The organism is Paenibacillus aceris (assembly GCF_017874035.1).
In the GTDB taxonomy this organism is placed as follows: domain Bacteria; phylum Bacillota; class Bacilli; order Paenibacillales; family NBRC-103111; genus Paenibacillus_E; species Paenibacillus_E aceris.
The window spans coordinates 115,343-230,685 of record NZ_JAGGKV010000009.1; the positions used below are offsets into that span (position 1 = coordinate 115,343).

Sequence of the window (115,343 nt, forward strand, 5' to 3'; positions counted from 1 at the left end):
GGAGCGCCGATGTGCGCCGGACTCGTTTCCGGGACAACGCTTCCCTCAAACGTGTATGAATACGAATACGGTAAAAGCGGTGAAATCCTTCGTTGTCCGTGGCATGGTTGGGAGTTCGATATTCGATCCGGCAAGTCGTTGTTTAGCGAGAAGATTTGGTTAAAGACGTATAAGGTTCATGTACAGGACGGCAGAATCGGTGTTGATATGGAGAGAAAGTAAATAGGTGAGGATGAGGGATCGAAGTAGGCTGAAACGGCCCTTTCGAACCTCTTTTTTTTGTGCGTCTGAAATGTGACTGATACGGTACGGATCGACTATTTTCGCTGTTAAACGTCAGTTTTTAACTGACAAAAGACGACATAACCAGTCATCCTTCGCTATGTACATATTGGAAACTAAAGGATAAACTTAACGTGTATATACTGAAATTAAATTTCATTAATGAGTAAAATTTCGAAAGATTATTTTTATGTAAAGAAGGTTAACTGAGCTTTTATGGATTGTTCTTGCAGTTCGATACATAAAGTATCGGGAGTTGGAAACTCTTCAGGGACGGTGATGCAAATGCGGTTGTAGGTTGGACGAAATTGATTTAATACGATGAAAGTCGTGCCAGGGAAATACATAGAAGGGATGTGTCTCTTGATGAAAAGCTCCACATATTCACTGAGAAAGAAGTGGCATGCATCCGTTGCGCTTATGCTGCTGGTCTGCACGATTGTATCCGGATTTGGAAGCGGTTTACCTTCTGTTCAGGCACAAGATGCCACGATGAAGAGCACGGCTGCGCCTTCTCCGCTGCATGAGAAGGTGATGGCCAAAAATGCCGCTGCCAAAACGATTGAGCTTGCCTCCAAAGGAGTTGTCGCATTAAGCGATAACTTGATCGTTGAACAGCAATTCGGCGAAAGAATCGTCACCAAAACATTGAACGATGTGATGGTAGGCGCAGAGAACGTAGACGTTTATTTAGACGGGGACGGGAAAGCGGCGAGAATGGTGATTCTCGGAGAAACGCCAATGAATCGCATGCGCGTCGGCATTCGAAAAGATATTTCCAATATTGCCGATATGACGCAGATCGATCATCCTCAAATCGATATCAAATCGGCGCAGGGCTTTGTGATCAAGGATAAAGCGGATAACAAGCTCTATCCGATTACGGCAGGAACGCTCGTTTCATTTACCGTCTCGAACGGTGAGACCGCCGTTATGCAGAATGGTGCAGCGCTGTTCTCAACGGCAAACCGGCTGTTTATCGAGCCTGTGAGCGTTGATTCTCTGCTGCAGGTCATGTCCATTAGTCGTGGCCAGGGCAAGCCGCAGTATCGAGGGACTTTTGAACTTTTCTTAAATCCTGATAAAAGCAAGCTTAGGCTGATCAATGAAGTCGACATTGAACAGTATTTGTACCAAGTTGTTCCGAGTGAAATGCCGTCTTCTTTTGGATTGGAAGCATTGAAGGCGCAATCGATCGCTGCGCGCACGTATGCGCTGACCGATTATATGACGAGCCGGTTTGCTGATCTCGGCTTCCACATCGATGACAGCACACTCAGCCAAGTGTACAACAACCAAGCGGAAAACGCGCTGACGACGCAAGCTGTACAGGCTACCGCCGGGAAAATCATGAAAAGCGGCGACGCACTGGTGGATGCGAGATTTTACTCGGCATCCGGAGGCTACGGAGCGTCGAAGCATGAGGTGTGGCAGGATGTCGATACCAACCAGTTTCCGGGCACGCCGCTTCCGTATTTGACGGGTCGCAGCTATACGTATGACCCTGCTAATAACGGCAGTATGTTGAGTATTGATACTTCCAATGAGCAAGCACTGAATGACTTTTACAAAAACTTGAGCTATACCGGTTACGATTCGGACTCTCCTTATTTCCGATGGAAAGTGAGCCTGACGAAAACCGAACTTCAAAATACAGTGAACAAGAATATTTTAGATCGTTATGCGGCAGAGCCAATGTTTGTTTTGACCAAAGAAGCAGACGGCAGCTTTGTCAGCAAACCTATCCCGCAAGAAGGTGTAGGAACGATCAGCACGATGTATGTTACAAAGCGCGGAGCCGGAGGCAACGCCATGGAATTAGTAATTGAAGGCAGTACAGGCACTTATAAAATTTTACGTGAATTCAACATTCGATTTACAATCCGGCCAAGCAAAATATATACCGGCGGTGGGGATGTATTAGCTTACCGTGCCAAAGGCGGGGCAGGCGTTTATGATAATTCACCGCTGCTCAATCCAAGCATATTGTACTCCGCATTTTTCAGTTTTGATTTGGCACGGGATACCGGCGGAGTGCTTACGAGCGTAACCTTCTTTGGCGGCGGCAACGGGCATGGGGTAGGGATGAGCCAAAACGGCGCGCAAATGCTCGGGCAGAAGGGCTGGACGTATGACAAAATTTTAGACGCTTATTACAAAGGCATGCGCCTGGTAGATATGAATGCGCCGGTTCTCAGACGGCTTGAGGTAGCGCCTAAATTGGCGAATGTGAATCCAGGTGCAGTCCAATCCTTCACGGTTAAAGGATTTGATGGCAGCGGCAATGAAATGCCGGTCCCGTCAGAGCAGCTGGTTTGGAGCCAAACAGGCTCGATCGGTACGGTTTCATCTGCTGGGGAATTAACGGCTGTAAATGGATCGGCGGTCGGAAAAGTTGTCGCAGCGGTTGGGGATGCCAGCGGGGATGCAGGGGTCATCGTTGGGAAGCCAACAGCTGTGGTGGAGGATTTTGAAAATATAACGGATATCGTGGCCACGAGTGTGCGTACGGTTCCGAATTCGGTTCAATTGATGAAGGTGAACAGGCCTGATCCGGTCCATGCAGGTACGTACGCCGGCAAATTCACCTATGATTTTACGGGAACAACAGGCACATCCGCTGCCTATCTGAACTTTAAAGATGAACTAGGCGGCACAGGTCGCGTGCTGGAAGGCTATCCGAAGAAGCTGGGCGCATGGGTTTACGGCGACGGTCAAAAGCATTGGCTGCGCGCGATGCTGCAGGATTCTGCCGGTACGAAACCAACCGTGGATTTCACTTCATCCGGGGGACTCAATTGGTCGGGATGGAAATACGTAACGATTGATCTACCGAGCAATCTGAAGCCTCCGATCCGCTTGAATCAGATTTATCTCGTAGAAACAAGCGATACGAACAAAAACGGCGGAACACTGTACGTTGATCAGGTAACCGCTTTGTATGCCAACACAGACGTATTCGAGTTGGAACTGTCCGGTTTATCGCCGATGGTGATCGGCGAAAGCAAGCAATCCGTCGTCTATGCGACGTATGGCGGCAGTATAGCGGCTGTGCAGGTTCAAAGCGGCACGGTCTTTTACAGCAGTGATCCTGCAATTGCGACCGTTGATGCAAAAGGGATCGTGAACGCGAAGCAAGCTGGAACGACTACGATCACCGCGATCTTTGGAAGCGCACCGCCAGCTGTCTATGAGCTGAAGGTAACCGCTGAAGCGCCTGTGGTTGAGCGTCTCGAGCTCGCTGGATTGACGACGATGGAGAAGGGACAGACGAAGCAAACGAAGGTATTCGCCACTTATGCAGGCGATTCTCAACCGGTTGAGCTTGCAAGTAGCGATGTCGTATTCAGCAGCAGCGTTCCGGACGTGGCTTCTGTTGACGTGACAGGGAAGGTGACTGCGTTGAAAGCCGGTCAAACGACTATCACGGCTGCTTTCGGCGGGCAATCCGTTCGTTATGATCTGGTTGTGACGAATCCGGTGGCTGTTCTGCAAAGCATTGATATTCAAGCGCTGAGCGCAATGACGATAGGTGATTCGCAGCGACCACGCGTAACGGCACTCTACAGCTTAACACCCGATCCTGTTGAACTTACGAGCGGGGTTATCTTTAAGAGCAGTAACCCGGCGGTAGCGACTGTGGACGATTCCGGGAATGTGACGGCATTAAAGGTGGGATACAGCATGATTACCGCTTCCTTCGGCGGAAAATCCGATTACTTCTCGCTTGTTGTCAATAAAGCGACAACAGCCCCAAAACGGGAGCTGAGAGCGGCATGGATTGCATCCGTTGAGAATATCGACTGGCCGCAAAAAGGGGTTGTAACGCCAGAAGCCCAGAAGCAATCTTTCACAGCACTACTGGATGATTTGGCCAAGATGGGCATGAATGCCGTCGTCGTTCAAGTGAAACCGACTGCGGATGCTTTCTACCCATCCGAATACGGTCCTTGGTCCGAGTATTTGACGGGTGAGCAAGGAAAAGATCCGGGGTATGACCCACTAGCCTTCATGGTCGAGGAAGCTCATAAGCGCAACATGGAGTTCCATGCTTGGTTTAACCCGTATCGCGTTAGTATGAAGGATAAGATTGAGAATTTGGTTGCGAACCATCCAGCTAGACAGCATCCGGATTGGGTTGTTAGTTATGGCGGGAAGCTGTACTACAATCCGGGTGTGCCGGCAGTGAAAGATTTTGTCATTGGAAGCATTATGGAAGTGGTCCGTAACTATGATATCGACTCCGTTCACATGGATGATTATTTCTATCCGTATGTGGTTGATGGTAAAGACTTCCCAGACGATGCTACATATCAAGCCTATGGAGCAGCCTTCCCGAATAAAGGGGATTGGCGCAGAGATAACGTAAACAAACTGGTGCACGAGTTGTCTACCGCCATTAAGCATGAGAAAAGCTATGTCAAATTCGGCATCTCGCCATTCGGCGTCTGGCGGAACTTGGCAGACGATCCGACAGGCTCTGATACAACAGCCGGACAGCGAAATTATGACGATCTGTATGCCGACACTCGCACATGGATTCACGAAGGTTGGATTGATTACATTACACCGCAAATTTATTGGAATTTCGGATTCACAGCGGCAGCTTATGAGAAACTAATCGACTGGTGGACGAAAGAAACCCAGGGTACGAATGTTCATCTCTATATCGGTCATGCCGTCTACAAGATTAATGCAAACAATGAGGCATGGGAAAATCCCGATGAGCTGCCGAACCAGCTTAAATACAATTTGAACTTTGAAGGTGTCAAAGGCAGCATGCACTTCAGTGCGAAGGATCTTCAGACGAATCCTTTAGGCATTAAAGACAGATTGACGAATGACAGTTACAAACTGCCAGCTCTGATTCCGTCTATGCCTTGGATAGACGCCACTGCGCCGGAGCAGCCAAAGCTCGATACCGTTAGCAAAGGTTCAGCGGGAATCGATCTTTCATGGAAAGATGCAGAAGGAAGCGATGCCGCTTATTATGTGATCTACAGATTTGACGGAAGTCAGGGCGGCAGCATTGACAATCCTGCTCAAATTGCAGGCATTGTCCGCAAGCAGTCGAGTAATGTTCAGCATTACACGGACAACAAAGCTGTGGAAGGCAATTTGTACACTTATGCTGTTACAGCAGTGGACCGGGTGCATAACGAAAGCGTTGCGAGCAATTATGTAACGCTGGGCGAGAGCCAGAATCGAATCGAGCTGGAGCCAATCGGTGAGCTTGCGGTTGGAGCCACAAAGCAAGCCCGAGTGATCTCGTACGGCGCGGGAAGCGATGCTGGCGTTGATGTAACGAGCAGCTCTCAATTCACCAGTTCTCATGCGGATATCGCTACGATTGAGCCAAGCGGCTTGATTACGGCGCTGAAGGAAGGAACGAGCGTGATTACCGCAACCTATGGCACGCTATCAACCACATCTACCGTTCAAGTTACTAGGCAACAAGGCCAGACCTCTGCCATTCTGGTTGGTCAAAGCAGTGTGTTAACGGGTCAACCGTTTACTGTTCAATTTGGCCTGCGCAATGTGACATCCAGTGTTTATGCACAGGACATCACGATTGAGTATGACGCAGCCATTGCGGATTATGTTTCAGCGGCTTCGATCAAGGATGGCGTGAGTATCGTTTCCGAGAAGGCGGGTCAAGGGAAAGTAAGGCTTATTCTTGCAAGCGAAGGAGCAAGTCACGCAGTTAGCGGCGATGCTGATCTGGTGCAAATTTCGTTCCAAGCCAAAAAAGTAAGCCAGACTACAGCCGGAACAATCGCTGTATCCAGTGCGCTGCTAGGCGACGCTCAAGGACACGAGATTGAGGCGAGCCCAGCTTCTATCCGGGTTGAAGTCGTGACACAGCCTCCTGGTCAACCAGGTGATGCGAACGGCGATAACAAATACACGATAGGTGATTTGGCTTTTGCTGCAGCTCATTATGGAGAAAACAGCACGAATCCGAACTGGAATCGCATCAAAGTCGCTGACTATGATGGCGACGGAGTCATCGATATTAAAGATCTTGCATCTATCGCGAGGAAAATTATGGAATAAGACACTGATAGCAATCGAATAAACGACATTCTGCCCCTCTCCTTAGACATACTGCTATGTGCAAGATACATGGCCTAGGGAGTGGGGCATTTCTTAATCCAAAAATGCCTAAAAGGAGGCTTCGTGAATGAAAAAGCTTCGCAACCGACTTTCCAACTGGTTATGCGGCGTTTCTGTTTTATCCATGGTTTTGCCTTATGGAGCTGCTCACGCTGCAATACCGGACTTGGAGAGTCAAATTGTTGATTCGCGCCAAATGGAAATCGCCTCTGGCGCTATGTATAACTGGTATGATATGAAGCTGGATCGTGGATTTGAGAAAGTGCATACTATTGAGTTCCATCCACAAGAAGGAAAGCTGGATTTACAGCCTGGGAAAACCGATGGCAAAGTTTACGGCATGCAAGGCGTGTCAAAAATGGCCAGCGATGCCGACCAACCCGGTAACCGAGTAATCGCAGGAATTAATGGAGATTTCTACGATTTGGCAAACGGCATTCCGCTCGGCATGTTCGTGGGAGACGGGAAGATCTTAACGAGTCCACCCAGCGACTGGTATGCTTTTGGTCTAAAAGCTGACGGAACAAGCTTGTTCGGACCGAGTCCCAAATTGACAAGGACAGTCACGATTGGTAGCAAAACGACGCCAATCACGCATATAAACCGTTTGCGAGGCGCGGATACTCTTGTTTTGTATTCGTCTGATTTTTACACTTCGACGATGACGAATGATCTTGGCGATGAGGTTGTTCTGGACATTCTTGATGGCGATGTAAAAAGTGGACAGACGATGAAGCTCAAAGTAGCCGAACTCCACAAGGACAAGGGTAACAGTGCGCTAACGGAAGGCAAAGTGGTGTTATCCGCAGCAGGCACGTCCAGAACAGTACTCAGCGGACTTAGCCTCGGCGATGAAGTGACAGCTAGCTTTGAGCTAGAAGCGGCATGGCGCGATGTGAAAATGGTAATCGGCGGCTCTGAGCTGCTGGTGAAGGATGGTGTCGTGCAGCCGAATGGCGATACGGCTGTTCATCCACGGTCGGCCATCGGCACCAAAGCGGACGGAACGATTGTGATGTTCGAGGTGGATGGCCGCAGCCCCGGCTTTAGTGAAGGGGTTCAGCTGCAAGAGTTAGGCCAATTGATGAAAAAACTCGGCGTTGTTCAAGCTTTGAATTTAGACGGCGGCGGCTCTTCGACGGTTGTGGTCAAACTCCCGGGACAGTCTGATAGACAAGTCATGAACAGACCTTCTGACGGCGGAGAAAGGAAGACGGCTAACGGCTTGCTGCTCGTTAACAAGGCTCCAGAGGGAGCAGCTTCCAAGCTGGTGATTCAACCCAATTTTGAGCGTGTTCTTGCTGGTTCAACCTATACGTTCCAATCTGCGGCTGTTGATGAGTCAGGACACCCGGCTTCTTATACGGGAGAGCGTTCGTGGGTGCTGAATTCTGCCGCAGGGACAGTAGACAGTTCAGGTAAATTTCTTGCAGGCTCATCTGCAGCAACGACCGAATTGACCGTTAACGGAGCGGGGCTAGCTTCTGGAAAAGCGACTGTAGAAGTGGTAGACGAGTTAACTGCGTTGAAATTCCCTGATAGCGTTAAAACGTTTGCGTCAGGCAAATCGGCGGCTTTAACGGTGACCGCACTTCGAAACGGCCAAGTTGTGCAAGCAGACAACAGTAAACTAACCTGGCGTGTAGAGGGGCCGATTGGCACGATTGATGCAAATGGGACGTTTACGGCAACGGCAGAAACCGAAAAAAGCGGTAAAATTTATGTGAGTTATCATGGAGTTGAAACATCAATGGATGTAAACGTAGGTTTGCCGCCCGTCATACTTGAAGACTTTGAGAATGGACTGGGCAATTATCTGGCAAGCTCCTCTGCACAAGCGGTAAAAAGCATTGCAAGCATAGAGACGAATGAGGATTTCGTGAGGTTTGGCGGCAAAGCCCTCAAGCTTGAGTATGATTTTACAGGCAAGCCTGGTACTTCCGGTGCCTATTTAACGGCTAAGGATATCGCTTCCCGTATTCAAATTCCGGGATACCCGGAGAAAATCAGCATGTGGGTGTACGGGGACGGGCGCACGCACTGGCTAAGAGCGCAGCTCAGGGATGTGAACGGGACGATTCCGATTGATTTTACAGACCAGAATATCGGAGTGAACTGGACCGGTTGGAAATACGTAGAAGCTGTCGTTCCGAAAGGAAGGGCACTGCCGCTTACAATCGATATGCCTGTCCGATACATGGAAACGCAAGCGGCCAAGAAAGATGCGGGCATCATCTATATCGATCAAATCCGCGCGCTGTACGGACCGGCCAAGGATGATATGGATCCGCCGATACTGGGCAATATAACGCCTGCAGACGGCGCAACCGTGCATACAAACACACCAACCATTCGTGCATATGGCGAAGATTACGGCTACAATCACGAGACGAATCCAGGCACAACGCTGATTGATCAGGATAAAATTCGGTTTTATTTGGATGATCATCTCGTTTCGCATGCCTTGTACCCACCGGAAGGACGCATTTGGCATACGCCTGAGGTTCCGTTAGCTGACGGTGTACACAAGGTTAAGCTTCAGATCAAAGATTTGTCCGGCAACCAAACGACGAAGGAATGGACATTCACCGTTGACACGGGCTCTCCCAAGATCGGATATCAAGCTCCCACGGAGACTTACGCCGGGAATACGTACACGCTTGATATTAAAGGGGTAAAAGCATCAAAAATCCGCGACGGCCAAATCGAATTCGCCTTTGATCAAACAAAAGTCGAAGGGCTGCAAGCAATCAAAGGTGGAAAGCTTACCGACAGTATGTGGCAAACAGCGATTGATCCAGCGCAAGGTACGGTTCGATTAAACTGGGTAGGAATCGATTCAGCTGCGCTTACGGACGATGATCTTCTAGGTCAAATCTCTTACCGCGTTAAATCGGATGCCACTGGGTCGCACGACATTGCATTCCGTTCCGGTTCCATTCGGTTCACGGATTCGGGAGAGACACATTTCGCCTTCTTTGGTCTGCCGATCACCTCCACGATCAAGCATCATCTATCATTAAGCTGGGATGAATTTGGCGTGGTGCAAGGCTATACAACCAAGTTTACGGTGAAAGATCAGCAAGGGCAGGCTGTGGGAGATGCAAAGCTGATTGCTGATGGAACTGAAATTGGTGTGACTGATGCACAAGGTATTTTAGAGACCAACACGTTGACATCTGTCGTAAAAGAGTACAAACTGCAAGCCGTAAAAGACCAAAAGTTCAGTCCACTGATGAACTTCAAGGTGTCCCCACTGGCTGGTACGCAAGTACCTTACAACATAAGCATGACAATGGGGGATGATCCGACGACTTCGAGGTATTTTGCTTGGCATACACATCCAGGAATTGAATCTACTGTCGTTGAAATCGCCAAGGCTGCGAAATTTACTGATTTTTCGCAAGCGAATGTCATGAAACTTACTGGCAGCAGCTATGTTTACAATACGTATGATTTAGGGACGGTTCGTGTCCATAAAGCGAGTGCTACCGGATTAGAACCAGATACACGCTACGTCTACCGTGTCGGGGACGGAAACGGGAATGTGAGCAGTCAAGGATCGTTTCAAACAACGTCCGCGAATGGCGATCATACGAAATTTCTTTACTTTGCCGATTCGCAAGCGGCTGATTTGAATGGCTATAAACTGTGGGGGAATACCGTTAACAAAGCCGTAGAAGAGCATCCGGACGCAGAATTCATGGTGCATGCCGGCGATATGATTGATAGCGGTTTTAAGGAAAGCGAATGGAATATGTGGTTTAGCGCAGCGCAGGACAAATTAATGAATAAGACGCTTGTTGCTCTTATCGGGAATCATGAAGTGATGGGCATGCGGGAAAATAATGATTTCCTTGCTCATTTCAACCAGCCGGGCAACGGCGTTAGCACACTTAAGGGGACAAACTTCTCTTTTGACTACAAAGATATGCATTTTGTGGTTCTCAACAGTGAATATGCCTATGAGGAGCAGAAGGAATGGCTGCGTCAAGATCTTGCAAACACGACGAAGAAGTGGAAGGTGGTTGCTTTCCACAGAGGTCCCTACGGTAGTATCTATGACACGGCTATCGTTCGGGAACAGTGGGTGCCGGTATTTGACGAATTCAAGGTTGATCTTGGCATTAACGGACACGATCATATTTATTTGCGAACTTTCCCCATGAAAGATGGCAAACCGGTCGCCGAGGGGCAAGGGACTACCTATATGGTGGCAGGCTCCACAGGACCTAAGTTCTATTCGCTTACAGCTAGAGATTGGCAGAAAGTGACCGATGCGGAGAATACACAAATGTATGCGGTTGTCGATATTCAAGGCGATGAAATGAAGGTTGTCACCAAAACCGTTGGCGGACGCATTGTGGATGAGTTTACACTGCAGAAATCGGCCGCACCGGAGACATTTGCGTTAAGCACAGATAGTCCTTCTTATAACCTGGAAGTCGGAGAGACTCATCAAACGGTCGTTACAGCAACCTACAGCCCTTCAGGAACAGCTCAAAATGTAACGGCATCCTCCTCCTTCCATGTAGAAGATGAACGCATTGCAGCCGTTGATAGCAACGGGATGGTGACGGGACTTTCCGAGGGCAGTACTTTGCTTACGGCACAATATGGCGGGCGGCAGGTACAGGCTCAGATCCACGTTCAAAAAGGGGCCGTTCAGCAAACGGTAACAACGCTTTCCGGTCCTTCGGGCGTCCTGCCGAACGAGTCTTTCACACTGCGCTTTGGGTTGAAGAATATACAGCAGCCAATACTGGCTCAGGATCTGCAATTCCATTACGATTCGAATCTTTATGAGTTCGTGGATGCAAAAACGACCGCAGATGGCGTGAAGATCATTAGCACATCGACTCAAGCTACCGGAGATATTCGTCTACTAGTCATAAGTGAAGGGCTTGCGCACGCTATTTCTACCGATTCAGCCTTCATTGAGCTGAACTTCCGCGCGAAGCCTATCGCGCAAACCGCCAGCGGCTCGCTCGCCGTTACCAGCGCGATCATGGGGGATGCCGATGGAAATGAACACATAGCGGCGCCGTCAAGTGTGCGCGTCGAGGTAACCGTTCCGAGGGGCTTGCCAGGCGACTCCAATCACGACAATAAATACTCGATCAGCGACCTAGCGATCGCAGCAGTTCATTACGGCAAAGATCGCACACATCCGGATTGGAGTTCCATCCAAACTGCGGATTACGACGGAAACGGAGTAATCGATATTCTCGATCTTGTGGCTATTGCCAGAAAAATTATGGAATAAGAAGTAAAACATCCGATGAGGCTGTTCCCAGGGTCGCTCTTGATCCCGGGGGCAGTCTCTTTTTTACACGGTGCAGTCCGAACATGGCTTCGTTTAGCAGAGCTACGAATTCAACGGCCTCGGGCGCAGTTAAGGGAACGACGACAGGGCGCTATTTTATTGAATGCAGCCCTTTTAGCCGGTGAGAGGGAACTGTGCTCCTCTATTTCGCCATTTGAGTGAAGAGAGAGCTCATTTCGTTGGAATAAGGCCCTGTAGTTCTCTTATAATTGGGGCCTCGCCGTTTTTTGCATACATAGCGAACTGCAGTTCCCTTATGTGCAGTTTGTCTCCAGCAGATGCGCCCATCGACGAGGATCCCCTCCTTTCTCCTGCCAGGCCAAGGGGCTGCTTAGAATTCTTTTTGGCCATTTAATCACCTTTGGCTCGGAGAAAAAAAGGATTAAACAGCAGCATGACGAAAATTTGTACAGAAGCATGTAAAAGTAAACGAAATGGGGTCGTCATTCTAATGAGCGATAATAAGTCCATTAACGCTATGCAATTAGATTCGAACATGCAGATTGAGACTAATGAGAAAAGTCTTTATTGGCACTCACCGCTGAAGCCACCGTTTCAAATAGCCGGTTTTGGATGGCTGCAGGGAGAGGGGCGATATCGCCGGCTTCCAGAGAAACCAGCTTGGGAGCTGCCGCAGGCCGTCAATCTGTTAGCGAATTGCACATCCGGCGGCCAAATTCGCTTTACGACAGATGCAATCTCTTTCTCCGTCAAGGTAAAGCTAAAAGGCGCTGCGGACATGTACCACATGCCGGCTACCGGTCAGTGCGGATTTGACTGCTACCTTGGAGGACCGGGCGAACAAATGTATTACGGCACGACCAAATACGATCACCAGCTAGCAGAATACGAAAGCGTTTTATTTGCGAATTTGAACCGAGAAACACGGGATATTACTCTGAATTTCCCACTGTACCAGGGGGTAGATGAGCTCTGGATCGGCTTGGACCCGGCAGCGCAACTTTTTCCTCCGCCGGTGTACGAGAGCAAGAAGAAGGTCATCGTATACGGAACCTCCATTACGCAGGGAGCTTGCGCTTCCCGTCCGGGGATGTCCTATACGAACATTTTATCGCGCCGCTTCAATATAGAGTTCCTTAACCTGGGTTTTTCCGGGAGCGGGAAAGGCGAGCCTGAACTTGCCCATCTTCTGGCTGAAATCGAAGATCCGGCATGTCTCATATTGGATTACGAGGCAAATGTGTCGACTGAGCTGCTTCAGCAAACGCTGCCCAACTTTATTGCAATATATAGAGAAAGGCATAGGACGACGCCTATTTTGGTGATTTCCCGTATCACGCATGCCAAAGAACGATTTGAAGCTCAGATGGCGAAGGATCGCGCGGACCGCAAACAAATTGCGAAACGAACCGTGGAGGAGCGTCGTGAGAGAAATGACGCCAACATTTATTTCTGCGACGGTTCTCATCTTTTGGGGGAGGAAGCGCAAGAGTGCACAGTGGATGGCTCTCATCCGACTGATCTTGGTTTTCTGCGGATGGCAGACGGGCTGACACCTATTCTTCAGCAGATTTTGGGACAAACTAAAGAAAATTCGTTCGATCCGCAAAGCACCAAAGATGACCTTGGGAATATCTGATCCGACATTTTCAGTTGCAGAGACAATCATTCATTTGACATAGTAGATTAAAGTCCAGCAGTCCGGTCTCCCGTATGCAAATGGATAATGGCGAGGAGGCTCAATTTCGCTTCCAGAGCAGCACTGGGCTTGGGACCCGTGTGGCGCATTGCTTACCTCTAGATCTGTGTGTAACGTCCCTAGAGGATCAAGTGAGCTGAAAGGAATCTTACATTTTATGTTAGGGAGGATGAGCCATGCTTTATCTTATCGTTCTAATCCCCGTGCTCTTACTTATGTTGTTCGGAGTGTTTATACTGACTCGCAAAGTTAGAGATAAAGTCGAGACTTCGAAAGTAATTAACATGTCGTTGTATCAGTCTAAGAAGGCTTCAAAGGCTCCAACTGCTAATAAAAAAGCTTGTTCTTTCTGCCGGAAGAAGGAAAAAAAGCTGGCCTTTTACTCAGACGAGCAGGGGAGAGTAGTTGGTGTTTGCTCTGTATGCAGACCCCAAGCTGAGCGGAGAGCGTTGATGAGGTTGTGAAGATTCGCTTGAAATCGTGCATGATGAAACATAGCAGGCAAAAAGCAGCTGTCACGGAGTATTCTGTGAGGGCTGCTTTTTTGTGTATCCAAGATAGCTGACTCTGTCAAATTGTAAAAGCGGGACATATCCTACTAAAGATAATTACAAAGAATCGCAAATGAGGGGCACTACCGGGATTGCGACAGTGAAATGATGATTTCGTTCTGCAATTTGTATTTATTGATTATAGGAGCTGAGCATAGATGGACAATCAGAAATTAACAATTAGTATTCTTGGCAGCGCTGGTGGGGTGGCTAAAGCAATTCTTTGCATTTTAGACAAATCGTTTCAGGATGTCAATGATCCTATTCATGCGTTTATCCATCAATGCAACATTCATTTGATTGACCACAACCAAAAGGACATAGCCTACTATGAATCTTTTCTTCCCCATTTAAGTCCTGCACTAACGTTACATCAGTTTGACTTGAGAAATTTGAAAAGATTTCGTCAGCACTTAACTCGCACGAAAACAACGATTGTTATTGACATCTCTTGGGCAGACACCGTAGATATGCTTCAATGCTGTAATGAATTGGGCATTCCTTATATTAATTCCGCATTAGAGAATACAATGGTGGACGATAACGAGGAAGAGCTTAAAGGGTTTACATTATTGGAGCGATATCGCATTTTCCAAGAAAATAGAGGACGCATCTCAAATATGAAAGCCATTATTGGATCCGGCATGAATCCTGGTGTCGTACAATGGATGGCTTTGGACTTAATGAAACAATCTCCCGGCGAAACACCGCTCGGATGTTACATCGTTGAACATGATACTTCATTTTATTCAGATCAATCGCTGGCTGAAACGAAAACGATTTATTCCACATGGTCCCCTGAATGCTTTTTGGATGAAGCCTTAGTTAATTATCCAATGTTTATGAAGCATAAAATGCCCATTTTTCTTTATGAAGATGTTTATGGGTTGGATTTTAAGGTTTCGCTTGGAAACAAACTATTTAGCGGATGCTTGATGGCGCATGAAGAGGTTCTCGCTTTGGGGGAAGCCTATAACATGGAAACAGGTTTTATTTATCGAGTAAATGATTATACAACGGAACTGATACGTGCGAATCTCGCCAATGCTGACGATCTCTGGGACTGGAATCATAAAGTGTTAGACCCTGCGGATGCCCCACTGGATGGAGAAGATCTAGTAGGCGTGCTTCTTGTTTATAAAGACAAGGAACGGTTTATGTACAATGCCATGAGTAATCAACACATTTTTTCCGAGTACAAGATAAGTGCCACTTATTTCCAGGTAGCATGCGGCATCTATGGGGCCATTTCTACGCTGCTCCTTGATGAGATTCCGAATGGCATTTATTTTGTTGATGAACTGCTCTCGCAAACGGATAGCGGCTATGGCAGGTATCTTTCTTATTATATGAAAGACTTTGTTATAGGAGAAAATAATAGGTCGGAAGGACTTTTACTGGATAGGGTTTCACGATGGGATGGGGGGACTTACACTTGACGAATAACAAGAATACATTGACAGGCTATTACAAAGAATCCGATGAGGACCTGTGGCTATGGGACGATATACCGGAGCTTGATATGGAGGTCGGATATAAAGTCGAAGCGCTGCTCCACTATGAACGATCTCCCTTTCAAGAAATAAGTATCGTGGATACGCAAGGATTCGGTCGCATGCTTGTTCTCGATGGAACGCCTCAAGTCACGACCAAAGATGGCTTTATTTATAATGAAATGATTACGCACATTGCCATGACCACTCACCGCGAACCTAAAAGAGTAGGAATGATCGGCGGAGGGGATTGCGGCCCGTCTCGTGAAGCATTGAAGTATGAAAGTGTAGAGCAAATAGACGTAGTTGAAATTGATCAACAAGTTATTGAAGTATGCCGAAGATGGATGACAAAAGATAGCGGCGATGAGCGGGAAGCGTGTATCCGAATGATATATCGAGACGGGTATAAGTGGATTCAAGAACAAAAAAATAATTTGGATGTGCTGCTTATAGACAGGTCAGATCCCTATGGACCAGCAACCAGCCTGTATAAACAACAATTTTATCAATACGTTTACGATAGCTTGACAGAGGACGGCATCGTCGTTTTCCAGTCAGGATCTCCTTTTTATAATACGAGTATTTTGAAAAATACGGTTCGCAGCTTGAGCAAGCTGTTTCCCATCGTACACCCTTATGTATGTTCTATTCCAACGTTTCCCGGGGGAATATGGAGTTTTGTTGTTGCTTCAAAAAAGTGGGACCCGCTTCAGGCGGATTTAACTCGATTGCCGTGTAAAGATACGAAATATATAGATCCTGAAACGTTTCTGGCATCCTTTGTGTTACCAAAATACATCAAAAACATTTTGAAATAACAGTATATATGCATTGTGAAGGTAACATTTCATAACTCTTTTCATCGTGAAACCCGCTCTTGGAGCGGGTTTTTTTTGTGCGCTTACATCGTCGAAAATTGCCATATCAGTTAATCTGATAGAACTTATAAATTCATTATAATTGACCTACATGTAAACCTATGATAGCTTCAAGAGAGTGAAATAATATGTGACAAATTAATTGGGGATTTTCTTATTACTGCAACATATGAGAGGTGGATTTTGTTGGAACTTCAAGTAACAAACAGTCCTTTTAATCAGGAGCAGGTAGAACTGCTAAATCGTCTACTGCCTACGCTGACAGAATCACAACGAGTCTGGTTGAGCGGTTATTTTACTGCAATTAATGGAGCGGCAGGATCGGTAAGTGCCGGCTCAGCGCCTATAGCGGTTGCGGCGCCAAACGTTGAGGCAATTTCCAAAGAAGTTACGGTGCTCTTCGGATCACAATCCGGTAAAGCACAAGGATTAGCTAAGAAGTTTTCCAAAAAACTCGAAGAACAAGGTTTTCAGGTAACGCTTTCTTCCATGTCCGATTTCAAGCCGAACGGTTTGAAAAAGGTGCAAAACTTATTGGTTCTTGTCAGCACCCATGGTGAAGGGGTTCCGCCGGACAATGCCATTTCATTCCATGGATTCCTTCATAGCAAAAGAGCGCCTCAACTGGATGGCTTGCGGTACTCGGTGCTCTCGCTTGGTGATACTTCGTATGAGTTCTTTTGTCAAACGGGGAAAGACTTCGACAAGCGTTTGGGTGAGTTAGGCGGCAAGCCGCTTACGCCTCGCGTTGATTGCGATGTAGATTTCGATGAACCGGCAGCAGAATGGATGAACAGTGTGCTAAGCTCACTCAGTGCATCTTCAGCATCTTCATCAGCAGCTGTGGGTGGAGCTGTTGCTAGCTCCGCTAGTGGCGCTGAATCCGAATTTTCAAGAACGAACCCTTTTGAGGCCGAAGTTCTTGAGAACTTGAATCTGAACGGCCGCGGCTCAGACCGCGAAACTCGACATGTGGAGATTTCCCTGGAGGGATCAAACCTTCAGTATGAGCCAGGCGACTGCCTAGGCATCTATCCGGAAAATCACCCTCGTCTTGTCGACGAATTAATCGAAGCAATGGGCTGGGATGCCGATGAGTCCGTTACCATCAACAAAAACGGTGACAAACGTTCTGTTCGGTACGCATTAACCCGTAACTTTGAGATTACTGTATTAACGAAGCCATTGCTTGAGCAAATTGCTAAATTGACTATAAATACAGACCTGAATGGACTTGTAGCAGCAGGACATGAGCAAGAGCTTAAATCCTATATCAGCGGCAGAGATCTGCTGGATTTGGTTCAAGATTACTCGCTTAAGGGTATTCCGGCTGCTGAATTTATTGCTGTCCTACGTAAAATGCCAGCTCGCTTATACTCCATTTCCAGCAGCTCGAAAGCTTTCCCGGATGAGGTGCATGTGACCGTCCGTGCAGTTCGCTACGAAGCGCGTGGACGTGAACGTTATGGTGTCTGCTCCGTACAATTGGCAGAAAGAGTGAAAGCTGGCGAAACATTGCCGGTGTACATTCAAAACAACCCTAATTTCAAATTACCTGAAAGCCCCGATACGTCGATCATTATGATTGGACCAGGAACAGGAGTAGCGCCTTTCCGTGCATTCTTAGGCGAGCGTGAAGAGACGGGTGCGGAAGGCAAATCATGGTTGTTCTACGGAGATCAGCATTTCTCAACAGACTTCCTGTATCAAATTGAGTGGCAGCGCTGGTTGAAAGATGGCGTTCTAACGCGTATGGACGTTGCGTTCTCTCGCGATACCGATCAAAAAGTGTATGTACAGCACCGTATGCTTGAGAAAAGCAAGGAACTGTATCAATGGCTGCAAGAAGGAGCCAGCGTGTATGTCTGCGGGGACGAGAAACGCATGGCCCATGATGTTCATGAAACATTAGCAAAGATTATTGAACAAGAGGGCGGTTTCAGCTCGGAAGAAGCTGCTGAATACTTGTCCCGGATGCAACAGCAGAAACGCTATCAGCGGGACGTCTACTAAGACGAGTCCGTTGATTGCTAGAGGAGAGAGCGATATGTCAGAAAACAATTTACTGTCGAAAAACAGCGCACCGCATAGCGAAGTTGAACATATTAAACAGAGAACGAACTATTTGCGGGGAAGTCTCGAGGAGACACTGCTAGACACCATTACGGGATCAATCCCCGAGGATGATAACCGCTTGATGAAGTTTCACGGCAGCTATATGCAGGACGACAGGGATCTGCGCAACGAACGTCAAAAGCAGAAGCTGGAGCCTGCGTATCAGTTCATGCTGCGCGTACGTGCGGCTGGCGGAATTGTGACAGCTGACCAATGGCTAATGATGGACCGCGTCGCACAGAAATATGCGAATGGCACAATTCGCTTAACGACGCGTCAATCGTTCCAGCTTCACGGTGTTCTGAAGTGGAACATGAAAAAGACGATTCAGGAAGTTAATGCATCGCTGCTTAGCACGCTGGCAGCTTGCGGTGACGTTAACCGTAACGTTATGTGTAATCCTAATCCATACCTTTCAGATGTGCATGGTGAAGTTTATGAGTGGGCTTGCCGCATCAGTAATCATCTGGATCCGCAGACACGCGCATACCATGAAATTTGGTTGGACGGAGAGAAGATCTTAGACAGCCAGGACGTTGAGCAAGAACCGATTTATGGAAAAGTGTACTTGCCGCGTAAGTTTAAAATTGGTATCGCTGTTCCGCCTTCCAATGATGTAGACGTATTCTCGCAAGATCTCGGTTTTATCGCGATTGTGGAAGATGGCAAATTGAAGGGCTTTAACGTTTCAGTTGGCGGCGGCATGGGCATGACGCATGGCGATACGCTGACTTACCCTCAGGTTGCCCAAGTGATCGGATTCGTGACACCGGATCAAGTCGTTGATTTGGCAGAAAAAACAGTTACGATTCAACGCGATTATGGGGATCGTTCGGTGCGTAAACATGCTCGTTTCAAATATACGATTGATGACCGCGGCATTGAATGGTTCGTTGAAGAATTAACCGCTCGCCTAGGTTGGAAGCTTGAAGCCGCTCGACCTTATCAATTTGATGACAACGGGGATCGTTATGGCTGGGTAAAAGGAAGCAATGGCAAATGGCATTTCACCTTGTTCGTCCAAAATGGACGCATCAAAGACGAGGAAGGAAACCAATTGCTGACCGGTCTTCGCGAAATCGCGAAAGTTCATGGCGGCGACTTCCGACTCACGGCGAACCAGAACTTGATTATCGGAAACGTGAGCGCTCAGAAGAAGAAAAAGATCGAAGATTTAATCAAGGAATATGGTCTTACAGATGGACTTCATTACTCTGCATTACGCAGAAGTTCCATGGCCTGTGTGTCCCTTCCAACATGCGGCATGGCCATGGCGGAAGCCGAGCGTTACCTGCCTGAATTGATGGGAAAAATCGAGCCGATGCTGGAAGATGCCGGTTTGAGTGAGAAAGAAATCACCATTCGTATGACAGGATGCCCGAACGGATGCGCACGCCCGATGCTGGCAGAGCTTGCGTTCATCGGTAAAGCACCTGGCAAATACAACATGTATTTAGGTGGCGGCCATGCCGGCAACCGACTCAACAAGCTGTATAAAGAAAACATTGGCGAAGCTGAGATTTTGCAGTCGCTTCAGCCGATTATTACGCAATATGCCAAAGAACGTTGGGATGGCGAGCACTTCGGTGACTTTGTCATTCGTGCGGGCTATGTGAAGGAAGTTCGTTCCGGTCAAGACTTTCACGCATAAACCTTAATAACATGGCTGTCCCGAAGGTCTGAAAAGATCTGACGGATAGTCTTTTTTTATTTGAGGTAACCTATGGAAAGGTTTGGTGTACAAGGAGCAGACAGGATGGACGAAGCTGTTTTATTACAAATAACAAAAGCTCAAAGCAGGAAAAGCTTATACCATTTTACACGAGCAAAGAATTTAAAGGCTATTGCGCATTTTGATACGCTATTTTCCAGTTATAGTATCCAACCCTTCTATGGAGGCGCGCGGCGGTTAGAGCCAGAGGATATCAATTATCATGATCAAAGGATCACGATCAATTCACACTTGAGAATCGCTGATAGTATGATCGATGCTTCTACAACGCAAGAACAATTTCGGGCGTATCTGGACCGGCATGTGTTCTTATGGCCTACATTGAAGGATTGTCAAAAAATGATGGCCACCTACGCTCGAAGAGAGCCGAATGAGGCCTTTGCAGTTCTTGAATTCGATGCTTATACCTTGCTGAACAAGCACCGTTCAGTCGCAATGCTATCTAAATACGATTCAGGCAGCTCGCCGCGATTTCCCAAGCATTGTTCTTACAAGAAGAGTTTGGCGATGTTTTTGCCTCTTGAAGAGTTTAGTCTCGTAAAGAATGATCTAGTGCCAAGTACGCCATCGCAGATACGAGAGGTCCTCATTAAAAACAAGATGAGTGGTGTGACTGAGTTGTTAACAGCTGTTTATGTGAGCGGCAGTGTGGAACCTCCTGTTGGCTGGAGGCTTTTGATAAAGCCATGGTTGGACTTGGTTGAAATCTAGATCGTACATCTGACGACGAATTTCGAGTGAACAAGCATCTACCCGACACTATCCCTCATACACTGTTACATCAAACAAATTGATGTCTGTAAACAGCGGTGACGAGGAGGGGTACGGATGAGATATATGGTGCAATATATACCTCTAAGCAAGATTAAGCCGGAAAGTACCATAACCAAAACCTCGGGTCGAAAAAAAGATTTAAAAAAAGTCGCGCAAGATCTCATGCATCTGATGGTTGTTCAGAAAAGCAAAAAAGCGAAAGGTTATGTCATTTTAGATGGACATCATCATTTTAACTTCCTTAAAAAGCATACGAATAAACAAACAGCGGTGTGTTTAGTCGATGAGAGTAAGATGTCGGCAGGTTTGGGGAAGCTAGTTAATCAATTTCGAAAACGACCGCTTCCTTATGACGTTCCTGACATACGCTCGGATCGAGTGACCGTTAGCAGTTGGTCGATCATTCGTACTTTTTTGAAACGTGAGCCCCGGTTTCGCAGTCTTTCGCGCAGACAGCAGCTGAAGGTGCTCCGGCTCGGTATGCAATATAAGAAAACTACGGTACGCAGCATGCAAGCTAAAGTAGATGAGTTATTAAAAAAGGTGATCATGGATTAATTAGTTATGGAAGTTTGGGGAGCTGCCTTGGCGGCTCTTTTGTCATATCTGCCTGTCATAAACCTATCTATTCAATTCATATCATAGAAGATAGAAACATAGATTCATAGATTTGGAGGAAGGTCAATGCTGGATTACTCGAAATGGCAGGGTGCGAATGATGCGAACTGGTACATAGATGACCCCATTGTGACCCGTTATGCGAAGCGGTACGTATCGGAAGCGGTTATGCGTTATGTCGAGGATGCTTTTGTAGAAACAGGCCGTCTTGCTGCAGGTCCAATAGATAAGCGAGCCGTGCATACGGATCGGGATGGTGCGCCAAAATTAATTCGATATAACCGTCAAGGTGAAGAGATTAACGAAATTTGGTACAACGAAGGGTATTTGCAAACGGTAAAAGACGGCTTCGGTTCCGGTGTCGTTGCTTTACGATACGATCAGAAGGCACCAGAGAAGATTCCGTTCTTCGTGAATAGTATTTTGTTGTATCTGTTGTGTGAGGCGGAGACTGGTTTCGCATGTCCTGTAACTTTGACACAGTCAGCAGCTTTCGTTATTGAGAAATTTGGTTCCGAAGAGCAAAAACAAAAGTATTTGTCACGATTAGCCTCACCAAAGGTAGAGGATATTGCGCAAGGCGCTACATTTTTGACGGAAATCCAAGGCGGTTCAGACGTAGGAGCAACGGAGACGAGAGCGGTCAAGCAAGGAGATCATTATGTGCTATCAGGTCAAAAATGGTTTGCCAGCAACTGTGATGCTGAAATCGCGATCACGTTGGCACGTATCAATGAAATACCTGGCACACGCGGCCTTGGCTTGTTCTTAATGCCAAAGTTTTTGCCGGACGGTAGTCGCAACCCCATCACGATTCGGAGGCTGAAGGATAAATTAGGGGTTCGTGCAGTTGCTAGCGGTGAACTCGTTTTGAATCAAGCAATTGGCTATCTGATCGGTTCGGAGGCGGAGGGCTTTAAATACATGGCGGAAGCATTGAATGTGTCGCGCATAGACACAGCCCTTGGCGGACTGGCTGTCGCTCGCCGTGCTTACCTTGAAGCTATTCTTTACGCTCACAAGCGCTCTGCTTTCGGGAAGCGGATCATAGACTATCCCATGATTCAAGAAACATTTGCTGCGCTTATGGCGGAAATTGAAGCAGGCTGGGCTGTTACTGCACAAATGATACGAAGATTTGACCTAGTCCACACATACGGCACCGGGACAGAGGAAGACATTTCTGTTATGAGAATCCTGCTTTCCCTAGCCAAGTATCGATTAAGTGAGCTTGGAGTGTCTGCGGCTAGGCAAGCTATGGATATGCTTGGGGGAAATGGTTATATCGAAGAGTATCCGCTTGCCCGACTGCTGCGAGATGCGCTCGTTAATCCGATTTGGGAAGGTACAGCTAATATCCAGTCGCTTGAAGTGTTGAAAAATCTTAAAAAGGGCGGCTCACAGGCCTTCATCGCGGCGCTGCAAGAGACTCTTGCAGCCATTGATCTTAAGGAACTTGATGAGCTCCGAACGGAAGTGCATCGACATGTGCTGCGGCTTCAAGAACTCTTTGATAAGTTCGCACAGTTGGACAGCCATTGCCAAACAGCAGGGATCAAAAAGCTGGTACATGTGATGTATGATGTGTTTGCTGCTGTTCATCTACTGGAAGAAAGCCAGTATGATGTTATGCAAGAAGGGAATGGACGCCGTATCCGTATTATTCAGATTTGGATGAGGCTGACATTGAATGTGAATAGTGACACAGAAATACTGAAGCCGGAATTGTATTCGCAGAATGAATTTCAAGCAATTACAGCTTTTGGACATATAAAATGAGGTATAATCAGGAGTGTAGATGAATGAAGGAGTGAATGTGCCCATGATTGAGAACGTACGCACGAGTAATGTACAGCGTTTTGCCGGCTTCGGCGCGTTGTACGATCAGAATCGTCCCACGGCTCCGCAAGAAGTCGTTAAGTTGTTAACAACATACTTGCAGCGAAAACCGCAAACGGTCGTTGACGTAGGATGCGGCACAGGTCTTTCGACTTTTTTATGGCTGAATGAAGCAGAACAAATCATTGGCGTTGAGCCAAGTGACGATATGCGCGCGGTAGCCGTTAGCAAGTGGGAGGCGAGTAATAAACCGGACAATATGCAATTTGTAAAAGGGCTCTCCCACGAGTTAGACCTGCCATCTGCATCCGCCGATGTCATCACTTGCTCGCAATCGTTTCATTGGATGGATCCGCAAAGTACTCTGCGCGAGTTTGCGCGCGTACTCCGTCCCGGCGGTGTATTCGCCGCATATGACTGCGATTGGCCGCCAGTGTTCGATTGGAAAATTGAGGAGGAGTACAAGAGACTCCTTACTTTAGGGGACGCACGTGCGTTGGAGCTGGCTCCGACGGAGCAGCAGGCCCACAAATGGAACAAAGAGGAGCATCTGCAGCAAATTCGCAGCTCAGGCTTATTCCGATATGCGAGAGAGATCGTTTTTCATAACTGGGAAACTTGCAGCGCTGAGCGCTATGCGAACCTTGCTTTTAGTCAGGGGGGCTTGCAAACCGCGTTAAAATTGGGCGCAGATGAACTGCGCGAAGAGTTGACGGCCTTTCGTGAACAAGTAAATGAGGCTTTCGGTGGTGAAGAACGGGAGATTTTGTTCGGATACCGGCTGCGCATGGGCGTGGTCTAGGTCACAACGGCTATGATGAAATTCATCATAGCCGTTTTACTTTCATAAAAGATTCCCAGTAGAATCAAAATTAATATTATTGTTTTCTGCTATAGAAGATATGTACATGCATGCGCAGACGTCACGCTACATAGAATGGCAATATTACCTTGCTGGCCAAGGAAGGATGACGGTGTTTGTCGGCAATGGGAATTCCCGCACTTTCGACTATCGAGCAGGCGATGCCGGCTATGTACCTTTTGCAATGTTAGGAAGTCCGAGTATCGCCCCAAAAAAAGGGAGCTAAGCAGAATCAAGCTGCTTAACTCCTGTTTGTCATGCTCCCAGATTTGAGATCCGATTGATTAAGCCTGTAATGTCGTTAATGGTCGTGAGGATTTGGGAGTTTTGCATCTTATCGAGCACCAGATGTCCATTTTCAATCACTTGATTAATCTCGTCTAACAAGATTTTATTTTTGTCTACAACCTGCTGATGCAGATCCTTTGCGAATGCGGGGACACTTTTTAAATTAAATTGTTCGATTTGTGTCTTTAATGCCAGTAATTGATTTTCAAGCTCCTGTTTCGTCTCAGGATTCGTAGCGGCGTCTTTGATCAACTGGGGGGCTTGCTCAGCAAATGTACTTAGCTTATTTATATGCGCCGTAGCTTGATTCACATAGTCCACTGATTGGCTTGCTCCATCAAGGAACGAACATGCTCCCAGCATCATGGTTGATAGGACAACCAATAACAGCATTGATTTTCTCATTCAAATTCACTTCCTTTCCCATGTAATTTGAGAAAACATGTATTGTTTGGTATTGTTTTAATACGCTTTGCTAGAAAATAGAGTTTCAAGGAAAAGGAAGGGAGCATTTAGATATGTCGGCATTTATTGATAAAATTGCGTTGATCCGTATCGTTGACGGTCAAATATTGGGTACACGCTCGAAAGGGAAAGAGCTTTATTATTTACCGGGAGGCAAAAGAGACCCTGGAGAAACAGATACCGAGACATTGATCCGGGAAATCGAGGAGGAGCTTTCTGTACGCATTAAACCGGAAACCGTCGCGCATTTTGGGGATTTCGAAGCACAAGCGGACGGTAAGGCAGAAGGTATTGTTGTAAAAATGGCTTGTTATACGGCAGATTTCGACGGCGAACTGAGTGCCGCTTCCGAAATCGATGAATTGGAGTGGCTGTCCTACAAGGACAGGGAGCGCGTATCTCGTGTGGTCCAAATCATATTTGATCACTTGCATGAGAAGAAGCTGCTGCCGTAAGGAATTGAATGTTGTGCAACTATTCCTCCCTTTTGACGTCAAATTATGACAGAGGGGAGAGAATTGCATTGTCAATATTCAAAAAAGTTGTGGTTCAAGCCACTGCACTTTTCGTATTGGTCTCGACTGGAAGCGTTTATGCCTATGACGTTTCTTTTAAGCCTTTTACGGATGTATCCAATCAAGATTGGTTTCAAAATGAGGTCTATTCGCTTTCCGCGATCGGTATTATTGACGGATACCCGGATCTTACTTATAAGCCGGATGGTATACTGACACGGGAAGCGTTCATCAAATTGTTGATGACGGCGAAACAACAAGAAGTTGCTTCATCCACCATTGTAGCGGGAGCTCCTGCGGATATCGAACAGGGACGGTGGTCATATCCTTACGTAGCCGCCGCTTTTGAGCGGAAATGGATCGATTTTATGCTGGATTCCGAGCACAAGCTCCATCCGGAAACTGCGATAACGAGAGAAGAGGTGGCAAGCGTTGTCGGCAAAGCCTTACTCGATTCTCAAACAGCCGAGGCTCGCGACCGTTGGATGGCTCAAGGCTGGAAAGCGGAGAAAGAGAAGAGAAGCTTTGTGGACAGGGAAGCCATGAAGGAGAACTTTGGGCCATATGCCTACTATGCTGTTAATCAAGGGATCATGGAAGGTGATCAAACGGGTTTTCACCCTCAGCAATCACTAACCCGTAAAGAGGCAGCTGCCATCATTTACCGTCTAATTAATAAAGAAGTCGCTGCGCGGGAGCTGGAGAAAGTAGGCTTTTACGCCATTCGTTCCTATACAGCGATACAACGGTTGCCGCTATTGAATCAAGTAACTCTTGGATGGTCGCATCTGGAATACTCGGCGACAGGGACTGCTAAACTGGAGACAGCTTCGACGGAATATCGCATTCCAACCGGATGGGAAGAGGTTGTTCAATCAGCAAATACAGCCAAGATCAACAAAGATTTGATGGTTTATTACGGGGAGAAGAATCTGAAGGATTTCTTGAAGGACGAACCCGCTCAGAAAGCATTTATCCAATCTTTAAAAGCTGTCGTTACCGATTCCAAATATGGTTTCACAGGGGTGACGATGGATTTCGAGGGACTCATGGACGAAGCTAGCGCACCTGACTATATCCTATTTCTTAAAGCCTTGAAAGCCGCACTTCCTACGTACCCGCTATCTGTTGCTGTCCAGCCGGAATATTATTATAAAGGGTATGATCTGAAAGAAATCAGCGCTTTAGCGGACACGGTTATTCTAATGGCGTATGATTTTACTCATCTTGACAGTAAACTTCCGTCTGCGCCGCTGCCACTCGTAAACGATGCCGTGAAACGAACCCTTGCCTCCGTTCCAAAAGAAAAGCTCGTGCTTGGAGTATCCAAACAGGCTAATCAATGGATAACTGCAAACGGCCAATCCGAATTAATGAATCCGGAGATTGAGGCCGTCGAGAAGAGGCTAATGGCGCCGGGAGTCAATCAGTCTGTTAGCCTGCCGTTTTTTCTGCGAGAGATTACTTTTCAAGATGACCGTGGCAGCCACGAAGTGTACTATGAAGACACGACAAGTATAGAGAAGAAATTATGGCTTGCGAAGTTTTATGGACTGAAAGGCATTTCCTTGTGGTACATGGGCAACTATACCGATTCTGATTGGGCATTATTTCAAGAAAAATAATTGTGCAAAGACTGTCGTATCCATTGGGTCGACAGTCTTTATTTAATGAATGAGCCAGAGAACCTAAAAAAAACCCGAGTACCCCTAAAGGAACCCTATATGAGGTTGGCGCGGATTCGTATACGATAAAAGCAGAAAAAGTTGGAAGCGGTTACAACATTGTGCATGCCGACATTTATGATACTGATGACCGACGATTTCCGGGTTAAACAGAAAGCGCTTTACGCTTTCGTTAAATCATAACATGTAAAGGAATGAGGGGTACGATGAGAAGGTCGAAATGGATGGCATGTACGATGGCTTCCCTACTAACCGTTGGATTGATTGGCTGCTCGAGTACGGACAACACGACGCCGGCAGTGTCAACGACAGCGCCTAAAGCGGAGAACGCAACAACACCGAATGTACCGAAAGGACCAACGAAGTTTAGCATTTCCCTGCGAACGCTCAATTTTGATTATGTCGAAAAGGCAGCCAATCTGAATGAGGACAAATGGGTAAAAGAGTTAGAGAAGAAAACCAATACAGACCTTGATATTCGCCTTGTTCCTCATGCAGATTTCGAGAAAAAGATGGTACAAATGTTTGCGACCGGCGACATCCCGGATGTCGTGCAAGCTGGAGCAAGCACAAGCGGCAAAGAGCTGGCAGGCTCTGTGCAAGCGGGCGTTTTCCTGGAGCTGAATGATCTGATCAAGCAGTATGCGCCAAACCTGTTGAAAACGATTCCGCAAGCGGCATGGGATGAAGTTACGCTGAACGGGAAAATTTACGCAATTCCGGAGTATATTTCTCAGCCTTCCCGCCGGGCAACTTGGGTGCGTGAAGATTTGATGCAAAAGGCCGGCATTACGAAGGATCCAAAAACTGTGGATGAATACATGGATATGCTGCGCGCCTTTAAGAAAATAGGTGTTGAGCATCCGTTTATGGGCCGACAGGATTTTAAATATGCGGATATTTTCTTTGGCGCTTATGATGTATATCCGTACCTCAGCCAATTTGAAGTCGTTGACGGAAAGGTACAGCCGAAGTTTTTTGATTCGGAAAATATGCAAAAGGCGCTGCAAACGTACAAAACGATGTTTGATGAAGGCTTGATCAACAAAGAATTCGCGACGATCAACCCGACGAACTTTAAAAATATTATTTTGTCAGGTAAAGCCGGCATGTGGGAAATGAATGCGCAGGAACTGCTGCAGTGGCAAACGCAATTAAAGCAGGCCGTCCCCGACGCGAAGATCAAAATCATTCCATCTCCGGTAGGCACAGACGGCAAAGGTGGCGGGTACTTGTACTCTTCGGGAGCCCGTTCGTACTTGATTAATGCGAAGACAGCCAAAGATAAAATTCCTGGCATTCTAAAGTTTTTCGAGTGGCAAGCGTCAGAGGAAGCGGACAAATGGTTTGATTTGACACTGCCGACAGAGCCGAAAACGGATGCTGAGGTTTCCGAACAGCGTTATTTGAGCGGATTCCTTCACTTGGTCAAAGACGACGCGTTCCGCAAACAAATTTTGAACACAACGCAGGATGGCAAGGATTTGCTCAAAACGTTTGAAACGATTTTACCGAATGAAGGACGCGGTGGCTTAGAGTTCGATCCGATTTTGGAAGCGATGCAGAAAAACCCGGACATAGCGCCATTATCCGATACGGCTCCGGCGGTTCTGCTCTCGCACATGGTTAAAATGGTGTATGGCAAAGAGCCGATCTCGGATTGGCCGAAGGTGATTGAAGAGTGGAAGTCCAAGGGAGGAAACGACGCATTGAAGGCTGCGAATGATCTGTATCAGAAGAAAAGCGGCTTTAAGCTCAGAGGACCAGAAGCTCAGAAGTGGAAATAAGTTTGAAAGAGGCTGTACCAGAGGTCTGAAAAGACTTCTCTGGCACAGCCTCTTTTTGTCTATGCGGTCCAGTGAGGCGGTCGGCTGAGCGTCAACGGCAGCTGGGTGCTAGCATCTCCCTTGGCTGCATTGATCTGAAACTGCGTGAGGAAGAGGCTTCCCGTGAGATCAGCCCCACTGAGATTGGCATCCCGGAAGTCGGCGCCAATGAGATCGGCTGATCCCAGATTGGCCTCGCTAAGGTCCGCAGCGATCAGGTAAGCCCCCCGCAAATAAGCGCCTCGGAGATCGGCGCCTTTAAGACGGGCCCCGACCAGATCGGCTCCCCGGTCGTAGCTCTTTTGGCGTCCCCTCGAGCCTTTCTGCTGTCGATGAACGCCAGCCCGCACGAGCTCGCTCGTCTGCAAGAGCAGGACATTTACTTCGGCGCGGTGCGCTGCGATGTCTAGTTCCAGGAGCGCTTCGGGACTTAAAGCGGTTAAACGATCCGTTTCATCGCGTGCTGAGCGGAGTGCTGCATGCAGCGAACGTGTCTGTTCCAGCTCCAGAGCCTCTGTCAAATACCAGAGCAGTTCATGAAGCTGACGCATGATCGGGAACACCTCAAACATTTGCTTCGCGGTGTGCGGAGCTTGCACCCAATCTTGTCCCCTATAAGTGACTTGCGCAACCTGCTGTCCGGCTCCGAAACAATCGTATACGGTGCATCCGCGAAAGCCGGTCTCCCGCAGATTTTGATGCACGCCGCAGCGAAAGTCTCCTAGCAAGTTGTGACAGGGATGGCTGGCAGCCTTGTCGATTGCAAAGTCGATCGAAGCGGCGAACGGCAGTGCGACACAGCATAGGCCGAAGCAGCTTTCACAATCAGCCCGCAGACGGTGATTGATCCTGTCGGGGACAGGTTCGGTGTAATCCTGTTGCTCAGACAATGGATGTCCTCCTTAAGCAAGGTGTGAAGTAACTATGTTATTCATGTTATCTAAAATATATAATTCAGGTTCCTTTTCGTCAACCGTACAAAATCGTTATAACTAAACTTGCTTCAAGGATCGTAGAGTCGCTGCTTTGAGCGATTTTTTTTGTTTATTTGGACGAAAAATCAATGAATTTACAGATTTTGAGCATCGATTGATTTTATTATCAATGCTATTGGAGGTTTTGTTTATAGGCAAGCTAACCTTCTGTAAGCCATAATGAAGCGTGATGGTTGGCTATTATTTCCATTTTGTGCGATGTCGAGCAGAGCAGGAGGTGTGTAATCGCCGCATTTTTGAAAACGTTAACAAAATCTTGTCTATTCGAAACGGAGGATAACAAGCATGAAGAAAAAGGCTCTAAGCTTGATAATGGCATTAAGTTTGACCGCTGGTTCTTTGCTGATTGTTCCTGGCGGGAGCAGGGCGGCAAGTTCGTCTGGAACGCAGATTTCACCCCTTCAGGATGTCACGGTGTACTCGAATGGCTATTACCTGAATCCCAAAATCGCAGCTGCTGCTGATACGGGTAACTATCATAAGCACGCTGATGACGGAGGAGAGGAGGATATGATGCGTGTTGGCATGCAGCAAGACGGTTCATCGGCGTATACGTACGTAAAGTATGATATTGCCAGTCTGCCTGCTGCCAGTTCGGACATGGAAGTTGCACTTGCATTCAAAGCCTTTTCAGCAGTGCCGATGCAAGTTAGTGTATATGGCCTTCATCCTTTGCAAACCGCTGCCGATTGGTCGGAATCAATCATGACTTGGAAGAGCAAGTTCCTAAGTTTAACGGATTCTATTGATACCATTGCCATTACAAGTACTCCAATGGTGTATCAGTTTAATCTTACTGATTATATAAAGGAGATTAAAAGCGCTGGCAAGTCGGTGGTTGGGCTTATGATTAAGGCGGAGACCCCAGGTGCTATAGAACTTAGAGGACATGAGACGGCGGACAGCGCATCGGCGGACCTTATTCCGACTCTGGTTGTGAATGAGCAAAGCACGAATCTTCACGCACCGCATTCGTATACAGCTCCGATTATGTTCGAATATGGCAGAAATATGCCGCCACTGCACGATACGCTTGTGTACAACCCGGCAACTACGAACAACAAAGATGCAGACAAAAACTACCACAGCACCAACAATACGGCCTCCATTGCCGATGGTATGACCGTGGAATTCAATAAGTCCTATGGGTATTATAAATTTGATATTTCTAATCTCCCAGATGCTGATCATATTGGAAAAACGCTTTTTTCCGTGTGGGGACGAGACACCTCGAAGGCTACTACTGCTACAGCGACTAATTATATCCAAATTTACGGAGCAGAAAACGCGGGAAGCTGGACAGAAACGAGTTTGACTTGGCATAACAAGCCTGAGATAGGGGCTGCTCCAATCGCCGAAGTACTGTACAAAACTGCAAATGATTATCAAGATGCTGACATTACCGATTACGTGAAACAGCAGAAGCTTAAAGGTGAAAAGACGATTACGCTGGTGATGACTGCCAAAAGCAACAGCGGCCTTTTTTATCATCGTGGCAAGGATACAACGGCTTCGGGACAAATGCCGCCGAGACTCATTGTTTCGGATCCGGCGGATGCGCCTGAGGATATGAAACTGGGAGCAGATGGAAGAAGTCGTCTCTATCCGGCAGATTGGTATCCGGGATTTAAAGACAGCAAGGGCCGTTTCTTGCACGATTTTTCATTTGCCGGCTATCGCTTGGGAGAATCGTCCATACCAGTTACGAATGCGGCAACGGGCATTGATGTGACCAAAGCGCCGTATGGCGCAGATGCAACGGGGCAAAGTGACTCAACTCAAGCGATTCAAAGTGCTATCATTGACGCTGCGTCAAAAGGTGGTGGTGTGGTCTACCTCCCTGAAGGTACCTATCAAGTCAATCCGCCAACGGGGAAAGATTTCTCACTAAACATTCCGGACAGCCATATCGTGCTAAAAGGCGCGGGAATGAATAAGACGTTCATTTATAACGCGACCGAAAATATGAAGTCTAAAGATATTATCCGAGTCGGAGACGGCGACTGGAAGAAGACGAATGTCTCGACGAAGCTGAGTAAATCGGTTGCTGAGCCCAGCGTATTAATTCCGGTCGAAGACACAGGCGGTTTCGCTGTTCATGACTATGTATTGATTACTTTTGATACAACAATGGATTTTCTTAATGAACTTGGTATGCAAAACAAATGGTCTTCTCGCCTTGGCAAAGTAGAGCAGTTGTTTTACAGGCAGATTGTCGGAATAGATCACGTGAATCGGACGATCACAGTAGATATTCCAACTCGCTATGCGCTTAAACAAAGGGATAACATTACAATTACGAAAACGGAGGATCCGATTACCGAGGTGGGTATCGAAGATTTCTCCATAGCCAATGTCCAAAATCATAACGGCGGTCTGGGGGAGGACGATTACAAGGTTGTCGGTACAGCCGGCTATGAAGCTGATAACGCTAAGGTGATCAATATGATCGCGGTTGCAAACAGTTGGGTGCGAAATGTAAGCACTTATAAACCTGTTAGCAATTTGACCTATCATATTTTGTCCAAAGGAATTATTTTGGATCGCACGAAGAATGTAACGGTCGAAAACGTCACCATGCAGTATCCGCAATACAGGGGAGCAAACGGAAACGGGTACTTGTATCAATTTATCGGCAACGACAATTTAATTACGGACAGTAAAGCGATTGCAGCGCGTCATAGCTTCACCTATGCGAATTTCTCCGCTAACGGAAATGTCCTGCATAACATCTATTCGGAGAATTCCTCACTGATGACCGATTTTCATATGTACCTCAGCATGGCGAATCTCATTGATAATATGACGTTGAACGGGGATGGTATTTCTGCGATTACGAGGGATTACGGATCTTCCGCAACGAATAGGCATGGTGTCGTAACAACGGAAAGTGTGTTCTGGAACACGACCGGACAGGCCGCACATAGCAGCAAAAACGGGATTATTATAGAGTCGGAGCAATTTGGCAACGGTTATATTATTGGAACCAAAGGGGCAGTAACCGGAGTAAATGTGAATATCGTGGGCTCCATTTCGGATACGAACACGAAGCCGTTCGACATGGCGGAAGGCGTAGGCGAGGGAACGAAACTTGTCCCACAAAGCCTTTATGCCGATCAATTCACGCGAAGAACAGCTGGCAAGGAACTGGCTTTGCAATCGCTGTTAGTAGGCGGCGAGGCGATAGGCGGGATGCAATTCTTAAAAACAAAGTATACCTACGTACTTCCTTTCGGAACAACGCAGATTCCAACGATTCAAGCCAAAGCGTTGACGGAAGGCGCTGCCATAACCGTGATGCAGCCAAGCGGAACGAACGGAACAGGTATCATCCAAGTGTCTAAAAATGGCGCTATGCAAGAATACCAAGTTCAATTCCAAGTGGCGGCTACGCCGATTTTGCCTAAAAGCATCACACTTGCACCTGACAAATCGGTACCGGGATGGAGAGCTGCTGGCAATGTGATTAGCAGCGGAAACAGCGGGAAATTGAAAGCATTCCTTACGTTGGATACCGGCGAAGTTCTCAATACGGAGAAAGCCAATATTCCTGTAACTTACAGCTTGAGTAACGAGGATATCGGTATGCTGGAGAACGGTTGGTTCAAGGCGAAGAAGGCTGGTGTGGCCAGAATAACAGCTGAAATCGTGTGGAATGGAGTGAAAGTCAGCGCAACGGAGAACTTTGAAGTAAGAGAGGCGATGACAGAGCCGGAAGGAAGCTTCGCCAAAGTCGTCAAAGTGACAGCAAGCGCTGACGATGGCAATCTGCCGAGCAATACGATCGATCGCGATCCCGATTCGAGATGGTCTGCCGAAGGCAGTGATCAGTTCCTGCTGCTAGAGTTAGATAAGGAACAGTGGCTGGATAACATCTCTATCCTGTTTTATAGCGGTAATTTGCGCGCTAACTATTTTGATTTGGAAGTTTCATCTGATGGCGTGACGTATCAAAGGGTACTGACACAAGCGGCCAGTCATAAGCAAAATCCGAACCAAACGGAAACGTTCGCGTTCTCGCCAGTGAAAGCCAAGTATGTGAAATATAGAGGTCACGGCAATGAATTAAATGCGTGGAACAGTATCATTGAATGTTGGGTGCATCTAGCTCATATCGAGGCTCCCTTTACTACGTTGAGTGTTGCTGAATCTGTCTATGGGGGACAACCTTTCCAAACGATGTTTGGACTAGGTAACGTAACGAACAGTGTTTATGCTGCTGTCTATGCGGTTGATACGGTGATCACGTATGATCCGAATGTCCTGGCGTTCGTTTCCGTTAAATCGTTGAAACCCGGATTCCTTATTCATCCCGTTAGTGTCGATCATCCGGGACAAGTGCAAGTAACAGCCGCTGCTCGGGATGAGAGCGATGCTTTGACCTCCCGCGGAGATTTGTTCCAATTAAACTGGATAGCCAAAAAGATAACTCAACCAGCATCAACACGGATTACCATTGCTTCGGCTAACTTAACTAACGGGAATGATCAACGTACAGAGGCATTAACGACAGCTGTGGATGTTCGAGTGAATGTGATAGGCTCCTCAGGAAAAGACGATCATTCTGGTGGACCGTCGGGGCCGTCGCTACCATCTACCCCCGTTGATCCGCAAAAACCTGATTCACCGGAGGAGACAGATCAACCTGTCAAGGTGAAAATCTTGGTGAACGAGCCTGTGAAAGAAACAGCACCAGACGGGATGTCGGTTTCAAAAACGACTGTATCCAACGATGCGATTCAAAATGCATTGGATGCTTTGAAGCCGAATGAAAGCTCCGGCATTGTACAATTCGTTATTGATGTGAAAGGGCAAGAAGATAAGGGAGTTGTACTTATACCTGCTGTTAGTTTCATTTCAATACATGCAAAAGTGCCTAATGCCGTATTGCTTGTAAACTACAATGCCGTGACTTATGAACTTCCGGTTAGCGGATTGAATATACAGGCGCTCTCACAAAAGTTAGGAGCTGATCCTACTGAAATAACAATTGCTATTCATATTGAAAAGCTTACAAACGTTGTCCAAACAAAATTGCAAGCTGCAGCAAATAAAATTGGAGCGACGCTGCTTTATCCAGGCATGCAGTTTGAAGTAACGGCAGAAAGCAGCGGGAAAAAGCTTTACGTTGAAGACTATGGAAGCAAGTATGCTCCGCGCACGATTTCATTGTCCGGCGGCGTTGATTCGCTTCATGCTAGCGCAGTCTGGTTCGATCCAGCGACGGGCGAAATGAACTACGTACCGGCTTCCTTTGAACATGTAGATGGCCGAACACAGGTTACCATCTATCGTACAGGCAACAGTATTTACACTGTGGTGCAAGCGAACAAATCCTTCTCCGATCTGGAAGGACACTGGAGTGAAAAGCAGGTTGAACAGCTTGCGTCCAAGTTTCTTATCAAAGGCGCCGCTGAAGATCGCTTTATGCCGGATGCCGCCATTACACGAGCGGAGTTTGCAGCTTTGTTGACTAGAGCAATCGGGTTAACGCCTAAAGCAACGGAAAACTTCGCAGATATTCCAAGCGTGGCTTGGTACGCCGGCGCTGTGGGTGCTGCTTCATCAGCAGGAATTATTAATGGCTATGAGCCTAATACATTTAAGCCTGATGCCAACATCACGCGCGAGCAGATGGCTGTCATGATTACGAGAGCGATGAAGCTTACAGGCATTGAATTGAAAGCGGATTTGACACAGCTAAATCGATTTGCCGACAGCCGTTTCATTAGCGAATATGCCAAAGCTAGTATCTCTCAAGCACTCCAGGCGAAAATCATCACCGGTGTAACGGAGGACGCCTTTGCTCCACTGAATCATGCAACACGTGCCGAAGCAGCCTTAATGCTGCTGCGAATGCTTGACTATTTGAAGTTTAATTAGGTTGAAGGAAGAGGTTGTCCCGGAAGGCTTGAATAAGCCGTTGGAATGACCTCTTTTGCGCATGTTCAGTAATTACTACATGGAATTTGGGTATAATATAATATTTACTGTCTAGGATATTAACAATTTTGGTGTTGAAGTGGGTGATGGCGATGCAAAAGCTTATGCGAAAAGACCGAGTCAACGATCTCTTTGAACTGGCACTGTTTGTACTTGCGGCCGTATGTTTTGTATATTTTCTGATCAAGGGCATAGCGCCGAAAATGTGGCAGGCTGTCTTGATTGCAGGCGTACTGATTCTGATCCGAATTTTGATAAAGTTGACGAAGACGACGATGTTTGCCGCGCTGCGTTTCTGCGTGCTGCTGTTTATTTTTGTAACGATGTTCTTGGCGAATGAATTTGGATTTTACAGTGTCATTCCTTACTTGGATAAAGTTGAGCATCTCTTTTCGGGTGTGATTTTATGTTTCGTCGGTTTACTAATTTATGAAAAAGCAAGCGGTAAAGAGAAAAGCTCGGTCAAATCAAGTGCGAAAGTAGCTATATGGCTCAGTCTTTTCTTTTCCGTGGCCATGGCGGGTGTCTGGGAAATCTATGAGTTCACGACGGATCACTTGTTCGGACTGAATTCGCAAAACGGCAGTTTGATGGATACGATGACCGATATCATCTGCGGCACGATAGGAGCCGTGTTGACCAGCCTCTATTTGGTTATTCAGGCAAAACGGAGGAAAATGCCGGTAATTGACGAATAAGTTTGTATATGAAATAAAGCATGAGATGAATGGAGGCACGGATGAGAAAAGTCATTCTGTTTAACAGAACTTCGATAGACGGATTTTTCACGGGGCCCAAAGGGGAGATCGATTGGTTTATCCATGACCCGGAAGTTGACAAAGCCGCACATGAAATGATGGACCCGGATACAATCTTTTTTGGAAGAGTTACCTACCAGATGTTTGAAAGCTACTGGCCCCAGGTCGCCAAGAATCCCAACGCACCAATGGGGGCGAAGGCTCTTGCCAATGAATTAAATGAGATGACCAAGATCGTATTTTCAACATCGCTAACAAATGTAACATGGGAGAATTCCAAACTGGTAAACGGGGATCTGGCTAAATCAGTACTGGAAATTAAACAAAGTGATGGCGCGGATATTGTTATTTTCGGCAGCGGATCAATCGTACAGCAATTGACCAATGAAGGTCTCATTGATGAGTATTTAATTACGGTAACGCCGGTTGTTCTGGGTGCAGGGAAGCCGTTATTTCATGACGTGAAAGCCGTGCATCGCTTAAAGCTGAAAGAGACTCGCAGCTTTGCTTCAGGAAACGTATTGCTGCATTATGAGAAATTGAGCAGATGACACAATAAGAGGAGCTTGCCTAAGGGCAGCTCCTCTTAATATTCATTGGCAAAGCAAGAATATGCTGAAGCCCGTTTCGGCCCATCCGATTGTTGTGAAATGTGAAACATACGATAACCATTGTACTAGATATTGTCGCTGGAAAAAGAGGAAAAATTAGCGCAGCGTGATCACCTTTTATGATGTGGAAAAATAATTTGCCCCTCCGATCAGGTTTCAGTACTTTTCACAGGAAGAGTCTGATATGCATATTACCAGTAGGTAAAAGGAGGGTGATCAATGTTAGAAAAGTACGAGTTTATCCTTGCTTTGAAGTTGTTGGATTTTGAAATTAGACAAATGACCAAATACACGAATGTATTTCCCAGTTGTTTTGCTTTATTGAAGAATAAATTGGATGTTCTCTGTGAATTTATAAATAACGATGAAAATGTGCAGAAGTGGCATTCATGGAGCCAGATTGACGAAGTACAGGAGCATTCGCGAAACCTGAGGGAGACAGCCGTTCAAGCTCTTTGCCAATTGGAGAAATATCAATCGCGTCTTATACATAAGCATGAACATCTGATTAGTCACTATATCGATCAATTATCGAATTCGGTTCGGGCCGAGCTGGAAAGCTTACAAGTTCACCAACATTCAAAAGTACTGTTCATCGGTTCAGGCGCGTTCCCGTTATCTGCTTTAACGATTGCGCAGGAAACGGGGGCAGAAGTATTGGGGGTGGATATCGACAAGGAGGCCGTCCAACTTGCAGAGCAGGCAGCGGCGATGTCCGATTTCGGCTCCAAAGTAACGTTCTCTCACCAAAAGTTGAAGGAGCTGGCATTTACCAAGGAAGCTACGCATATTATTATTGCTTCTCTTGTTGAAAATAAACTTGAGATCCTCGAGGAGCTGAAGCTTACAGCGAACAGCCAGGCGAAGATTATGATGAGATACGGCAATGGGTTGAAATCATTGTTTAATTACTCATGGCCGCTGGGGACGGAGTTGCCCGAATGGACGCAGAACCAAGTAAGCACGTCGTCGCAGCTGTATGACACCATTATTTTGGAGAGAGCGATGCAAATGAAAGGAGTTTGAACCGGTTAAATCCATGACAATAAGTTGATGAAGAACCTTCCGGTCACAAGGGAAGGTTCTTTCATTTTAATCATCATGAAAGATTCGCTGGAAAATATTGAAACTTTTTGCGGGCGAAAACCGTCTATCTTTTATAAATAAAGCGTACTCTTCATTTTATTTAAAAAGGTGGAGTGACATGAAAAAGAGGAGAATTTTCAGCAGTTTCATTATGCTTACCACACTAATCAGTCTGTTGCCCGATAATCCGGCAAATGCCCTTATTGCTTACCCGGGAAGTGTTGTGCTTCACCAGGAAACACCGGTGTATGACTCACCGTGTGAATGCGGCAAGCCAGTGTTAAAGCTGTCGCCACAGGAGGTTTATATTCTGGAATCACACATTCCTGAAGACGGAATACAGACGAATTGGTACCGAATCGCCACTTGGCGTGGTGAGAAATGGATTAAACTGAAGGAATCCGATTGGAAAGGGCAGGAGCAGCTTGAAAATGCCTATGTGGTCATACTAAAACCTACAAACCTGTATAACAATCCGGAGTTAGAAGGGCGTACCTCTGTTGTTATTAGTCCTCAAACCCTGCATGTCAATGCGAGATCTGGTGATTATTTCAGGATAGATACATGGTTAGGCCAACAATGGATCCGGCGCAATGCTGAAATGCTGCTGGAAGTTGAGAAGAAGGAGGAGATGCTGGAACTGCCTTCTATTACGGCTGTCTTCGAGCAGCCTGATGCAAGTTCGCCTCAGGTCACGGAACTTTCATCCCAAATCGTCCATTCTTTCGAGCGTGCAGGCAATTGGTATCATATCGATACCTGGCTTGGCCCGAAATGGGTGAATCCTAAGATCGCTCAACCAGAGAAACCGGTAGCAAGCGTGGAAACCGTTAAGATCAGCAAGTCTGCACAGCTGTATCGATATCCTTCTTTCGAGGCCAAATCATTGGGGACGTTGGCGCCTCAAAACGTAAAAATCTATGAACGTTCCGGCGGGTGGGTGCATATTCACAGCGATTGGGTGGGTGACGCATGGCTGTATCCGATGCCGCTCGCTAAAGACTATCTCCCCCCAAAGAATACAGCTCCGATAGATTTCAATGGGGCATGGAACTTTAGACAAACAGAAATCGGCGGACTAGGTTCAAGAGAATATCCGTTTTCCGTAGAGCTAAGAGAAACTGGTTTTACTTGGAATAATTCCATCGAACGGATGCAGCTCAATGCGGGAAGCGATTTGCAGTTTGGAGCCAATTTGTTTAACGTGTCTTCCGAATCGTTAGCCATTTCTAATCCGATTCGGCTGCAGATTGTCATTTACCGTGAGCAAGGAGATGAAAAGCAGCTGGTGTGGAAATCACAGCTACCTGCTTTTACGGAACCGTCAATCCCATCTAAAGGGATGTATGAATGGAATGGGCCGCTTTGGGAACTAACTGATTTGGATGGCAAGCTGGTGCCGGCGGGTGACTACACGGTTCAGCTTACCTCACTCCAACCGGTGACATACGTGTCATCCGAGACCACAGAAGAGACAGCTGCTAATTTCAAAGGTTTATATACGCAATTTCGTTTTCGAATATTGTCTCAGCCATAAGTTTGTGGGATCATTTTGCCGGAATACCGGCCAGAATGGTCCTTTTTTATTATTGGAAAATATTGAATAGAAAAAAGCGATGCAGAGCATAACAAAGAGTAAAAGAATGTGTAAGTAAGGAGAGTTTGGCATGAATAAGGTGTTTCCCGGGGAGCCGAGTATCGAGAAGGAAGCCTATCAGACCTGGATTTCAGCCGAACTTGCCCAGAACTTGCAGATGTTGAATACATACCTAACAGACTGCGAAGATGTGATTTTTGCCCATTTTCACATGCGTAACGGGTTGAATGCCTCATTTCTGTATCTACGTGGTTCTGTGGATGCTGAACTTCTCGACAGCAATGTGCTCCTACCGCTCAAAAACGAGGTTGCTGAACATGGCAGTAACATTGAATCGTTCAAGGATCATATTAACGTGTCGGATCTGAAGACTCTGCAATCACTTGGTGAAATCCTCCATGATGTACTTGAAGGCAGGCCGGTTGTGCTGATTGACACTGTGCCGGGCGCACTTTCCATCGGACTTACGAAATTTGAAGCACGTTCCGTCGAAGAGCCTCTTGCCGAATCAGTCGTCCGTGGTTCACGTGAAGGCTTTATTGAATCCTTAACCGTGAATACGTCATTAATTCGGAAAAGGTTAAAGACGCCAGCACTGAAGTTCGTCTCATTCACAGTAGGCGCATATTCGAAGACGGATATCACAATGGGGTATATCCAGGGTATTGCGAAGCCTGAAATCATTCGCGCGGTTTCAGACCAAATTAAGCAGATGAACATTGACGGCGTCCTTGAGAGCGGATACATCGAAGAATTTATCGAGAACAGCAACTATTCACCCTTTCCCCAACTGCAAACGACCGAACGTCCCGATGTGGCGGCAGCGAGCTTGTTGGAAGGTCGAATCATTATCATAACGGACAATACCCCCATGGTGCTCATTGCGCCTGCTACTTTCTGGACGATGATGCAATCCCCCGAAGATTATTATCAGCGTTTTATGATCGGGACTTTGATTCGCTGGTTGCGATACACCTTTTTCCTAATAGCGCTGCTTGCTCCTGCTGTTTATGTGGCTGTATTAACATTTCATCAGGAAATGGTGCCAACAACCTTGCTTTTGCGCGTAGCCAAATCGAGAGAAGAAATCCCGTTCCCCGCTTTGGTGGAAGCTCTCATTATGGAAGTTACGTTTGAAGCACTGCGCGAAGCAGGAATTCGATTGCCTAGACAAGTCGGCTCTGCTGTCAGTATCGTCGGCGCACTCGTGATTGGTCAGGCCGCCATACAGGCTGGTCTTGTTTCAGCCCCAATGGTCATGGTAGTCGCCATAACGGGGATCTCCTCCTTTATGATGCCACAGTACTCCGCTAGCATTGCGCTCCGGATTCTTCGATTTCCGATCATGATTTTATCGGGAATATTGGGGTTATTTGGTCTCATTCTGGGCCTGCTTTTAGTCATAAGTCATCTATGTATTCTTCGTTCGTTTGGCGTGCCATATATGGCTCCTTTAGCGCCAATCTCCCTAAGCGGCATAAAGGATGTACTGTTTCGAGCGCCAGTCAACAAATTAAAAACACGACCGTCTATCTACAGTCAAGGGAATATGAAGCGACAGGGCGATAAGCCGGATGGGAAGTAATCTCAAAGGATTGATGGAGGGGAAGGGAATTGAGGCATCGTATTGGCTTCCCGGCACTTGCGTTAATGCTGCTGCTTACTACTGGCTGCTGGGATCGCGTAGAAGTGAATGACATGGCCTTGATTATCTCAGCAGGCGTGGACATAGGCAAAGAAGATAAAATTGAAATGACCATTCAAGTTTTTATCCCGAATCCAGCCTCGGCAGGTACGGAGGGAAGCGGAGGGGGGGAAGGAAATGTGTATACACTTACATCGAGAGGCGCCTCTATGGCGGATGCTTTAAGCGAATTGCAAAAGAAGCTGCCTCGTTATTTTTCCTGGGGGCATGCGAAGGCTTACTTTTTTGGTGAAGAGTTGGCCAGACGCGGCATGTTTGACGAATTTGATTTCCTATTCAGGGATATCCAGACGCGGGAGCAGGCAAATTTCTTTGTATGCAGAGGAACCGCCAGACAGTTGTTAGAGTCGCAAGTGGATCCCAATACCTACGAAACATTAATCAAGCTTTCACAAAAACCTCTTAATCGTTCTTCTACGATGCATGAGATAGAGGAAGTATTAAGCAGTGAATCTCAATCCTTTATTTTGCCTGTTATTGCGCCCAGCTTAGTAATGATGAATAAAACTAAAAAGCAGCTCTTAAGTGTGGATGGAATGTCTGTTATCCAAAAACAGAAACTGATAGGCTTTCTCACTCCTGAATCTGTCATGGGAATCCGGCTGTTAAGACCGAGGGATCTTGGCCGAAACATAACGATTACACAAGAGCTCGATGGCGGAAAAATAGTGATTAAAATCATGCATACCAAAATTCGCTTGAATCCTTCCATAGTAAACGGAGAATGGAAAATGAAAGTAAGACTGACGATGGATGCCGATATCGTACAAAATTCAAGTACAATTGTTCTCGCCAAAGGCTCCGATACCATGAGGCGAATCGAGGAGCCTTTCAATGAAAAAATAAAGGGAATAATGGTAAACACGCTACAGCAATTGCAAACCGAGCAGAAAGCGGATGTTGTCGGGTTTGCAAGAGCTTTTCATAAAAAATATCCGCACCAATGGAAAGCTGCCAAAGGTGAGTGGGAAACACGGTTTCAAACGATGGATATTCAAGTGGAAGTCGACAGTTCCATTCAAAGACCCGGAATTGCCAATATCTCGGTGCGTAAAGGAAGAAATGAGGTGGGAAATGAGTGACATGGTCTTATCAAACCGTCAAATTTTTTGGATGATGGTAAGCACGCAAGTCATTATGACCATTCTGTTGACCACAGCTCCCGCCATTCAAATGGCAAAACAAGATGCTTGGATTTCTTTGGTCGCGTCTACGGCGATATCATCAGGCATTGCCTATGTTTGCGGGAAGCTTGCCCTGATATTTCCTGACAAAACACTTGTGGATTTTAACCGGATATTGCTGGGTAAATGGTTAGGCGGGGTTATTTCTGCTTTGTATTTGCTGGTCTGGATCGTCATTCTTACTGTGATATTAAAACAATTCAGTTTATTTATCACAGGCACAATCATGCCCAGAACACCAGTATTTTTAATTCAAATTCTGATGTTTCTCGTTGTGCTCTATCCGACGATACATGGCGTTGGGGTAATTGCCCGTATTTGTGAATTAACGGGTCCTATAATTTTGATTGGCGTTATTGGTCCTATGTTTTTAGCTATAAATCAACTTGAACGAGATCGGCTGCTGCCAATATATTCGGATAACGGCTTCCTCCCATTAATGAAAGGTGCGCTGCCAACAGCTGCTTTCTTAGGCGATTGCATCATGCTTTTCATACTGATTGCCTTTGTCGCTAAGCGAAAGGAGACTATTCGTCATGCGGTAGGAGGGGTCATGGTCTCAGGAATCATAACCTTGATTTCTGTTATTTTCAGCATCTTAATGTTTGGACCCAACGTTGCAGCCAATTACACCTATCCTATGCTCATGATCGTCCGCTCGATTTCCATCGGCGGCATTATTGAAAATCTGGATGCCATCGTTGTTACTATCTGGATCATGAGCGTTTTTACCAAGTTAGCGCTTTATTTATTTGTTTCAGGCTATGGCACAACACAGCTCTTGGGTTTAAAAGACTGGAAAAAAACGACATGGGTCATAGCGGCTATCGTCATGGCAGCATCATTACTCCCCTTTAATTACGAGGAGATATCCGTCATTTTTCCTTTGAAAGCAGCTGTTCCTTATGTGTTCCCGATCTTCATGGCGGGTTGTCCGGTTTTACTGCTTCTTTTGGCTCTGCTTAAGCGGAAGAAACTCTCGAGTTAATATAGATTACATATATTTCATTCCCCACGGGCAAACCAAATCAAGGATGAATGAATCCGCAAATATCGGAAACGGGGCAGGGATGAAAACGTATGAGCGTACAAATCGCACAAAAAACAGGAATGATTCTTCCGGATTTAAAAGACAAGGTAGCCTTGATCACTGGAGCAGGCTCGGGCATTGGCAGAGCGACCGCGATCATGTTCGCGCAGCAAGGAATGAAGGTGTGCCTTGTTGATTTGAAGGATGAGCGAAGAGAGCAAACGAAGCAGGAAATAGCCGCAGCAGGCGGGCAGTGTATCACGGTGGACGTGGATATTTCTGATCCGGCACGCGTCGAAGAGGCCTACGCACAGACGGTAAAAACGTGGGGCCGACTAGATGTTGTTTTTGCCAATGCTGGCATTAATGGCGTTCTGGCACCCATCGAGGACATGAAGCCTGAGGATTGGGATCGAACACTTTCCGTCAATTTGAAAGGAACGTTTTTTTGCGTTAAGTACGCGATTCCACATATGAAAAAACAGGGCGGCAGCATTATTGTCACGAGCTCTATCAATGGCAGCCGGGCTTTCTCCGGATTTGGCATGACGGCGTACAGCACCTCGAAAGCTGGGCAGGTTGCATTTGCGAAAATGGCTTCGCTGGAATTGGCGCGGTATAAAATCCGGGTCAACGCCATTTGTCCTGGCTCGATTGAGACGAATATCGGTGAAAATACAAAGCCGACACCTGAGCTCGAAAAAATTAAAATTCCAGTGAAATATCCCGAGGGCAGCCAGCCCTTGGAACATGCGGCGGGACAGCCAGAGCAGGTCGCCAGTCTTGTGGCATTCTTGGCATCAGATGCTTCAAACCATATAACCGGCACGGAATTATTCATTGATGGTGCCGAATCTCTCCTATAGAATACTTAAGGACTGCCGAGATCATCGGCAGTCTTTCTATTTGTCAAAATATCCGCGAATAACGACGAAAACTATATTGACACACGATATATCGTCAGATAATATAGTGATATACGTTATATTGTTACTCTATATAGCTACGGACGATATATGTTTCAAATAAAGTGAGGTGAAACCATTGACGGAGCTTTCCAAAGATTTACTGCCTTTGACCGAGGCGTTTTTCTACATTCTAGTGACTCTGTATCCCCGTGCTGCGCATGGGTATGCCATGATGCAGGATGTAGAAAAAATAAGCGCAGGACGGGTTCGTATTGGGGCAGGCACGCTATACACCGCTTTAAATACACTTCAGAAAAAAGGGTTGATCGAAAATGTCCCTGAGATTGAGATTGGGGCGGATTCACGGCGCAAGCTGTATGCCATAACGGAGTTGGGCAAGATCGTTTTAAAAGCCGAAATGGAACGTATGGAAGAATTACTATTGAATGCGAGATCAGCTATCACAAATGTTGAGTAGGGAAAGGAAGAGCGGACTATGACAAGATCCTCAAGCAACCGTTTCGAATATCGGACTAGAATTTCATTTGTTTGGAATTACGAGAAGGATGAGTCTTGGCTTACTGGCTTGTCTGCGCAAGGACTGCACCTCAATAAACCGGGACTCATACGAAGCCGTTTTGAAAAGGATACCTCGGTACGTTATGTCTATCGTATGGATTATCAGAAAATCAGCGGCAAAGAAAGCCTGAACGAATATATGACGCTCTTTGAGGATTCAGGCTGGGAACATGTTGGATCGCTTGTGGGCTGGCATTATTTTAGAAAACGATATGACGAAGGTGAATCGTATGATATTTATACCGACCGTGGATCTGTGAAGCAGTTGCTTCGCAGAGTACAGTTAACTTTGGGAATCATTGGGTTAGCTAACGTACTGCCGCTTATTCTAAATATCAACAATTTGCGTTCCGAAGCTCGCTCATCACTGATAGAAAGCACATTCACATTCGTGGTTGTTCTTGAAATTGTCATCATTCTGTTGTTATCTTACGGCTGCTTGCGATTCGAGCAAAAGATCAAGAAGCTTGATGAATAAGAATCGATGAAGCAATTATTTGTCATCTTGCTCCAACTCGCGTAATCGTTCGAGTATTCTTCGCTTTCGGTACAGCATTTTTGCAGCTTCGCCAACGTCTTTCAGCGTTCCACGGTTAATCCATGCGCCAAAAAGGATGCCGGCAATTGGAATCAGCTGAAAAAGCTTCTTCCAGCCCCAATTATCGCGGTAAGTAGCGAACACTTCACGCCATCCTTGAAGCTGCGAGATCATCTGCGCGTCAGCTTTCTCATTGACGGCATAATCGGCAAGCTCTTCGAGAATCGCCTTTTTACCGACAATGTCCGCTGACGAGAATTGCATGCATTTGATCGTAAAGATTCTTTCCTGCTTGATTTTCGGATCGTAACCATAACAGATCGCGAGCTCTTGAATCGTTTTGAGAGACAACCCAAGCACGGCCGGTATATCGATGGCGAGGGTCAGAATTCCGCCTATTCCTGTTGTGGCTCCTTGGAGTCCGGCCAAAGTTGTGCGGCTTTGAACAATTTCATCGGCAGCTTGATCCATGATGTTCAGCGGTAGCAGCCCAACGTCCTCAATCACCGCGATGTGCTTTTGCGCCGGATGATTTCCCTCTATGCGACTGTACACTTCCTCTATATGACGCAGCGTGCCTGATTCCGAAATAAGATAGCGGCCACCCGCCTGCAAATAATTCCCTAGCTCATTCAATGCTTCGCTAATTTTGGTATTCAAAAATTTAGGTGTTAAACGATCAAGCAATTGGAAGGGCAGCCGCCCGATTTTCTCCCAAAACCACAAATCTTTCTGCTCTGATTCCCAGGCGCGTATCGTGTGTAGCTCTTGCAGCAAAACTTCTCTTGTTTCCATCATCACTCACTACTCCTTTGCAAGTTGTATACGTTACAGTGGCGGATTAGGATTCAATGAACGCATTCACTAGTCAAAGGAGATGTGAGCGGAACTATCGCATATTTCGCTAGAAGGCTCTAATTTATTTTTTTGATAACGTGTAGCTACTTGCTCCAAATATTTATGAATCAACGCATCGACGGATTCGGGGTTGAGACCCTTTTTGCGGAAGGAGCTAGGCGGAGTACCCATTTCTTTGGTGAACACTTGTGTAAAATAGTGAATGCTTTCAAATCCGGTATCTTCTGCGATCTGTTTGAGCGGGATGTCCGTGTAACCGAGCAAATAAGCGGCTCTCTTGACCCTTTCCGTCTTGACGACCGAAGGGAAGGATTGCCCTAATTCTTCCGCCATAAGGCGAGAGAGCTGCCTTTCGGACAAATGCAGGCTTTGAGCTACATCGGAAAGCGCAATTTTATTCGTAAGATGAGTCTGGATGTACTCTTTTGCCCGTTTAAGTGTTCCTTGCAGCTCTGAAATTGCCGTGGAGGAAACCGTATCGCCCGAGATGCAATGATGCAGAAATAAGTTGATACAGCTCATAACAAGCGAGTATGCAAGCTGTTCAATAGATTCTTTGTAGCGTATTTCAGGTTCGGCGGCTTGAATAAGCAGAGCATGCCAAATAAGTGCGGGCGCCGTTTGCTCCGCATTCGGGATGAATAAGTGCGGATAAGCGCATAGTTGATGGAAATCACGCATAAATGCTTCACCGCATTCGGAAGCTACGGGCTCAAGTGCAAAGAAAAGCAGCAGCATGCCCTCATCGCTTTGTATATAGTGCCGGCTCTCGGGCTTGGAGCAATAGAGGGTTCCGGCACGCAGCGGGTAGGTGACGCCATTTGAAAAGTAAACGCCTTCACCCTGGACGACATAACAAATTTCAAAAAAAGTATGTGCGTGGGGACTATTTCCTTTATGCTGCGGCTTCGCTCCCCAATAGTGAATAAAGATGGATGCGGAGGCCCCTTGCAGCTGAACCAAATGCTGGTTGAGATATAGGTTGCTGCGGGAATAGACGGTATGGCTCAGCATGAAAGTGATCTCCCCTCTATTTGGCTAATTGGCTGCCCTCTATTATATCACGGAATTTTTTAAAAAAGCGGCGTGTTTTTATAAAGACCGGCAAAGGGCGTGTTTTCTATAATGAGATGTAAGATAACGAAAAGGGGCTGTTCGATATGGGAAGCGATAAGCATGTGTCACTTGCAGGCATAATGGGATTTCCGGTAACGCCGTTTGATGATAACGATTATGTGAATGAGAAAGCATTCGAGGCTAATGTCCAATTTTTATTGAATAATGGCTTAGATTCTGTGTTTGTTTGCGCGGGTTCCGGGGAGTTTCAATCTTTGGATATTCAAGAGTACGAGAGACTCGTTACCGTTGGAGTATCGGTTGTTGCAGGAAAAGTGCCTGTGTTTGCAGGTGCCGGCGGCAACTTGAAGGAAGCTGTCGAACGCGCGCAGTTGGCGGAAAGAGTAGGTGCGAACGGCTTATTGCTGCTGCCGCCTTATCTGATCATTCCTGAGCAGGAAGGGCTGTATCAATATTATCGGACGATCGCGCAGAGTACGGAATTACCTGTCATCATTTATCAGCGGGATAATGCTGTATTCACATTAGGAACGCTGGAGAAATTAGCGAACCTGCCGAACGTCATTGGGTTCAAAGACGGTCTGGGCAACTTCGAGCTTAATATCGAATTCGTTCAATCCATAGGCTCTAAGCTGCAATGGATGAACGGGATGCCGCTTGCTGAGCTGACAATGCCCGCTTACAATGCGCTTGGATTTCATTCTTACTCATCCGCTATTTCCAATTACATTCCTCAGGTATCGAGAAAATATTACGAGAGCTTAATCGGCGGCGACCAAGCTTCTCTGCAAGCCATCTATCGCGAAGTGATTTTACCGATTCACCGCATCCGGCAGCTTCGTAAAGGCTATGCGGTTTCACTTATTAAAGCGGGCATGGATATCGTCGGGTTGCCAGTCGGTCTGCAGGTTCGGTCACCATTAGTGAAAGTAGAAAGAGAGCACTATGTACAGTTGGAATCGATTATTAAGAAGAGCATAGATCTTATCGCGGCTACTAATAACGTTTAGGAGGAAATGAACCATAATGAAAGTATCCATTCAAGTTCCTACATGTGATCTGTCGGATAGCGATTTAAAACAAATGTGCCAGCTCGGTGTCGACTGCATTGATTTTACGCGAGGCTCGTCGTTTCCGGGAGTGAAAGAACTAGGTTATCCGGATCTGGATCAGCTTCTTAAACTCAAACGCCGAATCCGCTCACACGGGATGGACATCAATCGAGTGACGCTTCCTGATATATCAAGCAGCTTCATGCAGGATGAACCCGGTTCCGAGATTCAGCTGGACCATGTCAGCAACGCGATTAAAGCATTTGGCGAGGCTGGGATTTCGCTGGTTCGCCAGCGCTTTGCAGGCGATGTTTTTCCGTATATGTCAGAGGAGTATACAGCCGTACACCGAGGCGGGGCACTGGTTCGCGGGGAGTCCATCCGGCGCAATCCGGAACTTCAGCCTCCGACTGTGGAACAGTTGAATGCTTGGTGGAAGCGCTTCGACATAGTCTTCGGGAGACTGGTTCCTTTGGCAGAACAATACAATGTGAATTTGGCCGTGCATCCTTCGGATACGCCTCATCATAATACACCATTCGGCGGGCTTGGTTTTCATCGAGTCATCGACGCCTTCCCTAGCCGGAATGTAGGTCTGGTTTATTGTGTGGGTACACGAGGTGAGGCAGGCGGTACCCCGTTAGTTCTTGATGAAATTTATCAATACGGACGCAAAGACCGGATTTTTCTGGTTCACTTCCGTAACATTCGAGGCAGTTTGGCTACGGCAGGGGCATTTGAAGAGGCGCTGCTTGACGATGGTCATATGAATATGGCCAAAATCCTATTAGCTCTGCATAAAGTCGGCTATAACGGTTGTATTAACCCGGATCATATTACCTCGTTGGAAATGGATCGAGCTCCTCATAATCCTTCGAAATCCGGCATGGGTTGGGTTGGTTGGGCTTATTCCATCGGTTATGTGAAAGCGCTTCTAGCAGCGCTAACCGAATTTCGAGGCGGGAGGGATTAAACGTGGCTGTACCTTTAACGTATCTGAATTATTTAGGCGGCGAGTGGAAGTCTGCATCCAATAAGTCGGTTGAGGCTAGTATGAACCCTGCCAACCGCCACGAAACGGTAGGATATATTCAAAAATCATCGGAAGATGACTTGTTTGAAGCTGTAACTGCGGCCAAAGAGGCAAAGCAGGGATGGCGCAAATTATCGGGACCGGCACGCGGAGAATTCCTGTTCAAGGTCGCCAATCAACTGGAGCGCCGTTTGGATGAGATTGCCGAAATGATGACCCGTGAAATGGGGAAAACGCTTCCTGAGGCGAAAGGTGAAACGGCGCGGGGCGTAGCCATTTTGCGCTATTACGCAGGAGAAGGCATGCGGAAGGCCGGGGATGTAATACCGTCAACGGACAGCTCTGCTTTGATGTTTACAACACGGGTGCCGCTTGGCGTCGTCGGCGTCATTACGCCATGGAATTTCCCCGTCGCCATTCCGATATGGAAAATTGCGCCTGCCTTGATTTATGGCAACACGGTCGTGTTTAAACCAGCCCAAGAGACAGCGGTAACCGCGGCACTGGTTGTCGAATGTTTTCATGAAGCGGGCATCCCGGCTGGCGTCATCAATATGGTGACTGGCGAAGGCGGCGTCATCGGACAAGCCATGGCCGACCATCCGGACATCAATGGACTTACCTTTACAGGTTCCAACGGGGTGGGTAAAAAAGTCGGGCAAAGCGCTTTGGCAAGAGGAGCGAAGTATCAGCTGGAAATGGGAGGAAAGAATCCCGTTATCGTGGCGCATGATGCGGATTTGGATCAAGCGGTGGAAGCAACTGTCAGCGGCGGATTAAGGTCGACAGGGCAGAAATGCACAGCTACGAGCAGAGTCATCGTCCATAGTGGAATCTATGAAGCTTTTAAAGAAAAGCTGCTTGCAAAAATTGCAACGATTCGGATAGGGCCGGGCTTGGATGCAGAAACGTGGATGGGACCATGCGCAAGTGAAAATCAGTACCGTACAGTGCTATCCTACCTGGCAAAAGCCGTAGAAGAAGGAGGTACCTTGCTGTGCGGAGGGGGGACAGGCATGGGGAGAGAGCTAGAAGCGGGCTTCTTTATTGAGCCTACTGTATTCGAACATATCTCCAGCTCGATGACCATCGCCCAAGAAGAAATCTTCGGACCTGTGCTTGCGCTTATTCAGGTGGATTCGATGGAGGAGGCTATCCAAATTGCCAATGATGTCAAATTCGGGCTCAGCGCGTCGATTTTCACGCGCGATATATCGACGATGCTGACGTTCATGAATGACATCGATGCCGGTCTTGTTCGGATCAATGCTGAGAGTGCTGGGGTGGAGCTGCAGGCTCCGTTTGGCGGCATGAAGTTCTCCAGCTCGGGCTCTCGGGAACAAGGGCAGGCTGCAATTGAATTTTATACGGAAATAAAGACCGTATTCGTTAAAGCTTAATACGCATGTTAAGAAGGAGCGCACTTCATCAAATGGTGGAGTGCGCTCTTTGTTATGCCATTATTTTCTGGACGTCACATACTGCTCAATGCCGTCTAAAATTCTTTCGAGACCGAAATCAAATTCTTCCCCAAATTCCTGTGAGTTCTCTTCTTTACGGTGATCCTCCGCTGAGTAGGCACCTGCTTGAACGACTGGCTGGAGATAGGGAAACCGCTCGGCGGTGACCAGGTGATTTAGCGCAGCGCTATAGTCAACGCCTGGAACCGGTCCTGTGTTGACGCCTGTTCGGACTGCACTTTCCATATCCCGCCGAACCAACCCGTAAACACGTGCATAGCTGGTCAGCAAGACAACAACTGATACCTTTTCCTGATGGTTTAAAGGCAGCTCGTGCATAATCTGCAGGGCCCAGTCTACAATCCGCAAGTTATTTGGTGTCATTGGAATACCGGAGGCAGGGATATCACACAACCATGGGTGTTCTAGGAAACAACGGATGATTGTTTGAACAAAGAGCGACATATGTTCACGCCAATGTAAGGAAGCAGGATCCTCGGGAACAGAGATATTGCATACGGCGTCCTGCATGAGGAGAACTAGATCATCCTTGCTAGGCACATATCGGTAAAGTGACATAGTCGTAAAACCTAGGGACGCGGCAACGCGGTTCATGGAAACAGCGGAGAGACCATCCCTATCAGCAATTGCAATAGCAGAGTCTACGATTTGCTTCAGACTCATTTCACGCTTGGGACCTCTCTGCGGCTCTTTGACTAACCCCCAGCTAAGAGCTACACCGCGCGGTAAATCCCCTTCAAATTCATTATTCATATCTAAGAGCCCTCTTTCATACGCTATCCAAAAATGTGGTTGCCTTTTAATTGTATATAACATATACTGTTTATGCAATACACAGTTAATTTAAGTTTTTAAAATAAATAACAGGAGTGATAATCCATATGACGAAAGCTCAAACAATTCTTATTTCTGGTGCAAGTATTGCCGGGCCCGCGCTCGCTTATTGGCTGATCAAGTACGGATTTGAGGTTACAATCGTAGAGCGTGCTCCTGAATTACGGCGAGGAGGCTATGGCGTTGATATCCGTGGCGCCGCAATCTCCGTGCTTGAACGGATGGGCATTCTTGAACAAGTTCGGGCAGCCGATACACACATGACCGGCGTTTATTTCATGAATAAAGATGGCCAAATAGCAGGTCAGATGAGTGAAGCAAGCATGGGAAACCAGCAAGGTCTGGACATAGAAATCATGCGCGATGATCTTACGGATATTCTATATCGTTTGACGAAAGACACTGTCCGCTATATTTGGGGAGATTCGATTACCGCCATTGTTGAGACGGAATCAGGCGCTGAGGTTCATTTTGCCCATAGGAAGCCGCAAACGTTTGATTTCGTGGTGGGCGCTGATGGACTTCATTCCAACGTGCGCAGCTTGACATTTGGCGAGGAGGCACAGTTTAAACGATCTCTTGGTTGCTATATTTCAATTTTTACGACGCCTAATTATCTTAAGCTTGATCACAGCCAACAGTTTTTTACGGTACCAGGGAAGACAGTTGGTATGTATAGTGCGCGTGACAACACGGAAGCTAAAGGGATGTTTATTTTTCAATCACCTGCTTTAAAGTACGATCGACACGACGTTGAAGCTCAAAAAGAGCTTGTAGTCAAAGTTTTTGGTAACGAAACAGGCTGGGAAACGCAGAAATTGATTCATGAGATGACAGATGCGAAAGATTTTTACTTTGATGAGATTTGCCAGATTCATATGCCGACTTGGTCAAAGGGCAGGGTTACGCTTGTCGGCGATGCAGCCTATGGGCCTTCACCGCTTTCAGGGCAAGGATCTAGTCTTGCGATCGTGGGAGCTTATGTGTTGGCTGGTGAATTAAAGGAAGCTAATGGTGACTTTACGAAAGCTTTTACTGCCTATGAGCAAAAGATGCGAGCTTTTGTGCAAAAAAATCAAAAAGTAGGCCTCGTCGCAGCTGGAGGTATGATCGAACGCTCAAACTTCAAAATACGGGTAAGAAATTGCATGCTGCGTGTGCCATTTTTGATGACGTTCATGTATAAAGCAGTGATGAAGATGATTTCTAAGGCTGCGAATGCCATTGAATTGGAAGATTATAGAAACCGCCAGTCTTTTTGAAAAGAAAAAATAGCAATTCTTGAAAACTACTATGCTTATATGTGACAATGAGGATGAACTGAATTTGAACAATGGTAGGAAAACCTTGGAGGAGGATTTATAACGTTATGAGAACCATGAAACTTGGTACCAGCCAATTAGAAGTTCCGGTTTTAGCAGTAGGCTGCATGAGAATTAATTCGTTGGAAAAGACTGAGGCTGAACGCTTCGTCCAATCCGCTTTGGATGCAGGGGCTAATTTTTTTGACCATGCGGATATTTACGGGGGAGGTACCTGTGAAGAAATCTTCTCCGAAGCTATCCATATGAATGATGATATTCGCGAGAAAATCATTCTGCAATCCAAGTGCGGCATTCGCAAGGGGATGTTCGATTTCTCGAAAGAACATATTTTGGAATCCGTCGACGGCATTTTGAAGCGGTTGAAAACCGATTATTTAGACATTCTGCTTTTGCACCGTCCGGATGCCTTAGTAGAGCCTGAAGAGGTAGCTGAAGCTTTTGATCTTCTCGAAAGCACTGGGAAAGTTAGGCATTTTGGTGTTTCGAATCAGACTCCTTTACAAATACAATTGCTGAAAAAGTCAGTGAAGCAACCGCTTGTTGCCAATCAACTACAATTAAGCATCACTAACTCCACGATGATTTCGAATGGCATGAATGTGAATATGTTGAATGATTCCGCCGTGAACCGGGACGGAAATGTGCTTGATTATTGCAGACTGAATGATATTACGATTCAGCCGTGGTCGCCATTCCAATACGGGTTCTTCGAAGGTGTCTTCCTTGGAAACGAAAAGTTCCCTGAGTTGAATCAGAAAATCGATGAAATCGCTGCAAAATATGAAGTGACCAATACGACGATCGCTATTGCTTGGATCTTACGCCATCCGGCACGGATGCAACCGGTAACTGGAACGATGAATATTGATCGTTTAATCGATTGCTGTAAAGCAGCTGATGTGCATTTGACACGCCAAGAGTGGTATGAGATCTATCGTGCTGCTGGGAATATTCTTCCATAAGTAAAGTTGAAAGCCATCGCATCCTTGATGCGATGGTTTTTTCATTTAATCGGTGCTGAGATTTGAATAAAAACCGACCGATATAGGAACGTTAGTCCATATGCAGACAGAAGGGGAGGTTTGAACGATGCCTGATAATCCGAAAAATGTTAAAAATGTCATTGAAAATAAAACGAATATTTTTAATAACATGGGGCAATCAGCAACAAATTATGTGCAGAATGCTATTGAAAATGTGTTTGATTCCACCCAAGACGCAACACAAAACTTAGTGAATAACGTAATGAAGCGGCGTAAAAATGAAAATAAAGAAGGTAACAAATAAAGCTTGTTCATTATATCTATTGGTCATACCGCCTAAATGGCGGTTTTTTTTATGTATAAAAATGTTTGACATCTCTCTAATACTTTTCAGAACTATCAAATTCATGTAAAGTATGGAAAAGACATCTAAGTAATAAGCGATTTTGAATGCTGCTCTGATCTTGAAAACGAGAGGAGATTGATGATGTACTCTTTATTAATCGTGGATGATGAAAGGTGGGTCCGTCAAGGATTAGTTTCAACGATTGATTGGCAAGCGGAAGGTATTGAAGTGCTAGGAGACGTGGAAGACGGAGAAGAAGCTTTGAAATTCATCCAAAGTCATATTCCGGATATCATCATCACAGATATCAAAATGCCGCGAATGGATGGGCTTACGTTTATTGAAACGCTCAAAAATGCCAACTTGTCTTCGAAAATTATCATTATAAGCGGATATAGCGAATTTAGCTATGCTCAGAAAGCGATGCGCTTCGGGGCAGTTGATTACGTGCTGAAGCCAATCGAAGAAACGCTTATGCTGGACGTAGTACGGAAATGTATAGAGCAAATTAAGCGTGAAAGAGAAGATCATCATGAGTTTGTACAAATGTCAGAAAGCATTCGGGAAAGCTTGCCGCTGGCCCGGCAGCGCTACTTAGAAACTCTTTTAACGAATGAAAGCGCTTCTAACCAATATTCGCGAACCGTGTGGGATCGGCTGAATATCCCATTGGATCCCCACCATCTCAAGGTAATTATCGTTAAGGTTTATGATTGGGGCCTGCATGAGCAAAACCCGAAAGAGCATTATTTGCTCCGCCATGCCATTGGCAATTTCGCAAAAGAAACAGTAAAAATGATTGGCAAGATGATAACTTGTCCTTTGCACGATCATGAAGATGCAGATCTTGCCCTATTGATTTCGCCGTTAAACGAGGCTGATCATTGGAGTGAACAGGGGACATGGGAAACGCTTATTACTGCTTGCTGGCGCCACTTAGGCATAGGGATCAACATCGGAATGAGCCATAAAAGCGAAATCACTAAGCTCCATGCTTCTTTCCAAGATGCCATACAGGCTTCCGCGTACGCCTTCTATGACGGTTATGGCAAAGTGTATGCTGCCGAAGGGAAGGAGAAGCCTCCATCATGGCCACTTCAAACCTATAGCCAGCCGAATGGTTGGATGACACGGTTCATCCATGCGGTAAAGCTTGGCGATGATGGTGCACTTCAGGCATTGATCGATGAGCTGTTTACACATCTACAGCTGCATAGGGAGAAGTGTTCTCCACTTTTATTGAGAAAGGGCTTAACCTCGCTCTTCAGCGAGATTGAAAAAAAGCTATGGACAAGCTATTCCTCTGAGCCGAACGCCAACCTCAAAAGCTTTATCCTTCCATACTTCGCTCTGCCCGAGCTGAAAGATGTGCTGCGTGCTATCGTCCTCAAGTTCCAAATTGGCGACAGCACCTCGGGGAATCGAAAAAGATTTATCGAGCTAGCGGTCAAATACATGGAAGAACATTACACAGAGCAGCTTACTATGAACCGGGTAGCTGAGCATTTATTTTTAAATCCATCCTATTTCAGCAAACTATTTCATGAAAAAATGGGCGAGACATTTAGTAAATACATAATCCGTCTAAGGGTGAACAAAGCTAAAGAACTTCTTAAAGATTCAACGCTAAAGATTTATGAGGTTGCCGAGCAGGTTGGATATCAAGATTTCCGGCACTTTGTCAAGCTGTTTAAGGAGCAAGAGGGGATGACTCCGGCTCAATATCGGGATAGAGGCGTTTAGCGGCTAATCGGAGGAGGAGTTTGCTTGAAGCTTCTTACGCATTTAAAATGGCGTTCGGTAGGCTATAAATTATTCATTTTATTTTTTTCCAGTATGTCGATCTCCATCATGCTCATGGGGTACTTATCCTATCATAAAGCGAATGATATCATTAGTTCCAAAGTCTCGCAGGTAGCTTGGCAAACCGTGCAGCAAGCTAACAGGCGGCTAGAGTTAATTATGAACGAATATGACAACCGGTCTTTGCTTATTTTTGGCAATAAGGAAATCCAGAAAGGCATTCTCGGCGAATATAGGGATAGCTATGATCAAAGCTACAACAATCAGCAGATCGGCAAATTTTTGTCCAATTTAGTTAACGTTAAAAATGATACGCTGAACATTTATATTTTGGGCGAACGCAGCGCTTCTTATCGGTTTACGAACAATGGTTTCACGGAGCTCCCGATGATAAGTAAAGTGGAAGCTGAGCAAGATTGGTACAAACAAATTAAAGCAGCCAATGGCCAGGTCGTATGGTATGGCATCCGCTCGCCACTTGTTCAATCGCTTGATCAAGACAATAAGCCTGTGTTTGTACTGGGCAGGTCATTAAAAAATTTCGATAATCTTGACCAAACGCTAGGCGTGCTCATCATGGAGTTTAATCCGGAGTTGATCCAGCAATTTTTGTCGGAGGTTGATTTTCAAGCGCAAGGTACCACTTATATCGTCAATCAAAACGACACGGTTGTTGCCGATTCGAACAACTCGCTTACTATGCGTCCTGCCGGGCTGAATTTACCTCCTGCAAGCAGTGGATATTTAACGGAAAAGGTCGATGGCAAGGAAGTTATGCTTGTCTATGACCAACTGAAAATAACAGATTGGAAGCTTGTCGGTATGGCTCCGATTCAAAATTTGGTTAGTGATTCAAGGAAAATCGCATACTACACGGTCTATCTTGTCATTGGATTTAGCGTTGTGGCTATTGCGCTTGCTTTCCTTGTTGCCAAACAAATGCATAAGCCGGTCAGGATGCTGCTCTGGTCGATGCGCAGGGCGAGAGAAGGCGATTTCGAGGTGCAAATTACGAATGAGCGCAGTGATGAATTCGGTATGCTGTATCACAGCTTCAATACGATGGTGACGCGAATTAAAGACTTAATTGATGAAGTATACATTCAAAAGCTCCTAAAAAAAGAAACGCAGTTGAAAATGATGGCGTCGCAGATTAACGCGCACTTTTTGTACAACACATTGGATTCCATTCATTGGATTTCTCGCATTTACAAAGTCGATGAGATCAGTACGATGATCTTCGGTTTATCCAAATATTTAAGGATCAGCTTAAGCGAGGGGAACGATTTTGTTACTGTCAAGGAAAGTGCGGAGTTGTTGGAAAGCTATATATCGATACAAAAAGTAAGGTATCAAGATAAATTTACGGTGAATATGAACATAGACCCCGCCTTGCTGAATTTCAAGGTTCTGAAGTTTGTATTTCAGCCCCTCGTAGAAAATGCCATTTATCACGGCCTTGAGAATAAGCGTGGAAAGGGCAAGTTGGACATTAGCTGGAAAATGGAAGGGCAAATTCTCATCTTTGAGGTTGAGGATGACGGAATCGGAATTTCAGCGAACAAAATGGCCGAGCTTACAACTATGATGGATAGTGATGAATGGGAGGGAGAACATAATTTTGCCTTAAGAAATATTCATTCGCAAATTCAATTAACCTACGGCAAAGAATATGGACTTTCCATTGAAAGCACTTTGGGTGTTGGCACAAAAGTCACTTTGGTCCTACCGTTAAGATCATGACGAAATGCAGGAACGAACAAAAATAATACACTAAAAACAAAAATCGCCTCGTTTAAAGAAAGGTATGAAAGCGCCTACAATATAAATAAGCTCATAAGCGAGTGAGAAACTAAAAGGAGGCTCAATATGATGAATAAAAAAATACGAATCGATTGGCAAAGAACAAAATTGATTGCACTCCCACTTTCAGCAGCACTGGCGATGACGTTAACAGCGGCCGGATGCAGTTCGACGAACACCGCATCGAGCAGTCCCGACAGCAAAGGTACAGAAGCGAAAAGTACAGAAACCAGCAGCCCCAAGGCTGCTACGAACTCAGGTGAACCGGTTACTATTGATTTTTGGTTTCCGTGGGGCGGAGACTATCAGAAAGATTTCAAAGCTAGTGTTGTGGACGTATTTGAGAAGCAGCATCCTAACATAAAAGTGAAAATGACATTCGTGGAGACGACGGGCCAAACACAAGCCTCCGATAAATTACTTACAGCCATTGCAGGCGGCAACCCGCCTGATGTCGCTTTGTTCGATCGATTCTTAATCGGATCTTGGGCGGCGAAAGGCTCTCTGACAGATTTATCGAGCTATGTGAAAAGCAGTGGAATCTCTCCCGATGACTACTATAAAGGTCTTTGGTCTGAAACTGTTTACAAAGACAAAATATATGCATTGCCTTGGGGGACGGATAATCGCGGAATGTTCTACAACAAAACTTTGATGAAAGATGCTGGCCTTGATCCGAATAAGCCACCGCAAACGATTGAAGAGCTGGATCAAATGGCGGAGAAAATATTCAAAAAAGGCAGCAACGGTAAATATTCGCAAATTGGCTTTATTCCATGGATGAATCAAGGTTTCTTCTATACACAAGCCTGGAACTGGGGCGGGAAATGGGAGGACAGCAGCCATAATTTGACTCCAAATGATCCGCAAAACGTGAAGGCGCTTGCATGGATGGCCGATTACGCTAAAAAGTACGATATCGCTAACTTGACAAGCTTCTCCGACGCTATGGGTCAAACGGGTATGAATCCGTTCTGGACAGGCAAGGTTGGGTTCGAATTTGACGGGAACTGGATATTGAACGATTTGGCGAAATATAAGCTTAATTTCGATTGGGGCGTAGCTCCGATGCCAGCAGCTGAAGGCAATAAATCGGTGACATGGGCTGGAGGTTGGTCTTATGTTATTCCGAAGGGTTCCAAGCATGAGAAAGAGGCGTGGGAATTCGTGAAATTCGTTGCACATAAGGAAGGCTCGCTGCTCTGGGCGAAACGTCCGAAAGCGGGTAACGATATCAGTGCGATGCCAAGCGTGAATGAAGAGCTGAAACTGGCAGACAACCCGAATTTGAAAGTATTTCTGGACTTAATGCCTACGGCTTACACCAGACCCGTCTCACCGGCAGGCGCATTCTTATGGAATGAAGCGATGAGGGTCCAAGATTTGGCGATTCATGGCAAAGGAGACGCTAAAACGCTGCTCGATGAAGTGAAGAAGAATGTCGATGCGGAATTAGCTAAAGCAGGAAATTAATTTTTCGTACAAATAGGGGGGTAGGGCATTCTGTTTTGTCCTGCCTCTTTTACTTGAAAAGGAGGGGAAAGGATTGAAAATGGCCGAAACTGAAACTCCCATAAACCAAACGTCAGCTACCGCACATCTTGTAAAGGCTAAGAAATCGCGCTTCGAGAAAAAGATTTCCTTATTCGGCTTTATCTTCGCATTGCCATGGATTATCGGCTTGCTTCTCTTTCACGCTTATCCGCTAATTATGTCAGCTTACTATAGCCTAACCACCTACAGCATTCTTGAACCTGGACAATTCGTAGGATTTGATAATTATGCAAATCTTTTTAAGGACAGGGTATTCTGGATCAGTATCTATAATACCTTGTACTATACGGTTATTTTTGTTCCGCTAAGCATTGCATTTGGCGTCTGTCTGGCGCTGCTGCTAAATTTAAAGATACGCGGTCAAGGCATTTACCGAACGCTATTCTTTATTCCTAGCTTAGTACCTCCAGTTGCCACCACGATTATCTGGCTTTGGCTGCTCAACCCGCAATTCGGCCTCGTGAATTATTGGTTGGATAAAATCGGTATCTCGGGACCGCCATGGATTGGCAGCGAAGCGTGGTCTAAGCCTTCCTTAATTCTGATGAGTCTATGGGGGACAGGGCAAGCGGTTGTCATTTATTTGGCTGGTCTGCAGGATATTCCGCAAGATTACTACGATGCCGCCAGTGTGGATGGAGCCAGTGCTTGGCAGAGAACGAAAACGATTACTTTGCCGTTGTTAACGCCTGTTATCTTTTTCAACTTAATTATGGGCACCATCGGCGCACTGCAAAATTTCGTCCTGCCCTTTACGCTCACGAACGGTCAGGGGACACCAGCTAATTCTATGATGTTCTATGTGATGTACTTGTACACGAACGGCTTCGGTTACTTAAAGATGGGTTATGCTTCCGCCATGGCCTGGATTCTGTTCTTGATTGTGGTCGGTTTAACAGCGCTGATTTTTGTGTCTCAGAAGCGTTGGGTCCACTATCAAGGAAAAGAATAGGGAGGGAGCGATTGATATGGGGAGCACGGAACTCGGAACTGTACAAAAAATATTTTCACATCTTCTGTTAGTTGTCATTGGCGCCTTTTTCCTTTCGCCGTTTCTATGGATGGTTTCTACTTCGCTCAAAGCTAACAATGAATTGTTTCAGTGGCCGCCTGTCTGGATTCCGAGCGTGTTGGAGTGGAACAATTATCCGGCAGCGCTAGATTATATTCCATTCTTCAAATATTTGAAGAATACGCTGACGATTGCAGGTTTATCGACGTTTGCAGTGTTATTTTCATGTCCGCTTGTCGCATATAGCTTGGCAAGAATTTCTTGGAGGGGGGCAAAACCGCTTTTTGCCGTTACGCTCATCGTAATGATGCTGCCTTATCAAGTTACGATGATTCCAATTTTTATCGCATTTAAAAATTTCGGTTGGGTAGGGACGAATATCCCGCTTTGGCTTCCTGCTTTTTTCGGCGCACCGTTCTATATTTTCTTGCTTCGCCAGTTTTTTATGGGTTTGCCGAAGGAATTGGAAGATGCTGCTCGTATTGACGGCGCTTCGGAGCTTCGCATTTATGGGCAAATTATACTGCCCCTCTGCCGTCCGGCCCTGCTGACGATTGCGCTGTTCCAGTTCATGGGCAGCTGGACGGATTATCAAGGACCACTTATTTATTTGTCGGATGAGAGCCAGTATACCTTGATGCTTGGCATGCAGGCGTTTAAATCTCAACATGGCGCTGAGTGGCAAATGATGATGGCTACGTTGGTTATGATTACTTTGCCGATTATTGTGCTGTATTTCCTTGTGCAAAGAGCTTTTATTCGTGGAATTACTTTCTCAGGTATTAAATAGGAGGCTACAGTCCAATGAGTAAAATTCGTGTTGGTATGATTGGAACGGGGGGTATTTCTCAACTCCACGGCCGTCAGCTGCTGGAACTAGAGGAAGTGGACATTGTCGCACTTTGTGACACTAGTGCAGAAAACCGGGAAAAGTTCGCTGCCAAGTTTGACCTTGATGATGTCAAGCACTTTACTAACTATCGAGAGATGTTGGATGAGTCCGAATTAGATGCTGTCGTCATATGCTCCCCGCATACGATGCACTTCCAGCAAGTGACCGATGTGTTGAATAAAGGACTGCATGTGCTGATTGAGAAGCCGATGACTTGTTCCTCGGAAGAAGCGGAGATGCTGATTGCTACAGCGGAAAGAGCAGGGAAGGTGATGCAAGTTTCCTACCAACGCCATTTCCAACCTGAGTTCCTATTCATTCGCGAAGCAATCGCAAGCGGTCAGATTGGTAAGTTGACATCCATTACAGCATCGTTGTACCAAGAATGGAAACAATTCACGACCGGCTTATGGAGACAAGTTCCGGTGCTATCTGGCGGCGGTATGCTGATGGATTCCGGCAGCCATATTATCGATGTGCTTCTCTGGACGACGGGACTCACGCCGGCCCAAGTGAAGCCGAACCTGCATTTGCAAGGAGCGCCGGTGGAAATCGACTCCTTCACTTCGATTCGGTTCGAGGAGGGCGCGGTGGCTGGATTGAACATTATCGGTTTTGCGCCATGCTGGCATGAAACCTATGTATTTTGCGGCGAAGATGGAGGTATTTTTTACGATAACGGTAAAATAACTATTCAACGCTTTGGACAAAAGCCCGTCGTGCCCGAGCTTCCTAAGCAAAAAACGAATCAAGATAAAAGCTTTATTGATGCGGTACTCGGACGCCATGAGGTGAAGGTGCCAGGCACTTTTGCCCTGAAAGTTGTTAAGTTAACGGAGATGATCTATCAAGCTGCCGGATATAAACCGTATTAATCCTAGGATGTGAGGAGAAAACATAATGAAGCTGAAAGTAGGAATGCGCATTCCGCCAAAAATCGGCGCCGAAGGGCTGGAGCAAACTGCCGCATGGGCTGCCGAGGCAGGATTGGATGTCCTTGACGTCCCACATTTAAATCAGGAAGTTAAGCAAATATGCGATTCAGCGGGAATTGGAATTGGCTCCGTAGATGCCGTTCAGATGGGTGCCACACTGTTAAATAAAGAGGATAGCCGCAGGGAGCGTGCTGCGGAAGCGGTTAAGAAGCAGATTACGGAAATGTCTGCGCTCGGAGCGAAGACGATGTTCATGTGCCTCGTACCGGAAGATCACACACAGTCAAGAAAGGAAAGCTTCGCGATATGGAAGGACACCTTCCCGGAGATAGTCAGCCACGCCGAACGTCAAGGCGTTTACATAGCGATCGAGGGCTGGCCGGGTCCAGCCCCGCATTATCCGACAATCGGATGTACGCCGGAAATGTGGCGGGCCATGTTTGAAGCGATTCCATCCAAGCATTTTGGTCTAAATTATGATCCATCGCATCTAGTGCGGCTTGGCATTGATTACTTGCGTGCATTGAGCGAATTTGGCGAAAGAGTAAATCACTGTCACGGCAAAGATACGGAGATTTTGCCTGATGAGCTCTATGAATGCGGCGTCCTTCCGGCAACCTTCGGGGACAAATACAGCTTTTCCGAAGGCTCGTGGCGATATACGATTCCCGGTCATGGAGCAGTTGAATGGAGTAAGGTCGCAGTCAGATTGGATCGTCTGGGGTATCACGGTGCAATCTCTATCGAGCTGGAGGACCATCGCTTTTGGGGCACGCTGGACAAAGAGCGGGAAGGCATCGTGAAGGCGGCAGCATATTTGAGGAACTATTTTTAAGTGAAATAAAGTTAGAAAAGCCTATCCAGAACAGCTTACAACTGTTCGGATCGGGCTTTTTTCGTTCCGTAGCATGTACCCGTAAATAGGAAGATATGATACGATATTTGATAAGGTCATACACGCCTCATCAGGTCTAGTTAGGGGGTATCCTCAATTTATTTTTATTTCGACTCATAATGCGTTACATTTAATGGAAAGATGTATAATAACTTCATCTATGAATTAGACAGGACGTGAAGAAATGAACGACAAAGTTGTGCTGCCGGTCTGGACGATCGGTTTATTTATCGTTGTGATGAATACAACGATGTTTAATGTTTCAATCCCGAGTATTATTCAAGATCTACATATTACCGCTGATCTCGGCTCTTGGGTAATCTCCAGTTATTCCATCGGTTATGCGTTATCTACTGTGATCTACAGCAGACTCACCGATACGGTGCCGATAAGAAAATTGTTGCTGGTCGGGCTGCTCGTCCTTGGCTTATCATCCATCCTAGGTATCTTTGCACGCGATTTCCATATCCTTCTGTTGGCGCGCATTTTACAATCCGCTGGCGCTGGCGTGATGGCAGGACTCGGATTGGTGTTAGCCAGCCGCTATGTGCCGCTCGAGAGACGCGGCTCCGCAATCGCCATGATTTCTGCGGGGAGTGCGATGGCTTTTGGACTCGGCCCGATTGTAGGCGGACTTATTTCGGAATATTTGGGCTGGAACGGGCTTTTCGCAGTAACGGTTCTAGTTCTTGTGATCCTTCCCATACTTCTTCGCTTGCTCCCCAAAGAGACGGCGTTGCCGTTTCAATTCGATATGCTAGGGGCGCTGCTTACGGTTGTAAATGCGGCTACATTACTTTTGGCCGTGACGCAAATGTCGTTTATCTGGCTTGCAGTCAGCTGTCTTTCATTCTTGCTGCATGCCTGGCATATGAGGAGGGGGAAGCAATCGTTTATCAATCCTGATTTGCTGAAAAACAATGCTTTTCGGAAACTCGTTGTAATTGGATTTTGCATTTTGGTTTTGAACCTCGGAAATTTGTTTTTAATGCCGCTTGTTCTGGCTAACTTGCACCATTACTCAGCTATGCAAATAGGTTTGACGATAGCGCCAGGTGCGGTGCTGTCCGCTTTCTTGACTCGCTTCGTGGGGAGATGGATTGATCAGTACGGCAACTTGCGCTTTCTGCTGATTGGACATACGATTTTATCATTCGTCATGCTAGGCTTCTGCACAGTGCTGGGATCATCACCGATGATCATTCTCCTCGGATACATTTGTTTTTCGCCTGCATTTTCGGCAACGATTGCTTCCTTGAACAATGAGACATCGCGTATTTTGCCTAAAGAGTTGATCGGATCTGGCATGGGACTCATGCAGCTCATCCAGTTTTGCGGAGGTTCAATCTCTGTAGCGGTATGCGGAATTTTGATTGAAATACAAAAGAAATCAAGTCTTCTTCAATCCTATCGGCATGTCTATAGTTTATTGCTGGTAGTCGGATTGGTTTCCGTAGGGATGCTGCTTTGGTACAAGATGTCGGTTGCAGAAAAAGCAGCGATTTAAGAAGTAAAAGCCGGAGCTCACTTCGGCGAATTGCGAAGGAGCAGATTCAAGCTTACCCATCTGTTCACTTTATGGAGGAGACAGCTCTTACCATTGATGGTGAGGAAGGTAACTTTCAGATTACAACGGCACAAGGGTCAACTTTCCGGGCTAAAAAGCTGCTCTTTGCAGTAGGGATGAAGGACTTGCCTCTGGAAATTAACGGCTTAAATGAGGTTTACGGCAAAAGTGCTTTTGTTTGCCCGTATTGCGACGGCTGGGAATTGAGAGACCAGCAGCTTGTCTTGATTGCGAAAGGGGCAAGAGCGCTTCACTCAGCCAGAATGCTGGCGGGATGGACTCATCATTCCGTTATCTGTACAGACGGACCGGATGAGTTGACAGACGAGCAACGCAAAGAGTTGAAGCAGCGTAACGTCCCTGTGTATGATTCTCCGATCCAACAGATACAGTCAAAGGACGGTATGGTGCAGCAAGTCGTGCTGGAGGATGGCACCTTATTAACATGCACGGGTATTTTCTTTGCGCCGAAGTTGGCTCCCGGATCAGATTTGCCGCGAAAATTAGGCTGCCAAGTTACCGAAGCTGGGGCGGTTATTGTGGATACTTTTGGAAAAACGAATGTACTTGGCATTTACAGTGCAGGAGATGCGGCGTCGGAACTCTACCAGGCAATTACCGCCGCTTCATTAGGTGCTCTAGCAGGTGTAGGCATCAATAATGAGCTGCTTGCTGAGGCTTGGAACAACCCCTCTAGTTTCCCGAGCAAGCCTGAATAACCTAATCGTCTGGTTGCTTCAGAAAAATTAAAAAAGCTGCCCATTTGAAATTCAAAATGGGTAGCCTTTTTTAATCTAGAAATGTCCGATTGAACTTGCACAACAGTTCGCCGAATTTTTGTTGATCTTCCATCTTCCATTCTTGAAGCAGCTCCGCTACGCGTTCAAACCGGGCCTGTTTGTTGGAAACGAGTTCCTTGGCGCCGATTTCTGTGATTTGAAGGGAATACGCACGGCCATCTTGAGGATCAGGTATCCGGTAGACGTACCCTTTTTGCTCTAAAGCAGCTGTTTGACGACTGACGGTCGAGATATCCAGATGAAATTCCTCCGCCAAGGCTTTCACACCGGCAGAGCCATGAGAGGAAATTTGATGGAGCAGAAGATAGGCGGAACGGTCCAGGCTGCCAACTTTTTTATTCGTAGCGGCAGCCATTAATCGACGCATAAGAATGGCTAATTCGAGTTCAATTGTTTCAGCAGGATGAATAGTCATAAAGTACCTCGTTATTGATTTCTATATAAGAATTATTGTAATCGTATCATATTCAGATTGTTTTGAATATCTTCCATTATTCGGATGAATACAATTGAACTTCCCGGTTAATAGTTGTATAATACAAATATATAGTTGCATTATACATCTAGTTCCTACAGAAGGCAATTTATATGGGAGGGGAACCGTCATAAAAGCGAAGGATATCATGGTTCGTCAAGTGTTCAAAGTGAAGGAAGATGACCCTGTACGCAGTGTAATTGAGAAATTTATTAAATATCGAATCAGCGGTCTTCCTGTCGTTAACGATCGCAATGAAGTAGTCGCTTACATTAGCGATGGGGATATTATGCGTTATATCGGTAAGCACGAGGACCATGTCTTCGGCTCTTTTATTTTCACAGCTGTGATTAAAGGTGACTTCGAAGAGTTTCACGAAAGAGTTCAAAGTCTGCTCCCCATTAATGTTATGAAAATTGCTCAAAAGAAAGTAATTGCCGTAGACGCGGAAGAGGATATTGAGCAAATTGCCGCCATATTAGGTAAAAAACGAATAAAGAAGCTGCCTGTCTTACAGCGCGGCGTATTAGTCGGGATCATTAGCAGGGGGGACGTCATTCGTCATTCTTTTCAATCTATTTTATAAGGAGATGCTAGCTAAAGGAATCGTGCATTGGAGGAATAGAAGTGGAGAGTAGAGATACCGTGCAAAAACCGTTCTGGACAATTATTTTTGCCGTGTTTTTCGGGAATTTCATGGCGACATTAAGCACGACCAGCATCAATGTGGCTTTGCCGGTTTTTATGGATGACTTTCATTCAACATTGGACATTGTTCAATGGATGATGTCCGGATTTATGCTGGCGACTGGCGTTATTGCTCCTATCATTGGTTTTATGGGAGACAAATTAAGCTATAAACGTTTGTATATCTATGCGTTAGCCGGATTTACTCTAACTTCTTTACTGTGCAGCTTCGCATGGAGCATGAAGTCTCTTATCGCATTTCGTATTCTGCAGGGACTGTTCAGTGGCATTATTATGCCCACCACGATGACGATTATTTATCAGGTTATACCGAAGGAAAAGCAGGCGAGCGCCATCAGTTTTTGGTCGGTTTCTGCTATGCTGGCACCGGCTTTCGGACCGACGATCGGAGGCTGGTTGACGGAGACGTACGGCTGGCAGACTTTGTTTCTAATGAATATTCCGATTGGAATCATTGCCATCATCGTCACTCAGCGTTTTATCCCGTATTATCGGTTGGGAAAAGGATTATCTTTGGATTTTATAGGTTTCTTTGCGGTCATCCTCGGCACGAGCTCTCTGCTGACCTCTTTTAGCCAGAGTCATAGTTGGGGTTGGACGTCATGGAAAACGATAACCCTTATGCTTGTCGGCATACTTATCCTTTTCTATTTCATCCTAAGAAGCTTAAAAGCGAAAGAACCACTTCTTAATCTGCGTTTATTTAAAACTTCAAGGTTTACGTATAGCCTAATTCTGAACTGTACAATAACCATTTCTCTTTATGCGGGCACTTTTTTAATTCCTATTTATTTGCAAAAAATCCAGCAGGAGTCTTCGCTGCACACCGGACTTGTCATGCTGCCGGGAACGCTGGCAATGGCGCTTGTTTCCATGCTTGTAGGTAAATTATATAACAAGGTAGGGCCATTCCGTTTAATCCTATCTGGAGCTGTGCTGATGGCGGTATCGACGTGGGCGCTTTCCAGGTTGAATTTGACAACGGGAACTACCATTATCGTTATCTGGATTGCCATTCGTTACATCGGAATCGCGATGAGCAACATGCCGGTAACTAATGCGGGTATGACTGCCATACCGGCGCAGTTATCAGGTCAAGCATCAGCTTTAATGAACTGGATACGCCAAGGAACAGCTGCGCTTTCCGTTAGCATTTTCAGTACTGTGCTTGCTTCCAGAACGTTAAGTCATCTGGGTGAATTTGCGGCGAATGATAAACAAGCGGAATCTAGCGCGCTCTCATTAAGCATACATGACGTGTTTATCATAGGGACGGTACTTGTTGTCATTGCGATTCCTCTCACATTCTTGATCAGGAAGAAAAATGCTGCAGATGAGGTCACGGTTAGCAGCAAGCAAAGTGTAAGTGTAAGCAAAGAACGGGGAAGATGAAGCAGGTAAAAAAGAGAACTCTTAAACAAAAAAAGGGATGTCCTGGCAGCCGCGAGAGGCTGAGGACATCCTTTTTGAGCTTAATAAGCTAGAGCGAACAGACCGTGAATGTGAGAAAGGTAGCGAACATTGCTTGCTTCTTTCATCAGTGAAGCCGGTAAGCCTTTCAGCTGTGTGCTATTTCCACCGATCGTGCCGATACCGTCTTTACGGCCTAAACTGCCAAGCGTACCGGAGAACACAGGTGTGAATTTATCCATTGCGCCACCCTTGATTTGAACGGAAAGGTTGTAACCAACCGTTTCACCCATCTGCCAAGCAAGCTGTGCAGTAGGAGGATATGGTCTTTCGCTGCCTTCAGGGAATACAACCGCGCAATCGCCTGCTAGGAAAATATTCTCGTGGGAAGTGGATTGAAGCGTTGAAGTTACCGTAGCACGGCCGCGGTCTTCTGCGATTCCACAGCTGCCGACAACAGGATTGCCTTTCACGCCGCCAGTCCAAATAATCGTGTTCGATTCGAGGGTTTGTCCGTTTTTCAACGATACTGTGTTTTTGGTAGCTTCCGTAATCGCTACGCCTGTCAGGAAAGTGACTCCGCGTTTTTCAAGGCTAGTAACCGCGCGCTCGATCAGTACTTTAGGGAATACTGGCAGAACGGCAGGGCCAGCTTCTACGCAATAGATGGATACATCGCTGAAATCGATGCCTTTGCTGCGGCAAACTTCTGGCAGTTTATCAGCGAATTCGCCGACAAGCTCGACGCCTGTCAGACCGCCGCCGCCAACTACGATCGTTGCATCAGCTTTATTCCCGGAAGCTTTGTAAGCGTCCAGACGAGCTTCAACGTGCTCGCGGATACGGTTCGCATCAGCTGCTGATTTGAGAACCATGCTGTTCTCTTCCAGACCTGGAATGCCAAAATAGTTCGTTTCGCTGCCTAGAGCAACGACAAGCGCATCGTAAGTATGTACAGCGCCGCTGCTTGTGACGACTTGTTTATCATTTGGTTTAATCTCTTTGATCGTGTCAACAACAATATTCACGTGTTTGTCGCCAAGCAATTTTTGCAGTGGAAGCGCAACTGCTTGCTCTTTAATTGTGCCGCCAGCAAGACGGTGCAATTCCGTAATAATTTGATGTGTTGGAAAACGATTGATAATTGTTATGTTAGCTTCTGAAGCCGTCAAATGTTTACGCGCTGTCAATGCGGTTAAAAGGCCGCCATAACCGCCGCCAAGAATAAGTATTTGTTTTGCCATCGTTATCATCCCTAGTCCGTATTAATTTTTGCGTTCAGATAGTACGTTCAAGAATGCTTGTGCAAAGCGAAGTGTTTTCTGCACTTCAGGATCTTTCAGCATTTTTAGTATACCGAAGAGACCGATCGTTGATCCTGCTTCAGCCTGTGAGCGTTCACCAGCTTCAATAGCCGCGGATGCAATATCTTTCGCCTTATCATGTACGGGCTTCACAAATTCGCCAATACCTTGGGCAAAATCGTTAATCAATACTTTGTCTGTTGCTACGCTTTGTGCAAAATCATACGCTTTGGTTAACACAGTAACCATTTCCGCCAATTTAGGCAGGTTGTCGACCAGAACAGTCAGAGATTGTTGCACCTCAGGCTTCAGCAATTGGTCAAGTACGTCTAACGATTTTGGTTCCGCAGCAGCCGTTGCTGCTACTTCTTGAACAGCAGATGTCTGTGACATATGAAAATCCTCCTTTGCGTTGAAAAAAAATCGGGTACTGTCACAATGTGTACGGGTGAAACAAAAGTTTCCCAAATGGTTGTAACATTTTTCACATATGAAAATGTCAATCAACATCGACACAATTGGATATAAACCGTATTTAGATATTTTACACCGTTTGCCAGTAAAATTATAATTGAAAATATTTCAAATTCGTGAACATTGATCGAAAATGGAGCGGATATAGCGAAAGTAATGAAGCGCTTTCCGAAAATCATTCAACCTGGCGATTGACATGGCACCAAATAGTGCCGTATTATTTTGCCAGGCATCATTTGGTGGCTCATTTTATCGACAAAGATTAGGAGAGGGCGGTTGTGGGTTGTGAGCGAAAATAACCCGATTCGAGATGTTTACGACGCTGTGGCTGATCCAACCCGCAGAAAACTGCTGCAACTCTTGGCAAATATAGAAGAAATGCCGCTGCATGAGTTAATGGTTCATTTCCAGATGGGGCGAACCGCTGTTTCCAAGCATTTGACGATTCTGAAAGAGGCCAATCTCGTCACAGATCGCAAAGCAGGCAGAGAAACGCGTTATCGGCTGAATGCTGCTCCACTCCAAGAAATTCAGGATTGGGTATCCTTTTACGAGAAGTTCTGGAAAGAAAGAATGCTGCTTTTAGACCAATTATTAAAGGAAGACTTATAAATGCAATCGGTCACTCAACAATTTGAATAATCATGAACGTATCAGAAAACGTCAATCGGTCTACATGATCGGATGCCGTTTTTTTGCATGTATCGGGAAGGATTCTTTAGAAAAATATTGAAATACTAAAAGCAATTTTAGTTCTAATTGTATCGCATAGCTAAGCAACTTAGGTTGTCTACATTCAAATATTGAACTAAAACGGAGAGGAGTGTTAACGTTTTGAGCGTATTTATTATCATTCTCATGCTGCTGGTTCTGATCGGCGTATCCAATGTCGTGAACCGTTTTGTTCCGTTCATTCCCGTCCCCCTTATCCAAATCGCACTTGGGGCTGTTCTGGTGATTTTACCGTTAGGTATACACTTGCACCTGGAACCGGAATTGTTTTTCCTTTTGTTCATTGCTCCGCTGTTGTACAACGATGGCAAGCATACGCCGCGGGATGAACTATGGAAATTACGCGCACCGATACTGCTGCTGGCGGTAGGGCTCGTTTTCATAACGGTATGTGTCGTTGGATATGTCGTCCACTGGTTGATTCCTTCGATCCCACTCGCGGCGGCATTCGGTCTGGCAGCGATCCTTTCACCTACAGATGCCGTGGCCGTCAGCTCCCTGGCTGGTCGTATTCATTTGCCCAAAAGCTTGAAACGACTGCTGGAAGGGGAAGCCTTAATGAACGATGCATCGGGTCTCGTTGCGTTCAAGTTCGCCATTGCCGCGGCAGTCACAGGTGTTTTTTCATTACCGAAAGCAAGTCTCAGTTTCCTCGTCATCTCCATTGGCGGACTACTGGTCGGAGCTCTTGTCGCTTTTCTCATAATAGGCCTACGCCAGCTGCTGCGTAGGGCAGGTCTTGAGGATGAAACGATGCACATGCTTTTGCAAATTTTAACGCCTTTTCTGCTCTTTCTGATTGCCGAGGAGCTTGGTGTATCAGGGATTTTGGCGGCGGTTGCTGGTGGACTGGTGCATGCTATCGAGAATGAGCGTATGGCGTTTACGATGCCTAGCCTCCAAAACGTATCCAATGCAACGTGGTCTGTCATTTTGTTTGTTCTAAATGGTTTGGTCTTTGTCCTTCTGGGCTTGCAAATCCCGGGAGTGTCCCGAACGATTCTAAGTGATCCGAATTTCGATAATTTCAAAGTTATCGGGTATGCCATTCTCATATTCGTTCTTCTGCTAGTTCTGCGATTTGTATGGACGCTACTATTCGCAAGAGGCGGGCGCTGGTTCGGGAATCAGAATCAAGAGGTACCCAGCATGCGTATGATGACGTTAACGGCAATTTCGGGTGTTCGTGGAACGGTAACGCTGGCGGGTGCGTTCTCCATTCCGCTTATCTTACAAAATGGCGATCCATTCCCGCAACGTGATCTTATAATCTTCCTTGCTGCCTCCGTCATATTGTTTTCGCTCCTGACGGCGAGCATCGTCCTTCCGCTGCTTGCCAAGCAGAAGAGTACAGAGGGAGACGCTGAAAGAGAACGTATGGAGCGTGAGTGGCAATTGGAGGTTATGACTGCTGCAGTACGGGCTCTACAGAAAATGAGCAGCGAGAAAAACGAGGTCGCCGTAGATACCGTGATTGGCGATTATAAATTAATGATGCAGCAGCTCGGACAAAAAGACGGCAAAGTAAGACGACTGCCGCGCTTTCAACAAGAAGAAGCAGGGATGCGCCTGCTGGCACTGGATATAGAGCGCAAATATGTGAACGATCGTTTGGAAAGCGGGCAAGTGAGCCGGGAACAAGCGAATTATTATTTAAATATGTTGGAACAAATAGAGCTCATTCTTGCGAATAAGTTGGACTTGGGGAAAGTTCTCGTCAAAAATTTATGGCGGCGACTAAAAATCGCTATCAATGCCATCTTCCAGCCGCGTTTGGCTGCCAGCTTCGCTGAGCCCGATATAGCAGAGATCCGAACGCTCAAAATGCAATGCAGCCAAGCCGTCGTCGATGAATTCTCCAAGCGCTGCGCTCTTCAGAGCGATGAAGCAACAGAAGGCGTGCTCGACTATTACCAGCAAATGCTGGACAGGCTGCGTAGATTCACGTTCGGTTCGCGGCGCAAGGATGCCTCGTTCAATGATTGCCGGCGCGAGCTGCACTGGATCGCCATACAGGCGGAGCGCGATGCCGTGCAACATTTTTTCGAGAGCGGAGACATCACACGCGACATGGCATCCTTGCTGCGGCGAATCATTCGGAACAGAGAAGCTTCGCTTTATGAGCTTGAGGAGATTGGATAAATGGCGAGATTTTATTTTTACATTTTGAATGAAAATAGGTTATTATGTGTTATGAGATAAAAAAAGAAAGTGGGAACAAACGTGGGCCGTAAGTGGAATAACATTAAAGAGAAGAAAGCCTCTAAAGACGCAAATACAAGTAGAATTTACGCGAAATTCGGACTTGAAATTTATGTGGCGGCACGAAAGGGCGAACCCGATCCTGAAGCGAATCGTGCATTAAAAGTAGTACTCGAACGCGCGAAAACTTACAATGTACCGAAAGCGATTATTGATCGCGCCATCGATAAAGCAAAAGGCAGCTCCGATGAAATTTATGAGGAGCTTCGTTATGAGGGCTTCGGACCTAACGGTTCAATGGTCATTGTGGATGCTTTGACGAATAACGTGAATCGTACCGCTCCGGCTGTTCGTGCAGCATTCAGCAAAAATGGCGGCAATATGGGCGTAAGCGGCTCTGTGGCTTACATGTTCGATGCTACTGCAGTAATCGGGATCGAAGATAAGAGCATGGATGACGTCATGGAAATTTTACTGGAAGCTGATGTTGATATCCGTGACATTGTTGAAGAAGATGAGATGGTTATGGTCTATGCAGATCCGGAACAGTTCCATGCGGTTCAAGAAGCATTCAAAAAAGCTGGAGTTACGGAGTTTTCCATCGCAGAATTAACGATGCTGGCTCAAAACAACGTATCGCTATCAGATGAAGCACAAGTCCAATTCGATAAGTTGATTGATGCTTTGGAAGATTTAGAGGATGTACAGCAGGTTTATCATAACGTGGAATAATTCATAGAGGACTAGTTGTCAAGATCCGCGCTCAGCGCGGATCTTTTTTTATCATAATAAAAGGAATTTGGGAAAATATAGTTGTAGAACGTTGGAAAGGATAGCATCCTGATGAACAACCAGACGAACTCGGCTATTCCCCACTCCCGGCAGCAGTCCTGTATGAGTACAGATCTTCAAATCAACTTAACCAGATTGAAGGAAGATCTGGGTCAAACGGATGATCTGAATGTTCGGATGATTGAATTAGATGATCCTGTTCTAATGAGTGCGGGTCTCGTTTATTTCTCCGGGATGTCAGATGTACAGCAAATCAATGATATCATCCTGCGAACGTTGGATTACAAATCCGAATTGCTTGGCAAGCCGGACGTACTGAGTTATTTGGAAGAAATAGCGTTAACAACGTGCAATGTTCATATCACTGATTTATGGGACGATATGATGAATGCTTTGTTAATGGGCAGCGCCATCATATTCGTAGATGATTGCAGTCAAGCCATAGTCTGTTCGATTAAAGCGATGGAAGGCCGCCCCGTATCAGAGCCGACGACACAAGCTGTCATCCGCGGTCCTAAGGACTCTTTTATCGAAGCTTTGGAAACCAATATTTCTCTTGTCCGGCGACGCATATTGCATGCTGGATTACGTGTCCATAATATGCGTGTTGGTAAAGTGACAGGAACCAGAGTAGCCCTCATGTACATGGTAGACGTGGCTAAGCCTGAAAACGTAGCCCATTTAAAAGAGAGGCTTACGTCGATTGAAATCGATACGGTGTTGGATTCTGGCTATATCGAAGAATATTTTCAAAAAAACAAATATTCACTGTTCCCGACCGTCTTTAATACGGAGAGGCCGGATGTTGTAACCGCATGCGTGCTGGAAGGGAAAATAGCTGTTTTTGTTGACGGCAGTCCGTTTGCTTTGCTGCTGCCAACGACATTTTCCCAATTTATGAACTCGCCTGAGGACTACTATCAAAGATTTCAATTTGGATCATTCACTCGGGTACTGCGTTACATCGCTTTTTTTATTTCTATTTTCAGCTCCTCATTATATATTGCGTTTACCACCTTCCATAAAGAAATGATCCCGACTACACTTTTGATCAGTTTGGCAGCTCAGCGGGAAGGAATCCCGTTTCCTGCTTTTTTTGAAGCGCTGGTGATGGAAATTATCTTTGAGTTCCTGAGGGAAGCGGGGGTCCGCATGCCACGGGTTATGGGACAAGCGGTGTCAATTGTTGGCGCTCTAGTTTTGGGTGAGGCGGCTGTGTCAGCCGGGCTTGTTTCATCCGCCATGGTTATTATCGTTTCCATTACGGCCATATGCAATTTTACAACACCATCCAATACACTTTCGGTTTCAACACGGCTTATTCGTTTTATATTTATGCTTGTGGCAGCTACGTTTGGTTTATATGGCATCGCGTTAAGTTTTATCGCATTGTTTGCTCATTTGGTTAGCCTAGAATCTTTAGGTACTGCTTATATGTTCCCTTTTGCTCCTGCCAGTTTACAAAAGCTTAAGGATGCCGTAATCCGCTTTCCGCTGAACATGATTCAAAGAAAACAACATGACAAGACCGGACAGGGTGAACGGAAATGATTCGGAAATTTGCTCTCAGCTTGCTATTGTTGTTTGTATTATTTCTGGCCGGTTGTTGGAATCGTGAAGAGCTCAATGAGGTAGCCATCGTGACTGGCATCGGGGTTGACAAAGGGACGCCAGAAGAAGGTTTTGTTTTAACCTATCAAGTGGTAGCTCCAAGAACAGCAGCTTTGACAAAACAGAGCTCGGAGAGCGGTGGAAACGGCCCTATTATCCTCTACAAAGGAAGCGGGAAAACGTTGTTCGAGGCAACGCGCCGTACAGCTCCAAAACTGCCGAGAAGGCTTTTTTTCTCTCATTCCCGATTATTCGTCATTTCGGAAAAAGTGGCGAACGATGGGATTGGTGATCTATTGGATTTTATAGAGCGAAACGATGAATTCCGACCTACAATGCAACTGTTTATCGCGAGAAATTCGGACGCGTATAACCTTCTGAAGGCCTCTACACCACTGGATAAAATATCTTCTAATTCCATTGTGGAAGAAACGAGGTTAAGCCAAAAAATATGGGGTAACAATTTACAAGTGACATTAGGAGAATATCTGACTAATCCTCAAATCCCAACTGTTATTCCTGGCCTGCAATTGTCTGGTTCGGATGTAAAGGTATCCGGCTTGGCCGTGATGAATGATCAAAAGCTGGCCGACTGGATAGAGGAACCCGAAGCAAGAGGATTACTCTGGATTAAGAATAAGATAAGAAGCACTGTCGTATCTTTGGGCTGCAAACCAAAACAGAACGGAGTCGGTTTGGTGATTACCCGATCGGACACGAAGGTGAGGGCTCTGATGACAACCAACCAACCATCTATCCAAATTCAAGTAACCGCAGAGGCTTCCATTGGAGAAGATGATTGCGCAATCGACCTTACCGATCCGGATGAAATTACGAAACTAGAGAAAAAGATGTCCAATCAAATTAAAAGCGAGATTGATGCCGTCATACTCCAGGAGCAGCATAAAAAGCTTGATGTGTTCGGCTTTGGAGGCACCGTAATGAGAAGTGACAAACGATATTGGCATGAAATAAAGGACGAATGGAAGGACCTGTTTTCACAAGTAGCGGTGAAAGTAGAAGTGGCTTCTGTGATCCGGCGTTCAGGGATGAGGAGTAAATCGTTCAGCACATAACATCGGAAAGGAAGAGTGGTCAGAATGGAGAACTTGAAGCTGAAACCAACGCAATTGTTCTTGATTATGCTGCTCTTCGAGATCGGAACGCCTGTTGTGTTTAATCCCGGTTTGTCCGCAAGAAAAGACGCGTGGATGGTTCCATTATTGTCCATGCTCATTGCTTCCGTGCTGTACTACATCTATATCCGAATGTTCAAACAAAGAACGGATGTTACGTTGATCGGCTACATAAGACTTGTGATTGGTAAGCAGGCGGGCTCGTTACTTGGCTTTATGTACGTTATTTACTTCCTTTATTTGGCGTCCAGAAATATTAGGGATTATTCCGAGCTGCTGGCTGATACGATTCTGGACAATACGCCGCTGTTTATCATCAGTTCGTCAATGTTGGTTACGATCAGCTATGTATTATGGCTCGGATTAACTACTCTTGCGAGAATGGCCCAGATTTTTATCTTCTTAAATTTGTTCATGCTTATCCTGATGGCGCTTTTTATCATTCTATCGGGAGTTATACAAACGGAAAATTTATTTCCCGTTCTGGAGGAAGGCTGGAAGCCCGTTATTTCGGCCATTCCCTCCGCTTACAACTTTCCTTTCGCGGAGATGATCGTGTTTACGATGTTTTTCCCGTATTTGGCAAAGCCTCAGAGCGCTCTAAAGATCGGTCTGACCGCGATGTGGGTAACGGGAATCATTCTTAGTATCATTTTAGTTTTCGATATTTGGGTTCTTGGTCCGAACATGGCCGCAAGATCTAACTTTCCATTATTGACTGTCGTAAGAATGATCAATATCGCGGACTTTATCCAGCGGCTGGATCCATTGCTAATCCTGACACTAATCGTGGGCGTATTTTTCAAAGTGTCCATCTATTTTTACGCAGGAATGATTGGCGCCGCCGAATTATTTCATATCGGCAATCATCGGCGATTAATCGCACCGGTGGCCGTTGTCATTTTGTATTCCTCACTGATCGTTTCGGAAAATATGGCAGATCATTTAAAAGAAGGGCTTAAAATATTGCCCGTTCAAGTGCATCCTTATCTGAGAATTGCAATTCCGCTCATGCTGTTAATCATAGGTTCTTTTCGCAAGTTATCGCTTCAACGTGAAGGCGAACGTAATGGCAAGCAGTAAATAAATAGAGGCTAATAAAAGTTCTACAGGACCGAAGAGAACGTAGGTTTGTTTCAAGTTCTTAAGAAATGACTGGACACTAATCCCCGCAAGTTGATCAATGCCAATTGCTGCCAAGGTGATTGCAACTAGCAGCAGTACAAAAATAACTATGATTTTCATTAAGGCTTGTCCCTTCTGCCTGTTATCGAGAACGAATTTACGATAGCGCATTCATTTACATACATTGTTAGCCAAACATAGTTGGCGTATGCACGTCTCGCAGGCGAGTCATATGCTTAACCATTAGGAATACGCTAATATATGACCTTCGAATCTGCTTTCATAACCGGTCAGGGCATCACGGGGAGGGGAAAAGATGCAGGAGCATTTACAGAGATGGACCTTGCAGGCTGACGGTATCGTATGGGACATAACGCAAGATCGCGCGATCCCTCACGAAGACCATCTTGAAATGAGCGGCAAGAAGGTATCCGTCATTGTCCGTTACGGCGTGAACCAAGATGGGAAACTTGTGCTGTCCCGCAAAGTGATCTGGCCTACGCTTAGGACGATACCGAATGATACACACGGCAGTTTGATCCGCGATTTTGAGTTGGAGACTATGCCGGTCATTTGGATAAACGGTAAGCCGAGCAAAAACGAGAAGCCGCTGCGCGTGGAATATAACGGACGGATCCGCATACAGAGTATCGAAGAAAACGGGATGCTGATTGAGAGATCCATCTTTCCCTCAACGGACTCGAAAAGTGTTTTAGAAAAAATCATGATTAGCAATACTTCGGATCAATTCATTTCTGTAAAAATCAGTTCTTCAACCTCTGGCGCAAGTGTAAAAGGTGTATCCGGCATTTACCTCATCGCGGTTACGCATGATGCTGCTGGCGAATATTCGCTTGGTCCTCAGGAGTCTTGTCAATTTGGCATCCGAATTAGTGCTAAGCATTTGAAGGAGAAGGACGAGGAACTCGATGTTTGCAAGGAAGAAAGGAAGAGAACTTGGTTAATTGAGGATATTAAGCAAAAATTACGCTTGGAAACGCCAAATCCCGTCCTTAACCGGATGTTTGAATTTGCTAAACTAAGAACGGCAGAAAGTATATTTGAAACGAAGAATGGCCCTATGCACGGTCCTGGCGGTGGACGCTACTATGCGGCTATTTGGACCAATGACCAAGTGGAGTATGCCGGACCTTTATTTCCTTACTTGGGATATAAACTTGGGAATGAGGCGACACTCAATGCTCTTCGGTTGTTTACGTCCTTTATGGGACCCGATTATCAACCGATTCCAAGCTCTATCATTGCCGAAGGTATAGATATATGGGAAGGGGCAGGGGATCGAGGAGATGCAGCTATGTATGCATATGGCGCGGTCCTTTTTGCACTCTCATCTGGCGATTCGAAAGTTGCAAGCGAACTATGGCCGGCGATTGTGTGGAGTTTGAATTATTGTGATCGGCAAAAAAACAGAGACGGCGTCATCGCTTCGGATTCCGATGAGCTGGAGGGCAGGTTTCCGAGTGGTTCTGCAAATTTGTCAACTTCCTGTTTGGCTTATGCCGCCTACGAATACGGCGCTCATTTGGCAAGAGAGTTGGGTCATGATCAATATGCGAAACAATATGTTTGCTTAGCTAAGGAGCTTTATGATGCGATCGAGAAATACTTCGGTGCAAATGTAGAAGGATTTGATACTTACCGATATTACGACGGGAATGAAATCTTAAGATCGTGGATTTGTTCGCCATTAGTCATGGGGATCGAGAAGCGAAAATCAGGAACGATCAAAGCCCTGCTTTCTTCAAGGCTCTGGTCGGAAAATGGTTTAGTTACTCAAGCGGGAGATACTACATTCTGGGATCGTTCCACTTTATATGCTTTACGAGGGATGCTTATCGTAGGAGAAACGGAAGCGGCAACCGCGTATCTGCTTTCCTATTCAAGCCGGAGACTGCTAGGGAACCATGTCCCTTATGCGGTAGAAGCATTTCCGGAAGGGAATCAGCGCCATCTTTCGGCTGAAAGCGCTTTGTATTGCCGAATAGTAACGGAGGGTATGTTTGGACTCCAGCCAACGGGATTGACGAGCTTTATTTGTACGCCAAGAATGCCGGATGGTTGGGACCACATGGCGCTCCGCTCTATTCAAGCACTCGGTCGAGAATTTGATTTAATCGTGAATAGGCAAGGGGCAGGCATTGAACTTATTGTTACTGATGCCGATGGATCTATGACCTATGAAGGGGCGATCGGGACAGCATTTGAGGTGCGGAAATAACCACCTATAGGAATCAAAAAGAAACGGCTTCTGAATAATAATCAGATGCCGTTTCTATGCGTATGGATAAATACTTTGCGACGCCGGAAGAAAAATCTCGTTACAGACCTAATGAATAAGAGCCACATGGGCTTCTTCCTTTGAGAAGGATGACGAACGGATCGTGGCGCAAGCGTGACGATGGGGAGAACGCAATCAATCTCATTTTGTTTCGATAAAGGTTCGACAAGCTCAGCTGCTTCTGTCGTACTGGCAACTTCAGCTTTATTTTGAAGCAGCATATCCAGTTTAAGCTCGTATTCAGTTATGCGATTGGATAGAATGAGATTTTCTTCCTTAAGTTTCTTAATAAGTTCGAATAGTAATTTCATGGTTAACTTCGGTTTCTCAGCTAAGTTAGTTTCTTGGTTATCGCAAATGGGGGACAGCAGCAGCAGCAGTTCTTCATCACTGATTACTTTGTGTGCCACGATAAGTCCTCCTTTAATCATAGATATGAATTCAGACTAGTAAAATCCTTATTCATAGATTATCAGATTTGACTTAAAATGTTACTCGAAAACCGTTGTCGTTTTGTAGGCATTAATGATGAAGAATGTTTTTGGCCTGTTTTCTCAACTCTGAAGGGGGGAGACCAAAGTATTTGGAAAACTGCTGCGAGAAATAATGAATCGAGGAAAAACCAAGATCTTCTGCAATCGACGTGATGGAACGTTCGCTTTCATGAATGGTCGCGTAAGCTCGCTGCATTTTAATACGAAAAAAGCATTCTTTAGGCGTTAGTCCGGTCATTTTCTTAAACATGCTATAGAATTGTGATTTTTTTAATTGGCATAACTCTAACCATTGCTCATATGGTGGATTCATCCCGGGGTACTGTTCCATCAGGTCAATGATTTTTTGAATGCGGTAATCAGGGATATTATCGGACAGGCTGAGATTAATGAGTTGAAGAATCCAGCTGTAGAGCAGACTATTCACAATTTCGGCTTTAAACTGAATATCCAATCGATTCATCCGAACTATTTGGATAAAGGTTTGAATGAGCTCTGGATACCGGGAAAGCTGTGTGATCCCTGTCAGTTGGTCCAATTCCATGCTTGGCTTGATCTCCGTCAAAAGCCCAGGCTCGAAATCATGAAGAGGGTCAAAATAAAGATGCTGAATGGTGGCTTTCTTCGTAAAAAAATCACAGTACATATCATAAGAGGAGATCGGCTGCGTTTCGGATATATGAAAGGAATGCTGAAGGCCAGGTGGAATAAAAACAAGCGTTCCTTTTTTTAGAGGATAGCTTCGGCCGTTGATTTGCACAAAGCCAGTCCCTTTATCAATGAAATGGAAAGCAAAGCAATAGCCAAACCTGTTCTTCTCTTTTATTCTTCCGGAATAAGCGTGGTAATGAGCTGCCCGAATGGATGGTTGAATTGCAACGATAGAAGTTAATTCGTTCATTGGTTACACCTCTGGCCCGCTATATCGCAAGGATGTTTTCATTTCATGCATTTTTTTAGGATAAACTGGCTTTTATCAGCTGTCAATTGGGCTCCTGAAGGAACAAAGCTGGAATTGTTTATAACCGAGCGGAAATTTCCCTAAATACAAGATCAATCTATCACGGGATAATAAACAAGAGTCACTGCTGCAATGGAAGACATGGAAACGTTCACAATTATCTTAGATAAAGGATGAGATCGATGACAACTCAAATTCGAGGCCTGTATGACAGGCTGCTGCCAGCCCCGAGATCCGGGGGATTTCGGATGGAAGGCTATTGGGTATGGTGCGGTTCCGTCGTGAAGGGGGAGGACGACCGTTTTCACATGTTTGCATCGCGTTGGCCCAAACATGTTCCGATGCACCCGGGGTGGCTTGTTCACTCCGAAGTCGTTAGGGCAGTCTCGGATACGCCGGAGGGACCCTATACGTTCGAGGAGATTGTACTCCCGGCGCGCGGGGCTGAGTATTGGGATGGCCGCAGCACGCATAACCCGCATATCACCAAACACGGGGACACCTATGTGCTTTATTATATGGGCTCTACTCACCCTTTGGCAGACGTAATGCCGGGAGAAGATTTCGGTCTTTCGGATCCGCGCTGCATCGTTGCCCGCGCTAATAAGCGAGTAGGCTTGGCTGTTTCAAAAAGCGTGTTCGGCCCTTGGGAACGAAGGGATGCTCCAATTCTACCTACTAGACCGGGGCGTTTTGATAGCTTCCTGACCTCCAACCCTGCGCCGTGTATCCACAAGGACGGCTCGGTGCTGCTCATTTACAAAGCGCGCCAATATGAAGGGAATGTTCATGGGCAAATGATGATCGGGGCCGCGCGTGCTGACCGTTTTGACGGCTCTTATCGCGTAGTCAGCGAAAATCCTGTTTTTCCGCCTGCTCAGTTTCATTTGGAAGATCCGTTTATTTGGCATACGGGCGAACGCTATGAGCTCATCGCCAAAGATATGGACGGCCGTATCTGCGGGGAGCTGCATGCAGGTATCCATGCCTATTCCAAGGATGGACTAACCTGGCTCCTCTCGGATAGTCCTAAGGCCTATTCCCGAAAAATCAAATGGGATGATGGCACTGAGACCAGGATGGGCAGCTTCGAGCGGCCATTTATTCTGTTCCAGGACGGGAAACCGACACATTTGTTTGCCGCAACAGCGGATGGAGAAGGAGGCTTCGCCAAAGCTTCCAATACGTGGAACATGGTAGTTCCGATTGCCTCGGAATAAGCGATCAATCATAGAAGAACCGGCCTCTGGATATCCGAGGTCGGTTTTTTTATGGTTGATTTTCATGAGTCGGTAAGACATATCTAATGATTTAAGACAATATAGTTGAATATAACAAATTAGGGGGAGGCCACACGATATGGGGGCAACTGCAGTTAAGGGATGGACAACTTTGCTAGCCGGAGTCATGTTATTGGGTTCTTTAGCAGGGTGCAGTGGCAGCGGAAACTCTGGCAGTACGGCGACGCCAAGCGGGTCCACGCCAGCGGCAAGCGATAACGGGAAGACTCCTGAGCCTGCTGCCAAACAAGTAACGCTTCAAATGATCGAAAGTTTAACGAGTCCGGAACGCACTAAACTGCTTCAAGACGCGATCGCGCGGTTTCAAAAGGATAATCCGAACATTAAAGTTGAACTCATCTCGCCGCCATTCGACCAAGCAGACAATAAGATAAGAACGATGCTGGCCGCCAAGCAAGACCTTGACATTCTTGAGGTCAGGGATCTAAACATCGCTGAATACGTCAACAATGGTTATCTTGAGCCTTTGGATACTTACGCTTCGAATTGGGCGGATAGTAAAACTCTCTCCGGCACGTCCAAAGTTGTAGGTTCTACGAACGGCAAACTTTACTTTATTGCCAATGCTCTTTATCAAAGACAAATGTTCTATCGGAAAGATTGGTTCGATGCCAAGGGCTTAACTGTGCCGAAGACGTGGGAGGAACTGGTGGATGCTGCCAAAAAACTGACCGATCCGAAGCAAAATCGATACGGGTTCTCATTCCGGGGAGGTCCGGGAGCGAATGGTAACTTCGACCATATGATTTACGATTATAATGACAAAGCCATGAATATTGACGACGCGCCATTTACGAAGGACGGCAAGACGGTGTATAGCACACCAGAAGCTAAACAGGCGTTGGAGCTGTATAAAAAGCTTTATAAAGAGGCGTCGCCACCGGACTCCATCAACTGGGGATTCCAAGATCAAGTTCAAGCCTTTACGTCAGGCGTAACCGGCATTTTGCTCCAGGATCCGGACGTTATTAAGGTTCTTCAGGATAAAATGGATCCCAAAACCCTAGAGACAGCTGCCATGCCTCTGGGACCAAACGGTAAATCGCTGGTCAGCACAGGAGCGGCAGGATGGGGCATAACCGCGAATTCCAAAAATAAAAACGAAGCATGGAAATTGATTTCTTATCTCTCAAGTCCGAAAGAGAATACGGAATTCTCCAAACAAATCGGCACGATACCGATTCATACGTCAGCAACGGCAGATGCGTTCTTCCAAACGGGTCCCTACAAAACACTGCTGGATATGACTGCAAAAGCAGATACGTTCGTCAACTTTACGCCACCGTTCAAATATCCGGGCAATGGCAGCTGGGGAGAGCTGAGCATGAAAGGGCAGCAATCCTATTTGTTGGATAAAAAATCTGCCGATGACACGTTAAAGGAATGGGATAAATTTTGGCTGGATCAGAAAGCAGGATTGAAAAAATAAGCGGAAAAGTCGGAAGCGGCGGGCGTTCATCGCCTGCCGCTGCTTGCTTACCGGGAGGTGTTCGACTTGAGTGCTCGGCAAAAATTCATTCTCTCCAGCTTGCTGCCCGCACTGCTGCTTGTACTGATTTTTACCTATTATCCCTTCCTCAAAGGGGTAGTCATGGCTTTTCAAGAGTATAAGCTGTTCAATTTAAAGCAAGTGCACTTCGTCGGTATGCAAAATTTTATTGATGCATTTCGAGACCATCAGTTTCTGGCTGCACTGAAAAACAGCGTGTACTGGGTGTTCTTTTCGTTAATTTTGCAATTTTTATTAGGATTCATTCTGGCTTTGTTTCTAAACAAGAAATTTTGGGGAAGAGGCGTGTACCAAGGATTTATTTTCTATCCGTGGGCTTTATCCGGATTCCTGATCGGGCTCATTTGGAAGTGGTTGTTTAACTCTCAAATTGGTGTTATCAACGATCTCTTGCTGCGTCTCGGACTGATTGAAGATCGGATTGGATTCTTGTCGGATCCCAAATGGGCGATGTCATCGGTTATTATTGCCAATGTATGGTATGGAATAGCTTTCTTTACGATTATGCTGCTGGCGGCATTGCAATCTATTCCTTCCGAACTGTACGAAGCAGCAAGTATCGACGGAGCTAACGGTTATCGAAAGCTGCTCGATGTAACAATTCCGTACATCATGCCGACGATTATCGCTACCACACTGCTGCGGGTCATCTGGATTTTCAACGATCCAACACTTATTTACGGCATGACGAATGGCGGGCCGGGAGGGGCGACACATATTTTGTCTTCCTTAATGCTTAATAAAATTATTTATGACGGTGATTATGGAGCTGCGTCGGCCGTTGGTGTCATCATGATCGTCATGTTGTTCTTGTACACGCTGTTCTACCTGATGGTAACGAAATCGGAGAAAGTAGGTGACTTTTGATGAAGCGAAGATTCTGGTACCGGCTCATGAAGGTTGCCTTTCTCTTTTTTTACTTCGTCCTTATGGTGTTTCCTTTATACTGGATTGTCATTACCTCGTTAAAGCCTCAAAAGGAAATCTTTAGTTACCCCGTGCATTACTGGCCTGAACAATTCACACTGCAGAATTACATTAACATTTTCAAAGTTTCAAAGTTTAATGTGTATATAGCCAACAGCCTACTCGTCTCGATTACTTCTGCACTGATCGTCATCGTCATAGCAGTATGCAGCGCGTATGTGCTGGCACGATTTCGGTTTCGCGGACATAGACAAATTATGCTCGGGTTCTTCGTCACGCAAATGCTTCCAGGTTTCATTTCACTGGCTCCACTTTATATGATGATGTCAAACATGCATCTGCTCAACCATCGAATCTCATTAATCTTGATGTATACGGTCATTTTGATTCCATTTTCTACGATCATGCTGCGCGGGTTTTTCCAACGAATTCCATCCAATTTGGAGGAAGCGGCAATGATCGATGGCTGTTCCCAGTTGTCCGCGTTAATTCGAGTCATTATCCCGATTATGATGCCAGGAATTTCCTCAATGTTTATTTTCGCGTTCGTCCAGAACTGGAATGAACTTTTCCTGGCCGTCATGTTTATTGATAACGAATCGCTTAAAACGCTGCCGGTTGCAATGAATTCGTTTATCCTCAAGTTTAATGTGGATTGGGGCTCCATGTCCGCCGGAACAGTGCTTTCCGTACTCCCGACAATACTATTGTTCGCCCTCGCGCAGAGGTTCATTGTGGAGGGACTAACTCAAGGGGCGGTGAAAGGATAATGCCCAAAGAAAATCAAAAGATGCATTCGATCGTGGCCCATGACGAGCATGATGACCGCCATCACGGTTCGATCAATGTTCCCATCTATCAGACTAGTTTATTTTCGTTCGATACGTACGAGCAATTCAATCTCGCAAGACTCGACGAGCAAGAAAACTTTGTATATTCCAGAGGAAATAACCCTACCGTGAGGTACTTGGAGGATAAGCTTGCACAGCTGGAGCAAGGGGAACGGGCAAAGTGTTTTGCATCCGGTATGGCGGCGATTTCAGCAGCAATTATGTCGGTTGTTCGTCAGGGTGATCATGTAATTTGCGCGCATCAAGCTTATGGGCCTACAAGGGAATTCCTAGGAAACTATTTGCGGAAATTCGGTGTTGAAACGACCTTCGTCGATGGCAGCTCGATGGATGACTGGAAAAATGCGGTGAGATCGAACACAAAATTATTGTACTTGGAAAGCCCGACGAGTATGATGTTTCAACTACAGGACATCCGCAAGTGTACGGAACTGGCGTCATCCATTGGAGCAGAAACGATCCTCGACAACTCGTGGGCAACGCCATGCTTTCAAAATCCGCTCGCAATGGGGGTAGGCCTCGTCGTACATTCGATTACGAAGTACATTTCCGGGCATAGCGATTGTGTAGGTGGCGTCGTCATCGGTTCCAAACGATTGATGGACCCGCTAATGACGACTGAATATATGTTATTCGGCGGCATTATGACGCCGCAAACCGCGGGCTTGGTTACGCGTGGGCTGCGTACACTTCCTTTGCGGATGCAATGGCATGAAACAAGTGGTCTTAAGGTTGCCGAATTTTTAAGCATTCAGTCTTATGTGGGTAAGATTAACCATCCCGGGCTTCCGGATCACCCTCAGCATGAGCTTGCACGCACTCAGATGACTGGTTACGGCAGTTTATTTTCCTTTGAATCCCATGAATCGCTCGTTACTTTAAGAAAATGGGCGGACCGATTGCAATATTTCCGAATTGGAGCCAGCTGGGGCGGATTCGAAAGTTTAGTCAATGTGAACGCCTTGAATGCCAACGATCCGCAAACTTGTACACTTGTTCGACTCTATATCGGCGCTGAGGATCCGGACGATTTAATTCATGATCTGGATCAAGCATGGCGATGCGTCGCACTGAGCCTTTCCGAGGAGGAGCAGTATGAGCAGAATTCGGGTATCAACCCAAGCGGATGAACGACAACCGCTGTATTTGCAAATTCAAGAGCATTTTAAACATCTGATCCTTACAGGAACGATGGAGGAAAATAGCAAATTCCCAACGGAGAAGCAGTTGATTGAGCAGTTCAGCGTTAGTCGAATGACGGTGTCCAATGCGCTTACGCAGCTCGCGAAAGATGGATGGATCTACCGAATACCGGGGAGAGGCAGTTTCGTTAGCTCGGGCTTTCGTGCGAAGTCAGATGAGAATTCGCCGAACAGCCAGCTTGATGTTAGGCAAGTGCAAGAGCCTGGCAAGCGCGCTTCTTCACGCAAAATGATTGGATTAGTTCTCCCCTTCCTGGAAGATTTCTTTGCGATACGATTATTAAGAGGTATCCATGCGGCTCTGGAAAATTCCGATTATTATCTAACCATCGTGCTCACTCACAATCGGCAGGAGCGGGAGAAGGAAGCGATAAAGGAGTTGATTCAAAACGGTGCGGCCGGGCTTATTATTTTTCCAATCGACGCGGAAACTTATAATGAAGAAATTTTGGTATTAAAAATGAATAAATTTCCGTTCGTGCTCATCGATCGTTATTTGCCAGGCTTTGAAACTCATTGTGTCTGCTCGGACAATGTGATGAGCGCGCAGATGGCCGTTAACCATTTGTGGGAGCTTGGACATCGAGATATCGCGATTTGCTCCGATATATCCATTGGAACAATGACAGTGGATGAACGGATTCGCGGCTACATGGAAGCGCTAAAACAAAAAGGCTCCATGATCAACCCTGCACTTATCGTGACTGATTTTCATTTGAGGGACACGATATCCATGGAGAGACATCCGCTATACCAATCCATCATGAACCGGACAGCTACCGCCTACATCGCATTGAATATGAAGTTGGGCTTGTTTGTAGCCGGCATTGTTAAGAATCTAGGAATGAAGGTACCACACGACCTTTCTATTATAATGTACGACAATCCATTGTCAGAGGTGGAAAGAAACCCTGCATTCACACATATTGACCAGCATGAAGAAGAGATCGGATCAAAATCGGTTGAACTGCTGCTTAGCCTGCTTAGCGATAAAGAAAGGATGACCGAACCTACTAAGTTGATCGTTAAATCGGCCATAGTTCTTGGGGAATCCACAGGTTTTTTATCCGCAAAGGTGTAATCACAGGTATAGACAAGGAGGATTTATCGAATGAACCCGATATCCAATCCAGGAGCATTTACGGAACTTGATCGCTTCATGTTTGAATCGTGGGGTTATCTGATTATTCCAAATGTGCTCTCCGAAGAAGAAGTAAGCGAATGTCTGGAGGCGTCCATCCGGCTGCATGAATCAGCAGGTACAAGCGGATGGGCCCAGGTGGGAAAAGGCTATGAGACGGAAGTATCCTTAGAGCGTCTTATCGATCATCCGGCTATTTTGCCAAAAGTCAGGGCGCTTTACGGAGACCGGTTTATTCTGCAGTCCGCTTGGTGTACCAAACAGCCGGCATTTGGGGGGATGGGCGGTTGGCATCAGGACGGATCAGGTGCCTATGACTTTCAAAAGCTTGGCTATCCGATACCGCTAGTGCAACTGAGGGCATCCTTCTTATTGACGGATCAATCGGTTCCGCGGACCGGAAATATGGAGCTAATTCCTGGCAGCCATAGAAGTCAGGTTCGGCTTCCAGATTCGATTAGGGCGGCCAGGGAGTCCGTTCCAATCGGTCACGTCATTTGTGCGCCAGCGGGTTCCGTATTGCTTTTTCACAATGCTGTTTGGCACAGGACGTTTGCGCATGATGGTGATTACGACCGCTTTACGATGCACTATATTTATAGTCCGCCTTGGGTTCGGTGTTCAGATCGCTTTGAGAACAATCAAGAGTTCCTGCAGCGCACAACACCTACTCGCCGCTACCTCATGGGGGAATTTTCAAGACCTGATGCACCTTTTGGAGCAAGCTACCCAACTGAATTTGAGAATGAATGATTCGTAACTAGCACATAATCAGAAGAGTCCAGGAGAGCAATTAATCCTTGGGCTTTTTTCATTTTAGCATTATATCGTTTTCGTTTATTTTCAGTTTAAGAATGATTCGTATACTTTCGTTAGTTGATAAATCACTTTTAACTTCGAGGTGTAGATAATGAAAACTACTATAAAAGCACAAAAACAACAGCGCATTGCCATCATAGGGGCTGGCCCTGGAGGGCTGACACTGGCACGGATTCTACAGCAGCATGGTATAAAAACCGTCATCTATGAGCGTGAGACTTCACCTGCAAGCCGCCAGCAAGGCGGTTCCTTAGATATCCATGAAGATTCCGGACAAAAAGCTCTGCGTGAGGCCGGTTTAATCGAACAATTTGAAGCACTCGCGCGGTATGAAGGGCAAGACTTCCGTCTTCTTGATAAAACAGGCAAGATCTATATGGACGAGGTGGCTGAGCCGCATGAGGGGGACCGTCCTGAAATCGATCGTGGAACATTGCGCGAGTTGCTGCTTCATTCCGTCGATCCTGATTGCATTCGCTGGGGGCACGAGTTGACCGAAGCGATCCCCTTGAACAATGGCATGCATGAACTTCGTTTTGCAAATGGACATGTCGATCGAGTGCATCTAGTTGTGGCTGCTGACGGGGCTTTCTCCCGCGTTCGACCGCTTATGACGGACTCTGTACCGGCCTATGCCGGACTCAGCATGGTTGAGCTCTATCTGGAAAATGCCGCTATCTCTCATCCGGAGATCGCCGCTTTTAACAGGCGCGGTAAATTGTTCGCACTGGATGACCACAAGGGCATTCTGGGGCAGTTGAATGGGGACGGCCGCATTTGTGTCTATTTGGCGTTCCGAGCTGAGCGCGATTGGCTGGATACTTGCGGCATACCGTTCGATCAGCCCGAAGAGGCGAAAAGCCTGCTGCTGCAGCATTTTCACGATTGGGACGACTCGTTAAAAAATTATATCCGATCCGCTGATGGCCCTATGCTGCCAAGACGTATTTATATGCTGCCTGTCGGCGTCAAGTGGCCGCACAAGCCAGGAGTTACGCTAATCGGCGATGCTGCACATTTGATGTCTCCTTTTGCTGGAGAAGGTGTGAATTTGGCTATGCAGGATGCCATGGAACTCGCATTATCCATTGTTGGACACGGGGATATTAATGAGGCGGTCCGCGCATATGAAAAGAAGATGTTCGTTTACTCGTCCAAATCTGCAGAGGTATCGGATTCGAATCTAGAACTTTGTTTCTCCGATGATGCCGCGGGCAAATTGGCGGAATTAATGAACCAATATCATGAAGGCGCATGAGCAACAGTGAGAATGGGCGAAACAGGTAATTTAGGGTAGAATAAGTAGGAACCGAACCTATTTTACCCTCGGTTATTTTCAAATAGGAGCGAAATCTCGATGAAGCGTACAACGATATTGATAGCGGATGACGAAGCGGAGATTGCAGATCTAATTGCTTTGCATCTTGAAAAAGAGGGATATCATCTCATCAAAGTAGCGGATGGGAGAGAAGCCATGCGCGCCATTCAATCTCATCCGATTGACTTGGCGATTTTAGACATCATGATGCCCAAGCTGGATGGCCATGAAGTAACGCGTCAAATACGCGAACAACATCATATGCCGATCATTTTTTTGAGTGCCAAATCATCTGATTTGGATAAGATCACGGGATTGGTGATGGGGGCGGATGATTATATGACCAAACCGTTCAATCCCATGGAATTAGTCGCTCGGGTGAATGCTCAGCTGCGTAGATCCATGCAATTGAACCAACCCGCGGCAGCCAATAAAGCTGTAATTGAAGCGGGTGGGTTAACCATTGACCCTGACCAACGGACTGTTATCCAATATGGTGAAATCGTCGAACTGACTCCGAAGGAATTTGATATTCTTTATTTGTTGGCTGCTCATTCAAAGAAAGTCTTCAGCGCAGAACATATTTTCCAGCAGGTGTGGGGAGAAGCCTATTATGAAAGTGGCAACACGGTTATGGTTCATATCCGTACCTTGCGGAAGAAGCTAAAGGATGATCAGAACAAAAACAAATTGATCAAAACCGTTTGGGGTGTGGGATATACATTCAATGGCTAAAATGTTGCGAAGCTTTCGTTTTAAAATGATCGTACTATTAGGTCTTAGCATGCTGTTGTCGGGCATCATTACGTTCCTACTGTATAAAGTGCTCCAGCTTTATTATACGGGTGTTCGGGCTGAGGATCCGTTAGCGAAATTTCGTCATCTCATCTCCAACTTTGGAGATTTTAATTTCTTTCTTATTGTCTTTATCCCGCTTGCGATTATATTTTTCTTTTTCCTCACAAAGCCTTATGCAACCTATTTTGATGAGATTTCGACGGGGATTCACCGTCTTGCCAACGGCGACTTTCAAAGTCGCGTTCAAATCTCCTCCAATGACGAGTTCAAGGAGATAGCGGAAGATATTAATATGGCTAGTGAAAAGCTGCAAAAAGCGGTGGAGAGAGGGGATTTCGCAGAAAGCAGCAAGGATCAGCTGGTTTTGAATTTAGCCCATGATTTACGAACGCCGCTGACTTCGGTTTTAGGTTATTTGGATTTTATTCTTCAGGACAATCAATTGACTGAGGAACAAATTAAACATTATACGACCATTGCTTTTACCAAGTCTAAGCGGTTAGAAAAGCTCATTGATGAACTATTTGAACTCACAAGAATGAACTACGGCATGCTTACCATTGAAAAAAAGCAAATCGATTTGAGCGATCTTCTCAACCAACTCAATGAAGAGTTATACCCTGTCTTTGAGAAGAGTCATTTGCAGGCGAGATTACAAATCACTCCGCATTTGAAAATTTGGGGTGACGGCGAATTGTTGGCACGTGTATTTGAAAATCTGTTGACTAACGCCAATCGATATGGAAAAGATGGTCAGTTTGTTGATATTCACTGTTATTCGGATGTAGACCATGTGGTCGTCCACATTATCAATTATGGCAACTGCATTCCGGATGATGAACTGCCATATCTTTTTGATATGTTTTATACCGGGGATCAGGCTAGGACGCATCAAGGGGGGAGCACCGGGTTAGGACTGTTTATCGCGAAAAATATTGTGGAGCAGCATCAAGGAACGATTTCTGTTCAAAGCAATTTGATTCGTACACTCTTTGAAGTGCGTTTACCGCAATAACTTATAAAATTTAAGAAAAATTTTAGATTTGTCCCACTTCTTTTTTAAACTGTTTTTCCTATCCTAAATGCATGCAAGGTTAAGGAGGAAACAGAATGAAGAAGTGGGTTTTTTGGCTTGTCATCATACTGCTGCTAGGCTATGAAGCCATTCACCAGAAACCGGAAGTCGCAAACGGCGACCAAGAGAAGGGGAACTTTGAGGCGCAAGCGGTGACTTCCCAAAGGAGCGAAATGACGATACAAGTCGCAAAAGATCAGATTTACCAAGGAAATTTAGTGTTGATTAATCAAGATTATCCTGTCCATCAAGTGGGAATGCAAACTGATATCGTCAATCTGTTTCAGCATAAGGAGTTGGTCAAGGGGTTTGGTTTATTGGATTCTACCATTCGATTGTCGCAGCATGTCGTGCAATCATTCTCAACGATGATCGGAGCCGCTGATAAAGAGGGTGTACGTCATTTTGTGATTAACAGCGGCTATCGAGACAACAAGGAACAAAGCCAGCTATACAAAGATATGGGGGCTGATTATGCTTTGCCTGCGGGTAATAGCGAGCATAATTTAGGCCTGGCTCTTGATATTGGCTCTTCGCAATCGGAGATGAGTCAAGCTCCTGAAGGGATTTGGCTAACGAAAAATGCTTGGACATACGGGTTTATTTTACGTTATCCCAAAGACAAAACGGCCGTCACAGGCATTCAATATGAACCTTGGCATTTTCGATACGTCGGTTTGCCACACAGTTTGATCATGCAGCAAAAGAATTTAACCTTGGAGCAATATTTGGAGTTTCTGAAAAAACAAAAAACCTTTTCGACAACGGTTCGCGGTGTGAAATATGAAATTTCCTATTATCCCATCTCCAAAAACACGACCATTCAAGTGCCGAAAGATCGTCACTATGAGATATCAGGCAACAATATGGATGGCGTCATTGTGACGGTGTTTTGATGAAATGGGCCTATAAAACGAGAGAAAGTGGGGATGGAGAATGAATCAAACGAAATTAATGAATATCGTTCTGCTGCCGGCACTATTTGCCGTATATATGTATGCCGTATTCAAAATTATATTATTTAAGTTCGCATTGATTGACTTCAACTTCCTCTGGCATCAGCTTCAGCGAAATTTAGAGAATCCGGTATATATTCGGAATCGGTTGCATACAGCCAATTTTACTCCACTCGAATCCATATCAAGTAATATTCAGAACCTGTCCTATCATGATCTAATTAATTTGTTTGGAAATATCGCAATATTCATGCCGTTTGGCATCTTCCTTCTCCTATTGTCAAAAAACAGGCATATGTCATTAATCGGAGTGCTGAGCCGATCTTTGGGCTTAAGCTTGAGCCTGGAGTGCTTACAGGTTGTTTTTTCAATTGGAAGCTTTGATGTTGACGATCTCATTTTAAATGTATCCGGGGGCTTGCTTGGTTTTGGAGCTTGCAAACTGGCATTAGTTGTTAGCCGCTTGGTCCGGGTCAGTTCCCTTCGTTTCTTTGCCAAAGAGCAGCAGAACTAGCGCTCCGAACAAGATAGCGGCGAAGAAGATAATAAAAATAGAGGTAATGCTGTGACCATTAGCTACCAGTAGACCAACAAGGTATGGGCCTATGATGCCGCCGACACGTCCAAAGGAAGCGGCAAGCCCCACACCTGTCGAGCGAACGGCGGTAGGATATAGCTCTGGCGTGTAAGCATACATGGCTCCCCAAGCGCCAAGATTGAAAAACGACAGGCTAATGCCTGCGGCAATCAGCAACCCTTCCGTGGACGCAGTGCTGAACCATAAGGCGCTCACAGCCGTCAGCAGCAAATAGGTTACAAGAACAAATTTGCGACCGAATTTCTCAATAAAGTAGGCTGCCGTGAAATAGCCGGGTAGCTGCGCCAATGTCATGATCAAGACATATTGAAAGCTTTTTACGAGACTAAAGCCTTTCAAAACCATGACGGTTGGAAGCCACAGAAACATGCCGTAATAGGAAAATACAACGATGAACCATAAAATCCAAAGTGTAATGGTTCGTTTACGGTATTGAGCTGACCAGACAGAGATCACACGCTCTTTGAACGTCAACTTGCGACTGCGTTGTTCGTTAAACCTCGGTGAATCTTGAATGGCCCTTCTGAGATATAAAGCATACAATGCGGGCAATGCGCCTATGATAAAGGCGGCTCGCCAGCCGTGTGCAGGTATAACGAAATAGGCTATGAGTGCCGCGATAATCCATCCGCATGCCCAAAAGCTTTCCAGCAGCACGACTGCGCGGCCCCTGTCTTTTGCAGAAAAGGATTCCGAAACAAGCGTGGAGGCGACGGGGAGTTCACCGCCAAGTCCAAATCCGGTAATGAAACGGAGGATACATAGCATCATAAAGCTTGTTGCAAGCGCAGAGAGTCCACTCGCTGCAGAAAATATTAAAAGCGTTGCCAAAAGTACAGCTCGACGCCCATAGCGGTCAGCACTAGCGCCTGCAATTGCAGCACCTGCAGCCATACCGATTGAATTGATTGCAGCCAAGAAACCGATCTGCTGTGCACCCAATTTCCACTCAACAGCCAGCGCGGCAACGATAAAGGAAATAATTCCCACATCCATCGCATCGAAAAGCCAGCTAATTCCCGCGCTAAACAGCAATTTGCGCTTAGCGGGTTCACGCAGCAATGTTGTTATGCTCATGTTGAACGATTCTCCCATCTACAACCATTTCCCCTATTTTCCACTCCTATGCCTTTTTCATACATGGAAATCTGAATGGTTCATTTATTCCTAAGTTTCTAGGTATATATTCCCAGTACAAAACTACTCTATGAGTCTATCAATTCAATTGTTTCTGGTATATAATGGGATGCGTTCCGTATTTTTGTTGTGTATATTTTACAGGAGGGTTGATATGAAGTTTTCTTTTCAAAAAGGGGTAGTATCCATTTTTGCGGCGGTATGGATCGCGTCGGTTGCGGTACCTATTGGCGTTCAGGCGAGCAGCGATACAGCCGCCTATCCAGATGTACCTGCAGATTATTATGCGAGTCAAGAAATTTCCCTGCTCAAGCAGAAAGGCATCGTTGATGCCGAAGAGGACGGTGGCTTTCATCCGAATGATGCCGTTACGCGCGGTGATGCCGCAGAATGGCTTAGCAAGGCGCTAAAGCTGAGTAAACCGAAATCACTGAATGCATTCAAAGACGTAGCGGAAACTAGCCCTTATGCAGAGGCGGTCAATGCCTTGAAAGAACAGAACATTGTTCAAGGCAATGATGGGTTGTATCAGCCCGATGCTCTTCTTACTCGTGAACAGATGGCGAGCTTGCTCGTCCGTGCTTTTCAGCTCAAAGATAACGGCATCCAGGCTTGGCTTAAAGATGAAGCAACCATATCCAAAGCCCATCATGACGATGTTATCAAACTGAAGCAAAATTTTATTACCGATCAGCTGGCGTTTATGCCGCAGGATCAGGTGACCCGCGCTCAGCTTGTGCTATTTATATATCGTACAATTTCCCAAAAAGAAGAAACATCGCAAGGCTCCTATTCACTGGACGACTTCTTGCAGCTCCCGAATAAAATTGGGATGCGGCTATCGCCTGACGGCAAAACGCTGGCCTATTTACAGCCATGGGAAAACCGAATGAACCTTTATATTCAAAAGGTAGGCGAAACGCAAAGCACACGGATCACGAGCTCCAAAAACGAAAACATCGGTCAAATCTATTGGATTACAGATAAGGTAATCGTCTATGTTCAAGATACTGATGGGACGGAAAATACGCATCTCCGCGCTGTGAAAGTTGACGGTTCCGGAGACATCGATCTGACCCCATATGCGAATGTAAAGTCGGATCTTCTGGATGTATTGCCTGCAAAGAATGAAAGCGATATTGAATTATTGCTTACTATGAATAAGCGGGATCCCAAAGTGATGGATGTTTACCGTGTTAAGCTGAGCACAGGTGAAACGAACATGCAGGTGCAGAATCCTGGAAATGTGAATTATTGGATAACGGACAATTGGGGGGAAGTTCGGGCGGCGATCGCCAGAGACGGTGAAACGACAAATCTTCTCTACCGGGAAGACGAGAGTAAAGCTTTTACTAAAATTGACACGTTTAACTCGAAAGATAACTTTATTCCAGTTATGTTCACCTTTAATAATGAGCAAATTTACGCGGCTTCAAATGTGGGAAGAGATAAAATGGCCTTAGTTGAATATGACCCGATTACGAAGAAAGAGACGAAAGTTCTTTATATGAATAACGATGTCGATATCGATAATTTCATCGTCTCCTATAAGAAGCAATCGATTCTGGCCGTATCGTATGAGACGGATGACAAGCAAATGCACTATTTGGACAATGAGTTTGAAGCGTTGTCGCATAAAATCGAAGAAAAGCTGCAAAACCGTCATTGGGGCTTGATCGGATCGCCGGACAGGGATGTGCTGCTCTTGCATACGGAGAGCGATAAAACCTACGGCAGCTATTATTTATATGACCGCAAGTCAGATAAGCTCGACAAGGTTACGGATATCCAGCCCAAATTTGATGAGAAAAAGATGGCTGACATGCAGCCGGTTTCTTTTAAAAGCAGGGACGGGTTGACGATCCATGGATACTTAACGTTTCCAAAAGGCGTTGACGCGAATAAACTGCCGGTAGTCGTCAATCCGCATGGCGGACCGTGGTATCGCGATACTTGGGGTTATAATATGGAAGCACAACTGCTTGCCAACCAAGGGTATGCGGTGCTGCAGCTGAATTTCCGGGGCTCCACCGGCTACGGAAAAGCATTCCTGCACGCTGGGGACAAGCAATGGGGCAAAGCCATGCAAAATGATATTACCGACGGTGTGAACTGGCTGATCAAACGGGGGACAGCAGACCCTGAGCGAGTTGCGATCTATGGTGCATCTTATGGTGGGTATGCGACCTTGGCAGGATTAACGTTTACTCCTGATTTGTTCGCAGCAGGCGTGGATTATGTAGGGCCGTCCAATCTCCTAAGCTTTATGAGTACTATGCCTCCATATTGGGAAATTGATCGTCCGCAGATGTATCAACAGGTAGGCGATCCGGTTAAGGATAAAAACCTGCTTGAATCAGCGTCGCCGCTCCTGCATGTCGATCAAATCAAAGCGCCGCTGATGATTGCTCAAGGCGTGAATGATCCTCGCGTGAATAAAGCGGAATCGGATCAAATGGTCGCAGCGCTGCGTAAACTGGATGTAGACGTTCCTTATATGGTAAAGAAAAATGAGGGACATGGTTTTGGTAAACTGGAAAACGCTCGCGATTTTTATCAAGCACTTATCCATTTTCTTAATCAGAACGTGAAAAACAAGAAAAAATCAGCCTAATGATTGATGTGTCAAGAAATCCTGTTGTGACAAGGTTTCTTGGCACTTTTTTTAACATTATGGAGCTTATAAATGTTCGGAGTGGGAGCAGGACTACCACTCTGTTTTTGTTTTTGGTAAGGTAGAGGTATGGAACAAGTGGGGTGGGAGGACAGGCCATGAACAAAGAAGAACAGGTTATAATGGCTTTCAGGGACTTATTTAACAAGATGGTTTGGCTTAATAAGGATAAGATGGAAGACAGTCTTAAGGGGTATAAGTCCTCTGAAGTACATTGCGTCGAATACATTGGAAAATATGTAGATTCCAACGTGACAAAACTTGCGGAATCCTTCTATATGACTCGCGGTGCCATAAGTAAAATGACTAAGAAGCTCATCAAAAAAGGTCTTATCGAAAGCTACCAGAAGTCGGATAACAAGAAAGAAATCTATTTTAGGCTTACTGAGCAAGGGAAAATCATTTACAAAATCCATGAGGATCTGCACAAAGAGTTTCAAGAGCGGGATAAAGCCGTATTTGAGCAGGTAACCGAGGCACAATTTGACGGTATGCTTAGCTTCGTCGAAAAGTATAGCAGACATTTGGATGCACAAATAAAGAAACAGGGTATAGATATGAAGTCGGAATAAATTTGAATATTGAAAATGAAACCACAGGCAGCCGGGCTCTATTGAGAACGTGCTGCATTTTTATTGCTATTAATTTGTTGACAAGGAAACAAAATTTCGATACGATAAATTTGTTTCCAAGGAAGCAAAATCGCATTTTTTAGGAGAGAAATTTAATGTCCATATTGAGATCACACAATAAACAGAAGACAGAACAAACCATAGATAAACACGCTTTAATATTTGGTCTTATCTCTGTGTTTCTTTGCGGTTTAGGCTTCAGCATTATAGCACCTGTAGTCCCATTCTTAGTGCAGCCGTATACAAGCAATCCGGGAGAACAAGCTATCGTTGTTACGCTGCTGACCTCTGTTTATGCAGTCTGCGTGTTTTTTGCGGCCCCCGTACTTGGAGCTTTGAGCGACAAATATGGCCGTCGTCCATTGCTCTTATTCTGCCTTTTGGGTTCCGCAATCGGGTACGTAGTTTTTGGCTTAGGAGGAGCTATTTGGGTACTATTTGCTGGGCGCATAATAGAAGGTATAACAGGCGGGAGCATAAGCACGATCTTCGCCTATTTTGCAGACATCATTCCTCCGGAACAGAGAACCAAATACTTTGGATGGGTGAGTGCGGTTGTAGGTGTAGGCACCGTCATTGGACCAACGCTAGGTGGATTGATTGCCAAGTTTGGTTATTCTGCACCCATGTATTTTGGCGCATTAATCACTTTATTGAATGTTGTTTATGGATACTTTTTTATGCCTGAGAGTCTTGGAAAGAATAACAGACTGAAAGTAATTACCTTTGTAAGACTGAATCCATTTACACAGCTTGCAAACTTACTTTCCATGAAAAACTTAAACAGGCTGCTTGTCTCAGCGTTCTTACTTTGGATACCCAACGGATCTTTACAGGCCGTTTTTTCACAATTTACAATGGATACTTTCAGTTGGAAGCCTGCGCTAATCGGACTTATGTTTTCAATTATGGGCTTCCAAGACATCATTTCACAAGGTTTCATCATGCCAAAGCTTTTGATAAAACTTAGTGATAAACAGATCGCAATTCTTGGAATGGTTTCGGAGATGATAGGCTACAGTCTTATTGCGCTATCTGCGTTGTTCTCATTTTCTCCTCTTCTTATCGTTGGAATGTTTATATTTGGTTTTGGTGATTCGATTTTTGGGCCTTCATTCAATGGGATGCTCTCCAAGTCTGTCGATTTTAGTGAACAAGGAAGGATTCAAGGTGGCAGCCAATCTATTCAGGCTTTAGCAAGAATGATTGGGCCTATCATTGGAGGTCAAATCTATGTTTCACTTGGTCATGCCGCACCTGCTTTTATGGGTATGATCCTTATAGCAGCGGCAATACCAGTTTTATATAAGAGAACGCATGCGACTTGATTTGCTGGAGAAGATGCTGGGTGATATGATGAATGAACGGGATTATTGTGACTAATTTAGGTTATTGGAGGGCAACGTGGACAAAATTTCAATTCAACAGCTTTTCAAAAAGCTGGATACAGAACGTGTGCTATTGCTTGATGTTCGTAGCAACGAGGCCGTGTCTGAATATACGCCTGAGCATAACAACCTTCACCATATCCATATTGAAAAAGGCGAAATCAATCAGTGGTCTGATAGCACAGCAGCTGAAATTCAACAAATTGCTGAAGGCAAGACTTTGTACGTGACTTGTTCAGGGGGCAATTCTGGTGCGAATTGTGCAATGCTTCTGCGCGAGAAGGGTTTTGACGCTGTTGCCGTCGAGGGCGGAATACGCGCATGGCAGGCAGAGATCGACAATGAAAAGGAGATAGGCTGGAATTTTGATAACAGCTATGCTCGACTGCCGAAACTATTTTTTAGCCGACTTCAACCAACTCCTGTTAGCTCTCCAGAAATAGTCGTGTTGAATGGTCCGCTGGCAGCTTCACTAGGGTTAAAGGCTGAAGCGTTGCGAAGCGCAGAAGGCGCGGCAGTGCTTGCCGGCAACGAGATTCCCGAAGGTGCTTCTCCTCTTGCTCAAGCCTATGCAGGGCATCAATTCGGGTACTTTAATATGTTAGGGGACGGGCGGGCTAATCTGCTCGGCGAACATATGACTCCGCATGGCGGGCGTGTCGATATCCAGCTAAAGGGTTCCGGCAGGACGATCTATTCCCGCGGCGGTGACGGCCGAGCGGCGCTAGGTCCGATGCTACGTGAATACATCATTAGTGAAGCTATGCATGCGCTTGGTATTCCGACAACACGCAGCTTAGCCGTGGTCAGTACCGGTGATACGGTGTATCGTGAAAAGGAGCAACCAGGTGCTATTCTTACCCGTGTGGCTGCGAGTCACCTGCGTGTCGGCACCTTTCAATTTGCTGCCAAGTATGGCACGGATGAGGATCTCCGAGCCTTGGCGGATTATACCTTGCAAAGACACTATCCAGAGATTGATCGGGATGAGAATCGCTACTTGATGCTGCTTAAGGAAGTGATTCAGCGTCAGGCTGATCTAATCGTCAAATGGCAGCTCGTTGGATTCATTCATGGCGTAATGAACACAGACAACATGGCCCTAAGCGGAGAAACCATTGATTATGGTCCTTGCGCCTTTATGGATGCCTATGACCCAGCAACGGTATTCAGTTCCATTGATACGCAAGGACGCTATGCTTATGGGAACCAGCCGCGCATTGCTGCGTGGAATCTAGCTAGATTTGCTGAAACCTTATTGCCGCTATTGAATGAAAATGAAGAACAGGCGATTCAATTAGCTGAAGATGCGCTTTCCATTTTCTCCGAAAGGTATCACCGTAACTGGTTTTCGGGAATGAGGGCAAAATTGGGGATTTTTAATGAAGAACAGGAAGATGTGTCTCTTATTGAAGATCTGCTCAGTATGATGCAAAAGTACGGAGAGGATTACACCAATACTTTCGTTGCTTTAACTTTTGATAAACGGGAGGATATGTTCTTGTGCGGCACCACGGAATTTGCACAGTGGCATGAGCGGTGGCAGGCGAGACTAGGCCGGCAGGAGGAATCAAAAGAATCCTCGAATCAGCTGATGCGCAGCAGTAATCCTGCTATAATACCGCGCAACCATCGTGTAGAGGAAGCGCTTGAAGCTGCGGTGCAGCATGGAGATTACAGCGTGATGGAAAGGTTGCTCGACGTTCTTTCGAATCCATACGCGCACACCTCTGAGCAGGCTGAGTACGCAACACTTCCGGCGCAAACAACTGGTCCATACCGAACGTTTTGCGGGACATAAGATTGCGAGATGGAACAATGAATAATCAAATTACCATTCAGGCTCTGAAATATGGAAACCACCTTCATTATGAGTGGAACACACGATTATTGGAAAAGACGGACTCACATATTTTTGTCTTAGGCGAGTTCGGTAGAAAATTAAATCATTACACGAAGCAAAAGGTTTTTACAATGGATAATTGGACGATTGAATATTTTTCATTTGATTCATGGTTTACCGTAAGCGCCGATATCGTTGGTGGACAAATTATGCAATACTATTGCAATATTAATCAGCCCGCAAAAATGGAAGGTCAAACGGTTTCCTTTGTAGACTTAGATCTGGATTATATACAAAGAAATGGCGAATGGAGCGTTGTTGACGAGGATGAGTTTGCGAGCAATGCCATTAAGTATGGTTATCCGGATACTCTGATTCATAAAGCCCGCCAGGAATTAGAGAGTTTAAAGGAACGAATAAACAATCATGTATTCCCTTTCGATGGCTCCATTGAGAAGCTTATAGCGCACGTGCCAAGAAGTTAGGAATGAACGAGAAAAAGGAGCTGCCTTGTAGCAGCTCCTTTTTTCTTTCGTTCAGTACAAATTTAAAGTTGTTCCGCTTTATATGCATTTGGCTTGACCTGATGCTTAATGCGATTGACCAGGGGGTTCTTTTGAATAAGGACAATAATGGCTATCAAAGCAAGTAGAAGGAAAATGACGGATCCTGTGATGGATGCTGCAGAGGCATGAGACAATACATACTGAGCCTGCTTGTGTGGCGTGGCTCCGATAAGCGGATGATCAGCGGCGGTGCGGCTCGCCGAACCAAACACGGTAATCAGGATAGCAAGACCCAAGGAAGCGCCCATTTGATGCGCGACATTCACTAGACCGGAAGCCGCGCCTGCGTCGCCGCGCTCAACCCCGGCTATGCCCGATGATGTGAGGGGGATAAAGACAACCCCGGCGCCGATGCCCAGAATAACTAATGGAATCGCGATGTTTGGAAAATAGGAAGAGTCTACGGTTATACGGCTTAACCAGGTCATACCTGCAAGGGCGATGATAACACCGCCGATCAGCAATTTGGTGCTGCCAAAGCGGGACATCAAACCAGGCACTGCGTAGACCATACCAAACATTACGCCCGTCATCGGGATAAACGCGATTCCGGCAACGAGAGGATTAAAGTCCGTAACACCTTGCAAGAATTGCGTCAGAAAAAAGAACATGGCAGACATGCCGCCTACAAATAGCAATCGAGCCATATACGCACCAGTACGTTCGCGGCTGGCAAACAAGCGGAGTGGCGTGATCGGTTGTTCAGCCCTTTTTTCGATACGGATGAACATTGCGAGCAATACGACTCCGGCTATGAACGATACGATGGTTCCATTATTGCTCCAGCCGTCAGAAGCTGCCCGAACGAAGCCGTACACAATGGATGTCATACCAAGCGTCGAGGTAATGGCGCCGACTATATCGAAGCGGCCTTTGATCCTCGGAGTTTCCATCAAATAGCGGGGAGCCAAGAGAATAATCACGATGCCAATGGGGACATTGATGAACATGCCCCATCGCCAGGAGATAAGGTCGGTTAGGATGCCGCCCAGCACAAGACCGACACTGCCTCCTGCGCCGGAAACAGCGCTATACAAGGAGATTGCACGCATCCGCTCCTTGCCTTCCGGGAAGCTTACCATAAGTAAGGCAAGTGTAGAGGGTGCGGCAAATGCAGCTGCTAAGCCTTGAATAGACCGAGCGATTAACAAGCTTTCTGCGGAATGGGCAAAACCGGCAATCAGCGAAGCTAACGTGAATAACCCGATACCCATCATGAAGATGCGTCTGCGGCCCAATAAATCACCGGCTCGTGCGCCAAGCAGCAGTAGTCCGCCGAAGGTCAGAGAGTAGGCATTTTGTACCCAGGATAAGTCTGTTGCGGATAAGTGCAGGCTGCGCCCGATTTCAGGCAGCGAAGTGATAACAATTGAACCGTCCAAAATAATCATAAGTTGGCAAGCAAGTATGATGGCCAGAACGATTCGTGAGGAGAAGGATCGTCTAGTTAATTCAGTTGTGGATGAAGACATCTGCGGATCTTCCTTTCAGGTTTGGAATGTTTGTTCCAAACCATCATAATACCTGAAAGGGAGAGAGTCAACACTTTTTTGGATTATTCATTCCAAATTCGAAAAAAATGAAGAATAAATCGACGGAATACTTGACGATCTCAGTTGCACATACTAAAGTTGGGTTTAACGAGGTGTGTACAATGAGCAAACGCGACGACATTTTGAACGCGACGTTAGATTTAATAGACGAAGAGGGGCTGCAATCTGTTACTTTTGCCAAAATCATGAAGAGGGCAAATGTTGGATCTGGAACCGTCTTTAATTATTTCAGCAATAAGGAAGAACTGGTCAATGAGCTGTATAGGGAGTCCCGTAAACTTCTTGGCGAGAACCTGATGATGGGTTACGACCCCGAGTTCAGTTTATATGAGCGCTATAAATGCTTGCAGTCGAACAGGATTCGGTTTGCGATGGCATTTCCGAAGCATTTCCGATTTATCGATGCGTATTCCTATTCGCCTTGCATCAAACCGGAACTGCGTAAAATGGATGATGACAGTACTTCCAGAGAAGCCGTTTTGTCACTGATCAGAGAAGGGCAAAAATACGGCGTCATCCGGGAAATGGATGTGAACATTTGCCATTCCATCATGCACGGCGTCGTGACGGCCATTGTGAAGGGCTTTTACGTTAACAAATATGAGTTAACCGAAATTCAAATTCAGCAAACACTCGAAGCTTCCTGGAAAGCTGTTCTGGTTTAAATCTTGGAGTATTTACTCCATTGAGTAAGAGTTGTAAACATATATGGTTATCAACCGCGCTCAGCGCGGTTTTCTTATTTTTGGGGAGTGAAATGGCTGGAAGGGTAGGGGCGTATGGACATTTCGAATCTATGGGATGCAGAGTGGGAAGTTTCAGAGGAACTCGCCCGAAAATTAATTAGCAGTCAGTTTCCTTCGTTAATGTCTGCTCCTATCAAAAGATTAGGTTACGGCTGGGATAATACGGTTTTTCTTGTTGGAGAAGATTATGTTTTTCGCTTTCCAAGAAGAAAAGTAGCGATTGATTTGTTAAGAATGGAGGCAAAGATCTTACCAAAGCTTGCAGACTTTGTTACGCTCCCGTACTCAAAACCGCTATTTTTTGGTGAAGGGAATCTTGAATATCCAGCACCTTTTCTAGGCTATCCCTATTTATCGGGAAAGTTTCCGATTGGATTGACGGACGAGCAGAGGCAGCTATCGACTTCGTTACTTGCGCAATTTTTAAAAAGGCTGCATGCTTTTCCGGTGCAAATTGCTCAAGAGAACGGCATACAAAGGGACCACAGGAATCTCACCGACCTTACTGAACGCAAAGAGAAAATGCTTAAATTTTTATCCGATCTTAGCCCCCATTTGAAGAGGGAAGAACATCGTGCAATTTTGGATTATTTGGAGCAGCATACAACTGACCGAGTACAACAAAGGTATGTTTTCCTTCATGGCGATCTTCATTTCAAAAATATATTGGTGAACAAGAGAGGCGAAGTTTCCGGAATCATCGACTGGGGAGATATGAATCTCGGTCACCCTGCTTGCGATCTGAATGTCGCATACAGCTTTTTGCCTCCGCATGCCCGCTCTGATTTTTTTAGAGAATATGGGGAAGTGGACGAAGAGACGAAGGTATTAGCTCGGATGATTGCTGTATACATCCCCATGTTGATCTTGATGCAAGCCATTGATGAGAAAGATAACGAAGTAGCTGTTGAAGCTAAAGCGATTATTGCTCGTGCTCTTGCCGATGTATAGAGGATGGGTCTCTAATTGCTTGCATTTTGCTACGTAAACTAGTCATTTACCTCATTGCCCAAAGCATCCCACGCTTCATCATCCCCAACACTTGCGGCATTGTCACGATATCCATGGTGTGTCCCAACGAGTTGTAGAAGACATGCCCTTTACCGTAATTTTTCGTCCACATCATTGGCATAACCACATCTCCGAAGCTAGTCTCTGCCAATACGGTAATAGATGGATCAATGAGCATATAATATTTTTCCGTTTTGACTTTAAAATTTTCGATGCCTTTCATAATAGGGGAAGTAGGATCTGTAATACGGATCTCATAAACGGAGTCTGCACCGCCAGGGTGATCAAGGAACTGTCCGCCGATCATTTCATGATATCCAATCTCCCCGCGGAATGCGCCGACGGATGCATGAATGCCTACGAATCCGGTTCCAGCTTTTATTGCAGCCAGTAGAGGATTCAACTGTTCTTGCGTAATCGTTCCTCTTGTCCAGATCAGGACAATTAAATCTACCTGTTTTAATTTCTCCTCATCTCGAAAAATATCGAGTGAATTCGAAAGTTGTACATCAATATACTCTTCTCTTAATAAGGCTGCCAATATTTCGGCGACTTCTTTGGGATGATGTTCCTCTGACCCTCCAAATACGATCAGTGCCGTTTTGTTTTTTTTCTGTCCAAGCCAGCTTGCTAGATCATGCCTAATATGGATGGTAAACGCTCTTTTCATAAATTAGGTTTCCTCCAATAAGATATATAGACCATGATATGCGATTACCTAAATTTTCGTTTTATTTGAGTTTAAAAAAAGGATGTGAATCGCTTTTGAAAATTCATATCGTCGCAAACAGGAATAAGCCGGTCGACATGCCGATTTGTTCTTCAGATATCCCGACGGACTATATGGTGAACTGGATTCCGACTGTTTCGCTGGAAGAAATGGCAAGCACGGAGTACGATGCGATTATTATCGGCAGCGGAGCCGGTGGCGGAGCTGTTCTCTGGAGGCTGTGTGAGCATTGGAAAAACAGTGGGAAGCGTATTGCCATGTTGGAGGCAGGCGATGCCTTAATCCCTACGCATGTCAACAATATCGTCACGATGAACGAAGAGCGGGCGGCGAAATATTTGGCCAACCCTCAAATATCGAAGACGATCGGGGGGATGTCATCCGAATTTCCGGGTGCATTGCTTGTTTCCATCCTAGGCGGCAGAACGGTATTCTGGGGAGCGGTCACTCCCCGGCTGCATGCTTCCGAATTCGAAACCTGGCCAATTACTTTTCAAGAAATGGAAAAATATTATAACATCGCTGAAGAAGCGATGAACGTATCTTCGCTTTATACGCAAGGATCTAGCTATACGAATGTTTTGCTCCAACGTCTCCGCGCTCACGGTTATCCTCAGGCACAACCAATGCCATTAGCAACCGATCTACAAACCACGCAGTATGGCCAAATTCATTCCAATTCTTTTTTCAGTTCGATTGTCTTTCTCGGTAGAGCAATCCATCTGAATCCATTCGATTTGGCTGTGAAAGCACGCGCCGTTCGTATTTTCACCGACAATCATCGAGCATCTGGCGTCAAGGTTATGACGGCGGATATGAAATCGTTTGTAATTAAAGCCAAGAACGTTATCGTTTCAGCGAGTACTTTGGAGAGTCCTCGTCTCTTGCTAAGCTCTGGCATTCCAGGTAAAGCAATCGGGCATTATTTATCGAATCATTCGATCGTTATTGCCCCTGCGACTATAAAACGTACGGAGTTTCCTGAATTACTGGGGGTTCTCGGCATTATGCTGCCTTATTCCGTCGAGCAGCCATTCCAGGTGCAAATTGGCGGCGATTTTTGGCGTCAAGAGGAACAAATCCCGCTTCGCGACAAGCTCCAATTCGTGCTCAGCACGTACGGTAGAGTGGAACCGAGATTTGAAAATAAAATAAGTTTGGATCCGAATCGAATCGATCGATACGGTATGCCTGAGATCAAAATTCATTTTTCTTATAGCGACAAAGATAAAGAGGTCATCCGCCAAGCATCGGCTACTTTAAGCAGCATTTCCTTGGCGATGGGCTCGCAAATAGAAACGCAAAATGGCATTCCCGACATTTGTCGGAGGCCTGAAGGAAGGCCATTCCACGATTTCGGGACGTGCCGAATGGGCCATAATTCTGCGACGTCTGTCACGAACCGATATGGCCAAATCCACGGGATCTCAGGCTTATTTGTGGCTGATAATAGTGTGCTGCCTTCCAATGGGGGTGCCAATCCTACGCTAACAACAGTGGCCTTGGCTATTCGTACGGCAGATTATATTGCACACTATGGAAAATAATTCATATTGTTTTATTCCGTGGGTCATACTAATTTAACAATGATTTAACACTAGTTATCATTATTTCTTCGTAGCGATCGGGTGGGCAAATAATGAATCCAGAAAAGATCGGTCTTGTACAATTGGCTCTCCTTTTTCAAATTTCCTTGGTTGGCTCGGCAATTATCAATGCACCTCAGTCTCTAGTAGCTGTAGCCAAAAATGCGACTTGGATATCAATTCTGCTAGCAAGCAGTATCGCTGTGCTCGGATTGGTGTGCATTCTTTATTTGAATAGGCAGTATCCTGGATTAACATTTATGGAATATACGCAAGAAGCCATAGGGAAATGGTTCTCGCTTCTGGTTACTATTCCTTTCCTCAGTGTACCCTTGATACTTCTTCCCAATATCGTACTCGATATCGGCTCTTTTTTTAAGGTTACGATGATGAAAGAAACGCCTCTATTTCTGATCAATTTTATTTTCTTCTTGCTTGCTGCGTTGACGGTAAGGGCGGGGATTGAGGTCATGGCCCGAATGTTCAGCTTCCTTGTTATTTGGATGTACATCTCTGTCATTGTGATCTTAGTATTAGTGTCGCCGCTGTATCATCCGGAATATCTTCTTCCGGTATTACCCTATGGCTTCCAACCTGTGCTTCACGGTGCCTATATGGCTTCGAGCTTTCCATTTACGGATGTCGTACTACTGTCGATGATTTTGCCGTTCACGGTTGGGGGTGATGGGAAGAAGTTGGGGAAGCAGTTGTATGGGTCCCTTATGATTGTCGTTATTACGTTAATTATGGTTACGGTTTGTTCCATTATGGTGCTAGGACCGATTACCGGTAACGTTAAGTATTCCGTGTTTCAGCTTGCTCGATTGATCTCTTTGCAAGAAATAATTGAAAGAGTGGAAATGTTGAGTGGGATAGCATTGATCGTCGGTTCCTATATGAAAGCAACGATTATTCTCTTCGTTCTTGTCTTAGGTATATCTCAATTATTGAAATTAAAAGAATATCGGAATATCGTTTTTCCTCTTGCATTTATTACACTGCTGCTTTCTACGACCATGTATCAGAGAAGAGGGGAATTTCTAGAGATTGTATCCGTGATCCGGCCGTTAATGGGCGTTTCTTTTTCTATAGCTCCCATACTTCTCATTACTTTGGTCACTTTATTCAAAAGGAAAGCTGCCCGCGGGCATGAATAGCACTGACATTCGAAGGAACAATAAGGAGGGTATATTCCAGTAATTACCGAAGAGAGAAGTGTCGACGATGTGGAAACAATTCCTCAGCAAGAACCGCTCGCGTAACCAGTTATCTGCGGATGCCGCACAACAGGAAGGGGAGAGAGTAGTTCCGATTTCCCCCCATTTGTCTTACAATCTGAAGCGGATCGAAGAGACGTTTTGCGCTTGCAAAGATCTTATTATTCTTCCATGGAGCTACGGTCCCGGGCTGGAGCAAAAGGCCTTCTCCGTTTATTTCGATACGCTGGTCCAAGAGAAAAAATTAAATTATATGAAAGAAACACTTCAGGATTTGGTCCCGCACGAAGTCGGTCAAGCAACGACAATTACAGCCGAAGATGTGATACACTACTTCACGCGACATGGGGTATCTTCTCAGACGGCCATCAAGTTGAATGACTTCGATCAAGCTGTTCAGCACATATTGGACGGTGACGTCGTCATTTTTTTCGACCAGTGGAATCAAGTTCTAGCCTATAACGCACTTGGATTATCGAGTAGGCAGGTTACAGAACCTGTTATGGAACCAGTTGTACAAGGACCTCATATGAGCACGATAGAAGATATTGGATCGAATATCGGCTTGATTCGTAACCTGCTGAAATCGCCTAAACTCAAATTTAATTTTATGACGACAGGTGAGGAAACGCGCAGGCAAATCGCTTATGGGTATCTGGATGGTGCTGTGAATCCCGAAACATTAACTGAATTCGAGCGGCGAATGGCGGATCTCGATAGAGAAGAGATATTGGAGACGTCCTATTTGGAAGAATGGATAGGCGAGTCCACGTTGTCCCCATTTCCCCAAGCCCGCTATACAGAACGTCCAGACACTGCTGTCGCCGCACTGTTAGATGGAAAAATTGTAGCTTTTGTTAACGGTTCTCCATCCATTTTGATCGCGCCAAGCATGTTTTTTGAATTTTTTTCATCAAGCGAAGATTATTACCAGAGGGCTGTTTTCTCCAGCTTGATTCGTTTCATAAGGATCGGGGCATTCTTAATGGCACTCTTGCTGCCCAGTACATATATCGCCTTAACCACCTTCCATTCCGAGCTGATTCCAACCGTTCTGTTATTAGCCATTCTGGACACGAGGGAGGGTATTCCATTTCCCGCGTTTATGGAGGCACTGATTATGGAGTTTTTCTTTGAAGTGCTGCGAGAAGCCGGGATTCGTTTACCGCGTCCGATCGGCTCTGCCGTGAGCATCGTCGGCGCCCTTGTTATCGGTCAAGCTGCCATCCAAACCAAAATTGCATCTCCGGCAATGGTCATTGTCGTTTCCTTAACCGGGATCGCTAATTTCTCGCTTCCTCAATACAATATGGCCATCGCAATCCGAATCCTGCGTTTTCCGTTCATGCTGTTCGCGGCATCAATGGGCGGTTTAGGCATGATGTTCGGTTTGCTGTTGACGCTTCTGCATCTGAGCTGTTTACGTTCGCTCGGCCAGCCTTATTTGGCACCCGTGGCGCCTCTTGATTTCCATCAATTGCGAGATGTGGTACTGATGATCCCACGGAAAATCTTGCTTCATTCTCCCCGAAATCGGCACCTGCATAAGAAAACAGGAGCAAGGAAGAAGATACAATGAAATCACGTGTTGTTCTCGGATTGTTGCTGTTATTCGTGTTACCAGGATGTTGGGATAAAGCGGAGTTAACGGAGTACGCTTTTGTACAAGCTGTTGCGATTGATCAAAGTGAAAGCATGGAGTTCGAACTTACGATCCATTCTTACAACCCATCGAGCGGGGCAGAAGTTAGCGGAGCAATCAAGCAAGTAAAAAAGGGGATCAATATTAAGACAAAAGCGGATACCATCTTTGAAGCCGTTCGGGATATCCCTATTCATCTCGGAAGGAAAGCGAAATGGGATCATATGCGCGTTATTCTGATAAGTGATAAAGTAGCTCGGAATCAAAACGTAGGGGAGATTCTCGACTTTTTCTCTCGGGATCACGAACCAAGATCCTCTGTTCTCTTGTTAATATCTGAAGGAAATGCCGGCGATTATTTGGAGATAAAACCATTCATTGAGAATACAATTGGCCAGCAGTTGCGGAAAATTGAAGAGTCTGCCACCAAGTTCTCCGCCAAAACATCAACAGTTCCGCTGCTTGATCTGGCGATTCAAATGCAGAGCGAGACGGGGACCGCGATGGTGCCTTATATTCACAAAGACAATCCGCCCAATTATGTTTCTGTGGCTGGAATCGCATTGTTAAAAAAAGGGAAGATGGTTAGTGGTATTGTAACGCCTTTTGACACGCAACGATTACTTATGCTCATGAACAAATATGAGAGCGGAATTCTGGAAATTCCCTGTCCCGCCGACTCATCAGAAAAAAAGAAACTCAAAGAGTCAATCGAAGTTAATACTTTGGATACGAAGGTAACGCCAATAATAAAAGGAAAAGAAGTCACCGTTAGTGTGGTAACTAAAATAAAGGGATCTGTCAGTGAGCTCCACTGTTCTGTACTGAAGAGCAAAGAAGACGACAAACGTTTTGAGGATAGGATCAAGAAAATGGTTGAGCATGACATCCAGAGAACGATTACGATTCTACAAAAAGATAAAATGGATATTATCGGTGTCGGAAATAAAATTTTCAGAAAAAACCCAGTTTTGTGGAAAAAGTTGAAACCAACGTGGGAGGAGCGCTTTGCTGAAATGAAGTTTAATGTCGATGTCGAGATAACTGTTTTGAATACGGGCTTGAACGCCGGGACGCCATTCTCAGAAGGAGGAGGAGGTTAACTGTGCTCGTCAAAATCATTTCTTTGCTTTGTGTGCTTCTGTTGATGTTATCCTTCGACGTTTCAAGATGGACTCGGATAAGCCGAATGGAACGAGTTGTCTATGGCTTATTGTTGCTGCCAATCCTTTATCTTGGTTTCCTTTATGTAACGGGAAAACCTTGGCTGAATCTTGATGACGTAATCAGTTTCATTTTTGCTCAGCCAGCCAAGTTTATTGTTAAATCGATTGATCCATCGTCCTGAGATAAAGCATTCGATAACAACAAGGCTGCCGATGTTTCCAGCGGCAGTCCAAGCCTCGAACTCGATTTTCAAAATTTCCTCGCCATGACATGAATGTCGATTTGATTATTCTTGATGATCAACGAGGCGTCGTAATAACCGCTATTTCCGGTGGTACATTTATAAGCGCCCGAACATCCGCACACATAAAACTTCGTCTTGGTGAATCCGGGGTAAATGGGGCTGGTTTTTTCATACCAGGCATGGGCGTGATGCGTAAAAATAGCAAGAATGTTATTTCTTACATGGCCAGGAATCGCATTAAAAAAACGATCCGTTTCCATTCTACTCAGAACATGGGAAAGATCCACGCCAATCCCTTGAACTCTCAACGGCCAATGAAAATCTATCACATAGGAAAAATTAGGATCCAAGGATTTCAACAGAGCGATACTTTCGTCGCTGAATTTACCGGGAGCATTGTCCAACCAGACGTGCTTCACCTTCCCTTTTGTTCCTGGCATATTCATCTGTCCAACCGTAGAGCCTAGATAATGCTTGAATAAGTCTCTCGTATTATCTTCCCAATTGCCTATCGATGCTTTAAAGGGTATGTTCTTTGGGTTCAGAATGCCTGAGGCAATATCCTTGAACTCTTTATACCAAGCATTGGCATCTTGCGATGTAGATCCTCCGTGCTTATTATCCCCTCCAAAAATGACGAATTTTTTTTGACCAGATTGGACTGCTTTTGGCAAAAGAGCTTTAAAAATGCCGGCGCCATTCTGATAACCTACATGACTGTCGCCCATAACAGCAAAGTTGATAACCTGAGTTGCAGTAAAACGACGAAATTGTGACTTAATAAGCAAATATAACAACGGTAATTTATGTGGTTTGCTCTGATCCTTTTTCATCCTGAGGATCACCCTTTCTAAAGGTCAACAGTAGTTATATATGATCCTTTATATGCAAAAAGGGTTGTCCTATCTTGGACTATTATAAAGATGAATTTCCATGTCGGTATTGTCCGGGCGTGGTGTTTTCAAACTTTTTAAACACTTTGAAAAAATGCCGCGGATTTTCGTATCCAACAAGCTCTGCAATGGTGTTGATCGGCCATTCCGGGTGATCTTGCATGAATTGTTTGGCTTTGGCAAGTCGAAACGTATGCAAATAGTGAAGAAAAGTAAGGCCCATCTCTTTGCGAAACAACATGCTGATGTAATTAGGATGCATTTGCACATGATCGGCAACAGCGTCAAGCGATAAATCCAGTTTGTAATTTTGTTCGACAAAAGTAACGATTTTATCGATGGCCTGGATATGCGGCTGTTTGTGTTCCTGACGGCGTTCAAAGGGAATGAGTTTTCCAGAGATCGCGGATACTTGTGTATCCTCCAGTGCAGCGCTGCAGTGAGCGCCTACACAGACGAGAAAACGCTCTCTCAGCTTATTGTGGCAGTCGTCGTCACCTGAGAAAAGCTGATGGATGGACTGCATTTCCTTTTCGATTTGCTCAATAGAAATCTGATTTTCCAACGTTCGATTCCCGGATTGTGCGAACCCTTCATCGTTGACTAAATCCTCTGACTCCTGTCTGAAAACGGTCATGTTGCTAACGGAAAAGTATCGATTACATAACATAGCCGCCATCGCTTCAATATACAGCTCACGCAAACTTTCCTTTTCGTTCTGATTCCCACTAACACCAATATGATATCCAGCGCTCTTTGTGCCCATTGTATAAAAAAGATCGCCACATGCCTGTTGAAGTTCATTGTCTGTAAGTCTTTGTTTGCCGTTAATAAGGAGAACGGCTTGCCGTAGGAAGCGGGATTGAAGGGAATAGGCTTGCATGCTCAATTGCCTTAGAACACTACAAATGTCTTCTAGTCGTTCGTTAGTTAGCAAAGGAGTGCCATCGTATGCTTGAATGACAAGAACCATTGTATACGGTTCAGGAAAAAGAGTGATCTGCAGTTCCGGCTTGAGCGGCATGTCCTCAAACGGCGTATTATAAAGAATATGTTCTTTGAGCAGCAAAAGGTCATGTTCTTTGGTCTGTTGCTGTTCCACACGAATGGTTTGTTCGACTCTACCCAGTACAGACAGAAGTTCATCTTTATTGATGGGCTTTAATAAATAATCCATAACATGATAGCGCAGCGCTTGTCTGGCATAAGCAAAGTCGCCATAGCCGGTAATAATGATGAAGCGATTACAAAGGTTTTGCGATTGTATTTCCTTGATAAGAGCAAGCCCGTCCATCTCTGGCATATGGATATCCGTAAGGATCAAATCCGGTTGAAAGCACGCAAGCTTTTGCAGCGCATCAATGCCGTCGACAGCGCCAACAATTTCAGTAAAAGATGTATTCGCTTTCTGGATCATGCGGATGATCCCATTCAAAATGATAGGTTCGTCATCGACAACCATGAGCTTCATTTTGTTGCCCCCTTACCTAATTTGAGAAGACAAGTCGTTCCCTCGTTAAGCTTGCTCTCCATTTGGATACCTGAACTATCGCCAAAAAACATTTTCACGCGCTCGTTTACATTCATCATTCCGATACCTCCGCCGTTGATCTGCAAAAGCTGCACGTCCGATGCGCCGCTTAACACGCGTTGAACGAGTTTGAGCCGATCTTCCTCCATACCAGCACCTGTATCACTAACCGCAATGAACATAAACGAGGAATCTTCCCAGATTCGAATGGAGAGGGTGACTTGTTTTCTTACGCTCGCAATCCCATGTACGATACTGTTTTCAATGATTGGCTGCAAAATATAATGGGGACAAATAAAGTTATCGATAACAGCATCTATAATGAAGGATACTTGCATGCGGTCGCCTAAT

91 protein-coding genes and 1 pseudogene (2 of these 92 running past the window's edge) are annotated in these 115,343 nt (G+C 45.8%); 74 read left to right on the forward strand and 18 right to left on the reverse strand.

From position 1 onward, the window contains the following. The 13 genes and pseudogenes from J2Z65_RS17990 to J2Z65_RS18050 form a co-directional block, all read left to right on the forward strand. On the forward strand, positions 1-222 hold the 3' portion of the coding sequence (locus J2Z65_RS17990) for a Rieske (2Fe-2S) protein (RefSeq protein WP_167057802.1). The gene continues 138 nt to the left of window position 1, outside the view; only the last 222 of its 360 coding nucleotides appear in the window; its start codon lies off the left edge, out of view; the stop codon is at positions 220-222. Between the two features lie 426 nt (positions 223-648). Beyond that, complete coding sequence (locus J2Z65_RS17995) at positions 649-6,339, forward strand: family 10 glycosylhydrolase (RefSeq protein WP_167057799.1); 5,691 nt, start codon at positions 649-651, stop codon at positions 6,337-6,339. A 127-nt stretch (positions 6,340-6,466) separates the two neighbouring features. Next, positions 6,467-11,665: a phosphodiester glycosidase family protein gene (locus tag J2Z65_RS18000; protein WP_167057796.1), complete on the forward strand. Its 5,199-nt coding sequence runs from the start codon at positions 6,467-6,469 to the stop codon at positions 11,663-11,665. A gap of 454 nt (positions 11,666-12,119) precedes the next feature. Continuing rightward, entirely contained in the window at positions 12,120-13,325 is a 1,206-nt protein-coding gene (locus tag J2Z65_RS18005; RefSeq protein ID WP_240159686.1) for an SGNH/GDSL hydrolase family protein, read from the forward strand. A gap of 769 nt (positions 13,326-14,094) precedes the next feature. Continuing rightward, positions 14,095-15,375 carry an S-adenosylmethionine decarboxylase related protein gene (locus J2Z65_RS18010; RefSeq protein ID WP_167057793.1) on the forward strand — a complete coding sequence of 427 codons (1,281 nt, stop codon included), beginning with the start codon at positions 14,095-14,097 and terminating at the stop codon, positions 15,373-15,375. Then, positions 15,372-16,250 (forward strand): polyamine aminopropyltransferase, encoded by an 879-nt coding sequence (speE, locus tag J2Z65_RS18015; protein ID WP_240159685.1) that lies wholly within the window; start codon positions 15,372-15,374, stop codon positions 16,248-16,250. Before J2Z65_RS18010 ends, speE begins: the two co-directional genes overlap by 4 nt. A 246-nt stretch (positions 16,251-16,496) precedes the next feature. Beyond that, on the forward strand, positions 16,497-18,323 hold the full coding sequence (locus tag J2Z65_RS18020; RefSeq protein ID WP_167057787.1) for an assimilatory sulfite reductase (NADPH) flavoprotein subunit: 1,827 nt from the start codon (positions 16,497-16,499) through the stop codon (positions 18,321-18,323). Positions 18,324-18,357: 34 nt separating this feature from the next. Further along, positions 18,358-20,076 (forward strand): assimilatory sulfite reductase (NADPH) hemoprotein subunit, encoded by a 1,719-nt coding sequence (gene cysI / locus J2Z65_RS18025; RefSeq protein ID WP_167057784.1) that lies wholly within the window; start codon positions 18,358-18,360, stop codon positions 20,074-20,076. Positions 20,077-20,181: 105 nt separating this feature from the next. Next, complete coding sequence (locus J2Z65_RS18030; RefSeq protein ID WP_167057770.1) at positions 20,182-20,868, forward strand: DUF7002 family protein; 687 nt, start codon at positions 20,182-20,184, stop codon at positions 20,866-20,868. A gap of 117 nt (positions 20,869-20,985) precedes the next feature. After that, the gene (locus tag J2Z65_RS18035) at positions 20,986-21,489 is read left to right on the forward strand and encodes a hypothetical protein (protein ID WP_167057768.1); all 504 of its coding nucleotides are present in this window, start codon (positions 20,986-20,988) and stop codon (positions 21,487-21,489) included. Positions 21,490-21,615: 126 nt separating this feature from the next. Further along, on the forward strand, positions 21,616-23,328 hold the full coding sequence (locus J2Z65_RS18040; protein ID WP_167057766.1) for an acyl-CoA dehydrogenase family protein: 1,713 nt from the start codon (positions 21,616-21,618) through the stop codon (positions 23,326-23,328). 19 nt (positions 23,329-23,347) lie between these two features. Continuing rightward, positions 23,348-24,190, forward strand: a complete 843-nt coding sequence (locus J2Z65_RS18045; protein ID WP_240159684.1) for a class I SAM-dependent methyltransferase — start codon at positions 23,348-23,350, stop codon at positions 24,188-24,190. Between the two features lie 79 nt (positions 24,191-24,269). Further along, a pseudogene (locus J2Z65_RS18050) lies at positions 24,270-24,428 on the forward strand (cupin domain-containing protein); the annotation flags it as partial. A 77-nt stretch (positions 24,429-24,505) separates the two neighbouring features. Here the strand turns inward: J2Z65_RS18050 and J2Z65_RS18055 are convergent. Further along, positions 24,506-24,943, reverse strand: coding sequence for a DUF6376 family protein (locus J2Z65_RS18055; RefSeq protein WP_167057764.1), 438 nt, complete (start codon positions 24,941-24,943; stop codon positions 24,506-24,508). A gap of 113 nt (positions 24,944-25,056) precedes the next feature. On the opposite strand from J2Z65_RS18055, the gene J2Z65_RS18060 reads away from it, so the two are divergent. The 3 genes from J2Z65_RS18060 (at position 25,057) to J2Z65_RS18070 (ending at position 28,990) form a co-directional block, all read left to right on the forward strand. Continuing rightward, positions 25,057-25,458 (forward strand): NUDIX hydrolase, encoded by a 402-nt coding sequence (locus tag J2Z65_RS18060; protein ID WP_167057762.1) that lies wholly within the window; start codon positions 25,057-25,059, stop codon positions 25,456-25,458. A 68-nt stretch (positions 25,459-25,526) separates the two neighbouring features. Next, the gene (locus tag J2Z65_RS18065; protein WP_240159683.1) at positions 25,527-27,143 is read left to right on the forward strand and encodes a glycosyl hydrolase family 18 protein; all 1,617 of its coding nucleotides are present in this window, start codon (positions 25,527-25,529) and stop codon (positions 27,141-27,143) included. A 266-nt stretch (positions 27,144-27,409) separates the two neighbouring features. Then, entirely contained in the window at positions 27,410-28,990 is a 1,581-nt protein-coding gene (locus tag J2Z65_RS18070; RefSeq protein WP_240159682.1) for an extracellular solute-binding protein, read from the forward strand. A 59-nt stretch (positions 28,991-29,049) separates the two neighbouring features. Here the strand turns inward: J2Z65_RS18070 and J2Z65_RS18075 are convergent, their stop codons facing one another. Next, entirely contained in the window at positions 29,050-29,919 is an 870-nt protein-coding gene (locus tag J2Z65_RS18075; RefSeq protein WP_167057757.1) for a pentapeptide repeat-containing protein, read from the reverse strand. A 390-nt stretch (positions 29,920-30,309) separates the two neighbouring features. On the opposite strand from J2Z65_RS18075, the gene J2Z65_RS18080 reads away from it, so the two are divergent. From J2Z65_RS18080 to J2Z65_RS18130, 11 genes are all read left to right on the forward strand, one after another. Further along, positions 30,310-35,907: an S-layer homology domain-containing protein gene (locus J2Z65_RS18080; protein WP_167057746.1), complete on the forward strand. Its 5,598-nt coding sequence runs from the start codon at positions 30,310-30,312 to the stop codon at positions 35,905-35,907. Positions 35,908-36,059: 152 nt separating this feature from the next. After that, complete coding sequence (locus tag J2Z65_RS18085) at positions 36,060-36,665, forward strand: DUF2238 domain-containing protein (RefSeq protein ID WP_205300965.1); 606 nt, start codon at positions 36,060-36,062, stop codon at positions 36,663-36,665. Positions 36,666-36,706: 41 nt separating this feature from the next. Next, complete coding sequence (locus J2Z65_RS18090) at positions 36,707-37,276, forward strand: dihydrofolate reductase family protein (RefSeq protein WP_167057741.1); 570 nt, start codon at positions 36,707-36,709, stop codon at positions 37,274-37,276. A 279-nt stretch (positions 37,277-37,555) separates the two neighbouring features. Beyond that, the gene (locus tag J2Z65_RS18095) at positions 37,556-38,362 is read left to right on the forward strand and encodes an SAM-dependent methyltransferase (protein ID WP_167057737.1); all 807 of its coding nucleotides are present in this window, start codon (positions 37,556-37,558) and stop codon (positions 38,360-38,362) included. A gap of 178 nt (positions 38,363-38,540) precedes the next feature. Next, positions 38,541-39,959 carry an SH3 domain-containing protein gene (locus J2Z65_RS18100; protein WP_167057734.1) on the forward strand — a complete coding sequence of 473 codons (1,419 nt, stop codon included), beginning with the start codon at positions 38,541-38,543 and terminating at the stop codon, positions 39,957-39,959. Between the two features lie 130 nt (positions 39,960-40,089). After that, positions 40,090-41,604 (forward strand): spore germination protein, encoded by a 1,515-nt coding sequence (locus tag J2Z65_RS18105; RefSeq protein ID WP_167057731.1) that lies wholly within the window; start codon positions 40,090-40,092, stop codon positions 41,602-41,604. 29 nt (positions 41,605-41,633) lie between these two features. Continuing rightward, on the forward strand, positions 41,634-42,806 hold the full coding sequence (locus J2Z65_RS18110) for a Ger(x)C family spore germination protein (RefSeq protein ID WP_167057728.1): 1,173 nt from the start codon (positions 41,634-41,636) through the stop codon (positions 42,804-42,806). Next, a complete protein-coding gene (locus tag J2Z65_RS18115) occupies positions 42,799-43,896 on the forward strand; it encodes a GerAB/ArcD/ProY family transporter (protein WP_167057725.1) in 1,098 nt (365 codons plus the stop codon). The genes J2Z65_RS18110 and J2Z65_RS18115 overlap by 8 nt, the downstream gene beginning before the upstream one ends. Positions 43,897-43,988: 92 nt before the next feature. Then, positions 43,989-44,804 (forward strand): SDR family oxidoreductase, encoded by an 816-nt coding sequence (locus tag J2Z65_RS18120; protein WP_167057722.1) that lies wholly within the window; start codon positions 43,989-43,991, stop codon positions 44,802-44,804. Between the two features lie 178 nt (positions 44,805-44,982). After that, positions 44,983-45,324 (forward strand): PadR family transcriptional regulator, encoded by a 342-nt coding sequence (locus J2Z65_RS18125; RefSeq protein WP_240159681.1) that lies wholly within the window; start codon positions 44,983-44,985, stop codon positions 45,322-45,324. Between the two features lie 18 nt (positions 45,325-45,342). Continuing rightward, complete coding sequence (locus tag J2Z65_RS18130; protein ID WP_167057718.1) at positions 45,343-45,903, forward strand: DUF2812 domain-containing protein; 561 nt, start codon at positions 45,343-45,345, stop codon at positions 45,901-45,903. A 15-nt stretch (positions 45,904-45,918) separates the two neighbouring features. Here the strand turns inward: J2Z65_RS18130 and J2Z65_RS18135 are convergent, their stop codons facing one another. Together J2Z65_RS18135 and J2Z65_RS18140 are read right to left on the reverse strand one after the other, a co-directional pair. Next, complete coding sequence (locus tag J2Z65_RS18135; RefSeq protein WP_167058120.1) at positions 45,919-46,758, reverse strand: EcsC family protein; 840 nt, start codon at positions 46,756-46,758, stop codon at positions 45,919-45,921. Between the two features lie 69 nt (positions 46,759-46,827). Then, complete coding sequence (locus tag J2Z65_RS18140) at positions 46,828-47,835, reverse strand: AraC family transcriptional regulator (RefSeq protein ID WP_167057715.1); 1,008 nt, start codon at positions 47,833-47,835, stop codon at positions 46,828-46,830. 146 nt (positions 47,836-47,981) lie between these two features. On the opposite strand from J2Z65_RS18140, the gene kdgD reads away from it, so the two are divergent. Genes kdgD through gucD form a run of 3 tightly spaced genes read left to right on the forward strand, consistent with a single transcriptional unit; the run spans position 47,982 to position 51,383 of the window. Then, positions 47,982-48,908, forward strand: a complete 927-nt coding sequence (gene kdgD / locus J2Z65_RS18145) for a 5-dehydro-4-deoxyglucarate dehydratase (RefSeq protein ID WP_167057712.1) — start codon at positions 47,982-47,984, stop codon at positions 48,906-48,908. 16 nt (positions 48,909-48,924) lie between these two features. Next, the gene (locus tag J2Z65_RS18150) at positions 48,925-49,923 is read left to right on the forward strand and encodes a mannonate dehydratase (protein ID WP_193580914.1); all 999 of its coding nucleotides are present in this window, start codon (positions 48,925-48,927) and stop codon (positions 49,921-49,923) included. Positions 49,924-49,925: 2 nt separating this feature from the next. Next, positions 49,926-51,383, forward strand: a complete 1,458-nt coding sequence (gene gucD, locus J2Z65_RS18155) for an alpha-ketoglutaric semialdehyde dehydrogenase GucD (RefSeq protein WP_338111675.1) — start codon at positions 49,926-49,928, stop codon at positions 51,381-51,383. Between the two features lie 60 nt (positions 51,384-51,443). Here gucD and J2Z65_RS18160 read toward each other — a convergent pair whose 3' ends face one another. Beyond that, a complete protein-coding gene (locus J2Z65_RS18160) occupies positions 51,444-52,217 on the reverse strand; it encodes a TetR/AcrR family transcriptional regulator (protein WP_167057709.1) in 774 nt (257 codons plus the stop codon). Positions 52,218-52,345: 128 nt separating this feature from the next. Between J2Z65_RS18160 and J2Z65_RS18165 the strand changes: the two genes are divergently transcribed. The 12 genes from J2Z65_RS18165 to J2Z65_RS18220 all read left to right on the forward strand — a co-directional run bounded on the left by J2Z65_RS18165 (position 52,346) and on the right by J2Z65_RS18220 (position 66,132). After that, complete coding sequence (locus J2Z65_RS18165) at positions 52,346-53,560, forward strand: FAD-dependent monooxygenase (RefSeq protein WP_167057706.1); 1,215 nt, start codon at positions 52,346-52,348, stop codon at positions 53,558-53,560. Between the two features lie 107 nt (positions 53,561-53,667). Then, positions 53,668-54,585 (forward strand): aldo/keto reductase, encoded by a 918-nt coding sequence (locus tag J2Z65_RS18170; RefSeq protein ID WP_167057703.1) that lies wholly within the window; start codon positions 53,668-53,670, stop codon positions 54,583-54,585. Positions 54,586-54,712: 127 nt separating this feature from the next. Beyond that, positions 54,713-54,910, forward strand: a complete 198-nt coding sequence (locus J2Z65_RS18175; RefSeq protein ID WP_167057700.1) for a hypothetical protein — start codon at positions 54,713-54,715, stop codon at positions 54,908-54,910. Between the two features lie 180 nt (positions 54,911-55,090). Beyond that, complete coding sequence (locus tag J2Z65_RS18180) at positions 55,091-56,695, forward strand: response regulator (protein WP_193580913.1); 1,605 nt, start codon at positions 55,091-55,093, stop codon at positions 56,693-56,695. 24 nt (positions 56,696-56,719) lie between these two features. After that, complete coding sequence (locus tag J2Z65_RS18185) at positions 56,720-58,498, forward strand: cache domain-containing sensor histidine kinase (RefSeq protein WP_167057694.1); 1,779 nt, start codon at positions 56,720-56,722, stop codon at positions 58,496-58,498. 126 nt (positions 58,499-58,624) lie between these two features. Next, positions 58,625-60,031 carry an ABC transporter substrate-binding protein gene (locus tag J2Z65_RS18190; protein ID WP_167057691.1) on the forward strand — a complete coding sequence of 469 codons (1,407 nt, stop codon included), beginning with the start codon at positions 58,625-58,627 and terminating at the stop codon, positions 60,029-60,031. 79 nt (positions 60,032-60,110) lie between these two features. After that, complete coding sequence (locus tag J2Z65_RS18195) at positions 60,111-61,064, forward strand: ABC transporter permease subunit (protein ID WP_167058110.1); 954 nt, start codon at positions 60,111-60,113, stop codon at positions 61,062-61,064. A gap of 16 nt (positions 61,065-61,080) precedes the next feature. Beyond that, positions 61,081-61,914: a carbohydrate ABC transporter permease gene (locus J2Z65_RS18200; protein ID WP_167057688.1), complete on the forward strand. Its 834-nt coding sequence runs from the start codon at positions 61,081-61,083 to the stop codon at positions 61,912-61,914. Between the two features lie 14 nt (positions 61,915-61,928). Beyond that, on the forward strand, positions 61,929-62,891 hold the full coding sequence (locus J2Z65_RS18205) for a Gfo/Idh/MocA family protein (protein ID WP_167057686.1): 963 nt from the start codon (positions 61,929-61,931) through the stop codon (positions 62,889-62,891). Positions 62,892-62,916: 25 nt separating this feature from the next. Next, positions 62,917-63,786, forward strand: a complete 870-nt coding sequence (locus J2Z65_RS18210) for a sugar phosphate isomerase/epimerase family protein (RefSeq protein WP_167057684.1) — start codon at positions 62,917-62,919, stop codon at positions 63,784-63,786. A 244-nt stretch (positions 63,787-64,030) separates the two neighbouring features. Then, entirely contained in the window at positions 64,031-65,353 is a 1,323-nt protein-coding gene (locus J2Z65_RS18215; RefSeq protein WP_167057681.1) for an MFS transporter, read from the forward strand. Next, complete coding sequence (locus tag J2Z65_RS18220) at positions 65,314-66,132, forward strand: NAD(P)/FAD-dependent oxidoreductase (RefSeq protein WP_193580912.1); 819 nt, start codon at positions 65,314-65,316, stop codon at positions 66,130-66,132. The genes J2Z65_RS18215 and J2Z65_RS18220 overlap by 40 nt, the downstream gene beginning before the upstream one ends. A 70-nt stretch (positions 66,133-66,202) precedes the next feature. Here the strand turns inward: J2Z65_RS18220 and J2Z65_RS18225 are convergent, their stop codons facing one another. Further along, a complete protein-coding gene (locus tag J2Z65_RS18225; RefSeq protein WP_167057678.1) occupies positions 66,203-66,628 on the reverse strand; it encodes a MarR family winged helix-turn-helix transcriptional regulator in 426 nt (141 codons plus the stop codon). A 190-nt stretch (positions 66,629-66,818) separates the two neighbouring features. On the opposite strand from J2Z65_RS18225, the gene J2Z65_RS18230 reads away from it, so the two are divergent. Together J2Z65_RS18230 and J2Z65_RS18235 are read left to right on the forward strand one after the other, a co-directional pair. Next, positions 66,819-67,274, forward strand: coding sequence for a CBS domain-containing protein (locus J2Z65_RS18230; protein WP_167058104.1), 456 nt, complete (start codon positions 66,819-66,821; stop codon positions 67,272-67,274). 41 nt (positions 67,275-67,315) lie between these two features. Continuing rightward, positions 67,316-68,788: an MDR family MFS transporter gene (locus J2Z65_RS18235; RefSeq protein WP_209856014.1), complete on the forward strand. Its 1,473-nt coding sequence runs from the start codon at positions 67,316-67,318 to the stop codon at positions 68,786-68,788. Positions 68,789-68,868: 80 nt separating this feature from the next. Here J2Z65_RS18235 and J2Z65_RS18240 read toward each other — a convergent pair whose 3' ends face one another. Further along, positions 68,869-70,050: an NAD(P)/FAD-dependent oxidoreductase gene (locus tag J2Z65_RS18240; RefSeq protein ID WP_167057675.1), complete on the reverse strand. Its 1,182-nt coding sequence runs from the start codon at positions 70,048-70,050 to the stop codon at positions 68,869-68,871. Between the two features lie 21 nt (positions 70,051-70,071). Then, complete coding sequence (locus tag J2Z65_RS18245) at positions 70,072-70,503, reverse strand: helical membrane plugin domain-containing protein (RefSeq protein ID WP_167057672.1); 432 nt, start codon at positions 70,501-70,503, stop codon at positions 70,072-70,074. A gap of 366 nt (positions 70,504-70,869) precedes the next feature. On the opposite strand from J2Z65_RS18245, the gene J2Z65_RS18250 reads away from it, so the two are divergent. From J2Z65_RS18250 to J2Z65_RS18275, 6 genes are all read left to right on the forward strand, one after another. Next, positions 70,870-71,196: a metalloregulator ArsR/SmtB family transcription factor gene (locus tag J2Z65_RS18250; protein WP_167057670.1), complete on the forward strand. Its 327-nt coding sequence runs from the start codon at positions 70,870-70,872 to the stop codon at positions 71,194-71,196. Positions 71,197-71,418: 222 nt separating this feature from the next. Next, complete coding sequence (locus J2Z65_RS18255) at positions 71,419-73,458, forward strand: Na+/H+ antiporter (RefSeq protein ID WP_167057667.1); 2,040 nt, start codon at positions 71,419-71,421, stop codon at positions 73,456-73,458. Between the two features lie 81 nt (positions 73,459-73,539). After that, entirely contained in the window at positions 73,540-74,250 is a 711-nt protein-coding gene (locus J2Z65_RS18260) for a YebC/PmpR family DNA-binding transcriptional regulator (protein WP_167057665.1), read from the forward strand. A gap of 111 nt (positions 74,251-74,361) precedes the next feature. Further along, positions 74,362-75,861 carry a spore germination protein gene (locus J2Z65_RS18265; protein ID WP_167057661.1) on the forward strand — a complete coding sequence of 500 codons (1,500 nt, stop codon included), beginning with the start codon at positions 74,362-74,364 and terminating at the stop codon, positions 75,859-75,861. Beyond that, the gene (locus J2Z65_RS18270) at positions 75,858-76,997 is read left to right on the forward strand and encodes a Ger(x)C family spore germination protein (RefSeq protein WP_167057658.1); all 1,140 of its coding nucleotides are present in this window, start codon (positions 75,858-75,860) and stop codon (positions 76,995-76,997) included. The genes J2Z65_RS18265 and J2Z65_RS18270 overlap by 4 nt, the downstream gene beginning before the upstream one ends. Positions 76,998-77,021: 24 nt before the next feature. Next, complete coding sequence (locus tag J2Z65_RS18275) at positions 77,022-78,140, forward strand: GerAB/ArcD/ProY family transporter (RefSeq protein WP_167057655.1); 1,119 nt, start codon at positions 77,022-77,024, stop codon at positions 78,138-78,140. Here the strand turns inward: J2Z65_RS18275 and J2Z65_RS18280 are convergent. Continuing rightward, positions 78,099-78,302 carry a YczF family membrane protein gene (locus J2Z65_RS18280; protein WP_167057652.1) on the reverse strand — a complete coding sequence of 68 codons (204 nt, stop codon included), beginning with the start codon at positions 78,300-78,302 and terminating at the stop codon, positions 78,099-78,101. The two genes, J2Z65_RS18275 and J2Z65_RS18280, sit on opposite strands and share 42 nt — an antisense overlap. Positions 78,303-78,498: 196 nt before the next feature. Here J2Z65_RS18280 and J2Z65_RS18285 point away from each other — a divergent pair, with 196 nt between their 5' ends. Beyond that, positions 78,499-80,421, forward strand: a complete 1,923-nt coding sequence (locus tag J2Z65_RS18285) for a glucosidase family protein (protein WP_167057649.1) — start codon at positions 78,499-78,501, stop codon at positions 80,419-80,421. A gap of 41 nt (positions 80,422-80,462) precedes the next feature. Here the strand turns inward: J2Z65_RS18285 and J2Z65_RS18290 are convergent, their stop codons facing one another. Further along, positions 80,463-80,891, reverse strand: a complete 429-nt coding sequence (locus J2Z65_RS18290; RefSeq protein ID WP_209856017.1) for a hypothetical protein — start codon at positions 80,889-80,891, stop codon at positions 80,463-80,465. A gap of 112 nt (positions 80,892-81,003) precedes the next feature. Beyond that, positions 81,004-81,876 carry an AraC family transcriptional regulator gene (locus J2Z65_RS18295; protein WP_167057643.1) on the reverse strand — a complete coding sequence of 291 codons (873 nt, stop codon included), beginning with the start codon at positions 81,874-81,876 and terminating at the stop codon, positions 81,004-81,006. 242 nt (positions 81,877-82,118) lie between these two features. Here J2Z65_RS18295 and J2Z65_RS18300 point away from each other — a divergent pair, with 242 nt between their 5' ends. The 12 genes from J2Z65_RS18300 to J2Z65_RS18355 all read left to right on the forward strand — a co-directional run bounded on the left by J2Z65_RS18300 (position 82,119) and on the right by J2Z65_RS18355 (position 94,348). Continuing rightward, on the forward strand, positions 82,119-83,156 hold the full coding sequence (locus J2Z65_RS18300; protein WP_167057641.1) for a glycoside hydrolase family protein: 1,038 nt from the start codon (positions 82,119-82,121) through the stop codon (positions 83,154-83,156). A gap of 139 nt (positions 83,157-83,295) precedes the next feature. Beyond that, on the forward strand, positions 83,296-84,666 hold the full coding sequence (locus tag J2Z65_RS18305; protein WP_240159679.1) for an ABC transporter substrate-binding protein: 1,371 nt from the start codon (positions 83,296-83,298) through the stop codon (positions 84,664-84,666). 57 nt (positions 84,667-84,723) lie between these two features. After that, positions 84,724-85,614 carry a carbohydrate ABC transporter permease gene (locus J2Z65_RS18310; RefSeq protein ID WP_342357350.1) on the forward strand — a complete coding sequence of 297 codons (891 nt, stop codon included), beginning with the start codon at positions 84,724-84,726 and terminating at the stop codon, positions 85,612-85,614. Continuing rightward, complete coding sequence (locus J2Z65_RS18315) at positions 85,614-86,444, forward strand: carbohydrate ABC transporter permease (RefSeq protein ID WP_167057638.1); 831 nt, start codon at positions 85,614-85,616, stop codon at positions 86,442-86,444. Before J2Z65_RS18310 ends, J2Z65_RS18315 begins: the two co-directional genes overlap by 1 nt. After that, positions 86,444-87,655 (forward strand): trans-sulfuration enzyme family protein, encoded by a 1,212-nt coding sequence (locus tag J2Z65_RS18320; protein WP_167057635.1) that lies wholly within the window; start codon positions 86,444-86,446, stop codon positions 87,653-87,655. The genes J2Z65_RS18315 and J2Z65_RS18320 overlap by 1 nt, the downstream gene beginning before the upstream one ends. Then, positions 87,621-88,808 (forward strand): GntR family transcriptional regulator, encoded by a 1,188-nt coding sequence (locus J2Z65_RS18325; protein ID WP_167057632.1) that lies wholly within the window; start codon positions 87,621-87,623, stop codon positions 88,806-88,808. The genes J2Z65_RS18320 and J2Z65_RS18325 overlap by 35 nt, the downstream gene beginning before the upstream one ends. Before the next feature lie 30 nt (positions 88,809-88,838). Continuing rightward, the gene (locus tag J2Z65_RS18330) at positions 88,839-89,621 is read left to right on the forward strand and encodes a phytanoyl-CoA dioxygenase family protein (protein ID WP_167057629.1); all 783 of its coding nucleotides are present in this window, start codon (positions 88,839-88,841) and stop codon (positions 89,619-89,621) included. Between the two features lie 157 nt (positions 89,622-89,778). Continuing rightward, entirely contained in the window at positions 89,779-90,945 is a 1,167-nt protein-coding gene (locus J2Z65_RS18335) for an FAD-dependent oxidoreductase (protein WP_193580908.1), read from the forward strand. A 99-nt stretch (positions 90,946-91,044) separates the two neighbouring features. Further along, a complete protein-coding gene (locus J2Z65_RS18340) occupies positions 91,045-91,740 on the forward strand; it encodes a response regulator transcription factor (protein ID WP_167057626.1) in 696 nt (231 codons plus the stop codon). Next, a complete protein-coding gene (locus J2Z65_RS18345) occupies positions 91,733-92,818 on the forward strand; it encodes a HAMP domain-containing sensor histidine kinase (protein WP_167057623.1) in 1,086 nt (361 codons plus the stop codon). Before J2Z65_RS18340 ends, J2Z65_RS18345 begins: the two co-directional genes overlap by 8 nt. A gap of 95 nt (positions 92,819-92,913) precedes the next feature. After that, positions 92,914-93,774: a VanY-A/VanY-F/VanY-M family D-Ala-D-Ala carboxypeptidase gene (gene vanY, locus J2Z65_RS18350; RefSeq protein ID WP_167057620.1), complete on the forward strand. Its 861-nt coding sequence runs from the start codon at positions 92,914-92,916 to the stop codon at positions 93,772-93,774. A gap of 40 nt (positions 93,775-93,814) precedes the next feature. Next, positions 93,815-94,348 carry a VanZ family protein gene (locus J2Z65_RS18355; protein WP_240159678.1) on the forward strand — a complete coding sequence of 178 codons (534 nt, stop codon included), beginning with the start codon at positions 93,815-93,817 and terminating at the stop codon, positions 94,346-94,348. Here J2Z65_RS18355 and J2Z65_RS18360 read toward each other — a convergent pair. Further along, positions 94,283-95,509, reverse strand: a complete 1,227-nt coding sequence (locus J2Z65_RS18360) for an MFS transporter (RefSeq protein WP_167057617.1) — start codon at positions 95,507-95,509, stop codon at positions 94,283-94,285. The genes J2Z65_RS18355 and J2Z65_RS18360 overlap by 66 nt on opposite strands. Positions 95,510-95,723: 214 nt before the next feature. On the opposite strand from J2Z65_RS18360, the gene J2Z65_RS18365 reads away from it, so the two are divergent. The 5 genes from J2Z65_RS18365 (at position 95,724) to J2Z65_RS18385 (ending at position 102,591) form a co-directional block, all read left to right on the forward strand. Next, on the forward strand, positions 95,724-98,183 hold the full coding sequence (locus tag J2Z65_RS18365) for a S9 family peptidase (RefSeq protein ID WP_167057614.1): 2,460 nt from the start codon (positions 95,724-95,726) through the stop codon (positions 98,181-98,183). 158 nt (positions 98,184-98,341) lie between these two features. Then, the gene (locus tag J2Z65_RS18370; RefSeq protein ID WP_167057611.1) at positions 98,342-98,815 is read left to right on the forward strand and encodes a MarR family transcriptional regulator; all 474 of its coding nucleotides are present in this window, start codon (positions 98,342-98,344) and stop codon (positions 98,813-98,815) included. Positions 98,816-98,970: 155 nt separating this feature from the next. Then, the gene (locus tag J2Z65_RS18375; RefSeq protein ID WP_167057607.1) at positions 98,971-100,203 is read left to right on the forward strand and encodes an MFS transporter; all 1,233 of its coding nucleotides are present in this window, start codon (positions 98,971-98,973) and stop codon (positions 100,201-100,203) included. Between the two features lie 76 nt (positions 100,204-100,279). Continuing rightward, positions 100,280-102,064 carry a protein adenylyltransferase SelO family protein gene (locus J2Z65_RS18380; protein ID WP_338111674.1) on the forward strand — a complete coding sequence of 595 codons (1,785 nt, stop codon included), beginning with the start codon at positions 100,280-100,282 and terminating at the stop codon, positions 102,062-102,064. Positions 102,065-102,081: 17 nt separating this feature from the next. Continuing rightward, positions 102,082-102,591, forward strand: coding sequence for a DUF402 domain-containing protein (locus tag J2Z65_RS18385; protein WP_167057604.1), 510 nt, complete (start codon positions 102,082-102,084; stop codon positions 102,589-102,591). 62 nt (positions 102,592-102,653) lie between these two features. Here the strand turns inward: J2Z65_RS18385 and J2Z65_RS18390 are convergent, their stop codons facing one another. Beyond that, the gene (locus tag J2Z65_RS18390; protein ID WP_167057601.1) at positions 102,654-104,144 is read right to left on the reverse strand and encodes an MFS transporter; all 1,491 of its coding nucleotides are present in this window, start codon (positions 104,142-104,144) and stop codon (positions 102,654-102,656) included. A 182-nt stretch (positions 104,145-104,326) separates the two neighbouring features. Between J2Z65_RS18390 and J2Z65_RS18395 the strand changes: the two genes are divergently transcribed. Together J2Z65_RS18395 and J2Z65_RS18400 are read left to right on the forward strand one after the other, a co-directional pair. Next, on the forward strand, positions 104,327-104,890 hold the full coding sequence (locus tag J2Z65_RS18395) for a TetR/AcrR family transcriptional regulator (RefSeq protein WP_167057599.1): 564 nt from the start codon (positions 104,327-104,329) through the stop codon (positions 104,888-104,890). Between the two features lie 114 nt (positions 104,891-105,004). Then, positions 105,005-105,922 (forward strand): phosphotransferase, encoded by a 918-nt coding sequence (locus J2Z65_RS18400; RefSeq protein ID WP_167057596.1) that lies wholly within the window; start codon positions 105,005-105,007, stop codon positions 105,920-105,922. Positions 105,923-105,968: 46 nt separating this feature from the next. Here J2Z65_RS18400 and J2Z65_RS18405 read toward each other — a convergent pair whose 3' ends face one another. After that, on the reverse strand, positions 105,969-106,652 hold the full coding sequence (locus J2Z65_RS18405; RefSeq protein ID WP_167057593.1) for a ThuA domain-containing protein: 684 nt from the start codon (positions 106,650-106,652) through the stop codon (positions 105,969-105,971). 95 nt (positions 106,653-106,747) lie between these two features. Here J2Z65_RS18405 and J2Z65_RS18410 point away from each other — a divergent pair, with 95 nt between their 5' ends. The 4 genes from J2Z65_RS18410 to J2Z65_RS18425 all read left to right on the forward strand — a co-directional run bounded on the left by J2Z65_RS18410 (position 106,748) and on the right by J2Z65_RS18425 (position 112,260). Beyond that, entirely contained in the window at positions 106,748-108,259 is a 1,512-nt protein-coding gene (locus J2Z65_RS18410; protein ID WP_167057590.1) for a GMC oxidoreductase, read from the forward strand. A 92-nt stretch (positions 108,260-108,351) separates the two neighbouring features. Next, positions 108,352-109,455 carry a GerAB/ArcD/ProY family transporter gene (locus J2Z65_RS18415; RefSeq protein WP_167057587.1) on the forward strand — a complete coding sequence of 368 codons (1,104 nt, stop codon included), beginning with the start codon at positions 108,352-108,354 and terminating at the stop codon, positions 109,453-109,455. A gap of 67 nt (positions 109,456-109,522) precedes the next feature. Further along, positions 109,523-111,094: a spore germination protein gene (locus J2Z65_RS18420; protein WP_167057584.1), complete on the forward strand. Its 1,572-nt coding sequence runs from the start codon at positions 109,523-109,525 to the stop codon at positions 111,092-111,094. Further along, positions 111,091-112,260 (forward strand): Ger(x)C family spore germination protein, encoded by a 1,170-nt coding sequence (locus J2Z65_RS18425; RefSeq protein ID WP_167057581.1) that lies wholly within the window; start codon positions 111,091-111,093, stop codon positions 112,258-112,260. The genes J2Z65_RS18420 and J2Z65_RS18425 overlap by 4 nt, the downstream gene beginning before the upstream one ends. A 107-nt stretch (positions 112,261-112,367) precedes the next feature. On the opposite strand, the gene J2Z65_RS18430 is transcribed toward J2Z65_RS18425, so the two are convergent. The 4 genes from J2Z65_RS18430 to J2Z65_RS35895 all read right to left on the reverse strand — a co-directional run. Next, on the reverse strand, positions 112,368-112,577 hold the full coding sequence (locus J2Z65_RS18430) for a hypothetical protein (RefSeq protein ID WP_167057578.1): 210 nt from the start codon (positions 112,575-112,577) through the stop codon (positions 112,368-112,370). Then, positions 112,574-113,401: a metallophosphoesterase family protein gene (locus J2Z65_RS18435; protein WP_167057575.1), complete on the reverse strand. Its 828-nt coding sequence runs from the start codon at positions 113,399-113,401 to the stop codon at positions 112,574-112,576. The genes J2Z65_RS18430 and J2Z65_RS18435 overlap by 4 nt, the downstream gene beginning before the upstream one ends. Positions 113,402-113,483: 82 nt before the next feature. Beyond that, on the reverse strand, positions 113,484-114,932 hold the full coding sequence (locus J2Z65_RS18440; protein ID WP_167057572.1) for a response regulator: 1,449 nt from the start codon (positions 114,930-114,932) through the stop codon (positions 113,484-113,486). Further along, a protein-coding gene (locus J2Z65_RS35895) for a histidine kinase (RefSeq protein WP_167057569.1) crosses the window boundary here: on the reverse strand, positions 114,929-115,343 show its 3' end. The gene runs 1,373 nt beyond the window's last position; only the last 415 of its 1,788 coding nucleotides appear in the window; its start codon lies off the right edge, out of view — the gene reads right to left on this strand; its stop codon occupies positions 114,929-114,931. Before J2Z65_RS35895 ends, J2Z65_RS18440 begins: the two co-directional genes overlap by 4 nt.

Coding starts and splice junctions, on each gene's coding strand:
- J2Z65_RS17995 (WP_167057799.1), top strand. CDS start 649: ATGAAAAGCTCCACATATTCACTGAGAAAGAAGTGGCATGCATCCGTT.
- J2Z65_RS18000 (WP_167057796.1), top strand. CDS start 6,467: ATGAAAAAGCTTCGCAACCGACTTTCCAACTGGTTATGCGGCGTTTCT.
- J2Z65_RS18005 (WP_240159686.1), top strand. CDS start 12,120: ATGACGAAAATTTGTACAGAAGCATGTAAAAGTAAACGAAATGGGGTC.
- J2Z65_RS18010 (WP_167057793.1), top strand. CDS start 14,095: ATGGACAATCAGAAATTAACAATTAGTATTCTTGGCAGCGCTGGTGGG.
- cysI (WP_167057784.1), top strand. CDS start 18,358: ATGTCAGAAAACAATTTACTGTCGAAAAACAGCGCACCGCATAGCGAA.
- J2Z65_RS18030 (WP_167057770.1), top strand. CDS start 20,182: ATGGACGAAGCTGTTTTATTACAAATAACAAAAGCTCAAAGCAGGAAA.
- J2Z65_RS18035 (WP_167057768.1), top strand. CDS start 20,986: ATGAGATATATGGTGCAATATATACCTCTAAGCAAGATTAAGCCGGAA.
- J2Z65_RS18040 (WP_167057766.1), top strand. CDS start 21,616: ATGCTGGATTACTCGAAATGGCAGGGTGCGAATGATGCGAACTGGTAC.
- J2Z65_RS18045 (WP_240159684.1), top strand. CDS start 23,348: ATGAATGAAGGAGTGAATGTGCCCATGATTGAGAACGTACGCACGAGT.
- J2Z65_RS18055 (WP_167057764.1), bottom strand. CDS start 24,943: ATGAGAAAATCAATGCTGTTATTGGTTGTCCTATCAACCATGATGCTG.
- J2Z65_RS18060 (WP_167057762.1), top strand. CDS start 25,057: ATGTCGGCATTTATTGATAAAATTGCGTTGATCCGTATCGTTGACGGT.
- J2Z65_RS18070 (WP_240159682.1), top strand. CDS start 27,410: ATGAGAAGGTCGAAATGGATGGCATGTACGATGGCTTCCCTACTAACC.
- J2Z65_RS18080 (WP_167057746.1), top strand. CDS start 30,310: ATGAAGAAAAAGGCTCTAAGCTTGATAATGGCATTAAGTTTGACCGCT.
- J2Z65_RS18085 (WP_205300965.1), top strand. CDS start 36,060: ATGCAAAAGCTTATGCGAAAAGACCGAGTCAACGATCTCTTTGAACTG.
- J2Z65_RS18090 (WP_167057741.1), top strand. CDS start 36,707: ATGAGAAAAGTCATTCTGTTTAACAGAACTTCGATAGACGGATTTTTC.
- J2Z65_RS18095 (WP_167057737.1), top strand. CDS start 37,556: ATGTTAGAAAAGTACGAGTTTATCCTTGCTTTGAAGTTGTTGGATTTT.
- J2Z65_RS18100 (WP_167057734.1), top strand. CDS start 38,541: ATGAAAAAGAGGAGAATTTTCAGCAGTTTCATTATGCTTACCACACTA.
- J2Z65_RS18105 (WP_167057731.1), top strand. CDS start 40,090: ATGAATAAGGTGTTTCCCGGGGAGCCGAGTATCGAGAAGGAAGCCTAT.
- J2Z65_RS18115 (WP_167057725.1), top strand. CDS start 42,799: ATGAGTGACATGGTCTTATCAAACCGTCAAATTTTTTGGATGATGGTA.
- J2Z65_RS18120 (WP_167057722.1), top strand. CDS start 43,989: ATGAGCGTACAAATCGCACAAAAAACAGGAATGATTCTTCCGGATTTA.
- J2Z65_RS18130 (WP_167057718.1), top strand. CDS start 45,343: ATGACAAGATCCTCAAGCAACCGTTTCGAATATCGGACTAGAATTTCA.
- J2Z65_RS18135 (WP_167058120.1), bottom strand. CDS start 46,758: ATGGAAACAAGAGAAGTTTTGCTGCAAGAGCTACACACGATACGCGCC.
- J2Z65_RS18140 (WP_167057715.1), bottom strand. CDS start 47,835: ATGCTGAGCCATACCGTCTATTCCCGCAGCAACCTATATCTCAACCAG.
- kdgD (WP_167057712.1), top strand. CDS start 47,982: ATGGGAAGCGATAAGCATGTGTCACTTGCAGGCATAATGGGATTTCCG.
- J2Z65_RS18150 (WP_193580914.1), top strand. CDS start 48,925: ATGAAAGTATCCATTCAAGTTCCTACATGTGATCTGTCGGATAGCGAT.
- J2Z65_RS18160 (WP_167057709.1), bottom strand. CDS start 52,217: ATGAATAATGAATTTGAAGGGGATTTACCGCGCGGTGTAGCTCTTAGC.
- J2Z65_RS18165 (WP_167057706.1), top strand. CDS start 52,346: ATGACGAAAGCTCAAACAATTCTTATTTCTGGTGCAAGTATTGCCGGG.
- J2Z65_RS18170 (WP_167057703.1), top strand. CDS start 53,668: ATGAGAACCATGAAACTTGGTACCAGCCAATTAGAAGTTCCGGTTTTA.
- J2Z65_RS18175 (WP_167057700.1), top strand. CDS start 54,713: ATGCCTGATAATCCGAAAAATGTTAAAAATGTCATTGAAAATAAAACG.
- J2Z65_RS18180 (WP_193580913.1), top strand. CDS start 55,091: ATGATGTACTCTTTATTAATCGTGGATGATGAAAGGTGGGTCCGTCAA.
- J2Z65_RS18190 (WP_167057691.1), top strand. CDS start 58,625: ATGATGAATAAAAAAATACGAATCGATTGGCAAAGAACAAAATTGATT.
- J2Z65_RS18195 (WP_167058110.1), top strand. CDS start 60,111: ATGGCCGAAACTGAAACTCCCATAAACCAAACGTCAGCTACCGCACAT.
- J2Z65_RS18200 (WP_167057688.1), top strand. CDS start 61,081: ATGGGGAGCACGGAACTCGGAACTGTACAAAAAATATTTTCACATCTT.
- J2Z65_RS18205 (WP_167057686.1), top strand. CDS start 61,929: ATGAGTAAAATTCGTGTTGGTATGATTGGAACGGGGGGTATTTCTCAA.
- J2Z65_RS18210 (WP_167057684.1), top strand. CDS start 62,917: ATGAAGCTGAAAGTAGGAATGCGCATTCCGCCAAAAATCGGCGCCGAA.
- J2Z65_RS18215 (WP_167057681.1), top strand. CDS start 64,031: ATGAACGACAAAGTTGTGCTGCCGGTCTGGACGATCGGTTTATTTATC.
- J2Z65_RS18225 (WP_167057678.1), bottom strand. CDS start 66,628: ATGACTATTCATCCTGCTGAAACAATTGAACTCGAATTAGCCATTCTT.
- J2Z65_RS18240 (WP_167057675.1), bottom strand. CDS start 70,050: ATGGCAAAACAAATACTTATTCTTGGCGGCGGTTATGGCGGCCTTTTA.
- J2Z65_RS18245 (WP_167057672.1), bottom strand. CDS start 70,503: ATGTCACAGACATCTGCTGTTCAAGAAGTAGCAGCAACGGCTGCTGCG.
- J2Z65_RS18265 (WP_167057661.1), top strand. CDS start 74,362: ATGAACAACCAGACGAACTCGGCTATTCCCCACTCCCGGCAGCAGTCC.
- J2Z65_RS18270 (WP_167057658.1), top strand. CDS start 75,858: ATGATTCGGAAATTTGCTCTCAGCTTGCTATTGTTGTTTGTATTATTT.
- J2Z65_RS18275 (WP_167057655.1), top strand. CDS start 77,022: ATGGAGAACTTGAAGCTGAAACCAACGCAATTGTTCTTGATTATGCTG.
- J2Z65_RS18280 (WP_167057652.1), bottom strand. CDS start 78,302: ATGAAAATCATAGTTATTTTTGTACTGCTGCTAGTTGCAATCACCTTG.
- J2Z65_RS18285 (WP_167057649.1), top strand. CDS start 78,499: ATGCAGGAGCATTTACAGAGATGGACCTTGCAGGCTGACGGTATCGTA.
- J2Z65_RS18295 (WP_167057643.1), bottom strand. CDS start 81,876: ATGAACGAATTAACTTCTATCGTTGCAATTCAACCATCCATTCGGGCA.
- J2Z65_RS18300 (WP_167057641.1), top strand. CDS start 82,119: ATGACAACTCAAATTCGAGGCCTGTATGACAGGCTGCTGCCAGCCCCG.
- J2Z65_RS18305 (WP_240159679.1), top strand. CDS start 83,296: ATGGGGGCAACTGCAGTTAAGGGATGGACAACTTTGCTAGCCGGAGTC.
- J2Z65_RS18315 (WP_167057638.1), top strand. CDS start 85,614: ATGAAGCGAAGATTCTGGTACCGGCTCATGAAGGTTGCCTTTCTCTTT.
- J2Z65_RS18320 (WP_167057635.1), top strand. CDS start 86,444: ATGCCCAAAGAAAATCAAAAGATGCATTCGATCGTGGCCCATGACGAG.
- J2Z65_RS18325 (WP_167057632.1), top strand. CDS start 87,621: ATGAGCAGAATTCGGGTATCAACCCAAGCGGATGAACGACAACCGCTG.
- J2Z65_RS18330 (WP_167057629.1), top strand. CDS start 88,839: ATGAACCCGATATCCAATCCAGGAGCATTTACGGAACTTGATCGCTTC.
- J2Z65_RS18335 (WP_193580908.1), top strand. CDS start 89,779: ATGAAAACTACTATAAAAGCACAAAAACAACAGCGCATTGCCATCATA.
- J2Z65_RS18340 (WP_167057626.1), top strand. CDS start 91,045: ATGAAGCGTACAACGATATTGATAGCGGATGACGAAGCGGAGATTGCA.
- J2Z65_RS18345 (WP_167057623.1), top strand. CDS start 91,733: ATGGCTAAAATGTTGCGAAGCTTTCGTTTTAAAATGATCGTACTATTA.
- vanY (WP_167057620.1), top strand. CDS start 92,914: ATGAAGAAGTGGGTTTTTTGGCTTGTCATCATACTGCTGCTAGGCTAT.
- J2Z65_RS18355 (WP_240159678.1), top strand. CDS start 93,815: ATGAATCAAACGAAATTAATGAATATCGTTCTGCTGCCGGCACTATTT.
- J2Z65_RS18360 (WP_167057617.1), bottom strand. CDS start 95,509: ATGAGCATAACAACATTGCTGCGTGAACCCGCTAAGCGCAAATTGCTG.
- J2Z65_RS18365 (WP_167057614.1), top strand. CDS start 95,724: ATGAAGTTTTCTTTTCAAAAAGGGGTAGTATCCATTTTTGCGGCGGTA.
- J2Z65_RS18370 (WP_167057611.1), top strand. CDS start 98,342: ATGAACAAAGAAGAACAGGTTATAATGGCTTTCAGGGACTTATTTAAC.
- J2Z65_RS18375 (WP_167057607.1), top strand. CDS start 98,971: ATGTCCATATTGAGATCACACAATAAACAGAAGACAGAACAAACCATA.
- J2Z65_RS18385 (WP_167057604.1), top strand. CDS start 102,082: ATGAATAATCAAATTACCATTCAGGCTCTGAAATATGGAAACCACCTT.
- J2Z65_RS18390 (WP_167057601.1), bottom strand. CDS start 104,144: ATGTCTTCATCCACAACTGAATTAACTAGACGATCCTTCTCCTCACGA.
- J2Z65_RS18395 (WP_167057599.1), top strand. CDS start 104,327: ATGAGCAAACGCGACGACATTTTGAACGCGACGTTAGATTTAATAGAC.
- J2Z65_RS18400 (WP_167057596.1), top strand. CDS start 105,005: ATGGACATTTCGAATCTATGGGATGCAGAGTGGGAAGTTTCAGAGGAA.
- J2Z65_RS18405 (WP_167057593.1), bottom strand. CDS start 106,652: ATGAAAAGAGCGTTTACCATCCATATTAGGCATGATCTAGCAAGCTGG.
- J2Z65_RS18415 (WP_167057587.1), top strand. CDS start 108,352: ATGAATCCAGAAAAGATCGGTCTTGTACAATTGGCTCTCCTTTTTCAA.
- J2Z65_RS18420 (WP_167057584.1), top strand. CDS start 109,523: ATGTGGAAACAATTCCTCAGCAAGAACCGCTCGCGTAACCAGTTATCT.
- J2Z65_RS18425 (WP_167057581.1), top strand. CDS start 111,091: ATGAAATCACGTGTTGTTCTCGGATTGTTGCTGTTATTCGTGTTACCA.
- J2Z65_RS18435 (WP_167057575.1), bottom strand. CDS start 113,401: ATGAAAAAGGATCAGAGCAAACCACATAAATTACCGTTGTTATATTTG.
- J2Z65_RS18440 (WP_167057572.1), bottom strand. CDS start 114,932: ATGAAGCTCATGGTTGTCGATGACGAACCTATCATTTTGAATGGGATC.